Source organism: Pricia antarctica (genome assembly GCF_900101815.1).
In the GTDB taxonomy this organism is placed as follows: Bacteria; Bacteroidota; Bacteroidia; order Flavobacteriales; family Flavobacteriaceae; genus Pricia; species Pricia antarctica.
On record NZ_FNAO01000001.1, the window covers coordinates 403,701 to 519,043 of the forward strand.

Below are 115,343 nucleotides of genomic sequence, written 5' to 3' on the forward strand. Positions count from 1 at the left end.
ACTTTTCAGCAGCTCTAGATGACTCTTGGCCTTTGTTATTTTATCTTCGATCAGCTCCCTGAATTCGGCCAAATCTCTGTCCGAATATCTAACTTTTAAATCTTCTGCCATAACCTAATGTTTTACAATAAATAATTTGGTTTTTACTTCATCAAAGGCCACTTCGATACCTTTTTCTAATTTTTCCTCAAAACGCAGATCAGCGGTCAAGGTCTCGGTTTTGATGTATTCGAGATTGCTTTCTACCGCTTTTTCGACAAAGCCATCTTTCAGAATTTTCACTACTATTTTGTCTGTCACTTCGTACCCCGAATCCTTTCTAATATTCTGGATCCGGTTCACCAATTCTCTTGCGATTCCCTCTTTTCTGAGTTCATCGTCGATAGAAACATCAAGTGCTACGGTAAGCGAGCCCTGATTGGCCACCAACCAACCCTCGATATCCTGTGAAGCTATCTCTACATCTTGTAACTCTAATATAACGCTTTTATTTTCAATGTCGAGGGATATTTTTCCCTCTCGTTCTATTTTTTGGATATCTTCTTGCTGTAACTTACTGACCGCGTGGGCTATTTTTTTCATGTCCTTGCCAAACTTTGGCCCTAAGACTTTGAAATTCGGTTTGATCTGTTTGACCAAGATTCCGGAGGCATCGTCCAAGAGCTGTATCTCTTTGACATTGACTTCGGATTTTATAAGATCGGCCACCGCTTCGATTTCCTGTTTTTGGATTGAGCTCAACGCGGGAATCATTATTTTCTGTAGCGGTTGGCGCACTTTGATCTTTTCCTTCTGGCGGATGGACAGGACCAAGGAGGATATCGTCTGCGCCATTTCCATTTTACTTTCCAGCTCCTTGTTTACGATAGAAGCATCGTAAATCGGAAAATCAGCCAAATGCACGCTTTCAAATGCATCCTTTTTCGTAGTGGCGGTCAAATCTTTGTACAATCGGTCCATAAAAAAGGGAGCCACAGGTGCCGAAAGTCTGGCCACCGTTTCCAAACAGGTGTGAAGGGTTTGGTAGGCCGATATTTTATCCTTTTGATATTCCCCCTTCCAAAAACGTCTTCTGCAAAGGCGCACATACCAGTTACTTAGATTTTCCTGCACATAATCGGATATGGCCCGCGTAGCTTTTGTCGGTTCATAATCGGCGTAGGCCTCATCGACGATTTTTATTAGGGAATGTAATTCGGACAGCACCCACCGGTCAATTTCGGGACGCTCGTTAAGCGGGATGTCATCCTCTGAATAATCGAAAGCGTCGATGTTCGCATACAATGCGAAGAAGGAATAGGTGTTGTACAAGGTGCCAAAAAACTTGCGCTTTACCTCGGCGATACCCTCGATATCGAATTTGAGATTATCCCATGGGTTGGCGTTCGAGATCATGTACCAGCGGGTGGCATCGGCGCCGTGTTCGTTCATGGTTTCGAACGGATCTGCGGCGTTACCCAAGCGTTTACTCATCTTTTTGCCCTCCTTATCGAGCACCAGTCCGTTGGAAACTACATTTTTATACGCTACGGAATCGAAGACCATGGTAGCGATGGCGTGCAGGGTATAAAACCAGCCCCGGGTCTGGTCGACCCCCTCGGCGATAAAATCGGCGGGGAACGGAATGGTTTGTCCGGGGGTAAGGGCTTTAGGGGCATCGAGCTGACCTTTGGGTGTTTCCTTGGGGCCCCTTTCAAAAGGATAATGCCACTGCGCGTACGGCATGGACCCGCTGTCGAACCAAACGTCGATCAGGTCGGCCTCGCGCTTCATAGCCTTCCCGGATGGGGAAACCAAGGTAATGTCATCGACGATGTTCTTGTGCAGGTCGATAGTGTCGTAGTTTTCTTCGGATAGGTCGCCCACAACAAAATCCGCAAAAATATCTTTTTTAAGTACTCCGGATTCGACCGCTTTCGCCATCTCGGACTTCAGTTCGGCCACGGACCCGATGATGATTTCTTCCTGTCCGTCTTCGGTACGCCAAATCGGTAGCGGGATGCCCCAATAGCGAGATCGAGAAAGGTTCCAATCATTGGCGTTGGCCAACCAATTGCCGAAACGGCCCTCGCCTGTTGATTTGGGCTTCCAATTGATGGTGTTGTTCAATTCGACCATACGGTCTTTGACCTCGGTGACCTTGATAAACCACGAATCCAGTGGATAATACAGGATCGGTTTATCGGTACGCCAGCAGTTCGGGTAGCTGTGTACGTATTTTTCGACCTTGAAGGCCTTGTTCTCTTCTTTTAACTTGATAGCAATTTCGACATCGACCGATTTTTCTGGCTCCTGACCCAAATCATAATATTCGTTTTTGACATATTTGCCAGCCAGTTCACCCATTTCCGGGCGAAACTTGCCCTGAAGGTCGACCAAGGGAACTGGATTTTCGTTCTCGTCCAACACCAGCAACGGCGGTACTTCGGGTACGGCCTGTTTGGCGACTAAGGCATCATCGGCACCAAAGGTCGGCGCGGTATGTACGATGCCCGTACCATCTTCGGTAGTCACAAAATCCCCTGCAATGACACGAAAGGCGTTTTCAGCGTTTTGGTAGGGCAAGGCATATTTTAGGAGTTGTTCATATTGTATACCGACCAAATCTTTTCCTTTAAACTCTTTGACGACATAGAATGGAATCGTCTTATCTCCAGACGTGTACTCTAACAATTCCGGCTTTGATTCGACCAGTAGGAATTTTCCCGAAAACTGTTCGTTTACCAAACGTTTGGCCAGAATAACGTTGATAGGCTTAAACGTGTACTGGTTATAGGTCTCCACCAAAACGTAATCGATTTTCGGCCCAACAGTCAAGGCCGTATTCGAGGGCAGCGTCCAAGGGGTGGTCGTCCAGGCCAAAAAATAGATATCGCCTTCCTCCTTTAAAAAATCAGGGAGTGATGATTCGACCGCCTTGAACTGCGCTACGGCAGTGGTATCGGTAACATCTTGATAGGTGCCGGGCTGATTAAGCTCATGCGAGCTAAGGCCCGTGCCCGCTTTGGGCGAATAAGGCTGAATGGTATATCCTTTATAAATTAGTCCCTTATCGTATATCTGCTTCAACAACCACCAGACCGACTCCATATACTTCGGCTTGTAGGTAATGTACGGATCCTCCATATCGACCCAATACCCTACCTGTTCGGTCATTCGATTCCATACGTCAGTGTAGCGCATGACCGCTTTTTTGCAGGCGGCATTGTAATCCTCCACGGATATTTTGGTGCCGATATCCTCTTTTGTGATACCTAATTCTTTTTCGACGCCGAGTTCAATGGGCAACCCGTGTGTATCCCAACCGGCCTTTCGTTTGACCTGAAAGCCCTTCATGGTCTTATATCTGGGGAAAATATCCTTAATAGTACGTGCCATAACGTGATGGATACCTGGCATACCGTTCGCGGACGGAGGCCCCTCGTAGAAAACATAACTAGGCTGGCCTTCCCTTGTGGAAACGCTTTTCTCGAAAATTCCGTGTTGCTTCCAATAACCGAGAACCTCCTCGGCTACTTTAGGCAGATCTAAACCTTTATATTCGGCGAATTTCATATCCCCTATTATCTTCAATAATTACTATTCGTGCCACTCGGAAATTAGGATTTTTGTCTTGGCAAAGAAAAAAATAAATTTGTCAAAACTCCCGATTTCCGAGTGGCAAGAATAAAGGCTGCAAAATTAGGGATTTTGATCGGATTTTGCGGATATCCCATCCTTGAAATTGAGACAACAGTGTCACACGCTATAAAATAGAATCCAAAATTCAAATCAATCCGTATATCTTTGCGAAAACAACTAAAAACTAAAATCATGAAAAAAGTATTTCTAAGTTCCCTTTTGATGCTTGCGTTGAGCGTATCTTTCGTTTCTTGTAGGGACGCCGAAAATAAATCGAACGACGCCATGGAAGAGTCTGAAGACGCCATGGACGATGCCGGTGATAAATTGAAGGAAGTAGGGGATGACATTCAAGACGGCGCCGAAGAAGCGGCCGATGATGTCGAGGATGCCCTAGACGATGCCGGTGATGCTATCGAGGATGCCGTTGACGATAACTAAATTGCTATTAATTTATTAGGAAGAAGCCCTGACTGAGAAGTCGGGGTTTTTTTGTGGGTTATCCGAATACCTCGTTCAGTACCGCGAGGGATTTGGGCTTTCGGAACCCCTGTAAATGCAGTTCAAAATACAGCACCAACGATTGCAAAAGCTCCTGTCGGTTCGTTTTGTTCATTTTTATAGTAGGTAAGGTATCAAAATGTACGCCCAAGAAGCTTTTGAAATAACCCAGATTGTCTCCGGTAAGTACCGGATGAAGCGACGGGGTATCTGTAAACTCCCCTTCCAAAAGGTCAAAACAAGCCGCTTGTACGTTAGAGGTGTCGGGATAAAAGCCTAAATATTTGGTGAACTGTATCAAAAAATGGCAATGAAAATTAGCGATTTCATCATGGATGTCCAACCACTGAAAAGAGGCTTCCAAAAATTCGAAAAGCGCGGGATTGACCTCCTCTTCATGGATACTATGGCCCAACATCTCTGCTAGGAAGAGGGTCATGGCGTTTTTGGCGATATTGCTATGTACCGATTGGTACGGATAGTTGATCTTCGCTTCGCGGATACTTTCCAAAGTGCCTTTGTTCTTGTGATTCGCTACAATCTCCAATTGGGTGAGCGGTTGAAAGTAAGCGGCCTTTAGCTTTCCCTTTTTGGCGGATAATACGCCTTTCAGCATATAGGATTTCAGTCCATCGGAAGCCGTAAACGCCTTTACGATTAGACTGGTATCGCCGTATTTTAAAGAGGTCAAGACGATGGCTTTGGTGGTTACCTGCATAGGACGGTCGAATTAAATCACCCCCTGCGCCAGCATCGCATCCGCCACTTTCACAAAACCTGCAATATTGGCTCCTTTCACGTAATTGCAGTAGCCATCTTCTTCCATACCGTATTTGACACAGGAGTCGTGAATGTTTTCCATAATACCACGGAGCCTGTCGTCCACTTTTTCGCGTATCCAGCTATAGCGTAGAGAGTTTTGAGTCATCTCCAAGCCAGACGCGGAAACGCCACCGGCGTTGGAAGCTTTTCCAGGGGCGTATAATATTTTAGCTTTTCTAAATGCTTGCATCGCCCCAGGAGTCGAAGGCATATTGGCGCCTTCCGAAACACAGATACAACCGTTTTTCAACAAGTTTTTGGCATCCCTTTCATCCAACTCATTCTCTGTGGCGCAGGGCATGGCAATATCGCATTTGATATGCCATGGTCTTTTCCCCTTATAATATTTCCCTGATGGATACTTTTTGGTATATTCCGAAATTCGGCCCCGCTCTTCGTTTTTTAGATTCATAATGAAGTCTAGTTTCTTCTCGTCAATCCCATCAGAATCATGAATGCATCCTCCCGAATCGGAAAGGGCTATAACTTTGCCCCCCAAATCGATGATTTTTTCAGCGGCAAATTGCGCCACGTTTCCGGAACCCGAAACAACTACTGTTTTACCCTTCACCTCATCGTTCTTGGTCTTCAGCATACTCTGCGCAAAATATACCGTTCCGTATCCTGTAGATTCCGGCCGAATTTTTGATCCGCCCCATGAAAGGCCTTTTCCCGTAAGTACCCCGGTAAATTCGTTCTTAATCTTTTTATAGGTACCAAACATGAAGCCGATTTCGCGGGCGCCAACCCCTATATCTCCGGCTGGAATATCGGTAAACGGTCCGATATGACGGCAAAGTTCAGTCATGAAAGATTGGCAAAAACGCATGATCTCATTATCGGATTTTCCTTTGGGATCAAAATCGGAACCTCCTTTCCCACCACCCATCGGCAATGTGGTCAAACTATTTTTAAAGACCTGCTCAAACGCCAAGAATTTTAGAATACTTGCATTTACCGTCGGGTGAAATCGCAAACCTCCTTTGTAAGGTCCGATAGCGGAATTCATCTGTACGCGATAGCCGCGGTTAACGTGTATCTTACCCGTATCATCGTACCACACCACCCGAAAGGAAATCAGGCGTTCAGGCTCAACCATTCGCTCCAAAATCTTTTGGTCTTTGTAGATTTTATGTTTGGCGATATAGGGAATAACAGATTCCGCCACTTCCTGCACGGCTTGCATAAATTCTGGTTGGTGACTGTTTCTTTTTTTGACCTCGGCCATGAAGCTATTGATACTTGCATCCATAAAGTTACTTTGATTTTAGTGAACTCGATTTGAGCTATGGTTTAAGCTTGGCATACCTTAACTGCGAAATATATAGAACTCAATTAAATTTGCCAAGCAAAATAACGGATTTACAAAATGATTTCGACATACTATGCCCCAAAATTTTCCCATCGCAGGAACTAACCGATGGCCTGTTCCAGATCGGCAACCAGATCTCCTGCATCTTCAATACCAACGCTCAATCGTATCAAAGCATCAACGACCCCGCTTTTCTCACGTTCTTCCTTGGGGATGCTCGCATGCGTCATGCTCGCCGGATGGCCCGCCAAGCTTTCGACCCCGCCCAGAGATTCGGCCAACGTAAAGACCTTTAGTTTTTCCACGATCTTAATGGCATCCGCTTCGGTACGGCTTTTAGGGATAAACGAAACCATACCCCCAAAATCCTTCATCTGTCGCTTGGCGATTTCGTGGTTCGGATGGCTTTCAAAGCCGGGCCAAAACACCTTATCAATTTTAGAATGTTTGTCCAAATATTCGGCGACCGCCCGTCCGTTCTCGCAATGGCGTTGCATCCGAACGTGTAGCGTTTTGATGCCCCGTAACGTTAAAAAGCTGTCCATCGGACCACAGACCGCGCCGCTGGCGTTTTGTATAAAGTAAAGTGCATCCGCCAGCGCTTTATCCTTAACCACTAAGGCCCCGACCACCACATCGCTATGGCCACCGAGATATTTGGTGGCGGAATGCATGACGATGTCCGCGCCCATATCTAACGGCGTTTGCAGATAGGGGGTGGCAAAAGTATTATCTACCGCCAAGAGGATATCGTGTTTTTTGGCCAATTCCGCGACCGCTCTAATGTCGATAACGTTCATCATCGGGTTGGTCGGCGTCTCGACCCAAAGCAGCTTTGTATTTTGGTTGATGTAAGATTGAATAACTTCGGCATCCTGCATCCCTATAAAATGAAAGGTAATTCCGTATTTTTCGAATATCTGTTTAAAGATACGGTAGCTACCCCCGTACAAATCGTTCGTTGACACCACCTCATCCCCCGGATTCAAAAGCTTGATCACCGCATCAATAGCGGCAAGACCACTGCCGAACGCTAGTCCATAAGTACCATTCTCAATACTTGCCAACGAATTTTCAAGGGCCGTGCGCGTCGGGTTGGCACTACGGGAGTATTCATAGCCCTTATGCCCGCCAGGCGTGGTCTGCGCATAGGTCGAGGTCTGGTATATCGGAGGCATCACAGCACCGTAGGCCTTATCGGGACTTTGCCCACCATGAATCGCTTTCGTATTGAATTTTAACTTTTTTTCTTCCATTTTTTACAATTATTCCTACAAATGTATCGTTATCTTTGATAGCATACAAAGGTGTGCGCGTACTGATTGCGCTATAAACCAACCCAATACCCAAATTCATGAAGGCCCCATTGCCCTGTTTCCTGATTTTTTTAGTGCTGATCGGCTGCCAAAAAAAAGAGAATAACCTGACCTTTGAACCTCTTAAATTAGGCGATACCCTATGTGAAGACTGCCCCCATATCTCTATTACGATACCTCGGGCCATTGAACACACCAGAACGGCTAACACTATTAATACGGCCTTACAGGAAGAAATTATTTCCTTGCTTCTATTTGATGATGACCTAAAAATCGCCAATCTTGATGACGCCCTTATGTCATTTAAAAATGGCTATTCCGAACTAAAGGACCTATATCCGGAAGAAACCACGCCCTGGGAAACCAAAATTGACGGAAACGTCGTTTATGAGGATGAAAAGATACTTACCTTAGAGCTGAATTCCTACGTGTTTACAGGAGGCGCCCATGGTTACAGTGCCAAACGTATCTTAAACTTCGACAAAAAAAGAGGCGTAGAACTCGAAAATTGGCAGCTTTTTCGAAACCGTAAGGATTTTCAACAATTTGCCGAGGCAAAATTCCGTGAGCAGGAAGCCATTCCCGCGGAAGCCTCCATCAATTATACCGGACTTATGTTCGAAAAGGACAGTTTTTACCTGCCGGAGAATATCGGTTTTACCAAGGAAGGTGTGAAGTTACTTTACAACCCCTACGAAGTTGCTTCCTATGCCGATGGGCCCATTGTTCTCACCCTGCCGTTCAAAGAAGTGAAACGGTATTTGGCGAAGGAGACGAAGTTGTGATTCACTAGGTCTTGGCGGCCGCAAAATCCCTTTAAAAAATTTCGAGATATATCTTTCCTGCGCATTTTGGCAATACGCATATCGCTGTGCGCCAGAATCTTCAAAGCACTCCTATCTATTTATTAACCGCTTTCTGCAACCCAAGTATAGTTCCCAAATGCAGGTCTTCATGAAATACGTTGAAAGTCATCGCATCCTCAACGCTGTTCAAGGTCACATTTACACTGGTGGTATACGTGTTGAAATCCTTGAAAAGTCCGGACTCATAATCTTGCTTCGCCCATTCGGCGGTAGAGATTAAAAAATCGCCGATTTCCTTGATTTCCGCATCGGTCGCCGAGCCGTCGGGCACCGTTCCCTTTTTAAACTTTTCTATGAACTGCTCGGGTATGCGCATTTTCAATCCGCTGAACTTGTAAACCAGTATCTGTTGGGTCGCGACTACATGGGCTATATTCCACCAAATATTGTTACGGAACCCGGTGGGGATTTCCAGTAATTGCTCTCTAGACGTGTTGTCGAGAATTTTATAGAGCAGTTTGCGGTTCTGTAGCGTGGTATCGAAAATTTTTTCCAAAGCGTATCATTTTTAATGTGGATTCCAAAAATAGTACAATTGAATAGAAATTGGTTTCTTTGTAGGACGCAAAATTCCAGTTCAACAGATTCCTGCCGAAGTTTATCCTGAGCGAAGTCGAAGGGCAAGAATGACAAAAGTTTTTTATGAAAGTTTACCATCTCAGCACCTGCGACACCTGCCAACGCATCATCAAAGAACTGCAACCTTTAGACGACGCCGATTTGCAGGACATCAAAACGGAAGCCATCACCGAAAAACAAATTGATCAAATGCAGGCTCTGGCCGGAAGTTACGAAGCTCTGTTTAGCAAACGCGCCCGCCTCTACCGCCAAAGGGGACTGCATGAAAAACAACTTTCGGAAACCGATTATAAAAACTTGATTTTAGAGCAGTACACCTTTCTCAAACGCCCCGTAATAGTGGGCGACGGCCAAATTTTTATCGGAAACAGCAAAAAAACGGTCGCTGCGGCCAGGGAAGCCATTCACGATTGAGCAAAAGAACCCTTGCCATACTTGCTGCCATTGGGGCCACTACCATATACGGACTTAACCATACGATTGCCAAGGGGGCAATGCCCGAATACGTGCAGCCTTTCGGATTTATTATGTTTCGGGTTATCGGTGCGGCGCTATTATTTTGGATGCTATCGCCATTTGGACCGAAGGAAAAAATAGATCGCAAAGATTATGGCAGAATGCTACTTTGTGCATTTTTGGGCATGGGTATTAATATGTTGGCCTTTTTTAAGGGGCTTTCACTATCCACGCCGATTAACAGTTCTGTACTCGTTACAACCACCCCGATAATCGTGCTGATACTTTCCGCCATTTTTATCAAGGAAAAAATTGGGGCAAAAAAGATTTTTGGCATCGCTATCGGACTCACAGGCGCGGTCGCCCTTATCTTCTTTGGACCTTCGTTGCGGGAAGATGCCCCTAATATTCCCTTGGGCAATTTCTTAGTATTGATGAACTCGGTATTCTATGGTTCGTACTTGATCGGGGCGAAAACCTTGATTGTCAAATACCACCCGTTCACATTTATGAAATGGTTGTTCACCTTGGGTATTTTTATCTGCCTGCCCTTTGGCTATCGGGATTTTGTTCAGGTCGATTTTGTCAACCTGCCCTTTGAGGCCGTTTGGCGTATCGGTTTCGTTATCTTGGGTACCACGTTTTGCACTTATCTTTTCAACATTTTTGCACTCACCCAGTTAAAGGCATCCACGGTAAGTGCCTTTGTATATATCCAGCCCTTAATCGGAATTCTTTTTGCGGTTGCCATGGGAAAGGACAGTCTATCCATTTTGAAAATATCGGCCGCATGTTTGGTGCTTCTTGGGGTGTATTTGGCGAGTAGCAAGTCTTCTAGCCCCAAAGCGAAAAACGCTCGTCCAAGCCATAAGAATTGAGAAGTCCTCTTTTGAGTCTTATGCCAAATCTTTCGGAACTTTGGCGAACTTGCGCGTATCCTCTTTGGTCAACACCCGAAAACCCTCCGCTTTTTCGACGCCGCTGAAAGCGCTCAACAAATCATTGGTCAAGCCGGTGAGCTTTCGCGTCTTTAAATCCATCCAAGAGCCCATCATTTCACAATGGGCAAAATTATTCCCCTTGTAGTCATAAAAATTATGTAGGAACTCGAAAAATTGGGCATCTTCGCTCATTCCCGTGATTTCCATGGATACCCTTATCGGTTTGCCGGGAAATACTTCCTTAAAATAATAGATATGTTCGTAGAATACCACCGGACCGATTTGGTTTGCGGCCAGTGTTTTTTGGTTAAAGCCGATTTCCATCAAAAAGGCCATTCGGGTATGGCTCATAAAATTAAGATATGCGGAATTGGCCAAATGGCGATTGGCATCGATATCACTCCAGCGGATTTCAAAGTCTTTTAAGTACATTTTTCTCAACATTTATTATGCGTGCATAAGATTCGCAAAAGTAGGATAGTTTCGGGAATTGACTAAGCGGGATTCAAGAAATTTTTACGGACCTCCCCATTTTCTTGAGGAACGTGCTTCATTTTTGCACGGATGTTCTTTTTCTTTGGATGGATTTTTTTTGAGGATACCTATTTCGCTACACTTCCTTTCGCAAGGCACCCCTCTTTAGCCATTTGAAATTCTACTTTATGACGTTATTAGGATGCAAATAGCATCCGTATAGATGCACTCCAGTTTTACCGTTATATTTGTATCTCGTACAAAAAATTTCATATGTTGTCAAAACCCGCCTTCATCAAAGACCTATCCCTACCCGTTATAGCTGCACCCATGTTTCTGATTTCCGGACCGAAACTCGTTATCGAATGCTGTAAAAACGGTATTGTCGGCACATTTCCCGCCCTTAACCAGCGCACCAGCGAAGGGTTTGAGGAATGGCTGATCGAAATCAAGTCCGAACTCGCAAAATTCGAAAAGGAAACCGGTAAAAAAGCGGCCCCGTTTGGTGTCAATCTTATCGTACACCAAACCAATCCCCGGGTTGAGGCCGATCTTAAACTTTGCGTAAAACACAAGGTGCCGATTGTCATTACCTCATTGGGCGCGGTCAGCCAAGTCGTAGATGCCATACATAGTTATGGCGGTCTGGTCTTTCACGACATCATCAAAAAACGCCATGCCGAAAAAGCACAGGAGGCCGGAGTAGACGGATTGATCTTGGTAGCTGCTGGTGCAGGCGGACATGCCGGCACCATCAACCCAATGACCTTGGTAGCTGAAATCAAGAAATTCTTTAAAAAGACTCTCATCCTTGCCGGATGTATCAGTAGCGGGCGCGACATTGCCTCAGCCCTTCAAATGGGTGCTGACATCGCCTACATGGGCACCCGATTTATCAACACGGAGGAAAGCAAGGCCACTGATGAGTATCGCCAAATGATTATCGATGCCGGCGCGAACGATGTGGTCTATACCGCTTCGATTTCCGGGGTACACGCCAACTTTTTAGGGGCCAGCCTAACGGCCGCCGGCATCACCGAGGAAGATTTAAAAAAGGACACCAAAATCGACTTTGGAAAAGAGCTCGATACCGAAGCAAAGGCTTGGAAGACCATTTGGTCGGCCGGGCAGGGATCGGCCATGATCGATGATTCGCTGCCGGTCTCGGAATTGGTAGGACACTTGAAATCGGAGTTTAAAGAAGCTATTGAAGAGCAGGCTAAGCTATTAGAGGATTATCCGAAGTAAATAAACTACCTCGACACAAGCATCCGAGGTATAAAATCTCAAAAAAACCAACTCCCTTTTCCGATGCCGCTACTTTCATCCGATTATAGACCGCCCCTTCATTTCAGGAGCGGACACCTATCCACCATCTATTCCGGATTGTTCAGAAAGGTCGACGGACTCGACCAAGAACGCGAGCGTATCGAGCTTTCCGACGGTGATTTTATGGATGTGGATTGGAGCTTCGCCAAAAAACCATCTAAAAAAGTCGCCATTCTGTTGCACGGTCTCGAAGGCAACGCCCAGCGTCCCTACATCACCGGAAGTGCCAAGGCTTTTAATGAGGCGGGCGTAGATGCCTGCGCCGTCAATTTTCGGGGCTGTAGTGGAGAGACCAATCGGCTGTACCGTTCGTACCACTCAGGGGCTACAGAAGATTTGGATGCCGTGGTGCAGCACATCCTACATACTAAAGATTATGGAGAAATCTATATCAAAGGCGTCAGTCTCGGTGGAAATATGGCCCTGAAATATGTTGGGGAACCGCGAAATATTCCCAAAGAACTGAAGGCCGTCATAGCTGTATCCGCGCCGTGCAAACTCTATAGCTCGCTAAAAGAACTGCTGAAACCCAAAAACTACCCCTACGCGATCCGGTTCCGTAAACATCTTGTTGATAAACTGCGGTTAAAACTGCCCCTTTTTCCCGACCGTATTTCAAGATCGGAGATTAAAGCAATCAAGAACCTTAAAGACTTCGACGACATCTACACGGCTCCAGCTCACGGTTTCAAAGATGCGATTGATTATTACGAACAATGCAGTTGCCGACAGTTTTTATTGGAGATTCAAGTGCCATCACTCATCATCAATGCTGAAAACGATTCCTTTCTAGGGCCGGAATGCTATCCTTACCAAGAAGCGGAGAAAAACCCAAATATACATTTGGAAACCCCGAAATATGGTGGCCATGTTGGATTCATCGACTCTGAAAATCGCTATTATTCTGAAAAAAGAGCAATAAAATTTCTGGAAGAGGTCATTTAATTTTCACTATTCCTTATATTAGTACCAGAAAATTAAGCTCTTGCCACTTACAACCATCAAAGCGGCACAAATAGACACACAAATGAAAAAAATACTCGTAGTATTTGCCTTAGGTGGATTAATCATCGGCTGTGGCGAATCGAAAAAGGAAGAAAAGAAAGAAGGTTTTGAGATGAACCGCGCCAAAACAGCCGACAAAGCGACCGAAGCCCAAGCGGAAAGCGTACCCGTTGATATGGACAATGAAGGTGTCGGTCCGTTCAAAAATATATCTTTTGACAGCGACATCGATCAAGAGCTGGCCTCTGCAGGTGAAGCCAAGTTCAACACCATCTGTACCGCCTGCCATATGGCCGAAAAGCGTATGATCGGTCCCGCCTTAAAAGGCGTTTACGAACGAAGAAACCCAGCCTGGGTGATGAACATGATAATAGGCCCTGACAAAATGCTCAAGGAAGATCCTATTGCAAAGGCATTGCTCAAAGAGCATAACAATGCCATTATGCTTAACCAGAATCTATCAGAAGACGAAACCAGGCAAGTGGCAGAGTATTTGCGGACACTGTAGACTTTGCGAAGAAGTTATTTGAAAGTGCTTTTATCCGGTGGCATACAGGGGATAAAAGCACTTTTTGTGTTTATTCTTTGGAAGTTAACTGTACTTTGCAATAAAAGCAGAATTTGAGAAACAACACAAAAACCGATTCGTATGGGGTCAAATAAGATTCAAGGAGCACTTTGGGGAAAGAAACCTGAAGATTGGGCATTAATACAAGAAGCTACAGGTAACTCAGGTTATGAACACGTATTCGAATTTCTAAAATCGACTTCTGCCGATACAATTTTAGATGTGGGTTGCGGTTCTGGCTTCTTTAGTAATCTTGCTCACTTGAAAGGGTTAAATGTAACAGGATTAGATGCAAGTGCCCCTTTAATTGAACAAGCGAAAAAGAGAAATCCATCAATAAATTTGCATGTTGGGGAAATGGAAGAACTACCTTTTGAGGACCACTCTTTTGATATAGTTTGTGCCTTTAATTCAATCCAATATGCAGAATCCGTTAAAAATGCAGTATTTGAAAGTAAACGAGTTTTGAAGAGGAATGGAAAATTAGTTATTATGATCTGGGGGAACAAGGAAGATTGCGAAACTGGTACTTTCTTAAAGGTAGTAGGTAGCTTACTTCCACCTCCAACGCCCGGAGCAGGAGGTCCCTTTGCTCTTTCAGATAATCGATTATTGGAAACAATTTTAGAGAATAGTGGATTAAAAATTATCGATAATACGGATGTTGTCGCCATTTGGGAGTATCCGGATTCTGATACCGCTTTGAGAGGGTTATTGTCAGCTGGCCCTGCTGCCAAAGCAATTGAGAATAGTGGATTTGAAAAAGTGTATAGAGAATCGTTTAAAGCCATCAAACCCTACATTCAGAAAAATGGACGTGTCATTTATAGAAATAAGTTTAGAGTTGTCATTTCTGAAAAATCATAGAAAACATTACTTCCCATACAGCAAATAATAAGAAACAACTGTCAGTAGGTTCCATTCTTACCATAAAAGTTAAATGTAACTTAAGCGAATTAGTTGCCGAATTAAAGCCTAAACCATATAAAGGATTTAAATATCGGGAAGGAGCTTTTACCCCTATTCGACTCTTCACTGAATATGTTCGCCAGAAAAAAATACTTGAGATTTTAAAAACACCTTTGGCATCGAGAACCATATACGGTCTGAGTAAATTCAAAAATTCGTCAGCCCAGTTTTACCTACCAACTAAAAATAGGATGGTCTGATTTTAAAATAGGTAGCATACTATTCGAAAAAGAAGGTTTGAATAAAATGGTAAGCTGACCAATGTCATATTCTGCTCTGGCTTAAATACTTATTTTTGTAATTTTCGATTCTAAACTTCGCCATGCGGAAAGCAGCAAAGCTTGTACTTTATATTCTATTGCCCTTGTTTTTGGCCAAATGCGCCGACGTTGGGAAAGAACAAAAAAAGACAGCGAAGAAAACTCGGTTCATACCCCGTATTACCGCCTTGCCCCAAACGGTAAAATCCCCCAAAGACAATCCTGCATCCCCTGAAAAAGAAATTTTAGGGAAACTGCTTTTTTACGATCCCATTCTTTCGGGTAACAAAGATGTGGCATGTGCCACTTGCCATCACCCCAATAACGGCTATGCGGAGTTTTTGGATATTAGCATTGGTCCCAATTCGCGCGGTTTGGGCAGCAAACGAAAATTCAATAGCCCAAATGACATTCCTTTTGTAAAACGCAATGCGCAAACGATAATCAATACCGCCTTTAACGGCATCGATTCTTACAATCGGTACAAGCCCGAACAGGCCAGCATGTTCTGGGACGACCGGGCAAAAAGTCTGGAAAAGCAGGCTTTGGAGCCCATAATTGCGTTTGCGGAAATGCGGGGGCACGGTAGTACCGAATCCGACATCCTGGAAACGGTCATCATGCGATTACAGGAAATACCCGAATACCAAAAATTGTTCGAACGGGCATTTGGCGGAACAGATGCGGTTACGGTAGATAATTTGGGAAAGGCCATTGCCGCTTTTGAACGAACAATAGTCACTAACAACTCCCGGTTCGACCAATACATGCGGGGTGATGAAGATGCCATTTTGATTTCGGAAAAAGAGGGTTTTAAACTTTTTAAATCGGTAGGCTGTGCCAATTGCCACAACGGGCCGATGTTCTCCGATTACAAAAAGCATGTTTTAGGAGCTCCCGAAAACAATAAGTTGCCCATTCCCGATGCGGGGGTTCAAGATACCTTTGCTTTTCGCACCCCTTCATTGCGCAATCTGCGATTTACCGCCCCGTACATGCATAACGGAAGCCTTCAAAACTTAAGGCGGGTTCTGGAGTTCTACGAGGATATATCCAACGGAAAAGTCCGCAATCCGAACGTACCCAAAGAGCGGTTCGACCCCTTTGTCCGCGAGCTTCAACTAAGTGTAAAGGAAATGTCACAAATCATTTCCTTTTTAAATACGTTGAATGACGACAGTTTTGACAAGGTAATTCCGGAAACCGTGCCCAGCGGTCTTTCAGTAGGGGGAGATATTCAGTAAAGCTGGTTCTTAAAAAATAGTATAATCAAGTAAGCTCACGGTTTAGTAATTGAACTCAATTAGACTTTTTCTTTTACCTACGAATAGCACATTCTGAGGCCCTATTTCGTTATTTTAAAAACCGTAGTCCTGCTATACCGTAAAAAATGACTTCATTTGACCTTAAAAGCCGATATTCCCCGTTCCAAACCATACCTCTAAAGGAGTTCATCATCCAAATGATACGCCTATGACCGAAAAAGAAAAAATGCTCAAAGGAGATTTCTACGATTCAAGAGATCCCGAATTGTTACGGATGTACCACAATGCCCGAAAATTGCTAAAAGAATACAACCATCTCGATTCGGAACTCACACAAGAACGCAATCGGATTCTAACCGAACTATTCCATCATAAAGGCCCAGGCTTATGGATAGAAATCCCGTTTTTCTGCGATTACGGAAAAAACATATCCATCGGAGAAAATACCTTCATCAATACGAACTGCATATTTTTGGACAACAATACAATAACCATTGGAAAAAATGGACTAATTGCCCCCTATGTTCAAATATATACCGCAAATCATCCTTTAAAAGCATCCGAACGAATCATCGAAACGGGAGACGGTTCCCGTTATCGAACGTTTGCCAAGCCGGTCAGTATTGGAGACAATGTTTGGATTGGAGGGAATTCAGTAATTTTTCCCGGAGTTACCATTGGGAATAATGTTACCATTGGCGCGGGAAGTGTGGTCACGAAATGTATTCCGGATAATGTCTTGGCGTTTGGAAATCCTTGTGAAATAAAAAAAGAACTTTGAAAAATAAATCACAATAATAGCAGTAAGCACTGCTGGCGTCTAATGCGGAAATAGAGGTCTGCGTATGGATTAACCAATATTCGATAATACGCGTCATTTAGCGATTTCTCAGCTAGCCAACGTTCCAGACCCTTTGACTTATATTTCTATTTTGCAAATACTTCAACTTCAAAACTAGAGTCCTCTGAAATATCAATTGATGATTTAAAAAAGCTTTCTGCCTAAATTACCGCAAAAAAAACGCTCACCATTGTGTATAACCGCTAAAGCCCCCAAATCTCATAAGGGTTTTTCAAATCATCATTCCCCTTCTTTTTCACTTTATCGACCATTACCTTGTAAGTAGGGTCTTCCAGTACATTCACGTCAATAATTTCCTCTGCGTTTTCGAGAAGTCGGATGCAATCCTTGCTTAAATGACGTAGGTGGACTTTCTTCCCTACCTTGGCATAACGTTGGGTAATCTTGTTCAAGGCCTCGATGCCGGACATGTCGGCGATTCGGCTTTCCTTGAAATCGATAATGACCTCGTCGGGATCGTTCTGTACATCGAACTTTTCTCCGAAAAGGGTGGTCGATCCGAAGAACAACGGACCGTAGATTTCATAATGTTTGATACCATTTTCGTCGATACGTTTTCTCGCCCGGATCCGCTTGGCGTTTTCCCATGAATAGGCTAACGCGGATATGATTACACCCAATAGAACGGCAATTGCCAAGTTGTGGGTAATCGCTGTAATGAGGGTCACGAGAACCATGACCACCACATCGGAGTTGGGCATTTTCCGAAAAGTCTTAAAACTCGCCCATTCAAAGGTGCCTATGGCGACCATAAACATCAGGCCGACCAAGGCCGCCATAGGCAAACGTTCGATCAAGCTGGAGCCGAACATAATAAATACCAGCAACATGATAGCTGCAGTAATGCCAGACAAGCGGGCCCTAGCCCCTGCGGAAACATTGATCAAACTCTGCCCGATCATGGCGCAGCCGCCCATACCGGAAAGAAATCCGGAAAAGATATTCGCTGTGCCCTGGGCAACACACTCTTTATTGCCGCTACCTCGGGTCTCTGTGATTTCATCAATGATGTTTAGGGTCAAGAGACTTTCGATCAAACCTACCCCCGCCACGATGGCCGCATAAGGTAAAATAATCATTAAGGATGCAAAGGTCAGCGGGATCTGCGGAATGGTTAGCGGTGGAAATCCGCCTTTGATGGATTCGCCTTCGCCCATGATGCCCGCTACCGTCAAAGTATCGACTCCAAAACCGATGACAATGGCCGAAACCACAACGATGGCCACCAAGGAAGACGGCACGGCCTTGGTCAGTTTCGGCAGGCCCCAAATGATTAACATGGTCAACAAAGCCAGCCCCAGCATGGTTAAAAACGGAGCCGTAGGCAATAGAGTATCGGTGCCTTTTTGATAGAAATTGGGGAACTGGGCCATGAAAATAATGATGGCCAATCCGTTTACAAAACCAAACATCACAGGCTGCGGCACCAAACGGATGAATTTCCCCAAACGGAGCAATCCCACCGCAATCTGTAGCACGCCAGCTACGATTACGGTGGCGAAGACATAGTTCAATATGGTTTCGGGCTCGATACCGGGAAAGTTGCGTTTTAGCTCTAAAATTAATCCGATAAAGACGACCGCTACCGCTCCCGTGGCCCCGGAAATCATGCCGGGACGTCCACCAAAAATTGAGGTAATCAAGCAGAGTACGAAGGCAGCATAAAGACCGGTCAGGGGCGAAAAACCGGGAATTAGGGCAAAGGCGATAGCCTCTGGCACCAAAGCCAAGGCTACGGTAAGTCCCGATAGGATTTCCGTTTTATAATCGACTTTTTGCTGAAAGTTAAAGAGGTTGAGGTACTTTTTCACTGGGCTGGTTTTTTGAGCGTGCAAAAATACGGCTTATTATTTTACCACTTCCGTGACCCCAACAACTTCTCCCCTAGCGCCGTCAGTTGGGCGGTTCCGTATTTCTCCTGCTCCCAATTTCTGGGGTCGCCCGGAAAAGCATACCCCTCGGGCGCTATACGTTCCTTCCAAGAATTGATGCGCCATTGCCGCATCTCTTCGTTATCCTCTTCGGCTGGCATCATGGAAATATATTGGGCGATACGCACTTTATCTTTCGACTTGTTCGGGCGGATACCATGGGGTTCTGTACTGTTGAAAATAAGCAGATCTCCTGCTTGCATTTTTACCTTTACGATTTTATCCTCCAAATCAGAGATATCTGGCTGAAACCGGTCGCGGTCTTCGGGTTGGGTCAGCTTCCAGGTGTCGTAGTTGCGGTAGAGCCATGGAATACATTGAAAGCCGCCCATATTTTCATCAGTCTGGTCGGCGAGGGCCAAAACGCCCTGTACATTCTGCGGACGGGTCTCGGGGTCATAATCCCAATGTATGAAACCCTTCTTATCGGTTCCCGGCGGTAAGGGAAAATTGAGGTTTGCCCTGTCGATGGTCACCCACAGCTTTTCAGTGCCCCAGACGTCGACAAAGGCATCATACACGCGGGGCATTTGTCGGTTGTTCCAAAGTTGCTGATGGTTGTAGACCTCGACCATACCCGTACCGGTCAATTCTTTCATCTTCATTTCAGCCCTGGGCGGCGCATACCAAGTCTTTGGGTCATCTGGGTCTTTTTCATCGAACTCCCAGATAAAATTGGCCGTTGCTAGTGCCTGTTCTTTGGGAACGGCGTTTTTTATAACAATATATCCGTTGTACTTCCAAAATTTCCAGTCTGACTCGCTCAAGACACGCAAAGGCTTCCCATTACTTCGGTCGTTCAGTTTTTGCTTGCTGCTTGTTGCGGTAGATGGATTTCCGGGGATTTCCTCATGGGCTTTGTTAGCCATCTCCGCTTTATACTTCGAATCCATAGTGGTACATTTTTGATGCATTTAAATTACGGAAATTTGCCGAATTTATATCCAATAGACCCCCACACTTTGAAATCATTTAGACTTTTTGTTTCGAACCGAGATATTCGACTTCTTTGCCTTTAGCACTAGAAAAATAGCCTTCAGGGGCAAAATGTATCGAATAGATCGGTTATTTTACGATAAACTAAATATAAGTATCCATGAAAGTAAAATCATTCTATTTTATATTCATTTCACTACCATTCCTTTTAACCTCATGCGCGCAAAGATTAGTCGGTACGTGGACGGTCCAAAAATATGAGAACGTGAGCCCCGGTGAAAAGGGAGTTTCCGTTCAAAATGTCGGCTCGATTTCCTTTGATAAAAATGGTACCGGCCAAAAGGAAATGAACTACACGGTGCTCGGCGTTGAAAAGGATGACAGCACTCCTTTCGAATGGTCAGCGACCGAAAGTTATATTACCATCAAAAGTGAGGATTCGGATATCTCAAAAACATGGATTTATCTTGAAAACAAGAACAAAAGCCAAAAATGGAAGTCCACCGACGGTAAAAATCAGGTGCAGACCTTGGAGCTGGTAAAGCAATAAAAAGAAAAACTCTTCCCGAGACTTCGGCCCTAAATTCCAAATTCAAGGAAGCGTAAATCTTTTCTAAGAGTCATCCTATAAAATTAGAAAAAATATGGAAATCTTTACTTCGTTGAAACCGTGGACCATTGTTCAGATGTGCGTTGCGGCCATCTCTATCTACCTATATGTCATGTTGATTACGCGAACTGCAGGAAAACGGACTTTTGCCAAGATGACGAGTTTCGATTTTGCAGTGACTATCGCCATGGGTTCGATTTTGGCAGATGCGGTGAACAAGCCGACATCGAATTTGATGCCCGCCTTTGTCTCCTTGGCACTATTGGCTTTTTTACAGGTAGTATTCGCCAAAATACTATCGTCTTCGGACAGGGTGGAAAAATTACTCACCAATACACCCATCCTTTTAATGAAGGATGGAAAAATCTTTGAGAAGAACCTTAAAAAAGCGCTGGTCAGCCGGGCGGATTTGATGGGGAAATTACGAGAAGCCAACGTGCTGCAGCTTTCTCAGGTGAGAGCAGTCGTTTTTGAGACTACAGGAGATATTTCGGTGCTGCATACCACGGATACTACAGAGTTGGATGAAATTATAATGGAAGATGTTGGGGATTAAATCCCATAATCCAAACACCCAATTTCAAAAAACTAAGGAAAACCTTTAAATCTATGGATAAAGGCCGATGTGAATCTCTGTCGATACCGATAGGTATGTGAAATAGCTTCTACTCATCAGCGTAAAACCACAAAACAAAACCACCCTGGCTTTTTCAAACCAGGGCGGTCTCTAAATAAATAACCAACCAAAAACATTTTAAGTGCGATTTTGAACCGCAGAAATAGTATCCAATAGTTCTTCTAATACTAACGCCGACAATTTCAAAATCTTGCCTTATAGGACCCAAGTACACGTTAAAATTTTAAGTATTTCATCGAATTTGGACTTGAGGTTCCAAAAAACCGCTTTGCCCTTAATTTTAAGTAATTTTGTAGTGAATCGTGAAATAGACCTGGCAGGTCTTGATTGTCCGCAGGGTTTTTACCGCGGAAGATAAAGACCTGTCAGGTCTGGCGGACTTAAACGTAACATGAAAAATCCAAAAAGATTCGCCGTTATCGGTGGCGGAAGCTGGGCAACGGCCCTGGTTAAAATGCTTTGTGTCAACCAAGACAAGGTAGGCTGGTACATGCGGAATTCTGATGCGGTGGGTTTCATCAAAATCCAAAAGCACAATCCGAACTATTTGACCTCGGTTACCTTCGATACCGACAAACTCGATTTGACCGATGATATCAATGTTGCCGTTGGTAAGGCGGATATTTTAATCTTTGCCGTTCCTTCAGCCTTTTTGGGCGGTGAACTCGAAAAACTGACGGTTGACATAAAGGATAAAATCATTTTTTCGGCCATAAAAGGAATAGTTCCCGAATCTGGAATGATTGTCGGAAAGCATTTTCATACGAAATATGGCATCCCCTTCGAAAATATCGGGGTAATTACCGGACCCTGCCATGCGGAAGAGGTTGCCTTGGAGCGACTTTCTTATCTCACCATCGCCTGCGCGGACGCCGAAAAAGCTGAATATTTGGCCGAAAACCTCAGCAGCGACTACATCAGGACCAAAGTTACTGAAGATATAATAGGCGCTGAATACGCGGCTATGCTCAAGAACATTTACGCCATCGCAGCGGGCATCGCCCATGGTCTAGGGTATGGCGATAATTTTCAAGCCGTTCTAATGAGCAACGCTATTCGCGAAATGAAGCGGTTTACCAAACGAATTCATAAAATTGACCGAAATATCAACAATTCCGCGTATTTGGGGGATCTATTGGTTACCGGATATTCCACTTTTAGCCGTAACAGAATGTTCGGCAATATGATTGGTAAAGGCTATACCGTAAAAAGTGCCCAGATGGAAATGAGTATGGTAGCAGAAGGCTACTATGCAGCCAAAAGTGCCTTTGAAATTAAGTCGAAATTCGAGAAAAAAGCGAGAACACCAATTATCGATGCAGTTTACGCTGTTTTGTACGAGGGAAAGAACGCGAGAAGGATTTTTTTGGATTTGACGGAAAAGTTGGATTGAATCGCAAAGTGTTACCGACCTGCAAGGTATAAGTGAGACACGAGCAATTCATGTACGTCAGACTAATTGCGCTCCAAAGAAAAATTCGAATGTTCTTGCAATTCAGCCTGCAGTGTTTCACGCCACTCTATAATCTGGGTATCCTCGACTTTGTATATCGCTTTGAATTCTTCCAAAATAGGTTCCATCAAATTACGGACGCTGTCAATATCAAAATATAACCTACCGGTTCTGCGGATAAAGAAATCCATCGGATTTTGAACCATTTCGTAGTCGATACAGAAACGCAGTTCGGCTTTCGCCATACGTACATACTGATCGGTATCTTTTAAACTTCTATAGGTTTTTAGAATCGTGTCGGTCTGTTTGCCGTAACGCGTAACCAAGGCCCAGGCATCATGTTCGGTGAAACCCTCCGGTTTGATGCCGTCGTATACGTCCGAAATATATTTTGTGACCTGTTTGAATTTTTTAAAACCGTCATTGCCACTTAAGGGGATATCTTCCGTATAGCATTCTTTGAGTTGCCTATTATCGTCCTCTTCCATTTTCTTTGCGATACGGTCCACTACCCTTTCGGCCATTTTGCGGTAGCCTGTCAATTTTCCTCCGGCAATGCTTATGAGTCCGGTGTCGGATGTGAAAATTTCATCCTTTCTTGACAGTTCGGAGGCGGATTTGCCTTCTTCATGAATTAGGGGGCGAAGACCGGCCCAAGAGGATATGATGTCCTCCATTTCCAAATTAATTTTGGGAAACATGTTGTTGACCGCCGATATTAAGTAGATGGCGTCAGCTAAATCGGTACGTACCTCATTCTTGTCCTTACTAAAATTAGTATCGGTAGTACCAATGTAGGTAACTTTTCCTCGCGGGATAGCGAACATCATTCGACCATCGGGCACATCAAAATATACCGACTGTTTTATCGGTAGTTTTTCCTTGGGAAACACCAAATGCACCCCTTTGGTCAAATGCAATTGCTTCCCTTTTTTCGAATTGTTGACGCTGCGTAAATCGTCGACCCAGGGCCCGGCTGCACTGATGACATATTTAGATTTTATAGCGAACGTTTTATTTGACAAGACATCCTTCACATTGACACCCGCGACTTTTTCATCATTATAGATAAAATCATCCACAGCGGCATAGTTAAGCGCTTGTGCCCCGAATTGAAGGCTGGTCTTAATATTTTCTATAGTCAGTCGGGCATCGTCGGTCCGGTATTCGGCATAATAGCCTGCACCCTTCAATATCTTTTTGGGCAGTAAGGGCTCCAATTTTAGGGCCTCTTTTTTGTCCAACATTTTCCGCTTATCCTCACCTTCGACCTGAGCTAAGATATCGTAAACCTTTAAACCAATCGAAGTCAACCATTTACCATACGAGCCATGCTCGATTAACGGCAACAACATTTTCTCGGGAAGTACCAAATGCGGCGCCAATTTATGCACAATGGCCCGTTCCGAACCTACTTCCTTTACCAACCAAAAGTCAAACTGTTTCAAGTATCGTAATCCCCCATGAATCAGTTTGGTGGATTTACTGCTTGTGCCCGAAGCAAAATCGCCTTTTTCGACCAAAGCCACTTTCAATCCGCGGGAAGCGGCGTCCAAAGCGATACCCCCGCCCGTGATTCCGCCACCGATCACCACAAGGTCATATTCGGTTTTGGTAAGGGTTTCAATGGTTTTTTTTCTATCTAGGTTTGAAAATTTTATATTTTTTACCATTGTTTACTGTTTGATTTTATATTACTTCTATTAGAAACGAGTTGCACAAATTGACAAGACGTTATTGGGTTTTTATACTTCCAGAGTCAGTTCCAATATACCCTATAATCCCATCAGACCCTCTCGACAATAATCCTATCATTAATATAAACAAGTAATCGATTTTGAACTTGATAACCCATGGCTTCCAAGGCATCGGAATACGTGTATAACTGTTCTTTGTACCTTGGGTCGGGCCCGCCAGTTTTATAATCGATAAGGTGGGCGTAATTTCCCTGAAAGACAATCTTATCAGGCCTTAATATCCGACCCTTTTCGGTAATAATGTCCTTTTCGTTTTTGATGATCTTACCCGGTTGAAAATATACGGCTAATTCTGGATGACTCAGCACCTGTAGGATACTTTTCTTGATGCTTTTGATGTCATTACTGGCCATATCGCCGTTTCTCATAAGAAAATCAAAAGCGGCATCAACGTCCTTTTCGGTTTCCACTAGACCCAGTAGATGATGTATCAAATTCCCTTTTGAAATAGCTTCTTGCCGATCTGTATCCCAAAGCATTCCCGATTTGGTCAAAATGCGGAAACCCGGCCTGTTTTTATAGGTGTATCGATAGGTAATATTTTCGTGAGACGTAACGGTAGAGGCGCTGGTATTTTCCTCCAGAGTGCCAAAACTATAGCTGCGCTCGTCATCCTTCCATAGCCCTTTCTTTTTCAGATAGTCAATAAAAAGTCCGGAATAAAGGTCTGTTTTATGTTCACCGTCTTTAGTGAGGTCCTTTTCGCTGATCACGTACAAAGCCTTTTCGGCGCGGGTCAGTGCCACATAAAGTACGTTGAACGCATCGAGTTCCATTTTATGCTCTTCCTCATAATACAGTTCGGCCGCCACCTCGCCATAATTTTCCACCTCTTTTTTTTCATTGACCAGCACCTCCTCGAAGCCATTAAAAGCATCCGCATCCAAGGGTAGCCATAGTTTTTTATCCATCCGTTTATACATATTCTCATTGGCGAAGGGAAAAATAACGATAGGAAACTCAAGTCCTTTGGCCTTATGAATGGTCATAATACGCACTGCGTCGATATTATCCGGGGCGGAAATGCACAGCCTGTCCTTTTTCTTTTCCCAATGGGATAAAAAGGTTTGAATACCTGTACCTTTCTTTTGCTCGACTTCCAATACTACATCCATAAAATAAGTAAGGTAGGCATCCGATTTTGGGGCAAGGTCGAACTGTTTTATGGCCAGCTCCATCCCATCGTAGACCGAAATTTGTTGGAGAACGTGCAAATCAAAACCGTAATCGGCCTTTAAGAGCTTTGCTATCTGGCGTAGGTTATCAAAAATAAAGGAATGCCGGTCTTTCTTTTCAGCCGATAAAAAGGATAGTATTCCATACGCTACTTCCAGATTTTTCACGTCTTCGCTATAGGCCAGCACGTGGGCTAAAAAACGTACTTTATCGCTACTGTTTAGCAAAAGACTTTCTGAGGAAATGGTAGGAATCTCCCGATGCGCCAAGAAATCGGCCAGTACAACCCCTTCCTTTTTGCCCCTCACCAAAATACAAACGGAGTCATAGCTATAGTTTTTTTCGATTACCGACCGGATGGTTTTTAGGACTTCTTCGCAATAGAGGCCGTTCTTATCCTCTTCTTGATCTTTTTCGATAAAGCTCAGCTGAACCTTTCCTCCTTTTTTGGGATTGTAGCCTTGCCGGTTGCCCTCGACGAATAGGGTATTATACAATTCATTATTCAGAAACGGACTCGTAGCGGTGAAAAAATCATTATTAAATTTGATGACCTCTTCATGACTTCGGTAATTGATGGGGAGAAACTCGGTTTTAGGAGTCGCTACAAACGGATTCTCAACGCCGTTCGCCAAATTCAAAAATTGCTCTGCCCTACCGCCACGCCAGCGATAAATGGCCTGTTTCGCATCGCCGACGAGAAACAAGGAGCCACGTCGGCCCTGCATGTCCTCACTTTCGAGGGCATTCGCTATCAACGGTACCAGATTATTCCATTGCAGGGTAGAGGTGTCCTGAAATTCGTCAACAAAATAATGTCGGTATTTCTCCCCGAGACGTTCATATATAAAAGGGGCAGGTTGGTTTTTTATTTCTTTGGATATCAACGTGTTGAATTCCGAAATCGATAGTTGATCGTTCTCGGATTGCAGGGTTTTCACTTCGTGCTGGATGGCATTGAGCACCGTCAGCGGTACGATGTTGTTATAGGCATTCTTCAGAAAGGCCAATTCGTAATACCCCGTTTGTAATGCATTAAAAACAATCGTGAATTCCGAATGTAGTCTATCCAGCGTTGCCTTCACCTTTTCAGGTGCGGATTTGTTGTACAGCGTCACGGTTTCGAAATTTTGCTTCCATGCGGCGCTGAAATCCATATTCAAATCTCCATCTGCAATTTTTATCAGGAACTTTGGAAAATAGCTTCCGGTAAAATCCGACGTTTCCAATCCTTCTTCTTCTATTACGCGCAATGTCTGTGAAGCGGTATCGACCAATCTTTCCTTTAGTGCCTTTGCCCTTTTGCGCAGTATTCCCTTTAATCCCAAAAAATCGTCAATTCCCTTATCCTTTAGCTTTTCGAGATGCTGTGTATGGGTTTCGTTGAACAGCAGTTTTCCGATATTGAAAAGGTCGAGGCCAATATCCCAACTTTTATCGTCATCTATTTTTTCCAAAGCAAAATCCAAGAGTACTTTGGTCAGTTTTTTGTTTGTACCCGCCTTATAGACCAGTCTTGCCACAGCCTCGTCCAATAAAAGATCCGTATCGAGAACCACTTCGAAGTTTTGAGGAAGCTTCAAGTCCTTGGCAAAAGTGCGTATAAGACGATGCGTGAACCGGTCGATGGTCGAGATATCAAAAAAAGCATAGTTGTGCAAAATTTCCTTCAGGGTAGATTTCGATCGTTGGCGAAGTGCTCGAGCATCAATCTGTAGCTCTTTCATGAGATCGTGGAAAAGGGGAGGCGCATTCTTCGGGTCATCGATATTACCAAATTGGTACAGACTGTCGAGAATACGGTGTTTCATCTCGTTTACCGCTTTGTTGGTGAAGGTAATAGCCAGTATTTTCTTAAAACGTCCGGCAGAAGACAGGGCGATTTTAAGATAGGCCTTGGTCAGGGTGTGGGTCTTGCCCGAACCGGCGGAAGCATTGTATATTTTGAAAGGGGCGTCTTGCAAGTGCTTTTTTACGCAAAATACGGATTCTATTACTGTTCTTAACAAATAATTAGGGGGTTTTACCTGTTAAAAAATGTACATTAGCTATATAGCAGCATGCGTGTTGCAAAGAATAAACTTATTAATCTAAAAAACACTATAAAATGGCTTTTGATCTACCAAAATTACCGTATGCATTCGATGCATTGGAACCGAATATAGATGCTCGTACCATGGAAATACACCACGACAAACACCATGCGGGCTATACAAATAAATTGAATGCCGCCATAGAAGGAACCGAAATGGAAGATAAGAAAATAGAGGATATTTTGCAGCATCTCGACATGTCAAAAACCGCGGTGAGAAATAACGGGGGCGGATTTTATAACCATTCCCTATTCTGGAAAATGTTGTCTCCCGACGGTGGTGGAAAACCCTCCGGTGAGGTTGCCAAAGCAATTGATGCGGCTTTTGGTTCTTTCGACAGTTTCAAAGAGAAGTTTAGTGACGCCGCAGGTTCACGCTTCGGATCGGGCTGGGCTTGGTTGTGCGTACACAAGGGCGGAAAATTAGAAATCTGCTCCACTCCGAATCAGGATAGTCCACTGATGCCCGATACCGGTTGTGGAGGTCATCCCATTTTAGGACTTGATGTATGGGAACATGCGTATTACCTGCACTATCAGAATAAAAGACCTGAATATATCAATGCGTTTTTCAATGTAATTAATTGGGACGAGGTAGCAAAGCGATATGCCGACGGCAAGTAAGACTTAAAGGAGTCCCTTAAATTAAAAAGCCCGGAACCAACTTTGGTTCCGGGCTTTTTAATTCTTATTTTTAATAGAAAAGGGCGGAGAAGTCTCCACCCTTTTCGTCCCAAATCTTACCATAAACTTAACCTACTTATGCTATGGCAATTCAAAAATACTAGGATTGTTGCGAATAAAAAAAGTTTTTATTAAAAATAATGGTTTTTTTTATTCGAAACTGGGGTTAATCTCGGTTCAAACTGGGGTTAACCTTATCTTTAAATGGGGTTGGTACCAATAAAAAGGCGGAACAATTTGCTCCGCCTTTTCCCCAAATCTTACCATGAACTTAACCTACTTATGCTATGGTCCTTCAAAAATACAGCAAGGTTGACCTTTTAAAAAAGGTTTTAGATGAATGACCGTTTCCTAGGACGAAATGCAAGATTCAATAGTAAGGTGGTTGAGTGTGCTGAAACCATTAGGAGGCTTTTTAAAGACTAAGCAGGCTTTTTGGCATATAGACTCATTTGAATGGTGATATGGGGCCTAAAAAAGAGACTAAGCCATTCCTCAGTATGACAAAAAAGTCTATAAATAAAAAGGCGGAACAATTTGCTCCGCCTTTTCCCCAAATCTTACCATGAACTTAACCTACTTATGCTATGGTGAGACAAATGTATTGCAAAAGCGCACCTATAGAAATTTTATTTGTTGAAAGGGACTAATATGGGATGAATCGCGTACATCAAATTTTGATGGGGATTTGAAAATAAAAAAGGTGGAGAAGTCTCCACCTTTTTTGCCCCAAATCTTACCATGAACTTAACCTACTTATGCTATGGTAAGCTCAAATTTACCTTGAGAAAGCCGTTAAAACGCTGAAAAAACGATATAGAACTTAAATTATCGATGAAATGCATATTTACCTGTATTTCATCGATGGGAACCCATTCATTCGAACATCGAAGCAATTCAATACGCCCGTTCGTTCTTGCCTTCATAAAAATTGATAAAGGCCCTGTTGACAACACGATTTCCTCCCGGAGTCGGATAGTTTCCGGTAAAATACCAGTCCCCCAAATTCTTCGGACAGGCCTGATGTAAATGTTCTATGGTCTGATAAATAATCTGTACCTCGGCCTTCATATCATCGGGACTCAATAATTCCCCTATTTTCTGGGAAATTTCCTGGGCGGTAAATGGTGCATAGAAGTCTTTGACATGGTTTATGACCTCAACATCCCTTGAATCGGCCTGTGCCATACATTTATCGTAAATATCGTCTACCATGTTCATGGTTAAACGTTCTTGGTGCAGCGCCAATGCCGCTTTAAAGGCAATAAAATCTTCTAACTTGGCCATATCGATACCGTAGCAGTCGGGATAACGGATTTGCGGAGCGGAAGAGACTACGACTATTTTTTTCGGCGATAGCCGGTCCAAAATACGGAGGATACTCTTTTTCAGGGTTGTACCCCTAACAATGCTGTCGTCTATAATTACAAGGTTATCCCCTTTTTCAACAGAGCCATATGAAATGTCGTAAACATGGGCCACCAAGTCGTCCCTACTACTGTCTTGCGTAATGAAGGTACGTAGTTTAGCATCCTTTATGGCCACTTTTTCAATACGCGGACGTACTTCCAGAATTTCGTGGAGCTGCTCGCTCGTGATTTTTGTTCCGATGGAAAGAATCTGTTCTTCCTTTCTCTTGTTGAGGTAGTTCTGCGCCTCCTTTACCATACCGAAAAAAGAGGTTTCCGCTGTATTCGGAATATAGGAGAACACGGTGTTTTTTATATCATTTTCTATGGACGACAATATCTGGGGGAAAAGTAGTTTGCCCAGCATTTTTCGTTCCTGATAAATTTCCTTATCGCTACCTCGTGAAAAATAGATCCGTTCAAAAGAACAGGCCTTTCTTTCTACTGGGGTCAAGATTTTTTTTAGGGATGTTTTACCATTCTTTTCTACAATGATGGCATGTCCCGGATCCAATTCCTTGACTTCTTCGTAGGGCACATTGAACACGGTCTGTATCGCCGGTCGTTCGGATGCGATGGCGACCACTTCGTCATCTTGGTAATAGTAGACCGGACGTATACCTGCAGGATCTCGCAATACAAAAGCATCGCCATGGCCCAGAAGTCCGGCCATAGCATAGCCTCCGTCAAAGTTTTTGGCCGCCCTTCTCAAAATTTTGTGCACTTTGAGCCTTTCTGCAATAAGCGGGGAGGCTTCCTGTTTGGTATACCCTTCTTTTTTTATCTGTTTATAGAGCTTGGCAACAGCATCATCCAAAAAATGACCTATTTTTTCCATCACGGTGACCGTATCTGCCATTTCCTTGGGATGTTGCCCTAATTGGATCAGGTTATCGAACAACTCGTTCACATTGGTCATGTTGAAGTTTCCGGCAATGATAAGGTTCCGGTGCATCCAGTTGTTTTGGCGTAGGAACGGATGTACGTTTTCGATACTATTTTTTCCAAAAGTACCATAGCGCACGTGCCCTAATAACACTTCCCCGATATATGGGATATGCTTTTTTTGCATGGCGACGTCGTCAACATATTCCGGATGCTCCTTTAGTGTAGTATTGATGCGGTCGTTGATCTGGTCGAAAATATCCTGAATGGGCTGTTGTGCCACGGAACGTACCCGGCTCATATAACGCTCACCGGCCTCCATATCCAATTTGATGCTAGCAAAACCCGCACCGTCCTGACCCCGGTTATGCTGCTTTTCCATCATCAGGTACATTTTGTTTACCCCATAAAAGGCTGTACCGTACTTTTTCTTATAGTATTCCAAGGGTTTCAATAACCGAATCAAAGAAATACCACATTCATGTTTGATAGCGTCACTCATTTTGCGTTGCGGGTTAAAAAAGGTTACGGGCTATAAAGTCATTTATTGGTTGCAATCTATATGCCAACTTGCATTAAAAAAGCCCCAAATGTTGGGGCAGATTTTATACCTATTTTAATTCTATGTCGAATTGGGTCAAGGTCTTGAACTGGTGTAAGCGTTGGTTGACTTCTTCCCTTTTCAGGTCTTGCATCCGTCTTGTACCAAAACGTTCCACACAGAACGAGGCCAGGTTGGAGCCGTGAATGACAGCATTTTTCAGATTGGCGAACGAAATAGTATCGGTAGCTGCCAAATAGCCCGAAAATCCACCGGCAAAAGTATCACCGGCGCCTGTTGGGTCAAACACTTCTTCTAAAGGCAAAGCAGGGGCAAAGAACACCTTTTCGTTATGGAACAATAAAGCCCCATGTTCTCCCTTTTTAATAACCACATACTTGGGTCCCATTTTTTGTATTTCCTCTGCGGCCTTGACCAGTGAATATTCATCGGTAAGTTGCCGGGCCTCTGCATCGTTTATCGTGATTACATCAATATGCTTTATGACCTGCTCTAGTTCTTCGAGGGCATTATCCATCCAAAAATTCATGGTATCAAGTACGATGAGCTTGGGGGTAGCTTTCATTTGTTCGATGACACTCATTTGAGTATTCGGGTGAAGATTGCCCAACATGACGATATCGGCATCCTTAAAATTATCGGGGACAACGGGGTTGAAATCCGCTAAGGTATTCAGCTCAGTGGCCAAGGTATCCCTAGAATTTAAATCGTTGTGGTATTTACCTTTCCAATAAAAAGTTTTACCACCCTTGACAATTTCTACTCCCGACAGGTCGATATTTTTGTTTCTGAGAAGATCTAAATATTCTTCGGGCAGGTCGTCGCCAACAATGGAGACAATGGCCGAGTCGACTTCGAACTGTGAAGCGGCCAGCCCGATAAAAGTAGCGGCACCGCCAAGTATTTTATCCGTTTTACCGAAAGGAGTCTCTATTTCGTCAAAGGCAACAGTGCCTACGATCAGAAGTTTGCCCATGTAGTATTGTGTTGAATTGGAAATGTGTACGTATCTAATTGCCACTATTTCCGAACTTGTGCAAAGGTAAGGTTTTGGAGTACCAACAAAAATAAAATCCGCGGTCTATTTTTAATGGAAACGCCCCGGCCTTTGCATCCGGTTTTCCGGGTACAAAGTCGGGACGTATTCTTAAATGGAGAAAATCAAGCCTCTACTACCTGAGTATATTTATCTTTAACATGGGCCTCTATCCACTTCAGGCAATCCGAAAAGGTGTTAAAGATATGTTCTTCGGGAATCAAATCAGGAATAACATCGACCCGTTCCATCATATACCGCGGTTGTTTGAGCACATCGACCAACAGCACGTTGATTTCGGATTTTTTCAGGTCGATAAGCACGTCTTCCAATGTGTATAGTCCCGATTGATCCATGTATGGCATACGGTCCATTCGAATGATGACCGTCGACGCGGTTCTCGGAATCTGGTCGGCAAGCTGTTGGAAATCACTGGTAGACCCGAAAAATAATGGTCCTTTTAGATGTTTAATAAAGACTTCCTCTTTTAGGCTTTGTGGGAAACCCGCTTCGTCGGCCCAGCCCTGTTCTTTTTCAAGCGTTTTCACATCGGAGTGCTGTGCGGTAATGTCACCCATCTTTTTCATGAACATCAATGACGCGATTACCAGACCTACCCCTACCGCATAGACTAGATTCCACACAGAGGACAGTACCAATACGACCAACATAATCACTACCTCGGAACTAAATTTTATGGGACCCAGGCTCATGTCTTTGGGCAGACTGGGTATGGCTTTTAATCCCTTATAATCCATTACCCCAATACCTACGGTAACCAAAATACCCGCAAGCACGGCAGCGGGAATTTGCGATGCCACCGGTCCCAAGGCCAATAAAATGACCAATAGTAGCACTCCGGCAATCATACCCGACAACTTGCTCTTACCGCCCGCATTGATGTTCACCACTGTTCTAATCGTTGCCCCGGCACCGGGTATTCCCCCGAAAACTGCGGCAATACTGTTGCCGATACCCTGCCCGACAAGCTCTTTATTGGGTTGGTGCTTTGTCTTGGTCATGTTATCGGCCACTACCGAGGTCAATAGTGAATCGATGGCCCCTAAAAGTGCCAAGGTCAACGCAGTAAACACGTAGGGCGTAACCGCTCCCAGCTCGAATTCCGTAAATATCCCCAGATTGGGTATCGGAAATCCGCTAGGTATTTGCTCGATGGGGCGGTAATTCAATCCAAAACCGTAGGCGACCCCAGAAACTACCACTAAGGCCACTAGTGCGCTAGGTATCGTCGTAGTGATCCGTTTAAAACCATAAATGATGATAATCGTGGATAACGCCAACATCAACTCCAGCCAATTAATATTGCCTAATGCCCTAGGCATTACTTTTAAAGAACCAATAACCCCTGAAGCTTCTTTCTTGGCGAGGGTTCTGGCTTCCTTTTGCATATCTTCTTCGGTGATATTCCCAGCCCTTTCGATAGTCTGCTCGAAATCTTCGAGCACCAAGATTCCTTCTCCGGCCTCATCCTTTAGAATATTGTCGAGAATAATCTCTTCGGCCATGGGCTTATACTGGCTCACGAGTTCGGCATCTTCTTTCGGATAATAACCCAACGAAGGCAATATCTGGGTCACCAAGATAATAACCCCAATAGCAGTCATAAAGCCGGATACTACAGGGTAGGGAATATACCGGATGTATTTGCCGATACCGATCAGACCAAGTCCAATCTGCATAAGGCCGGCCAACAGAAAAACAATAAGTATGGCAGGCAATGCCTTTTCCAGACTTCCATCATTGGCTGCGACGATTCCGGCTATAACGACCATGCTTACTGCCGTCATCGGCGCGGTTGGCCCGGAAATCTGAGTGTTGGTGCCTCCAAAAAGGGCAGCAAAAAAGCTGATAAAAATAGCTCCGTAAAGTCCGGCGCTGGGGCCCATGCCTGAACTAACGCCGAAAGCAAGGGCCAAGGGGAGAGCGACGATACCAGCGGTAATTCCGCCAAAAAGGTCACCCTTAAGGTTTGCGAATAAATTTTTCATGTGTTGACTATTTCAAATTTTATATGGACTTTTAAACTAGTGCTGTGGTAAAGCTAAAATCGTTTTGAAATCAATCTAAATGATAGATTTCCATGATATTACCGAGGATGCCCTCGAAATCGATATTTAGATCAATCAGTTTTCCAGTATGCACGTCAAATACCCAACCGTATACTTTTAGGCCTCGATCGCGATAAGCTTTTTGTACGGCCGCAGTCTTGATAAGGTTTACACATTGCTCTTGCACATTGAGTTCTACCAAACGATCATACTTCTTATCTTCGTCTTCGATGTCGTTCAACTCATTTCTGTGGATGCGATACACATCGCGAATGTTGCGCAGCCAAGGATTAAGGATACCTAAATCTGCGGATTGCATCGCCGCCTTTACCCCCCCGCAGGCATAGTGCCCGCAGACCACGACATGGTTCACCTTTAATTGGTTCACCGCATAGTTTATAACCGACATCACGTTCAGGTCGATGCTGATGACCATATTCGCGATATTTCGGTGAACGAACACCTCGCCAGGGCCCATGCCCATCAATTCTTCGGCGGTCACCCTACTGTCGGAACACCCGATATACAGCAGTTCGGGATTTTGGCCCTTGCCCAACTCATCGAAGAATTCGCCATCTTCGGATAGTTTAGCTTTGATCCATTTTTCGTTGTTCTTGAAAACATTATCGAGATTCATATACTATTTATTTAGATGAATAAGAGTAGACCATAGGCAATATCGGATAATTACCCTGATAAGGCTATCGATCTTTAAAATTAGTGAAGTTGTGAGAAAAAGCGAAGCGATTCTGAGAGAGGTACCCTCGAAGGATCAAAACGGAATACATTGTTGCCTTACGTATATCTTGACACGAGTTGTTTTCGATTCCCGACGCCTATACGTTAAAGTACCACTGCTATCAAATGATACGTTCCGGTGGCGGAAGTACGATTTCCGCCCTATGGTCGGAGTTTCTTAGAAGATAAGGATTGTAAAGAATAGATTCTTGCCATTGGGATAACAAGGAAAAATCGGATAGTCCGTTATTGACGACTTTTTTTTCGTCGAAACTTTTTTTTCCCTGTTCTTGGTGTTCCTCTTCATTAATATTACTGACCACAACAGGTTTATCGACGTCGATCAAAGTAATCACGCTTGGGGCAGCTATGGCAAAAAGCCAAAGACCGAGAAGAATAAAAAGCATGCGTGGTTTCGACATAGAATAATTCGGGTTTGCGTAAAAATAATGGAATCCGCTCCAAAGCACGTTAAGAAAATATTAAAAATCTTTCAAGACCTTGATGTCCTCGGAAGAAATCCATCCCGTAGTACCGTCAGCTATTCGTATTTTTTTCCAACCGTTAAGTGCGTCGAGTATGATTACTTTGGTACCCGCGTGAAGGGCAAATGCCTCTTGGCTTTTTTTGTTGGGCTCTGATTTAACACTTGATTCCTGTGCGAAAACTATAGCAGGCCGATCGGCGTTGAAAGCATTGTATTCCAAGTAGGCGAAAACCAAGGATAGAATTGCGATAAAAAGGGAAACTATGCTCAAGACGAATGCCGAACGTTTTCGCGACGCATATCGGAAATAGTAAAACGCGATGTAGAGCAGTACAAAAAGAACGACAAAAACAACGGCAACATAGGCCCATTGATCAAAAGAGAGATAACCGAGAAGGCTATTGTAGATTTTTGCGAACCCGGTTTCCGGCATGGTTTCGATGGCATCGAGGGTCATATTACGCGCATAGGAAAGATTGTTCTTAATCTCGGAATCGTTAGGCTTCAATAAAAGGGCCTTTTCGTAATAGTAGATGCTGGGCGCAATCTGGTTCAATTTATAATACGCATTACCCAAATTATAGTAAAGCTCGGGGGAGTGCTTACCTTCTTCAAGGATTTCAAGATAACTGTCGACGGCTGCCTGGTACTCCCCACCATTGTATGACTCAGTCGCGCGATCGAATAGAGCCTTGTTTTGTGCGAAGGCCGCAATGCCGATTAGTAAGGTGACTATGAATAGAATTTTTTTCATTATTGTTTTTTGGATGTTTTATCTCATCCTGATTCCTACAACTGTTTGTCCAACTGCGAGATTACCTCGCTAGCGCTGTCATAATCTTGCTGCATTTGCACTTGCGAGAACGGACTGTATCGCGCCATTTCACAATTTTTGAGCAAGGCGATAAAGCCGTCCTTGGTCGATTCGTCAACCTTTTTTTCGTCCAATAGAGATGCGATCTTTTCTTTGTTAAACTCCGAAGTCTCTATTTTGAGCTTGGCCTTTAAATAGTTGTGCAAGCCTTTTTCAAGAGCGATGTAAAACGGTTCTTTGTTGCCGAGTTCTTTACGGGCCTTCGAAAGATATTTCTTAGCTAGTTTATTGGCCCTTCGAATACGGTTACCGACAACATCGCCGGCAATCGCTTCCCGTTTTTTTCCAAAAATGATGGCAAAGGGTATCAGCAACAGGGGCAACAGCAACCACAAATAAAACTGGGTAGACCCGAAAAAATAGTTTGTACCGATAGCGGTCAGATGGGGCTTCAATTTTATAAAATTGAACTGGTTGCCGGTGACTACGGACTGCTTTCCGTTGGAATGTGATGCAGCCGATATATCGTTGGCACTCGTGGGACCTTCCTTAACATTGATAACAACTTCATCGGAAGTAAGCGTTTTGTAGTTTTCCGAAGTGGGGTCAAAATACGTGAATGAGATAGATGGCACAGGATACTTGCCTCTAAAGGAAGGCACAATCGTGTAATTGTTACTTACCGTTCCCTGGGTGCCCGAGAGCGTGGTTCTGACGTTTTCCTCAAATTCGGGCTCGTATACCTCTAACGAGCTGGGCAAAATGGGTTTGGGAAGTTGAAAAAGTTTTAGATTGCCCTTACCACTCACCTGCACCTTGGCCTGTAGCGATTCGGAAGCGTTAAGAAGGGTCTTGCTGGTGGTTACCGAGAAATCGAATTTACCAACGGCACCACTAAAATTGACCGGCTTGCCTTTTTCGGGCAATTCTTTTACGTCAATGGTACGGTTGCCTGCTGACACCGTTTTGACGGCCGGTGAGTAGATGCGCCCCCCGAAAAAATCGCGTTGGTTGGTCGGCACATCTACAGTGACTTCGAGGGAAAGGGGTTCGATTTCCAGTTTTCCCGATTTTTGTGGATAGAGCACTACCCTCTTTAAGATGACGTAGCGATAGGGCTTGCCATCATAGGTGCCGTTTTTTACGTCAGGTCTGGAGACGGGAATATCTTGGCTCCAAAAGTTATTGTACTTCGGATTGTCGAGAGGTTGATAGTTGGAGATACTTATTGACGGGCTGATATACATTTTGTAGACCACACTCACAGCTTCGTTAAGATAGGGATCGGTCTTGGAGACCTCGGCTACGAGATGCAGACTTTCGTCGGCCACATCATCGGCCGTCATTTGATCGCTCGGCTTGTCAACTGCCGGAGTGACCTCAATTTCCTTAGGGGTCGATTTATAGGTCTTACCGGCGATTTCTATGGTCGCCTGTTTGATGGTAAACTTGCCCTGTGATCGTGGAGCCAAGGTATAGGAATAGATTTTGGAATAGCTGCGCACCCCATTGACCCAAGATCTACTTATAGATTGCGAAGGCCCCATAAGCACGCGAAAACCGGTAAAATCAGGAGGATTGAAGTTATCCCCATCCTTGTTCATGGCGAAGTCGACCCGCAGCCTTTCGTTCATTCCCAGCTTGTCTTTGCTGAGCCTCATATCGAAGGTAACGGCATCATTGTCCTGCGCTTTTAGCACAATGGCTAAAAACAACAACGGAACCAGGGTGATATACCTCTTAAATAGTATCATGCTTTCGTTTACCGTTTACGGCAATTATAATCATAGTTGTACTACAAATCCCTATTACCAATCCTTTTCATTTTTGACTTTTGCGCCTTTGACTTTCTGGGCATCTATTTTTTCCTGAACTTTTTTCTCCTCGTTCTGCATGGCATCTAGAAGGTTCTGTACCTGTTGCTTGCTCAGCTGGTCGGGACGGCGCTGCTGGGGCTGATCCTGTTCCTGTTGGTCTCCTTGTTCAGGTTTTTTTTCCTGCTCTTTCTTTTCGTCGCCCTCGCCCTCTTTGTTTTCGTCTTTCTTTTCCTCGTTTTCGTCGCCCTTGTCCCCTTTATCCCCTTCGTCTTTTTTATCCTGTTCTTTGTTCTCGTCTTTGTTATCGCCCTCTTTTTTGTCCTCGTTTTTGTCTTTTTTGTCCTGATCGTCCTTTTTATCTTGGTTTTGGTCGTTCTTTTGCTGGTCTTTTTCGAGCATTTCTTTGGCGAGTGCCAAGTTGTAGCGGGTTTCTTCGTCTGTAGGGTCGTTGCGCAATGCTTCCTTATATGCCTCGACAGCCTTTTGATACTCTTTTCGCTTCATGAATACGTTGCCCATATTATGATAGGCGTCGTGCTTCTCTTCCTTATCGGTAGCAAGTTCCCCAGCCTCCTTAAAGCGTCCAAAGGCCTCACTATAGGTTTTATTATTATAGTACGCATTTCCTAAATTGTAAGGTGCAGCGGCGTTTTCACTGCTTTTGGCAATGGCGCGGCGATAATCCATCTCGGCGTCTACGAATTTATCTTCAGAAAGCTGTTTGTTGCCTTCCCACGTCAGGTCTTTGGATTGTACGAGGGCTTTTTGCTTCGCCTTTTCATCATCTTGGGCGAAAGCTAGGCATCCTATTAAAATAAAAAGATATGTTAGTTTTAGATTCATAATTTTCTTTTAAAGGCCAAAGTTCTTGTTTTAACCTTCTCCATGTTTCGTTCAAGGTTTAATTCTACTTGTGGCAAATTCAAGGTCTACGTCTATTCAATTTTAAACTGTGAACAGCTGCGCGGCGGCGATTGAGCCATAAACTATTCGTGCACCACTTTAATTAAACATACTGCTAACCTCAACCGCAGCTGCCGACATCCTTATTCTAAATCCTTTTCATTGAACAGGTTTAACTTTCGCAACCACTTCGTCTTTTTTTCGAGCGTAAAAACATCCAAAAACAAAAATAAGAGTCCTAAACCCAAAAACCATTGGAACTGATCTTTGAACTCGGCGAACTGTTTGGCCTCGAATTCCTTCTTATCCATCTGCAATAATTGTTCCTTTATGAATTCTACGGCTTCCGCGGTATTATCTCCGTTGATATATTCCCCGTTACCCTCATCGGCAATATCCTTGAGAAAAGTTTCATCTAACTTGGTGATAACAGTTTCCCCTTTATTGTCCTTTTTCAGTGTTTCGACTATCCCGTTTCTTTTAATAGGAATGGGTGCTCCCTTGGTCTTGCCAACACCAATCGTAAATATACGTATGCCCTCGTCGGTCGCTTTTTCAACGGCTTCGAGGGTCGATTCCCCGGAATGGTCCTCGCCATCGGAAATGATGAAAAGTACCCGATTGGTCTGGTCTTGGTCATCGTAATAAGTCGTCGCCAACTCAATCGCCTGGTCGATCGCCGTGCCCTGGGAAGTGAGCATATCGGTATTCATGCTCTGCAAAAACATCTTGGCCGCGCCATAGTCGGTCGTAATCGGCAATTGCGGAAATGCTTGGCCCGCATAGGCTATGATTCCAATACGATCGCTAGCCAATTGATTGATAATTTCGGAGACCAGTCGTTTGGACTTCTCCAACCGGTTGGGCGCAATATCTTCCGCCAACATACTTTTGGATACATCCATAGCAAAAACGATATCGACCCCTTCGCGCTTTACCGTCTCCAGTTTCGTCCCGATTTTCGGATTGACCAGTCCCAAGGTCAAAAAGGCGAGTCCCAGCACTAAAAAGAGCAGTTTTAGTCCCGATTTGAATTTGGATCGATCAGGCGTGAGCCGTTTCAATAACGTCTCATCGGCAAAATTGTTCCGCGTGCGTTTTCTCCAGAGTTGCAGCAGGAAGAACAAGACGACAAGTACCGGAATAATGCCTAGCAGATAAAAATATATTTTTTCGTCGAGTTGAATCATTGTTTAAATTTCAAGCGCAAGTTCAAATTCAAATAAAACTCCGAAACACTGTGTTCCGCAGCACCCATTCCAACAGCAGCAATCCTCCTGCCAAAAGCACCCAAGAACGGAATTTTTCTTCGTACCTAAAGTATTTGAACTCTTCTATATCCGTTTTTTCGAGTTTGTTGATTTCCTCGTAGATCGCTTCCAACTTATCGTTGTCCGTGGCCCTAAAATATTTTCCGCCGGTCACTTTGGCGATATCTTTCAATAAAGGTTCGTCAATCTCTACTTTGCTCATGCCATAGCGGAACGAACCATCGGCGTTATAAGCGATAGGGGTTAGGGCATTGCCGTTCGACCCAAGGCCAATGGTATACGTTTTGATACCGTATTCGATAGCAAGGTCAGCCGCGGTCTGCGGCTCTATAAAACCGGAATTGTTGACCCCGTCGGTCAGTAATATGATAATCTTGCTCACTGCTTTGCTCTCCTTCAAACGATTGACGGCGGTAGCCAGCCCCATACCAATGGCCGTACCATCGTTAAGCTCTCCATACGTAATTTCGCGAAGCGCACTGAGCACAATGGCCTTATCGCTCGTAATCGGCGTTTTCGTGTAGGCTTCCCCGGCATAGGCCACAAGACCGATGCGGTCGTTCGGGCGTTCTTTGATAAAATCTCCCGCCACTTCTTTCAAGGCCGCAAGACGGTTGGGTTTCAGATCACGCGCCAGCATACTTGATGACACATCGATGGCCATAACGATATCGATACCTTTTGTGGTCGTGGTCCGTGTGGAAATATCCTCCGTCTGGGGGCGTGCCATGGCCGTTATGATTGCCGCGAGCGCTAAAAGTCGAAGTACAAACAGGAAGGGTTTCAACCGGGGAAGAAAACCAGACCCTGAAAAACCTTTGATAGTGGGCATTTTCAGCGAGGCCACCTGTTCCCTGCGTTTGTAGAAATACCACAGCACGGCCAAAGGAAGCAACAATAGCAACCAAAAGAATTCAGGATTTGCAAATGTTATATTCGTAAGCATTTATACTTCCGTTTTTACTTCTACCGTGTTCAGTATGCGTTCTACGATCTGTTCGGCATAGGTGTCTCCATCCCTCCAGGTCAGCATCACTTGTTGCTGAAAACCTTTTCCGCCAAATAGCAGCAAACTGTATTTTCCCTGTACGGGTTCTTTGGAATCGGTTACGGCGAACTTTGCGCTTCCATAGACCTTGACCCCTTTTACGCCGGTCACCGTTGTAAATTCCTCATCTTTCGTGATAATATTCTTGGCACCCCTGCTTTCCATATTTTTGACGAAGGCATCGATCGATTTCTCATAATCCGGTTCCGTATCTTGTGAAAGCAAGGTGGAGACCGCGCTGATCGAGAACAGGCCGTCTGCACTTTCATACCGAAATACCTGTAATTCATTTATGTTCGCCTTTTGCTCCGGGGGTATTTCCCTTTTCTGCCTTTTCAAAACTTTAGGCGTTTCCAAGCTTATTGGTGGATAGCCATAGGTACTTGCAATCCATTCACCTTCGAGCAAGGTCTTGGTCGGATGGCCGAATACGGAATCCTTTACCGGGGCGAAGCCGTATTGGTTCACAGCAATACCGGTCGCAATTAGCAGGAAGCCGATGACAGCAGCCGCCGCAATTATGATTTTTCGGCGCTGCTGCTTGTGCGCCTGTTCCTCTTTATATTCTTCTTGCTCCATTAGCTCTTCGAGGGTTGGTTCGGGCAGGGCATCGTGGGTCTTGGTAACGATTTCCTCTATAGCGTTTCGGTCGTTCTGTGCAATGGATGATTCCGGTCGCGACTTTGCGAACTTGACCAAATCGGCTGTTTGCAAGATACGTTTGAACTGTTTCAAGGTGTCGTCCTCAAGCTTCAGTTCCCCGGCATCCCTGAGCATTTCCAATTTTCCGATCAGCTCGTCGGTCGTACTTTCCATTGCCGACACGTGTACATCTTCTTCGAGATACAAACGCACAATGTCGGTAAGCTCTGAATAATATTGTTTGTATTCGTCTTGGATAAGATATTTGGAATTCTCCAGTCTTTTCAGTTCCAGTAACGCCCGATCATAGGCAGGCAATAAGGCTACTTTTTCTTCTTCGGATAAAGGCTTTTTCCGGAAGACGAACCAATAGAGAAGTCCGCCGATAACCGCTAATCCCAAAAGGATGCCCAAAACCCACATCCAAAGTTCGGAACGGCTCTTCTGGACCTCCATCAACGGCTTGATATCGTACATTTTCTGGGCAAGGGTATCTACCGCCACATTCGCCACATTAACCATGGCCGAATCGGTAAAAAAGCCCTTACCGTTGATTTCGATACGTTGCGTGGGGAGTTTATAGGCCCCGGAATCGAACTGGGTGAGCGCGTAGATTTTCTGCAAGGTCATCCGGTCGTTCTTGCGGGTAGTATCCGTCGCAAAAGCTTCCACGGTTTCCAAGGGGGAAAACGTCTGTCCTTCGGGAAAAATCACCTGTGCCGTGGAGTCGGCCTCAACGGTGACTGTAAACTTGACCTGTTCCCCAATCTTGATATCTGTGGTATCGACCTTTGAGGTCACTGATGGGTTTTTTTGGGAAAAACCAATACATATAAAGAAAAGAAGGAACAAAAGCAACAGATACCTCTGGCTATTGCTCGTATCGGTGCACCGGCATCGCAAGCATTGTGATGCTACCTTCGTACCTCGTATGTCGTACTTCGAACCTTGCATTATCCTCTTCGCTTAAAATACCCCAACAATTTCTTTACATAGCTTTCGTCGACCCTACAACTCAATGTGCCACAGCCGGATTTCGTAAAGGTTTCAGTAAAATAATCGACCCGCTGGCGGTAATAATTGCCATAGGCATTACGGACGCTTTTCGATTGGGTGTTCACTAATTGCACCCTACCCGTCTCGGCATCCTGCATCTGTACCATGCCGAGATTCGGAATAGATTCTTCTCGTTCATCGTAAATCCGGATTCCCGTAACGTCGTGCTTATTCCCCGAAATTTTCAAGGCCGTTTCATAATCGTCTGCGATAAAATCGGACAGCACAAAAACAATAGCTCTTTTCTTCATCACGCTGCTCATAAATTTCAAGGCTTCCGCTAAATCGGTACGGTTGCTTTTCGGCTTGAATTCCAACAACTCCCGGATAATCCGCAGTACATGACTTTTTCCTTTTTTCGGAGGAATATATAATTCCACGGCATCGGAAAACAGCATCAAGCCCGCCTTATCATTATTTTGTAGCGCCGAAAACGCCAAAGTGGCCGATATTTCAATGATAATATCCTTTTTGAACTGGTTGGTAGTTCCGAACAGTTCCGAGCCGCTGACGTCGATCATCAACATCATCGTCAGTTCGCGTTCCTCCTCAAAAACCTTTATATAAGGCTCGTTGTAGCGGGCGGTAACGTTCCAATCGATACTGCGCACATCGTCGCCGAATTGATATTGCCGCACCTCGCTAAAGGTCATACCGCGACCCTTAAAAGTGGAATGGTATTCCCCACCAAAAATGTGATCGGAAAGACGGCGTGTCTTGATTTCGATCTTACGTACTTTCTTAAGTAGTTCTTTGGTATCCATAGGTAGGGGCAGTGTTGAGTGGGCAATCGGTAGTAGGCTCGCTCAACACTCAAAAAAAGCACTGTTAACCGGCTACTGTTTACGGCCTACTTTTTCACGGTACTTCAATCTCGTTGACAATCTTGTTGATGATTTCTTCGGAAGTAATGTTCTCGGCCTCTGCCTCATACGTAATGCCGATTCTGTGTCGTAATACATCATGCACAACTGCGCGTACATCTTCTGGCACTACATAGCCCCGGCGTTTGATAAAGGCGTAACACTTAGCGGCGGCGCCTAGATTAATACTCCCCCTTGGGGATGCCCCAAAACTGATAAGGGGTTTCAGATTTTCAAGATTGTATTTTTCGGGATATCGGGTAGCGAAGACCAAATCGAGAATGTATTTCTCGATTTTTTCATCCATGTAAACCTCTCGGACCGCTTTTTGGGCACTTAATATCTGGTTTATGCTTACAACTGGGTTTACCTTGTCATAGGCACCTAACAGATTTTGGCGCATGATCAACTGCTCTTCTTTCATCTTCGGGTAATCTATGACAGTCTTGAGCATAAAACGGTCGACCTGTGCTTCCGGCAGTGGATAGGTTCCCTCTTGTTCGATAGGGTTTTGGGTGGCCATGACCAAGAAAGGTTTGTCTAGAATGAAAGTTTCGTCACCGATGGTCACCTGCTTTTCCTGCATGGCCTCCAAAAGGGCGGATTGTACTTTGGCAGGGGCACGGTTGATTTCATCGGCCAACACGAAATTGGCGAAAATGGGTCCTTTTTTAATGGAGAAGTCGCTCAGTTTCATATTGTAGATCAAGGTACCCACAACATCGGCGGGCAATAAATCCGGAGTAAACTGAATTCGGCTGAAACTACCCTTTACGGCTTTGGCCAAGGTATTTATGGCCAAGGTTTTTGCCAGTCCGGGAACCCCCTCGAGCAAAATATGGCCCTGACCGAGAAGACCGATCAACAGGCGTTCAATCATGTGTTTTTGGCCGACGATGACCTTGTTCATTTCGGTAATCAACAGATCGATAAAGGCACTTTCCCGTTCGATTTTTTCGTTCACCGCGCTGATATCGACAGCTGTATTTTCTTCCATAGAATTTTAAGGTATTTTTGGAGTAGGTTTGTTACCCTTTTAAATAGGCATGCAAATTGAAAATTTATTACTTGTCTCGCTGTTAACGATTGGTTAAATAATTTGCCAAGCCCCGATTTTTATGAAGAGTTTAAGGGATTTGTAAGACTTCTTTTCGACATTCACAGAACAAAACACGGAACTACCAAAATAAGTAACTTTGGCTTAGATAAAAATTAAACTATGGAACAAGAACAGAACAAAAATTCAGCAAAGAATCGAATTGCCCTTATTACAGGCGCAACTAGTGGTATAGGAAAGGCGACCGCCATACTTTTCGCAATAGAAGGCATCCACTTGGTTCTCTGTGGAAGACGTCAAGATCGGTTGGATGCGCTACAAAAAGAATTGGCCAAACAAACCAAGGTAACTTCCTTGACTTTTGACGTTCGGGATAAAGATGCCGTGTTCGAAGCCATTGATTCGCTTCCTTCGGAGTTTACGAACATCGACATCCTTATAAACAATGCAGGCAACGCCCATGGTCTTGACCCTATCGAAGAAGGCAACACCGACGATTGGGATGCCATGCTCGATATCAACGTCAAAGGATTGTTGTATGTTTCAAAGGCAGTTATCCCAGGAATGATCGAAAGGAAGTCCGGCCATATCATCAACATTGGGTCTACGGCTGGCAAGGAAGTCTACCCAAAAGGCAATGTCTATTGCGCCAGCAAACATGCCGTGGACGCCCTGACTACAGGTATGCGAATGGACCTCAACCCGTATAAGATAAAAGTAGGGGCGGTGAACCCCGGCGCGGTCGAAACCGAATTTAGCAACGTTCGCTTCAAGGGTGACAGCGAAAAGGCGGATGCCGTATATAATGGTTTTCAGCCTTTGGTGGCCGAGGATATCGCCGAAGCCTTGTATTTTGTGGTGACCCGTCCGCCGCATGTGAATATTGCCGACCTGACCATTACGCCCACGGCGCAGGCCTCGGCGACTGTTTGGAATAAAGATTAAGCCCGAATTCGTTTAAAATGATCAACAAACGCCTTCTTGTCAAAAACCTGCTCGCCCATAACGACGAGAACAGCTTTTATGACAAAAAACGTTTTATCGACATCGGACAGAAAGAAGGAAAGGCTAAATTCCTAAAACATGTCTGTGCCTTGGCGAACAGCAATCCAAAGAATCATTCATTCATCGTGGTCGGTGTCGAGGACGAGGACAATAAAATCGTGGGCGTCGACTTTTTCGATGATAGCAAAATCCAGAATCTGGTCAATGCCTATTTGGATAATCCGCCGCTGATATCGTATGAGAACATTCCCTTTCCGCATTTACCTGAAGGGAAAGTGGTCGGCTTGGTCACCATAAAATCAAATGGTAAAGTGTGCGCCCTACGTAAGAATATTTGGAAATATTATGGTGGCATGGTATTTTTTCGTGAAGGTAGCATCAGTATGCCGAAAGCATACGACATTGAATTAAAGAACATTAATTCCGAGGCCGTTGCCACTATTGAACAGCACGCCAAAAACAATATTGAACTTACCCTTAACGGCGTAATCGACTTCCTCAACCACCGCCATCCGGATCTTGAGAGTGATTATAAGGTGTTTAAAGAGCAATTTGTGGTCTGCTGGGCCGGAAACCGCAAAAAAGTGAAGGACAAAACCTATTTTTCAAGGGTCGATATCGAACTGATCAACGAACAGGTAAAATTATTTTATTCCACTTTAGATGAGATTACTATTGACTACGATGAGCATTCATTTACCACGAAAGAGTATGTTCAATTAGGACTTGGCAAAAAACAGAACTACCATCCTTTGGAGGAAGTTGTCATCAATTTTGAAGATAATGGTACCTATCAGATACAGAGCAAACTTCTTTTTGAGCCTCCAAACTATGATAAAAAAAGCCTGCATCATATTTTTAATGCCAACAACGCGCTGCTCCAAAAATTACAAAAGAATATCGCCTTGACCCCTTCTGAAAAAAAGGATTTGGAACATCTGCCCGACACCTATTTAATCTGCTATTTGAACAGTTTCGACGAAGCGAAGAACCGGATGGATGCTGCACGGCCCTTTTTGAAAAAGTATGACGAAAAAGTATACCGGTCGCTTAAAGAGGCGTTACGAATTTTGAGAAAGGTGCAGTATAGTTAATGTAAATGAATTCAATTGCATAGCGCAGATAAATCAAGAAAAAAATAAGAGTTTGATGAAGACCTATTCTTTCGGAAGGAAAATCACGGGTTTTTTGTTTATTTTTATGCTGTATTGTTAAATAAACAATAGAAGTCATTCAGAGATATTGTTTGGAACCGAGAATATCGGCTTTTTAGGTCTGATGAAGTCATTTTTTAAGACCATAATAGGGCTATGGTTTTAAAAAAAAGAGATCTGGCCTTACATGTGATATTGGTTGGGAAAAGAAAAAGTCTAAATGAGTTCATAGTATAAACTTTGTTAACTAAAATTATGGGACATAAACCTCTAAAAAACATCGTGTTGACTTTAATTACTGTAATCGGGCCTCTTTCCAATATCATGGGTCAGGTATCTACAGCCGAAGCGTTTAACCTTCTGATCGGCACTTATACCGAGCCCGGAAAGAGCGATGGTATCTATGTTTATAAATTCGATGGTAAAACAGGGGAATTTAGCTACCGTGCCGAAGCCACAGGTGTTAAAAATCCGTCTTTCCTGACGGCTTCCAAAGATGGCAAACAGGTGTATTCCGTTAGTGAGGTTGGTGAGGGGAAAGGATCGGTCAGTGCATTTTCCTTTGATCCCACCTCGGGAAAACTTGATTTTTTAAATAGTGCAAGTTCGGGCGGTGACGGACCGTGTTATGTTTCGGTGGACGATAAAAACAAGCTTGTTTTCGTGGGCAATTATAGTGGAGGAAGTTTGTCCGCCGTTCCAGTCAAGGCCGATGGTTCATTGGGGTCTGACATTCAATCCATTCAGCACAAAGGAAACAGTATCCTCAAAAATCAAACGAAACCGCACGTTCATTCCACAGTTTTATCCCCCGATAACAAATATCTCTACGTGCCCGATCTTGGAACGGACAAGGTGAATATTTATAATGTAGACCTTACTAAATCCTCCCCGCTGACAACGGCGGATCCCCCTTTCGTAAGCGTTGAGGCCGGCAACGGACCACGGCATTTCACCTTTCATCCCAACGGGAAATTTGCTTACTTGATCCAGGAGATGACGGGAAATGTGACCGTTTTCGAGTATCATGACGGAAAATTACGGGCCAAACAATCGGTCACGTTGGCGCCCCAAGGTTATAATGGGCCAATAGATGCCGCCGACATACATATTTCGCCCGATGGCAAATTTCTTTACGGATCGCTACGGGGCAATATCGATGAGGTGGTTATTTATGCCATAAACAAGAACGGAAAATTGACCTATGCAGGCCGTCAATCCACCTTGGGCAAGAACCCCCGTAATTTCGCCATAGACCCCACGGGAAACTTTCTGCTGGTCGCAAACGGAGGCAGTGACGAAATCGTTGTGTTCAAACGGAATCGCGAAACAGGACTGCTGATGCCTGCCGGAAAGACCATAAAGGTCGGCGCACCGGTATGCCTGAAATTTGTGCCGATAAAATGACAGGTGCTGAATTCAGATCGATGGTCAAGGTGACCAGGTGGCATATCCTATTGTAAATTATTAAAACACGTAGTAATGAAACGCAGGGAAATCATTAAGTGGGCCGCGGTAACACCGGCGGTAGGCGCAATCATTGGGAGTCTTGTCCCATTCCAGTCCGTATTCGCCGCCCCGGACGTAAAATTGGGACCGAAGCGAAATCTGATCAAGGAACTTGGCCTGCGCACCTTTATCAATGCCGCGGGAACCTACACCACGATGACCGCTTCATTAATGAACGAAGAAGTAATGGAAGCCATTGACGATTCTTCCCGGGAGTTTATTATGTTGAACGAGGTGCAGGACAAGGTCGGGGAAAAAATAGCCCAAATGGTACATTCGGAAGCGGCCATGGTTACCGCAGGCGCCTTTTCGGCCCTGACCTTGGGCATGGCAGGAATACTTACCGGCACAGACCAAGAAAAGATAAAACAACTCCCCCATCGTTTGGATGAGGCCGGGATCAAGTCTGAGGTAATCATTCAAAAAGCACACTTCGATGGTTATGAACATGCGCTGTCAAATACGGGAATTTCATTGGTTCCCGTAGAAACAGCCAATGATGTCGACAGAGCCGTAAACCAAAAGTCGGCATCGATGCACTTTTTGAACTGCAATACCCTGGAAGGGAAAATAAAGCATGAAGAATGGCTTCAGTTGGCGAAAAAGCACAATCTACCGGCCACTATAGACATCGCCGCCGATGTTCCCCCGGTCTCCAATCTTTGGAAGTTCAACGATATGGGCTTTAGTTTTGTTGCCCTTTCGGGCGGGAAGGCGATATGTGGTCCTCAAAGTGCCGGCGTATTGATGGGTAAAAAAAATATTGTTGCGGCCGCCAGGCTCAATGATTCCCCAAATGGGCGTACCATTGGCCGCGGAATGAAGGTCAACAAAGAAGAAATGTTGGGTATGTACGCCGCGTTGGATAGTTACCTAAAAAGGGACCATGATAAGGAGTGGAAAATGTGGGAAGATCGTGTTGCGGCAATCAAAGGTGCCGTTACGAAAGTTAAAGGCGTAGAGGTCACTGTTACCGTTCCGCCCATCGCCAATCACTCCCCGAAAATGAATATTAAGTGGGACAGGGAACAAACAAAAATTGTTCGCAGCGAACTAGGGGATAGATTGCGCCAAGGAAACCCCTCGATCGAGGTAATTGCTTGGGGCGATGATGAAAACAGCATCGATCTTACGGTATTTATGTTGAAGCCGGGACAAGAAAAAATCGTAGGGAAACGTATTTTCAAGGAACTTTCGAAAGCATCTTCATAATTTAAAAGTTCGAATATTAAGTCGATTATCTTTAACCGGAATGTATAATAATACGATTTCAAAATAATGATCAGTAGTTTTATACTCTTTTTCAATGCTTCTTACGCCACAATAATGTCGGGTAAAATTTGGTCCTTATTTATATTTCCCTTTCTAGTTTGTATAAGCTTTTGTCGGTGTTCCCCAGAATTGCCTGCCGGCGACCCGGATAATGGCGGACTCTTTTTACCGGAAGGCTTTGATGCCTTGGTCGTGGTCGATAGCCTAGAGGGACGCGCCAGGCACTTGGCCGTAAACCACAACGGCGATATCTATGTAAAGTTGCGGTTTCCCGATTCCATAGGGGGCAACGCTGCCCTACGCGATACCGACAACGACGGCAAGGCCGATATTATAGAGACCTTCGGCGATTACCTCGACAAAAGCAGCTACGGAACGGCAATGCGAATTCACAACGGCTATTTATACTACAGTTCCGTAACCCGCATCCTCCGTCAGAAATTGACCGGAAAATTGGTGCCGGACTCCGAAATGGAGCTGATAGTGACCGACACACAGCCCCCAAGGCAACATGATACCAAACCTATAGCGTTCGATAAAAAGGGAAATTTGTATACCCCGTTCGGAGCACCTTCCGACGCCTGTCAAGAAGACGACAGGGTGTTCATGTCCCCCGGCATCGACCCCTGCCCTATCCTTGAACACCGTGCCGGCATATGGAAGTTCGATGCCAATAAAAAAGGACAGTTCCAAAGGGACGGGGAAAAATTCGCTACGGGCCTGAGAAGTGTCGTTGCTTTGGAATGGAACGACCAAGATGATAACCTGTTTACCCTTGCCCATGGCAGGGACCATATATATAATACCTGGCCGGAAATATATACGGTATGGGAAGGTTCCGTATTACCTTCCGAAGTTTTTCTAAAGCTCAAGAAAGGTTCCGATGCGGGCTGGCCGTACCATTATTACAATCAGATAAAAGAAGATTATTTTCTGAGTCCGGAATACGGCGGGGACGGAAAGAAACAGGGCGAAAACGTAGATTCATTGGTAAAGCCATTGATCGGGTTTCCAGGGCATTTTGCCCCCAATGATCTTTTGTTTTATACGGGAGACCAATTTCCAGAGCATTATAAAAACGGCGCTTTTATGGCGTTTCACGGTTCTACAAGTAGTGCCCCCTATCCGCAGACAGGATATTTTATCGCCTTCGTGCCAATGGCTAAGGGAATGCCTTCCGGACCTTGGGAGGTTTTTGCAGACGGTTTTGCAGGGGTAGATACCATAATCAATACCAGCGATGCCAAATATCGTCCGATGGGCCTTGCGATGGGGCCGGATGGCTCGATATATATATCCGATACGGAAAAAGGTAAAATATGGAGGGTCATGTTCAAAGGGGATAAGGGAAAATTCGGCAAGGCGCAATTGGCGAAAATGGAAGACCGAAAAAAACAAGCATCGAATATAAAAACTCCCGATGAGGTAAAGGATATCGTGGCTACGGAAGAGGATGGCTTTTTTCCAAAAACGGGAAATATGGCGGAAGGTGCAAAATTGTACAACATCCATTGCGCACTCTGCCATCAAAAAAACGGCCGGGGCAACGACCGCTTTCCACCTTTGAACTATTCCGATTGGGTCAATGGCGACAAGGAAAGGTTGACCGACGTGGTACTGAACGGACTCGAAGGCGAGATTAGGGTGCATGGCAGGTCGTACAACAATGTAATGCCCAAGCAAGACCATCTTAAGAACGAGGATATTGCACTCATTCTAACGTACATCAGACAGAACTTTGGCAATCGTTCAAACGGTATAGTTCCCGAAGAGGTGGCCAAAGTCAGGAAAGCGACCACCAAATCCCCATGATTGTAAATTATTGAACCTGAACGAATAAAGAGCAACAGATGAAAACCGAAAGAAGATCGGCCATCAAGAAGATATTGGCCTCGACCACTGCGTTGGTCGGTCTTGGCCCTATGGCCATGGCGAAAAATAAAGAAGCGGAAACCACCCCGGTCGCTATCCCAAAAAAACACGATTATTTTGAGGAACTGGGCATTACCCGTGTTATTAACGCCGGGGCCACCATGACGTTTCTATCGGGTTCATTAATGATGCCCGAGACCATGGAGGCCATCAATGCAACGGCACACGATTTTGCCGATATGTACGAACTACAGGACAAGGTCGGGGCCAAATTGGCCGAAATGCTGCACTGTGAAGCGGCCATGGTCACCTCTGGGGCGGCAGCCGCATTGGTACTGGGTACGGCGGGCATCATTACGGGTACCGATGCAGATAAGAGAAAGCAATTACCAAACTTTCCTGGACCACGCCCCGAGGTCATCATGCAAAAAAGCCATCGCTACGTTTTCGATCAGGCCATTACCACGACCGGTGCCAAGATCATAGAGGTGGAGGGCCCGGAGGAAATGGAAATGGCCATCAACAAGAATACGGTAATGGCGCTTTTCTTTAATGCAGCTGTATCATGGTTTGGCACAGAGGATACCATAGACCATGAAGCGTTTGTTGGCATTTGTAAGCGGAATAATATTCCTTCCTTCATCGATGCCGCAGCGGATGTTCCCCCAGTGGAAAACCTCTTTAAATACCAAAAAATGGGCTTTGACCTAGTTACCTTTTCCGGTGGCAAGATGATCCGCGGTCCCCAGAGTACGGGACTGCTTTTCGGGAGAAAAGATCTTATAGAGGCCGCCAAACTGAACAATAGCCCTCACGAGGCCCCTTTAGGCCGCCCGATGAAAGTGAACAAGGAGGAAATGTTCGGTATGTACGCCGCGCTCAAATCCTATCTGGAACGCGACCATAAGAAAGAGTGGCAAGATTGGCTTGCCCGTGCCGAGAACATCAGATCGGAAATTATGGGCATTCAAAGTGTAAAGGGAAAGATCCATGTACCTGACGGACCGGCAAATGTGGTACCCAGCCTGCACGTGACCTGGGATTCAAAACAGGTCAGGACAACCCCCAAGCAAGTCCATGAGGCCCTCAAAAGTGGAACGCCCAGTATTTTTTGCGCCCTTGGGGAAAAAGACGGTGAGGCACTTTTGAGCGTCGGCGTGGTATTGCTGAGACCGGAGCAGGTCGCCATCGTAGCCGATCGGCTTAAGGCCGTTTTACGGAAGGCGGTCTGATAAAGACATGCGCCCTTTTTTTAGGGATGGTTTGCTATTTAACCTATTTATATAACCAGAAACAACCTAAATATGATACATTTTCATCTAATACTCTTTCTGACCCTAACGCTATTTTCAAACAAAGTAGCTGCCCAAGAATTCGACATCGTTATCAAGGGCGGCCATGTCATCGATGCCAAGAATAACATCGATACTGCAATGGACGTGGCTATCAAGGACGGCAAGATTGCCGGGGTGGCAAAGAACATCGACGGAAAAAAAGGGGTACAAGTGGTCGATGCCAAAGGGCTTTACGTCACTCCTGGCCTTATCGATATCCATGGGCATGTTTTTGCCGGTACCGAGCCTCGCCACGCCTACAGCAATGGTTTTAGTGCCCTTGCCCCCGACGGTTTTACCTTTCGGGTAGGGGTAACTACGATAGTGGACTGTGGCGGTTCAGGTTGGAAATCGTTTCCGACCTTCAAGGAAAACGTCATCGACAGGTCGAAGACCCGGGTGCTCGCCTTTTTGAACATTGTAGGGGAAGGAATGCGCGGCGGCACTTATGAGCAGGATACCCATGATATGGATTCAAAATTAAGCGCTAGTGTAGCCAGCCAATATCCACAAGATATTGTCGGTTTCAAGGTGGCCCATTACAATGGCCCTGAATGGATCCCGGTAGACCGGGCCGTAGCCGCAGGAAATAGGTCCGATCTTCCGGTCATCATCGATTTTGGCGGCAGCAATCCCCCGTTGTCCATCGAAGCGCTTTTTATGAAACACCTTCGGCCAGGGGATATCTATACGCATGCTTTTGGGCAGCTAGATAGTAGGGAAGCGATTGTGGACTTAAAAACGAAAGAAGTAAAACCATTCGTAATCGAGGCCCAAAAAAAGGGCATTATTTTCGATGTGGGATATGGGGGCATCAGCTTTGCCTACTCCCAGGCCATTCCCGCGGTGAAAGAAGGTTTTTATCCCAACACTATCAGCACAGATCTGCATACGGGCAGCATGAACAATGCCATGAAGGACATGCTCAACGTTATGTCCAAATTTATGTTGATGGGTATGGATCTCAAAGAGGTGATTGCGGCCAGCACATGGCATCCCGCAAAAGCCATTAAAAGAGAAAATCTAGGGAATCTTTCGGTAGGTGCGCCCGCCGATGTAACCCTGCTTGCGGTAAGGGAGGGCAACTTCGGTTTTTTCGATTACACCGGTTATAAAATGGAGGGGGATAAAAAACTGGAGTGCGAACTCACCATACGCGACGGAAAGATCGTGTACGACCTGAACGGCATTGCAGCACCCATCGTAGTCAGGTAATCGCCATAAAATCCAAGGACCTTAAAAAGCCAACATTCGATATATGCTTCCATTGATAAACTAAAATCCAAAAATAAATTGGTCATCATGGCTAAAAGGCAGGAGTTACTTACATTTATAGCTTATAGAACGAAATTTTATAATTGAATCAGAAATAGGTAATCAAAAAAAACACTAAAAATGGAAAACAAGACAACTAGAAGGGCTTCTTTTAAAAAAATGGGAATGGGCTTGGCAGCTATTTTCGGTATTAGTAGCGTAAATGCCATGGGGAAAGAACCGGTTAAAGCAACAAAAGAAGTGGTCGGGGATATAACGTACGATCAGGAGATACCTTTATTTTCTGGAGGTGTCAAACACGGCAATACCTTATACATTGCCGGAAAGGGAGCTCATGTAGAACCCTATGAAATTAAGGCGCATACCGAAATCGTACTGCAAGAACTTCAAAAAGAGCTTGAAAAACACGGCAGCTCCATGGAAAAAGTACTAAAAGTCAATGTATATCTTGCCGATTTGGGCGACTATAAGGGAATGAACGAGGTATTCAGGGGCCGTTTTGGCAAAAACCCTCCCGTTAGGACTACGGTAGCCACCTATGGAGGGGTACCTGGAGATTCTTTGGTGGAAATGGATTGTATAGCCTCGTTGGACTAATACGTAAAATGGTATTAATCCGATATATTCCATCATAATGAAGCACACGCTTAATTATATAGTATTGTCCGCCATTTGTTTTTTTCTGACCGATGGACTTTGCTCACAAACGATTCCCAAGGAAGAACTTATATTTCTTACTTCCGAATGGAAGGGGGAACGCTTCGATGACGGTCGTCCCAAATTGCCCGACGAAATTTTGGAAAGGGCAAAGAAAATCGGAATCGACGATGCATGGACCGTGTTGGAAAACCAAGGCTATACCAACCAGTTCGAAGGCAATTGGAAAATGTTGCACGACGATGTACCCGTTGTAGGAAGAGCTCTTACGGCACTCTTCATGCCCAGTCGCCCCGATGTGGAGAAAAGCATCAAGGAAAGGGGCATTAGTTCCCAAGGGAGAAAAGGCAACACCAACTCTTGGCCCATAGAAGAGCTTACCCAGGGCGATGTATACGTGGCCGACAGTTTCGGCAAAATCGACGCGGGTACCCTTATGGGCGCCACCTTGGCGACCTCAATTTTTAGTAAATCAGGTAACGGTGTGGTTTTTAACGGCAGTGCAAGAGATCTTGAGAGCATCAGTCAAATCGAGGGGTTCAATGCTTTCGTACGTGATTTTCATCCTTCATTTCTCGAAGGGGAGGTGCTGATGGGGCTGAATACCCCTATCCGTATCGGAGGGGCAATGGTATTACCAGGTGATCTGGTGCTGGCCAAAAGGGAGGGAGTCCTGTTTATTCCCGCGCATCTGGCAGAGCAGGTAGTCGGTACGGCGGAGTTCGTTGCCCTCAAAGATGTTTTCGGTTTCGAAATGGTCAAATCTAATCAATATACCACGGGCGAAATAGATAGCCAGTGGGCCGAAAAAATCAAGAAAGATTTTGTCAAATGGCTCGAAAAGCATCCTGAACTTGGCAAAATGACCAGTGAACAAGTGGATAACATTTTGAGCAAGCGGACGTGGTAATATCCCGAAGATCAGGCGTATACACTGTAAAGTTCTTGCAAAAGCTTTTTTTAAAAAGACCAGCGTTCAATATATCTTTCCAACCCAGACCAAACAAGAAATACCATGAAAAAAGTCAACCTATATTCCCTGAGCCTAGGACTCGCAGCCTTACTTTTACTCGTTATCATTGGCATGATCTTTACGGGAAATATTGCTAGTGCCGGGCCATTTATCTTGGTGTTTTTTGCCGTATTGGCCGTCGGTTTTAGCGGATACAGATCCCTGAACGGCCTGGTATTTACCACTATGATCTTTGCCGGGGTATCGGCAGCCTTGTACTACCCCCAACTTTTCACTTATATCGGGGATTTTAAATTGACCATTCTGATCATTCCGCTAATCCAGATTATCATGTTCGGTATGGGCACCCAAATGGGGCTAAAAGATTTCGCCGCGGTCTTCAAGACCCCTAGGGGCGTTGTGATCGGTGTTGCCGCACAGCTGCTGATCATGCCCCTGGTCGGTTTTGCGTTGGCCAAGATGAGCAATTTTCCGCCCGAGATAGCGGCCGGCATCGTATTGATCGGATGTTCGCCCAGCGGGGTCGCCTCGAACGTCATGGCCTATCTGGCCAATGCGAATTTGGCACTCTCCATTACCATAACCTCCATTGCCACGTTATTGGCACCCTTCCTGACCCCCCTGTTGATGAAGTTGTTGGCCGGGGAATTCGTGGAAATCGATGTGCTCGATATGATGTGGAGCATTACAAAGATGATCATTATTCCCATCGGGGCGGGATTGTTGTTCAACCGGCTCTTTAAGACCAAATGGCTCGACAAGGCCATGCCTTTAGTGTCCATGTTGGCCATTGGCATTATTATTACCATTATCACGGCCGCGGGCAGGGACAGTCTTCTGGAGATCGGGGGGATTTTGATGCTATTGGTCCTCGTACACAATGTATTCGGCTATACCCTTGGGTATTGGTTCGCCCGTCTTTTCAAGATGCCCGAACAGGATGCACGCACCATCGCCATCGAGGTGGGTATGCAGAACGGCGGACTTGCCTCGGGCATTGCTAATTCCTTAGGGAAGATCGCCACCATGGGCCTAGCACCGGCGGTTTTCGGACCGTTAATGAACGTTACGGGGTCGATTCTGGCTTCCTACTGGCATAAAAGGCCGCCTCTTTCCACGGCAAAAGCTAAGACGGCCGATACTTTATAGGAAACAATTTCCCGCCCACTAGTCATCTCCTCCAAAAAATTATAAAAGTAAATCGGCTATATCCAAATTCAAGCAGCCGGGGATTAACATTTAAATTCTGCTTTAAATAATACAAATATAAATTTTATTAAAAATTATTTTATCAGAATATTTTGTATAATTTTAACTATATTCAAAGTAAGGTTAGAGTAGCATCTCTATTCAAAGATTCGCGTGGTAAAAATTAAAAAACCAATTAATAACTAATTCGTAAATTATGAAGCAACACTACGAGAATGCAAGGTCACCTTGGTGTCTCCTAAAAATCGATTTGAAACTGAAATTGACCGTCTTTTCCCTAATCTTTTCACTGTTTCAGGCGCAGGCCAATTCATACGCCAATAAGACCGTATTACGCATACCTCTCAAAAACGCTAGTTTTGAGAAGAAGATACCCAACGTGATATCCATTCCTTTTGACAAGAACACTAGGTTACAGCAACAGATTTCGGGAACCGTTTCCGATGCCACCGGGGTTCCTTTGGCGGGCGCTAACATCTTAGAAAAAGGCACTACCAATGGTACCCAGACCGATTTTGACGGTAATTTTACCCTCGAAGTGGGCGACGACGCCATTTTGGTCATTTCCTATATCGGTTTTACCACTAAAGAAGTGAGCGTTGACGGCCAATCGAATATCTCGGTAAGTTTGGACGAAAATGCCGCAGGTCTGGATGAAGTGGTCGTGGTCGGATATGGAACGCAAAGTAGGGCAAAGGTCACCGGGGCAATTAGTACGGTTCCCACCGATCAAATTGCGCAAAGGCCCGTAACCAACACTGCAAATGCCTTGCAGGGCCAAGTTCCTGGTCTAACCGTCTTTAATTCGGGAGGAGCACCGGGAGTTGAAGACGTTAAAATACGCATTCGAGGGGTTGGTACCCTTAACAATTCCAACCCTTTAGTTTTGGTAGATGGTATTGAGCAGTCTCTTGGCACCGTTGAACCTCAGAATATAGAATCAATTTCAGTGTTAAAAGATGCCGCTTCCGCCGCTATTTACGGATCGAGAGCTGCAAACGGAGTTATTCTTGTGACTACAAAACGTGGAGCTTCAACTGGGGTAAAGTTATCCTACAATGCTTTATTTGGTGTTCAGCACCCTAGTTTCTTTCCGGAAAAAGCGGATGATGAGTCATGGATGAGGCTGGAAAATACGGCTCAGGTAAATGCGGGTGGCACTCCCACCTATTCCGAGGAATATATTTCAAATGTACTTGCCGGCACCAAGCCCTTAGAATTCCCATTTGCCAATTGGGAAGAAGGGATTTTCAGAAATGGGGCTCTAATGAACCAACACAGTTTTTCAATATCGGCAGGTAGTGAAATCGGAAAAATATTTACGTCTGTAAATTACAACGATACAGACGGTGTCATTAAAAACTTTAATAATAAAAGAACTACCGTGCTTGTCAATGCAGACTTGTATGCCAACGATAAACTTACTTTTAAGGTAGGGCTTATGTACCGGAACGGGAATTTTAGCGGACCAGGACATGCCATAAATTCTTCAGGAATAGCGGGACAACAGATTGTTCAGGCCCTTCTTCATATGAATAGAAATGTCGTGATGGAATACCCTGATGGAACCTACGATTTAATTTCAGGACAGTGGAATGCCGATGCGATGGCGACCGAGGGAGAAACGAATAGGATTTCAAATGATGTTGTGGCACAGGGAGGAATTGATTATTCAATCAGTGATGCACTGACGCTTAGAGGCAATGTTACCTATAAATCGAATAATCAAGGTACCGATACCTTTATGAATAGTTTGGCAGGTATGAAAAATTACGTTACCGGTGAGCCCGTAACCGTATCGGGGTGGTTTGCGACAAATAAGTTGACCGAGGCAACCTTTACTGAAAAGGAATTAAGCCAAAGATTATATCTGGATTATGAGAAGGATTTTGGTTCCCACGACCTTGGTGGGCTCTTGGGATACGAAGAAATCCATTACAATAACAAAATCGTTTCGGCTTCTCGGGAAGGTTTTTTTAACAATGACCTAAGAGATTTAGACGCAGGAGGAGTCGATAATCAACAGATAAGTGGACATCGGGAAGAATGGCGGCTTCGCTCCGTGTTTGGAAGGCTTAATTATTCCTTTGATGACAGATATTTGCTTCAAGCCAATTTAAGAATTGATGGTTCCTCCCGGTTTGGGGACGGTAATAGATATGGTTATTTTCCTTCGGTCTCTGCCGGGTGGAATATAACCAATGAGTCGTTCATGGAAAACGTTTCTGATGGTGCAGTGCTCAGTAACCTTAAATTAAGGGCATCTTGGGGGCAGTTGGGGAATCAGGATATCGGACTCAATAAGTTTAGAAGCACATACAACCTGAACCAAAACTATCAATTTGCTGGGAACCCCGTTTCCGGGTCAGCTATAACCCAGGCTGGAAATCCAAATATTACCTGGGAAACGGCAACAATAACCAATATTGGACTAGATGCTTCTTTTTTGAATGACCGATTATCATTTGTAGCTGAGTACTTTTGGAAGTATACCGATGATATCTTATTAGAATTACCCATTTCAAGCACCATTGGCGTAGACGCACCTGTTCAAAATGCGGCAGCAGTTTCAAATAATGGGTATGAACTTAGTCTAAGTTATAACAGTGTTTATAAACCCGATAACGGCTTCAATTACTCCATAGGTGTTAACTTTTCCGATGTAATCAACAAGATTGAAGATTTGAAGGGTGCAGGGCCTTACTTCAACGATGGTTTTACGGTTTGGCAAGAGGGGTATTCTATTAACACACTTAGAGGATTGGATTCACCGGGTCTGTACCGTACCCAAGCCGATTTAGATCAATACCCGGTACGTTTAAGTTCCAGTGCAACAATTGGCGATATCATTTACAAAGACGTGAACGGCGACGGGGTCATATCACAATCCCTTGCTCCCGGAGGAGATCAGATTATCATTGGCAATGAGGATCCTAGATATGAATTTGGTATAAGGGCCAGTGCTTCCTTTAAAGGTTTTGACCTATCCATGTTTTGGCAGGGTGTGGGAAAACAATATCATACTCTAGATGGTGCATTGGTGGAAGGACCTGCTTATCAGAACTTCATACCCAGTGAAATGACCGCAAACGCTTATGACCCGGTTCAAAATCCTGATGGAACATGGCCTAGGGCAATAGCTGGTGGTAATTGGAATATTGTAAAATCGAATTTCTGGTTAGTCGACACTAAATATATCAGGTTAAAAAACTTTCAAGTGGGCTATACTATAGATCAGAAAGTGTTTTCTAACTTTAGAATTTATGTTTCCGGAGAAAACATGGTGACATTTACCCCCCAGAATCTTTTTGATCCTGAAACCCCAAGAGGTAGAAGTCAGTTCTTTCCACAAACAAAGACTATGAGTTTAGGTTTAAACATCGAATTTTAAAAAAACATTATGAAAAGATATACATATATAAAAGGTTTATTCTTCTTCGTTGTTACTGTCTCGTTAACGGGATGTAGTGATAGTCTGGATATAGCCCCAACGGGCGCGGTTTCTGACGACACCTATTGGAATACCGTAAGGGATGCAGAGTTAGCGGTTAATGCCGTATATGCCGAAATGGATGGTACACAAATGGTAATTGCGTTGGATGGCGTTACCGATATCGGATATCACAAGTATTCTAATGTTCCTACTTTTAATGATGTCCGTTTTGGTGAAATCGATCCCTCCAACGCTACGATTACCGGCATTTGGAACCGGTACTATATCGGTATCAGAAGGGCAAACGATGTTGTTGCAAATATTGATAAAATAGTAGATAGTGATCAAGCTAAAATTGCAAGAATAACTGCGGAAGCCAGATTTCTCAGGGCGTATTACTATGCGCAACTTTCTAGTTTATGGTGCAATGTACCTTTAATAACAGAACTTGTTGATATAAATGATAATCGTCCTACAAATTCCAAAGAAGAGATAGTCGCCTTTGTGATGAATGAACTGAATGATATTATTAATTCCAATGCTTTGCCAGTAAGCTATTCAGGAGATGACATAGGCAGGGTCACTCAGGGAGCCGCCTTAACCTTAAAAGCGAGAGTGGCGATCCGAAATAACGATTTTCAGGTGGCCCGCGATGCTTCCAAGGCTGTGATGGATTTGGGTGTTTACAGCCTCTACCCTAATTATCCAGAGTTGTTCCAAGTCGCAGGTCAAAATTCCAGTGAGGTAATTTTTGACAGACAATTCGCAGTCGGTGGTGATACGTATAATGCATTTGGTTATTCTGCAGCTTCCTTGGGAGGTAGTTCGGGAGTAGAGCCCATGAACGGTCTTTTTGAAAAGTATGAGTACACCGGCCCTGTGAATCCAAACAATCCATTTGAAAATAAAGACCCAAGATGGAATTATGTTACTTATTATACCGGGCAGCCGGCAGGAAATGATATCTATAACTCTTGGCCAGATAGTCCTACCGCGGATAAGATCAGTAGTACTGAATTTGCCACGACAAATGGTTACAATTTAAAGAAGTGGGTGGACTTTGAGTCTTTTTCTGCTAATTCAAATCTTGGTGACATAAATATGATTTTGATGCGCTATGCTGATGTTTTGCTGATGTATGCAGAATCTAAAATAGAGTTGAACGAGATCGATCAATCGGTTTATGATGCCATAAATGCCATAAGACAAAGACCAACCGTTGATATGCCTGCAATTACCGAAGGAAAGTCGCAGGCGGAACTAAGGCAAATCGTCAGGGATGAAAGAGCCAGGGAATTGGCCTTCGAAGGCCTGCGGTTGTTTGATATCAATCGTTGGAAAATAGGTGAAGTAAAGGCCGGGGCGGTCAAAGGAATGTATTACATTGACGATTCTGGTCAATGGACTCTTATAGATAAGGGAAGGGTCGCTACTTTCAATGAAAATAGAGACTATTGCTGGCCTGTTCCCCAAGAAGAAATGGATATTAATGATATAATTACCCAGAATCCGGGGTATGTAAAATAAAAAATTATGGCGAAGAAAGATATTGTAATTGGAGAAGGAACAGACCGCAGAACCTTTATAAAAACCACCGGCGCCGCAACGATCTACAGTGCCGCCACTTTGAACATGGGCTTTGCGAACCCTCTGTTTTCAGGAAGTAAAGAAACTTTGAAAGTAGGTTTAGTTGGCTGCGGCGGCAGAGGTACCGGAGCTGCATCACAAGCGATTTCCGCAGATCCCGATACGGTCTTGTACGCCATGGCAGACATCTTTGAAGACCGGCTTAACAGTTCTTTGGAGATACTTAAAAAAACGCACGCAGAAAAGGTGCAAGTGGACAAAGAACGGCAGTTCATCGGTTTCGACGCTTTCCAAAAACTAATCGATTCAGGTGTTGATGTGGTATTGTTAGCCTGCCCGCCCGGGTTTAGGCCTGATCATCTTACCGCGGCCATCGATGCGGGCAAACACGTATTCTATGAAAAACCGGTAGCAGTCGATGCCCCTGGGGTCCGTAAAGTGCTGGCTGCTGCAAAAAAGGCAAAGGAAAAAAACCTATCGATGGTATCGGGATTTTGTTTTCGGTACGATTTGCCCAAACAGGCGCTGTATGGAAAAGTGTTGGCCGGGGACATTGGGGAGATTAAAGCGGTTTCGACTACCCGAAACGGTGGCGAGCTTTGGTACAAAGAAAGACAGCCCGATTGGAACGATATGGAATACCATATGCGTAATTGGTATTACTACAACTGGCTTTCTGGAGATTTTTTAGTGGAGATGTTCGTGCATAGCCTCGATATGATTACTTGGGCCATGGGCGATAAAATGCCGAAAACGGCAACCGGAACCGGAGGCCGACAGTGGAGAACGGATGAAAAATACGGTAATATTTACGATCATTTCGCACTGGAGTATGAATACGATAACGGGGTCAAAGGCTACGCCTTTACCCGGCAGCAAAACGGGGGCTCCTCCAAAAACTCCGTCGAAATAATGGGCACCGATGGCAATGCCTTATACGAAGGCACAAGACATGAGATTACAGGCAAAAACCCATGGCGGTACCAGGGGGAGGAGAACGATATGTACCAGTCGGAACACGATGCACTGTTTAAATCTATCCGGCAGGGTAATGGAATCAATGATGGTGAAATGGCAGCCAATAGCACATTAATGGGAGTTATGAGTAGAACGGCTGCCTACACCGGACAGACAGTTACATGGGAAGAGGTCATGAATTCAACAAATGTATTGGGGCCCGATAGCTATAGTTGGGATTTAGAATATCAGGGGCCAAAAATAGCGGTTCCAGGGGTTACAAGGTAATAAGTTGTTACGTTAAACCATAATTGCCGCTAAATCCAATGTGTCTGCGTTAATTGTGGCTTAACATAACTTATGGCATTTTCCAACTATTGAATTTGAAAAATGAAAAAATCATTAAAAACTATCAGTACCCATCTGTCCATTTTCTTCATTGTAGCGGCCTATAGCCTTTGCAACGCCCAACACGAAGCTTTTGAGTTCGAGTTCGGCACATCAACTACGTTAGAAAACTCATTATCTGGCAATACAGACAACGACTCTACGCTCAAATGGATCAATGTCAACACGGTTAAAAAAGGATGGACCGTCAACGACGATGGAGTCTTAGTTAATTTGGGACTTCCTATAGGTGTTGTACGTTCGGAAAAACAATATGAAAATTTCATTCTGCACGTAGAGTGGATGCATATGGAGGCGGGCGGAAACTCGGGGGTTTTCGCATGGAGCGGCGCCAATCCCCCGGCGGACTCCCCTTTGCCTGACGGTGTGGAAATCCAGATGCTCGAACTCGATTGGGTGAACATCAACGCCAAGAATGGTGTGCAGCAACCTATAGCCTATGTTCATGGCGAGGTCTGGGGTGTTGGCGGTGTTGTGACCGATCCAGATAATCCCAGGGGGGAGCGAAGTAAATCCATCGAAAACCGCGCCAAGGGAAAAGGAGTATGGAATACCTACGACGTAGTGGCCGTAGATGGCGTCATCAAACTATCGGTCAATGGGAAATTTGTAAACGGTATTTCGAAATCGACACAAAAGAAAGGATATTTCTGCCTTGAATCCGAGGGAGCGGAAATCCATTTTAGGAATTTTAAGATTATTGAACTGCCTCCGGGTGTAACTTCCGAAGAGCAAACGGCGCCTAAGTTATAAAAGTTCGCACAGGCATCAATGCAGCAAAACAGGTAAAAGGCCATGAAAACATTATGGATTGTCATCATAATATCCCTTTCTTTCTTGTTTATGGATGAGGAGGAGTTTTATACCTTAGAAGATTTTGGCAAGGTAGAAAAAATTGATGTGCATACCCATATTTGGACCGACCGCAAGACCTTTGTAGATCAAGCCAAAAAAGATAATTTCCGTATGCTCAATATTGTAGTAGACCTTTCTAAAGGGCAGGAATACGTTGAAAAACAATTTGATTATTGCGCCGTTCAGAAAAAGGCGCATCCCGATGAATTTGAGATCGCTGCCTCATTTTCGATAGCCGATTGGGACGACCCCGATTTTACTAAAAACACGATTGTCTATCTCGACAAGTGTTTCGCAGATGGGGCGATTGCGGTAAAGGTTTGGAAGAACATCGGGATGGTCTTTAGGGATAAGAACAACGAACTTGTTATGGTCGATAATCCCAAGCTTGACCCAATTTTCGACCATCTCGCAAAACGGAAAATACCCTTGTTGGGGCATTTGGGCGAACCGCAAAACTGTTGGCTTCCCTTGGATGAAATGACAGTAAACAATGACCGGGAGTATTTTAAGGAACATCCCGAATACCACATGTATAAACATCCCGAACTACCGTCGTATCAAGAACAGATCGCTGCCCGCGACCGGATGCTAGAAAAACACCCTGATCTTGTCTTTATGGGCGCGCATATGGGCAGTCTCGAATGGAGCGTGGACGAGCTGGCAAAGCGTTTGGACAAGTTTCCCAATATGAGCGTGGACCTCGCCGCTAGACTGGGACAAGTATTTTATCAGACCATTCAGGACCGCAGAAAGGTGCGCGATTTTTTTATTAAATACCAAGACCGCATCCTATATGCCACAGACAAGGCCGATGATGGCGATGAAAATCCTGTTGCCCTTCAAAAAGATATCCACGACAGATGGTTACAGGATTGGCGTTTTTTTGTGACCGATGATACGATGCGTAGTGAACGGGTAAACGGAGAGTTCGCGGGGCTAAAGCTCCCAAAAGAGGCCGTAGACAAAATCTTCTCGCAAAACGCTAAAAAGTGGCTCGGAATGTTTGCCGATTAAAAAATAGCGTCATGCCCCGGCAAGGCCGGTATGGCACCAAATTTCTTAGTGGTTAAAGCTCCTGCCTTGTTAGCCTTCTCTACCATTTCAACAAATCGTTCGTTATCGTCCAAAATTAAGTGGGGGTCGTTTAGTAGGGAAATCTGATAGAGCAAACATCCAATAAAAGCATCTCCGGCACCGGTGGTATCAATAGGATCTACCTTAATAGTTGCGACCATTTGTTTGAGGCTTGGGGTGCTGATCAATGTACCTTTTTCCCCAAGGGTTATGGTTATGATTTGCGTACCGATTTCGTGGAGAATGGCGCAGGCTTTTTCCAACTCCTTTTCCCCGGATAACAATTGGGCTTCCTCCAAACTGAACTTGCACAAATGTGCCTTTTCAATAAAATGCATACATTTTTTGACGAAGATTTTTTCCTCCCCCTTCCAGAGATCACCCCGAAAGTTGGGGTCAAAGCTGATAAAAGCCTTTTGGGTCAGGGCATCGAACAGGTAACGGCAATAAGCCTCTTCAAGCCCACCTCCCAATAATGCGGTCGCCGCACCAAAATGCACCATATTTTCTTCGAAACCCTTCTTAATCGCGGAATCGTATTTGAGTTTTTTATCGGCTCCACGACTGAAGACGAAATCTCGCTCGCCATCCGCGGCAATGGAGACATAAGCTAATGTGGTAAAGGTCTTCGAACGTTGCGCCAAAGAGGTGTCCACCTTGTTTTGTTCCAACACATCCAACAAAAAAGTTCCGAAAGGATCAAGGCCAACGCAGCCTATAAATTTACTATCACCGCCCAGTTTGGCAATGGCACAAGCGACATTTGCGGGAGCACCACCCGGTTTCTTTGTAAATACCTCCGCTTTTGATAGGTCACTGCCCTGATTTTCGGCAACGAAATCGATGAGTAATTCGCCGATACAGTAGATAGTCTTCATTTCTAGAATTTTTCAATCGCTTAAAAGTAAGCACAAATCTGTGATGATACCCTATTTTTGTATGTTTTGCTAGAAAATGGGAATTATAGTAGAGTGCCTGTTCGATATTCCAAGCCTAAGTTTGGAATAATTCAAGTTTCTCTGCAATGACAATAAAATATAGCCTGTACCTCCAATAATCCTGTAATCCTGTTTATTTTTGCGCTATGAATACAAAAAGGACTCTTGTTATCGGGGACATCCATTCGGGACTAAAGGCGTTAAAACAGGTTTTGGAAAGGGCGGAGGTTTCTTCGGACGATCTGTTGATTTTTTTGGGGGATTATGTTGACGGATGGTCAGAAGCCGTCGAAACCGTCGATTATTTGATAGGCCTGCGAAAAACGCACAACTGTATTTACATCCGCGGAAACCACGACGAACTTTGCTTGGAATGGCTCCGGGGCGGAAAGGATAATCCACTTTGGTTGCAGCATGGCGGGGTTGCCACCTTGGCTTCCTATAGCAAGGCGGATCCAAAAACCAAGGAAGAACACATCCTCTTTTACGAAAATCTGCAAAACACGCATCTCGATGCGGAAAATAGGCTCTTTTTACATGCCGGTTTTACAAACTTGAAAGGCATAGATTATGAGTATTTTCCGGAAAACTTCTATTGGGACCGTACGCTTTGGGAACTGGCGCAATCTTTAAACCCCGACTTACAGCAAGGAAACTCTTTTTATCCTAAAAGATTATCCCATTATAGAGCGATATTTATCGGCCATACGCCTCTTTCAAAAACAGGTGTTGTCGAACCGAAACAAATCGCCAACGTTTGGAACATCGACACCGGGGCAGCATTCAAAGGGGCGTTGTCATTACTAGATGTAGACACCAAAGAGGTATGGCAGAGCGATCCGGTGCATACGCTATATCCGAACGAACGCGGAAGGAATTAAAATCGTCTTAAAATTGACTCCATTATTGTTTAAATTCCTTATATTATTGACGAACTTTGTAAAAAAAGATTCAGAAAAAAACTAAGACCATGGCTGAAAAGAACATACGATTAGAAGTGATGCAGGCCATAGAGCCGCAGGTGGAGGGATTCATGGATTCTTTTCTAATCCCCATCGAAGATATTTGGCAACCTTCGGATTTTTTGCCCGATTCTGAAAATGACAATTTTTTGGAGTCTGTTCGCGAACTGCGGGGAGAATCGAAAGAATTGGGTTATGATTTTTGGGTGACCATGGTCGCCGATACCATTACCGAAGAAGCCCTACCAACCTACGAATCTTGGTTGATGGATGTCGAAGGTATCGATCAGCATGGCGATAATAAGACCAACGGTTGGGCGAAATGGGTACGTGCTTGGACTGGTGAAGAAAACCGGCACGGCGACGTGCTCAACAAATATCTCTACCTCTCTGGAAGGGTAAATATGCGGGAAATCGAGATTACCACGCAACATTTGATAGCCGACGGATTCGATATCGGCACCGATCGAGACCCCTATAAAAATTTTGTCTATACCACATTTCAGGAACTGGCCACCAACATTTCCCATAAACGCGTAGGGCAGATGGCCAAGAAGAAAGGAAATGCGCTTTTAGGAAAGATGTGTACCATCATCGCAGGCGACGAAATGCGGCACCATTTGGCCTATCGGGAATTCGTAAAGACCATTTTAGGCGAAGACCCATCGGGCATGGTACTTGCCTTTGCCGATATGATGAAAAAGAAAATCGTAATGCCCGCCCATTTTTTAAGGGAATCGGGCGGAACCATTGGAACGGCCTTCGAAAATTTCTCGAACTGTGCCCAACGTCTCGGGGTCTATACGGCTCAAGATTATGTGGATATCCTAAGAAAACTCAACAGCTATTGGGAAATCGACAAGGTAAGAAGCCTTAATGACGAAGCCGAAAAAGCCCGCGATTACCTCGTAAGACTCCCTGAAAGGTTAGAACGTATCTCGGAGCGCATGAAATTCCCCGAAGATCAATATCGATTTAAGTGGGTAGAGGCCAATGGAATGGTTTAAAGTTTCCCATGACGATGCTCATCTTGCCACCTGAACAGTTCTTTCCACTTGCCTTCATAGCACATTTTGGCCTGCATGGGCCATGAGGCTGATTCATGTACTTTGTAGCGATCCCCGCCGCTGTTCACGATGTCTTGGCAGCTGGCGACCGAGGTTTCCGATAGCGCTTTCCAGGTTGTGATGCCGGCACCATGAAACATTTCTGCGATTTTCGGGCCGATTCCTTCTACAACCTTTAAATCATCCTGAATAATTGTTTTCCCAAAAGCAGTTTTTGCCGCGGCCGCATCGAAGGCGGTTAACATAGCTTTTGTTGTCGGAGCAGCCGCTAAAGAGGAAGATACATTGCCGCTGCCGCTAGGTTTAGCGATTAATTTTTTATTGCATACATCCAGATCGGATTGTAATTTGGAATTCTTATCGTGCAAAGCCTGTAATTCTGCCGAATTATCGATGGCGTCGACATTTCCTTTGCCCATCGAATACCCTATAATTCCACAGATGACTCCTACTACTATGGGAATCAACCAGTACCAAACGTTTATATTTTCGTAATCCATAGTATTCGTATTTAAAGATTATAGTTTTGATTGAAATTTCAATTCTTCGCCCTGCCCTCTTCAGTATCGTTACTAGCCCAACCATGACAATGCCGCAAAAACTACAACGGGTTATTTAAAAACAAGTGTCGTGCACGATGGCAATGATGATACCCTACAAATAATTGCTTTTCCCTTTTAACGATTATCTGGTGTTACCTAATACAATGTATTAAAAAATCGTAAGCAATGTTAAAATTACTCTATTAAATCCTAACAATCAATGTGGTAAAGCAAACAATAAATTAACTAAAGGAAGCCAGATATACACTTTTCGGTGCCATTGGTAAAAAAGGGTTTGCTCGATGAACAACTATTGTAGAGATTGCGGAAGAGTTGATAACCTAATTGGATAGAACCGAATATCATCCCTCCCGACAAAGTTCCGGCATTGGGTTGATTTTTAATAAAGTTTGGTTTGGGAGCCCGCTGACGGTTTGAGCCAGTGTTGACGCAAGTTCGGCATGAAGGAGCTAAGCGGTCAGCGGATTCTTTATCGGGAAAAGGCCTGTTGTATTTACAGTTAAAAAGGTCAATGTGATTTGTTATCCATTTTTGATTTCACGACACTACTATTTGAGCATCCGATGTAAGACCGTTCTCCAACTATACGTCAAAAATAACCATCCATACAAAAGGATTGGACTATCGAGAATAATCATATTACATTTAGACAGAATTTAGAACCTATGAAAACCGAAATCATCAAAATAGCAACTTTCACCTGTATGGTCATCGTTCTTGGAACACAGGCCCTACTAAGAGGAAGTTGGAGAATCCGACAAACGGAACCTGTAAAAGGGACCCTAGAGAAAATAACATAAGAAGGCATTTTATCCTTCCTTTTGTAAAATAGTTGTTTGAGTTAGTTAGTTTAGTGTTCAATACCCGCTGTATTTTTTGCTTGCCCATTCGGGGGAAGAGCAAGTAGAAGGAAAACAGCGGGTTTTTTTCATTCTACAAATCAAATTTTATCCCCTGCGCTCCTGCAACCGACGAGCGACCGGAGGAGCGAGAGGATTGCATCCTTAAAAACTAAATTGTATGCCTTGTGCCCCTGCAACCGACGAGCGACCAGAGGAGCGAGAGGATTGCACCTTTACAGTTTGAATGTTATTCCTTGGGCTAGAGGGAGTTTATCAGTGTAATTTATCGTATTCGTCTGCCGCCGCATATACACCTTCCAAGCATCCGAACCACTTTCACGGCCGCCACCGGTTTCTTTTTCACCTCCAAAAGCCCCGCCGATCTCAGCACCCGACGTTCCGATATTGACGTTGGCGATACCGCAATCGCTTCCTCCTACGGACAGAAAATGTTCGGCTTCACGAAGGTTGTTCGTCATTATTGCGGAGGACAACCCTTGAACCACCCCATTCTGAATACCGATAGCATTCTCGACATCTCCTGAATATTTCAAAAGATAAAGTACGGGAGCAAAGGTTTCGTGCTGCACAATTTCAAAACCGGGCTTGGCCTCGGCGATGGCGGGTTGCACGTAGCAGCCACTTTCATAGCCTTCACCTTCAAGAACTCCGCCCTCAACGATGACTTTCCCACCCTCTTCGACGACTTTTTGCAATGCTTTATTATACATGTCGACAGCATCGGTATCGATTAAGGGACCGACATGGTTGTTCTCGTCCAAAGGGTTCCCAATGCGCAATTGATTGTAAGCGTCGACCACGGCATTCTTTACTTTGTCATAGATGGAATCGTGAATGATCAATCTTCTTGTCGAGGTACACCTTTGGCCCGCAGTACCTACCGCTCCGAATACCGCACCGATGACAGTCATTTTGATGTCGGCGTCGGGGGTTACGATTATGGCGTTGTTGCCGCCGAGTTCCAATAGGGACTTTCCCAACCTTGCGGCAACGACCTGAGCCACTATTTTTCCCATTCGTATAGAACCAGTTGCGGAAACCAGGGGGATTCGGGAATCCGTGGTCATCATCTCCCCTACTTTATAATCCCCATTGATCAAACAGGAGATACCCTCCGGAAGTCCGTTCGTCTTAAAAACCTCAGCTGCGATATTTTGACAGGCTACTCCGCACAAAGGCGTCTTTTCTGAAGGCTTCCAAACGCAAACATCGCCACAGACCCACGCCAAAGCGGTATTCCAGGCCCAAACGGCCACGGGAAAATTAAAGGCGGAAATTATGCCGACTACCCCAAGCGGATGATACTGTTCATACATACGGTGCCCGGGCCGCTCGGAATGCATGGTAAGTCCGTGTAGCTGCCTTGAAAGACCGACCGCAAAATCGCAGATATCGATCATTTCCTGAACCTCGCCCAAGCCTTCCTGATAACTTTTTCCCATTTCATAGGAAACCAACTTTCCTAAAGGTTCCTTTAGTTCGCGGAGTTTGTTGCCAAATTGACGAACGATTTCGCCACGCTGCGGTGCGGGCATGGTCCGCCAGGTTGTAAAGGCCGCAGTGGCAGTGGCCATTACTTTGTAGTAATCTTCCTCAGTCGTCGTTTTTACTTTAGCAATCAAGGCGCCGTCTACGGGCGAATGCGATACTAAGATTTCTCCAGAACCAAAATTCTTAGACCCCGTTGAGGTTCCATTATTTAACGCTTCTATTCCTAATGCTTTTAAGGCGGTATCAATACCAAATTGCGTTGCTATTTTTGACATTTTATAACTTTTTGAGTATGTAATGTGATAATTTGATGCGAAGATAAACCTTATAAATCAGAAAACGCCCAAATCAAAACTCAGGCCAAGAATCCGTGTAAAGCCATTGATTGACGGTCATAGGCGTTATACCTACTTATCACGGATCCTGTTCTACACTATGTTCCTAAAAACAAGATTGAACTGGGTACCTTTTCCGTTCGATGCATAAGTGAGTTTTGCAGAAATCTGCCTGCATAAGGCCCGTATGATTTCAAAACCGATACCCTCGGCATTTTCGATATCAAAATCGTCGGGGAGCCCTTGTCCATTGTCGAGCATTGTCAAAGAGACCTCTTGGTTGTTCGAACGTTCGACGTTTACAAGTAGTTCATTGTATTTAGTAGCATCGGGGTACGCATGCTTTACCGCGTTCGTCGCCAGTTCTGAAATGATAAGTGCAAGCGGTACGGCCCGATCTAGGTCTATGGATATATCGGGACAATCGATTTTATAACTGAAGGATGACGAAATTTTCTTAGTATGTTCCATCAGGTCATTTAGATATTCGGAGAGGTTGACAGCCTTCGAATCTTTATCCTGATAAATTTTTTGATGGGTCAGCGCAATGGCCATTATGCGGGCCTGGCTATCTTCAAGGGCAGTAATGGCCTCCTGGCTGTTCAGCTTGCGCTTTTGCATGTTCATCAAGCTCGATGTAATCTGCAGGTTGTTCTTGACCCTGTGGTGTATTTCGCGCAGCAGGTTTTCCTTCAACGCGTTGGAAGCTTCCAGTTCTGCGGTTCGCAATCGTACCCTTGCTTCTAACCGGTCGTTGTATCCGTCTCTTTTTTTGATGGTATAGGTTAATAATAGCGTAGATATCAGCCCCAGTACAAGAACTACATACGATTCGAACGCATGGGGGAAGGATAGATACTTCGGTTTTGGTATAAAATGGATATCCCAAAGACGATCGGCCGCCTTTATACGCTTATTGATGGAATTATTGAAAAAATCTTCGGTTTTCCCCTTGTCGAAACTTGAATATAATAATTCACTCTCGGAGGTTTCGTCGTGGATACAGATGCTGAGAACCTTCAGTTCGGAGTCAAGGGTGTTGCCGATGAGAGCATCCATGCGATATACGGCTGCCACGACCCCCTTTGTTCTGTTCTTGATAGTATCGGATACCGATTTTACCGCCATCACACCTGGTATACCATCATTGTTCAGCACAAGAGCCATTGGCCCGCTCAGTGAGATGGCTTGAGTTTCGATGGCCCTATCTATAGCCCTCCTTCTCGTATCATCGGAATAAAGATCATAGCCGACCGCTTTTTGTAAGGATTTTAAGGGGTTCAAAACTTGAATGGGATAATGTATTCCCTTTGTCGTTGAAACCACCAAACTGTCGGTAGCGTTGGCCTTGGTAATGATGGTCAACCTTTCAAAATCTTTTTCGAGGGAATCTTCGACCTTTGGCGCCCATTCCAGAGCCCCGATTCCGTTCAATTCCTTTAGAAAGGGATTAGTAAAACGTTCAAAGAGCTGCTGAGAAACTTCCGATGTATTCTCGTAAAAAAAAGCCATCGACTCAATGACCAGGTTTATTTTGTTCAGCTCCTCACCTAGCTTAAGTTCCGCCTTGGCCACAGCATTGTCGACCGTGGCCTTGTTTCTGTCTTGATAGGTTTTGTTAATGGAATAGAAAATGAAGACCGAGATAGCGGTTCCTAAAATTGAGACTGCCGCATATTTAACTATTTGGGACTTCGTCATAAGTACCGCAAGTTAGGGAATTGCAACGAAACGCTCATCAACGGGCATCACCGTGCCACAATTATCACAAGTTCGCAATTGCTTCGAGCCGTAGAAATGTTTAAAGTGCCCTAAAAAGTCCTTTTCAATGTCGTTCAGCGTAAAATAGACTTCGTAGAGTTTATGGTTACAATTATCACAAAACCAGAGGAGTCCGTCGTCGACATTCATATCGGCACGTTTTCGTTCGATCACCAGACCTATACTGCCCTCATGGCGAACAGGCGAATGCGGTACTTTTGCGGGATGCAGATACATATCGCCGGGACCGAGTTCAAAGGTCCTTTTGCGCCCGTCTTCTTGAATGTGGACTATAATCGTGCCCTCCAATTGAAAGAAAAGCTCTTCGGTTTCGTTGTAGTGATAGTCTTTTCGGGCATTCGGGCCGGCCACGACCATTACGATATAATCTCCGGCATCTTTATACAGGTTTCTATTGCCAACGGGCGGTTTTAATGTGTCGCGGTTTTCGGAGATCCATTTTGTGAGATTGAATGGGGGGGCTATCGGCATGGGGGGAAAGTTTGTTACTTAATACAGTTAGGTGTTTATCAGATGCATGGAAAAACACCAAATCATAAACAGTTTTTTCAAATGTATAAAAATATACTCGTCCCATTTAGTAATTCGGGAATTTTGAGAAATTTATTTTTTCCTTTTCCAAGGCAAAATTTTCAAGCATAGTTGTAGCTATGGTTGCTAAATTTAACGACGGAGAAGGTAAAAAGATAGACACAAAAACTCGAATTACCAAATGGCAGGAGTATGTCCCCTACCGATAAAAAATCTGGGTAAAGTAAAGTTTGCCATCCGCGTCTTTCTTAACACTGACGGCGGTATAGGTGAAATCGTCTTCCATGGTGCGTTTGTGCTTGGTGCTGGCTAGCCAACCTTGAAAAGCTTGCGTAGCGGTCGAATAGTCTTTCGCAACGTTCTCTGCCACGAATACCGCATCTGTTTCAGCAGAAATATCGGTGGCCCTGGCCGTGAAATTGTCGTGATTGATGGCGCCCTTGGCAATCATATAGTCGGTATGGGCATTGGCGTGCCGATAGGCGGCCGAGTTGAACTGAAGTCCGTTCTTTCCCAACGAAATCCGATGGTCATTGACGGTGTTCAGTAATTCCTGTTCTACTTCAGTTACGTTTTCGCTCTCGGCGATATTCAATGCTGCTTCAGATTCTTTAGTACAAGAGGCCAAAGTACATGTAAATACGGCGAATGCGACTAGGTGCATCCTCATTTTCATACAAAGTTCTATTTTGTAAGTAGGCGTGTTCCGAAAAGTAGGTGCGTAGAATGGGGATTCTCGTGTTCTTGATGTCGATGCGGGGAAACATCCACAAGGCTAATATTGAAAAAATTCTGCGGACTCTCATTTTATATTGTTTCTTTTCGATGAAATACTTATTTCTTGGATTTAGTGATAACCCGATTCAAATATTAATCCCGTTTCATCTTCGTTCTTATTTGATATCGGGGTTTGCTTGAGGTTCAACTTCAATCGAAATCGTGTCCGTTTGTATTTTAAACTCCATTGTTTTTGTAAACGAATTCGCTCAATCAGATTTCTACATGAATACCAGACATCTATGGTTCGTCCGATAGAAACCGTGCGATGGCCCTTGAAACGTATATCCTATTAAAAGATAAGACCAAGGCGCAGGATATGGCCAAGTCTATCGCCAAACGTCTATCCGAAAAATAGTGGATGAGTACCCAAAGTACGGCCTTCACCCTATTGGCGATGGCTAATTTCGCCGAAATGGTCGGTGGAAAGGGTATCAACGCTAGTATAACGGTCAACGGTACATCAGAAAGCCTGAGCACGTCCAAGACTCTAGCGAACCGAGAGCTGGCTACCAAGACCTTTAGGATTTTGTTGCATGCGTCTTACCTGGGACGGTACTATCTGCCTGGAATTCAAGTCGAGGCCATGTACGACAATGATTACATGGTACGGACGCAAGGGCAGTGGGTTGAGGTCGTTCAGGAATAAAGGCAAGTTCCGCTGTGAGGTATGCCTGTCGACGGATAGGCTTGTAACTGATGCCTTATCCAATCCCCATTTATTTCCCTACTTTTGAGGGTTATGGAAAAAATGGTTCAAATCCCCGACAATTTTATAAACGAAAATACAGATTTTCGAGAGCTGATAGCGGCCCTGAAAACGGGTTTTGCATCCGAGGAAATCTTGGTGCCTATGCGACACCACCACGATTTTCCGAATCCGAAAGTGGGGGCAGATTCCACCCTTTTACTGATGCCGGCTTGGCATTCGGGCAAAATGGCAGGTGTTAAGATCGCTACGGTAAGTCCAAAAAACGGACAGTTTGGTTTGCCCTCGATCCAAGCGGTCTATGTTTTGATGGATGCCTTAAAGGGTACGATGAAAGCCATACTTCAGGCAAAGAGCCTAACCGCTAAACGAACGGCCGCCGCCTCTGCACTGGCTTCTTCATTTCTGTCCCGTGAGGACTCGTCATCTTTGTTGATGATCGGCACGGGCGCACTCTCCACGAATTTAATCCGTGCGCATGCCAGTGTCCGGCCCATCAAAAACGTTTATGTCTGGGGGCGGAATTTCGAGAAAGCCCAAGCGGTCTGCGATAGCTTAAAAAGGGAAGCCTTCAAATGTCAAGCCGTGAAAACCATTTCAGAAAAAATCGGCGAAGTCGATATCATATCCGCTGCGACGCTCTCCAAAACGCCCTTAGTTTTAGGAAAATATCTGAAAGCAGGCCAACATGTCGATTTGGTCGGCGCCTATCGAAAAGATATGCGCGAGGCCGATGATGCTACTGTATCAAAGGCATCCGTTTATATCGATACTTTTCAAGGCGGACTCAAAGAAAGTGGTGATATCGCGATTCCCTTAAAAAGTGGTGTTTTAAAGGAGGAAAACATAAAAGGAGATCTCTTCGGCCTGTGTACCGATACCGTAAAGGGAAGAAGCCATCCCGAAGAAATCACGTACTTTAAATCCGTCGGGCATGCGCTCGAAGATTTGATGGCCGCATCCTATTATTATGAACTATTTATCAATGGATAAGGTTTTCCAACACATAAAGCAGATGACGGATTTCAATCCGCCTAAAAACTGGATACAGATCAAGACCATCGATATGCATACCGGCGGCGAACCTTTACGGGTGATTGTTGAAGGTTTTCCAGAACTGCAGGGAAATTCCGTTTTAGAGTACCGCAGGTACTGTAAGGCTAATTTCGACCACCTACGCACCGCTCTTATGTTCGAACCCCGCGGCCATGCGGATATGTACGGCTGTATTTTGACGCCCCCCAACGATAACGACGGCGATTTCGGAGTCATTTTTCTGCACAATGAAGGCTATAGTACCATGTGCGGCCATGCCATCATCGCCCTTTCGACCTTGGCCGTTGAAATGGGATGGATAGACGTTCAGGAGGGCGAAAATTTCTTAAAAATCGACACCCCTTGCGGACGGATAACCTCTTTTGCGAATGTACACGAAGGCAAAGTAACTGGCGTACGCTTTCACGGTGTACCCAGTTTCGTGGTCGGTCTCGATAGAACGCTAGAGGTCGAAAATTTAGGAAAAGTGACCTATGACCTAGCCTATGGAGGTGCGTTTTACGCCTATGTCGATATGGTAAAGAATCATTTCAATTTTGATTTGACTCCCAATTCGTACCGCACCTTGATTTCCGCTGGAATGGACATCAAACGTGCCGTAATGCAACAGGATAGGGAAATCATCCATCCTTTTGAAGATGATCTCAGTTTTCTCTATGGGACCATTTTCATCGGTGATTCCGCCCATCCCAATATCGATAGTAGAAACGTCTGCATTTTCGCAGAGGGAGAAGTAGACCGCTGCCCGACGGGTTCTGGCGTTTCGGGAAGGATGGCCATCCACAGGGCAAGAAAAGAAATCGAAATCGGTGAGACTTTAGCCATTGAGAGCATCACAGGTTCGGTATTCAAGGGTTCGGTGGTATCCGAGGCGGATTATGGGCCTTTTCGGTCAGTCATTCCTCAAGTGGAGGGTTCCGCTTATATTACAGGGGTGCACACCTTTCTTATCGACCCCAAAGACCCAACTAAAGATGGGTTTATTCTATGAAAAGTTAATGGCCCGTTTAGAAAGTAGAAAAAACTTGGTTTTCATGGGTGCATTATTACATATTGGAAAGTTAAATGGCACATACTAAGTAAGCAAAAACTAACGGGTCAGTAAGACTTTAAAATATGTGAGAAATAGTTCCTTTAGATCCGAATACGTTCTTTCTCAACGACTGGCTCCTTTAAAACATAATCGAATATCAAGGCCCCGATTTCCTTGATAGGCCCATACAGCACGGACTGCTCCATATTTTCGTCTTTGACCAAACCAGCGGAGGTGTTGACGCGGTCGAAGAACACCAACAGCGCCCCGAGTATGACCGCTACTTTGACCACTCCGAAGATACCACCGGCCAATCGGTTCAGCCACCCGAGCATGGCGAAATTAGCGATTTTGGTCAGTAGGTTGGCCAAAATATGCACGACCAGTACAATTAGGATAAATGTGATGACAAAAGCGGTCAGGTTGATGTACCGCTCTTCCCAATCCATACTTTGGGACAGATAATCCCCCGCATAATAGGAAAAATGGATAGCACCGAAGATACCTGCAATCAAGGCAAAAATCGAAGCGAGTTCGATGATAAGTCCGTTTTTAAGGCCTCTCCATAGTCCCCATACTAGCAATAATCCTAAAATGATATCCAAGAAGCTCATCGGTGATGTGTTTGAACAAAAGTAGCATTTTGATTTGTACCTTTGATGCTTTTCTAAGGCACCGGAAATTGCAACGCGTAAAGAAAGGGTAATACCATGGCAAGAGACGAACAACTAAAAAGATACTGGGAAGAATTGGTGGAAAAACTTTCCGCGCAATTCGCCGATGGCGACCCTTTGGAACTTGATGCGATTATCTATTTAGTCGGTGTTCAAGAACTCGGCCAACACCATAGAACATTCAAAAAAGATCAAAAGCTCGATTTGATGCATATCGCCATCTGCCGACTGTTGGAGCCTTACGGATACTACGAATTCGAGTTTTTTGATGAAGAGGGATGGCCACATTATACGACCAAGGAAGAATTGCCGGCCTTAAAGGCGGGCGAACAATCGGTGCTGATGAAAGAGGCAATCGTGGGATATTTTTTGGAAAGGGAGTATATCGTTTGACGTGATTCCGAGCTCCAGTGCCGAAGGCCAACGGAGCGAAGGAATCTTTTTGTTTTCGACTACGTAGCCCTTAGTAAAAAGCCCTTTGATCAATCATACGAACCACTTGCAACAGAATGCTCGGAATGACACCATACTACGTTGTAATCTTTACTTCCACTCGTACCGATGGTGACAACGGTTACGCGAAAATGGCCGATGAAATGGAAAAACTGGCCAAACAACAACAGGGTTACTTGGGCATCGAAAGCGCAAGGGACGAAGTAGGCATCACGGTCAGCTATTGGGAAAGTTTAGAAGCCATTGCCTCCCATGAGATTTATCTATCCCAAGAACGGAAGCCGTATCGGCCTGACCAATAACTTCGAGGGCAAGACCAATGAAATGGTAATCAAACTGGCCCACACCCAACCCGAAATCGGAGTCTTTTGGTATCTCAATGAGAAGTTTCTTCGCCAGACCCAGAATTTTCATGAAATCGGGACCATCCCATCCCAAGGGAAACACAGCATCACCGCCATCGACGCACTGGGCAACGAAGTTTCGGTTACGATTACCATCGAGTAGTGCCCGTGCTTTGAATTCGGAAGTTTAAGCCTTATATTTAACGGTCAAGCAAGAAAAGAAAGCCAGACGAAGAAATGGAAAACCAATGAAATCGTCAAAATCAATAGAATTCGTTAAAGTTAGGGGAGAAATAAAATCCGGACATGGTGTTGCTTCAGGAAAAGGCGGGGATAATAGATATCCAGAAGGAACCCTAAACCAACAATGCAGACATTTTTTAGCACGAGGTCTGGATTTAAGCAACTATTTCATGGGCACTATCAATTTGGATATTTCACCTCATGCCTATGAAATAAGGGAACCAAAATATTTTTTTAAGAACATTGCCTGGTCTGCTCATATTCCGCCGGAGAATTTTTATTTTTTTGACGTTTTACTTTACCACAAGGCCCTCACCTATGAAGGATTGATTTATATGCCCGACCCGGAAACCAAAGAAGATCATGTTCAACTACCAAATATACTTGAACTCATCCTTCCAAAGATAAAGGGTTTGGAATATGGTCTTAGCGTGGATATAGTGATAAATAAAAATCAACTTAAAATAATCAACAATTAAACCACGGAAATAGAGACCAAACATAGGGCAGGGGCAAGATCCATCCACATAGAACGGATGAAAACCCGAATTTTAGTCTTAGTTTTAAGCGTTTCCAATATAAATTAAAAAAACAGTGATAACATGAACTACATCATCTCCCTAGACCAAGGTACCACCAGCTCCCGCGCCCTTTTGGTCGACGAAAAAGGTAAAATTAAGGGCATGGTTCAAAAGGAGTTCAAGCAGATATTTCCGAAATCGGGATGGGTAGAACATGACCCCAAAGAAATTCTGGAAACCCAAATGGGCGTACTCGATGAACTGCTTAAAAAGGAAAAGGTTAACGCCTCCGACATTAAGGCCATCGGCATTACCAACCAACGGGAAACTACCGTGGTCTGGGATAAAAATAATGGAGAACCTGTTTATAACGCTATCGTCTGGCAGGATAAGCGTACCGCCGACATCTGCGAGCACCTAAAGAAAAGCGGATTGACCGAGCATGTGCGAAATACTACGGGGCTGGTCATCGATTCCTATTTTGCGGGTACCAAAGTCAAATGGATCTTGGATAATGTGGATGGCGCACGGAAAAAAGCGGAAAACGGCGACCTGCTGATGGGCACTATCGATACCTGGCTCGTATGGAACATGACCGAAAAGAAGCATCATGTTACGGATTACACCAATGCCAGCCGAACGATGATTTATGATATCGTGAATTTGAAATGGGACGATGAAATGTTGAAGGCACTTGGCATCCCAAAATTAATGCTTCCGGAAGTGAAACCTTCAGCCTATAATTTTGGGGATTATGATTTAGATGGCACGAAAATTCCCATCGCCGGAATAGCCGGAGATCAGCAGGCCGCGCTCTTCGGACAAGCCTGTTTTAAGAAGGGGACGGCCAAAAACACCTATGGAACCGGCTGTTTTATGCTGATGAACACCGGTACAACCCCACAATTTTCCAAAAATGGACTCTTGACGACCATCGCTTACGGGCTTGACGGAAAGGTACATTACGCCCTTGAGGGCAGTATTTTTATCGCCGGGGCAGCCGTACAATGGCTACGCGATGGCCTGGGACTGATCAAGGATGCCAAGGAAACCGAAGCTTTGGCAGATTCGGTGGAAGGGGAAAATCCCGTTTATGTCGTACCGGCCTTTGCCGGCCTAGGCGCGCCGTATTGGGACATGTATGCCCGTGGCGCCGTGTTCGGCCTGACCCGGGATACTGGAAAAGCGCATCTCGCAAAGGCCACTTTGGAAGCTTTGGCCTATCAGACCAAGGATATCCTAAAAGCCATGGAAGACGATTCGGGTATCCAATTAAAAAACCTACGCGTCGACGGGGGAGCCTGCGCCAACAATCACCTCATGCAATTTCAGGCCGATATTCTCGATTCGGAAGTCCACAGACCGGAAGTTATCGAATCTACCGCCATGGGTGCGGCCTTTTTGGCGGGTATCCAAGTGGGGTTATGGAAACAGGAAGATGTCGACCAAAACCGGCCTATGGACCGCATCTTCAAACCGACTTTTGACCGGGTGAAACGGAAGCGCCTATACAAGAAATGGCAGAAAGCCGTGGAGCGTGCCAAAGATTGGGAAGATCATTGATATCGTATTAAATGATATCCTTACAGGTATAGCATCAAAAATGAAATCTAAAATGACCCGCTTTTTAAGTGGGTTTTACTATTTTCACACTATGTACGGAAAAATAAAAAAACATCTACAAAACGAGCTGGACCAGATCAAAGAAGACGGTCTCTATAAAACGGAACGCATCATCACCTCTCCCCAAGATGCGGTCATCAAAATTTCAACCGGAGAAGAAGTCATCAATTTTTGTGCAAACAATTATTTGGGACTATCATCGCATCCCGAAGTCATTCAAGCGGCCAAGGATACGATGGACACCCATGGTTTCGGTATGTCTTCGGTACGCTTTATCTGTGGCACGCAGGATATCCATAAGGAACTGGAAAAAAAGATAGCCGATTTTTATGGCACCGAAGACACCATATTATACGCCGCCGCATTCGATGCCAATGGCGGGGTATTCGAGCCCCTACTCAGCAAGGAGGATGCGATTATCTCGGATTCGCTGAACCATGCCTCTATTATAGACGGGGTTCGCCTGTGTAAGGCTATGCGCTATCGCTATGCAAACAGCGATATGGCCGACCTCGAAAAACAATTGAAACAAGCCAATGATGACAACGCCCGGTTCAAAGTAATTGTCACGGACGGCGTTTTCTCTATGGATGGCCTCATAGCACCATTGGACAAAATTTGCGACTTGGCCGAGAAATACGATGCCATGGTCTTAATCGACGACTGCCATGCCACCGGCTTCATCGGTGAGACTGGGCGGGGTACTTTGGAGGAAAAAGGGGTAATGGACCGTATAGATATCATTACCGGCACCCTAGGAAAGGCAATGGGCGGCGCAATGGGCGGCTATACCACGGGGAAAAGGGAAATTATCGAAATACTGCGCCAACGTTCGCGCCCGTATCTTTTTTCGAATTCTTTAGCGCCTGCCATAGTCGGGGCATCTATTAAGGTATTCGAACTATTGGAAAAGGATACCTCGTTGCGCGATACCCTTAAAAAAAATACAACCTACTTTAGAAAAGGCCTAAAAGAGGCCGGTTTCGATATTATCGACGGCGAATCGGCCATTGTACCCGTGATGCTCTATGATGCCAAGCTTGCGCAAGAAATGGCAAACCGACTGTTGGAAAAGGGAATCTATGTCATTGGTTTCTTCTATCCGGTAGTACCGAAAGACAAAGCTCGAATACGCGTACAATTGTCCGCAGCGCATGAGATGGTTCATTTAAATAAGGCCATTGAAGCCTTTATCGAGGTCGGAAAAGCATTAAAAATCGTTTAAATGCATTCTTTTTTCCATAAAAGACGTTAAAAAAATTAAAGATTGATTTTGTTAATAATGTTTAACAAGTTACATTTGCACCTAATAAACACTTAAACTTAAAAATTTGAACATGAAACATCTTAGCAAATTATTGGTTGTCACCCTACTATTAGTAGGTGCTGTCAGCATGCAAGCGCAAGACGAGAACAACCCTTGGCAGGTTAGTTTTGGGGTCAATGCCATTGACGTTTATCCGACGAGCGATGACAATTTTCCTACACAGACCAGCTCTTTTGGTAACGAGTTGTTCAACGCTAGCGACCATTGGAACATTCTTCCTTCCATTTCTTACATTGGCGTATCTCGTTCCGTTGGCGACAATTTGTCCGTTGGTGTTAGAGGTTCGTTGAACAAAATCGACAAATTGGGCGATGTAGGCGTTGACGATCTTTCGCATTATGCTTTAGATGGAACTATAAAATATGCTTTCGCACCTAATTTCGTATTAGACCCCTTCATTGAAATCGGAGGTGGTTATACTTGGGTAGATGAAATTGGAGCAGGTACCGTTAACGGTGGCTTAGGTTTCAACCTATGGTTTACCGAAAATATTGGTCTTACCGTTCAGACTTCCTACAAACATGCCTTTGAAGATTACGGGCGTAAGCACTGGCAACATATGGCCGGTATCGCCGTTAAATTTGGCGGAACCGATACCGATGGTGACGGCATCTACGATAAAGACGATGCTTGTCCAGAGGTTGCTGGTCTAGAAGAGTTCAACGGTTGCCCTGATTCTGATGGTGACGGTATCGAAGACAGCAAGGATGAATGTCCTAACGAAGCTGGCTCAAAAGAAATGAACGGTTGTCCTGATGCCGATGGTGATGGAGTTGCCGATAAAGATGACAAGTGTCCTAACGAAGCTGGTTTGGCTAATTTAGCTGGATGTCCTGATGCTGACGGTGACGGAGTTGCCGATGGTGACGATGAGTGCCCCAACGAAGCAGGTCCTGCTGAAAACAAAGGATGCCCATGGCCTGATACTGATGGCGACGGTGTATTGGATAAAGATGATAAATGCGTTGACGTAGCCGGTACTGTTGCTAATGACGGTTGCCCAGAGGTTACCGAAGAAGTTCAGAAGCAATTGAACGAATATGCACGAACTATCAACTTTGACACTGGTAAATCTTCCATCAAAGCAGAATCTACTTCTGTAATGGTCGATATCATCCAGATCTTGAACGAGTATCCTAACGCTAAGTTTACCGTTGAAGGTCACACCGATAGCGTAGGTAGCGACCAATTGAACAAAACCCTTTCCGAATCTAGAGCACTTTCAGTGAAAGAATTCTTGGTCGATAAAGGTATTCAAGAGTTCAGATTGTCGGCCATTGGTTTTGGTGAAGAGAAGCCTATCGCCACTAACAACACTAGGGCTGGTAGAGCTGAAAACAGAAGGGTTGAAATCAACTTGGTAAAATAAGTAAGTTTCACTCAACATATAAATGAAAAAGCCCTGGCAAAATTGTCAGGGCTTTTTTTATGGGTATACGCGTACAACTTAGAAAATCAGGTTTTCATATCCTTTTCTATTGCTAAGAGAGCGTTGAAACTCCTATTTTTGAATTTCGTACGCTGCAAGCACTATTCACGTCCAAGCAATAATCAGGTATTTGTATCATGAAAAGTTTTCTAGAGGAAGTAGTCGAAGAAATTGGACACGAATACGGTTCGTTCGAAGATCTTATTTTTGTACTGCCCAGTAAACGAGCCGGAACGTTTTTGAAAAATGCTCTGGCCAAAAGTTCGGATAAAACCTTTTTCGCTCCTGATATTTTAAGTATTGAACGATTTATCGAAAAGATTTCAGGACTGGCTTACGCCACCCAAACGCAACAACTTTTTTTCCTTTACGAAATATACCTAAAAAGCAAACCTGCCGAACAGGATAACTTCTATACCTTTTCGAAGTGGGGACAGACTTTGTTACAAGACATCAATGAAATAGACCGTTATTTAATAGACGCCGAAAAACTGTTTGCCAGCCTTTCCGCCATTCAAGAACTAGATCACTGGTCATTGCGCGCCGAAAAGACGACAATGATGGAAGACTACCTCCAATTTTGGAACAATCTGGAATCGCTTTACCACAACTTCAACGGAGCATTATTGGAAAAGGGTCTGGGTCATCAAGGACTGGTCTACCGAACAGCCTGCCAAAAACTCGAAGGATTTCTAGCGGAACACTCGGAGAAGACCTTTATTTTTTTGGGTTTTAACGCCCTTAATACGGCAGAGAGCGAAATCATCCAGCATATACTTCACAATTGCTCCTCCGAAATCTACTGGGATATTGACAGTTACTTTTTACAGGACAACGTTCATGACGCCGGATATTTCATTCGTCAGCACCTGAAAACATGGCCCTATTTAACAAAAAACGGACTGAAGGGTAAAAGCGAAAATTATAGCACCAAAAAATATATAAAGATTGTCGGGGTACCCAAAAACGTCTCGCAAGCCAAATATACGGGACAATTATTACATGACCTCCATCTGGAGGATTCTGAAAGATTACGAAAAACGGCGGTGGTACTCGGCGATGAAACGCTTTTGAATCCCCTCCTGAATTCCGTTCCGCCAGAAATCGAGCGAGTCAATATCACTATGGGCTACCCCTTGGTCAAAACCTCTTTGGCCGCCTTTTTCGATAAGTTCATTGCGCTCTATCTACAACGAAATACCCAAGGATGGTTTTATCGTGATTTGCTTGAGTTTTTGGCGCAACCAAGCGTGAACTCATTGCTAAACGTAGGTAAAACAAATATAGTTGGTACTATCGAAGAGGCTATAAAAACAAAGAACTGGACCTATATAAACGTTTCTGAACTAGTAGGTATATCTCGGCAGCATACTGATTCGATAGAACTACTGTTCTTCGAAAATACGCCAACCCCTAAAGAATTCACTACCATCGTACTGAAAATTATCGCAGAACTTAAAACTAGGCCCCAAAGCGCAGAAAACCCTTTGGCGTTAGAGTACTTATACCGATTTTACGAACTTTTCAATCAGCTTGATGAGCTCATCAAAGCCTACGATTTTATCAAAGACCTAAAATCGTTGCAAAGCCTATATCGGGAACTTTTATCCTCAGAAACCCTTGATTTCCAAGGTGAACCTTTAGAAGGACTACAGATTATGGGAATGCTCGAAAGCCGTAATCTCGATTTCGAGACGGTTATCATAACTTCAGTGAACGAGGGCATTCTACCCTCGGGAAAATCGAACAACTCATTTATACCGTTCGATTTGAAAATCTATTCCAATCTGCCTACTTACAAGGAGAAAGATGCCGTCTACACCTATCACTTCTACCGGTTATTGCAACGCGCCAAGCACGTGTACATCCTTTATAGCACAGAACCGGATGACGGACTGGGAGGTGGCGAACGCAGTAGATTGATCAACCAGCTGCTGACCGATGAAAACAAGCTTTCCGATATCGTCGAGACCTATGCTTCGCCCACGATTTTCCCTACACTAAGAACATTGGAACACATCGCAAAGGATACGGGCTTGATGGACCTTATAAAAAGTCATGCGGCCCAGGGGTTTTCGCCGACTTCCTTAAGCAATTACATACGGAATCCAATCGATTTTTATCGCCGTAACCTCCTGGGTATCGACAATGTTATGGAGGTTGAAGAAACGGTTGCCGCCAACACCTTTGGCACTATTGTACACGATACTCTTGAAGATCTTTACCGGCCATTCATCGGGGAATATTTGACCGAAAATGTCTTGCAAACGGCAAAAGGTAACATCAAAGGCCTAGTGAAACATCATTTTTTGAAAAGCTATGGCGATGGGGATATTTCAAGAGGGAAAAACCTTATCGCTTTCCATGTGGCAATGCGCTATATAGAAAATTTTATCGCCCTAGAAATCGAGGATGTTAAGCAACATCGCATCAAACTCATTGGGCTAGAAAAAAAATTACAGGTCGAACTGGATGTTCCGGAACTTAATTTCCCTATCCATATCAAGGGAAAACTGGACCGTATAGATGAAATGGACGGCACATTGCGGATTATTGACTACAAAACAGGACGGGTTACGTCAACACAGGTAGAAATTGTGGACTGGGATGAAATCACTTCGAATTACGACTATAGCAAAGCTTTTCAATTGCTTTGTTATGCTTTTATGTACCAAAAGGAAGCCCCCGGTTCAACGGTAGAAGCTGGTATAATTAGCTTTAAAAATCTAAATGCCGGCCTTATGCGATTTGCGACCAAGCCTAAAAAAGGAAGCCGCGCCAAAGACAGTGCCATCACTCAACAAACCTTAAGCCACTTCGCACACAAGCTTCATAACCTAATTTTGGAAATCTGTAATCGGGATATTCCATTTATAGAGAAAGAGGTATAGGAAAGTTATGCGTTTTAACAATATGCTTTTCGGAGCGAACCACGTTAAACGCCTTGCAATTTCCTATACCCTTTTAGTCAAATAGACATTGACGGATCCAGCATTGATATAACCTTCAGAAGTCTGGACCCTTTCCTCCTTTTAAAACCCCTATTTCTTGTCAGGTCTGCTTGGCCGCACCTCGATTTTACTAGGCAATGTTCTAGGGTGCATTTTTAGAAGATCAACTACCAATTCACCGATATCCTCGGGCTGAATTTTCCAATCATCCGAAGCATCGGGTTCGTTGCCCGCAAAGTGGGTCGCTACAGATCCGGGCATGATGGTAGAAACCTTGATATCATGTTTTCTCAAATCGAGCATCGCCGCTTGCGTAAAGCCTACTACCCCGAATTTAGTGGCATTGTATCCTGCTCCGGTTGCGAAAAAATTACAACCTGCTAAACTGGCTAAGGTCATGTAATACCCTTTCGACTTTTTCAAGGCTTCGACAGAGGCCTTCAAGGTATGAAAAACTCCATTCAGGTTGGTGTCGATCATCTCGTGCCAGTCTTTATCCGACATTTCATCTATGGGAGCAAAATTCCCCACTCCTGCATTGGCCAAGACCACGTCTATCTGTCCCCATTTATCCAAAATCCGCTGAACGGCCCTTTTCTCGTCGTCGTGTTTGGTGACGTCAGATTCGATCGCGAGCACTTGGCTGTCGTCGCCCAGATACTCGGCGGCTTTTTCAACCGATTTCAAAGTGCGCCCGCTAATAGCGACTTTCATGCCCGCTTCGATGAGTTTTTGGGCTACCCCATGTCCGATTCCTTTTGATCCCCCGGTAATATAAGCTACTTTATCCTTCAAATTTTTCATCTGTACATTTTTAAGTTTAAAAAGCGAAGATATTACATAACGGCCAACATTATTGTTGGTATCGACATTTGTCTTGGCTCATATCGAACTCATGTTGAAATATTATTTGTAACTGCTCCAGACGAGTCCATGATATCTTTACTCCTTTTTCTTGTTTATACGGGAATAGAAAACTATTTTTAAGATTCATACCTGTTACACATCCTAATTTAAATCCCGAATCATTACATCGACAAATCCATCCTGTCTTTCAATCCCTTAGTCATAGAATGAAGAACGAAAATCCATTCCTAAAAAACAATTTTTTACTGGAAAGCAAATATGCCGAGACCCTGTATCATGACTTTGCGGCCAAAATGCCCATAATCGATTACCACAATCACCTGCCTCCCAAAGCTTTGGCTGATGATGTGGTCTTTGATAACATTACCCAGGCCTGGATTGACGGCGACCACTACAAATGGCGAGCCATGAGAAATCTGGGCATCAACGAAAAATTCATCACAGGAAACGCATCCGACGCCGAAAAATTCGGGAAATGGGCCTACACCGTGCCTTTAACAATGCGAAATCCTTTGTATCATTGGACGCATATGGAGCTTTCGCGTTACTTTGACTGTACCGAGCTACTCTCGGAGAAAAATGCATCATCCGTATACACATCGGTTTCGGATAGGCTCAATACCCCCGAATTCAGTTGCCGTAACCTGATGTCAAAAATGAACGTAGAAGTGCTATGTACGACAGAAGATCCGACAGATACCCTAGAACATCACCAAAAATTGGCCAAAAGTGATTTTGGCACCCAGGTCAGCACCGCATTCAGACCGGACAAGGCCATTCTTATTAACAGTAATAGCTATAATACGTACATAAATACTTTAGGGGATGTTTCGGGCACTTCTATCGATACCTATGATGCTTTGTGCGATGCCCTTAAAAAACGTATTTCATTCTTTCACGATAACGGTTGCCGGCTCTGCGATCATGGTCTGAACCAGCTGTATGCCGATGATTTTACCGAGGCAGAGGTCAAATCCATATTCAAAAAACGCCGGGAAGGGAATACGCTGTCGCAAGAGGAGGGAAACAAATTCCAAAGTGCCTTGCTACTTTTTCTATCGGAAACCTATCACGATTTCGGTTGGGTACAGCAGTTCCACTTGGGCGCTTTACGCAACAATAACGGCCGTATGCTCGAAAAATTAGGTCCGGATACTGGATGGGATTCCATCGGCGATTACCAACAGGCCGAAAGTTTATCGAAGTTTTTGGACAATTTGGACGGCAAGGACAAACTGACCAAGACCATTCTCTATAATGTCAACCCTACTTTTAATGCGGTCATGGCTACTATGATCGGTAATTTCAACGATGGTAGTGTAAAAGGCAAAGTACAGTGGGGCTCGAGCTGGTGGTTCTTAGACCAAAAAGATGGAATGACCGATCAGATGAACACGCTTTCGAATATGGGGCTTATAAGTTGCTTCATAGGAATGCTGACCGATTCGAGAAGTTTTCTATCCTTCCCGCGACATGAATATTTTCGCCGTATTTTGTGCAATCTTTTCGGGAATGATATCAAAAATGGGGAACTGCCCAACGATATAAACTGGATCGGCAAAATAGTGCAGGATATTTGTTATACTAACGCTAAGGAATACTTTGATTTTTAATGAAATCGTATCTAAAATATATCGTTTGTCTTGTATTAGTATCGGGGTCATACTCCTGCAATGAATTAGCTGGAACGCGAACCATACGTTTGGGGCATGGTCTCGATACCAGCCACTCGGTACATAAGGCCATGGTAAAGATGGGAGAGAACCTTAACGAGCTCTCCGGCGGAAAAATGGTCTTGAAAATCTATCCCAGCCAACAATTGGGTACCGAACGGCAGTGTCTTGAGCTGTTACAGATCGGAAGTTTGGATATGACCAAAGTTTCGGTGGGTACACTAGAAAACTTCGCGCCCAAAATGAAAGTGTTGGGCCTTCCTTTTTTGTTTCGGGACAGACAACATTCCTTCGACGTTCTTGACGGCCCCATCGGGCAAAGCTTATTGAACGAAGGCGAACAATATTGGCTCAAAGGCCTTGGTTATTACGATGCCGGTAGCCGTAGTTTTTACACCAAAGACCGGCCCATAAATACTCCTGAGGATTTGAAAGGCTTGAAAATTAGAGTGATGGAAAGCGTTACCGCCGTGAACATGGTCAAAGATCTCGGCGGATCACCAACACCTATTTCCTGGGGCGAACTCTACACGGCCTTGCAACAGGGTGTCGTAGACGGTGCGGAGAACAATCCGCCTAGTTTTTACCTTTCCAGACATTACGAAGTTTGTAAATTTTACACTTTGGATGAGCATACGGTCCTGCCCGACGTATTGCTGGCCGGCACCCACTTCTGGAACAGGCTTTCCGAAGAAGAGCAAGGCTGGTTAAAACAAGCCGTTGATAATTCCATCGGATATCAAAGAAAATTATGGTTAGAATCTGAAGAAGAGGCCCTAGCGGAAGTCCAGAAAGCCGGTGTTGAAATCATTAGGCCCGATAAGAGTCTATTTTCTGAAGAAGTAAATGAAATCTACGACAAGTATAAGGACGATACCGAAATGTATCAATTGATACAGGATATACGGGCGACCAAGTAACCAATCTATATTACAAATGCAACTACGAAAAACAATCGATAATGTACTGGCAAATGCTTTGGTCGTGATTATGGCCGTCATGGTGCTGAACGTATTATGGCAGGTAGCCAGCCGATTTCTTTTGGGCTCCCCAAGTTCGTTTACCGACGAGCTGGCCAGATATCTTTTGATTTGGATTGGTATCTTAGGTGCGGCCTACGTTTCAGGGCAAAACTTGCATGTGGCCATCGATGTACTGCCGAAGCGTTTCAGTGAAAGAACGCAAAAAAGGTTACGGCTCGTTGTTACTTGGCTGATCATCTTATTCAGCCTATGCGCCTTTGTCATTGGTGGCGCTAGGCTCGTATATATAGTGTATGTGCTCGACCAACATTCCCCCGCGCTTCAAGTTCCGTTAGCCTTGGTATATTTGGTCATTCCCATTAGCGGACTTCTGATTATCTACTACAAAATTTCCGATATCCTTAATAAATAAGCCCAATGGAATATTTACCTGTATTGGTTCTAGTCATCAGTTTTATCGTCTTATTGGCTATCGGAACGCCTGTAGCATGGAGTATCGCCATCTCATCGGTATTGACCATGTTGGTCAGTATTCCTTTTTTACCGGCATTTACAACGGTATCCCAACGTATAGGAACCGGTCTTGATAGTTTTGCGCTGTTGGCCATACCCCTTTTTATACTCTCAGGGGAGTTGATGAACAAAGGTGGTATTGCCCACCGGCTGATCGCCTTTGCCAAGACCTTGGTAGGTGCGCTCCCTGGTGGTCTTGCGTTGATCAATATTATATCCGCTATGTTAATGGGTGCCATTGCCGGCTCGGCAATGGCCGCTGCATCGGCCATGGGAAGTATTATAGGTCCGGAAATGGAAAAGGAAGGCTATTCCAGGGAATTCGGTGCGGCAGTAAATATTACGGCAGCCACAACGGGGCTGGTAATTCCCCCCAGTAATGTACTGATCGTCTATTCGCTGGCCAGTGGTGGTGCTTCTATTGCCGCGCTGTTCCTGGCCGGCTATATACCAGGGATACTTACGGGACTTTTCCTAATGATTGTAGCCTCCTTATGGGCCAGGAAAAAAGGGTTTAAACTGGGAAAGCGAAGTTCGTTCAGGGAAATATTCAAGACCTTTATTGACGCATTACCTAGTCTTTTCATGTTGGTTGTGGTCATCGGCGGTATCGTAGCCGGTATTTTTACCGCTACTGAAGCTTCGGCCATCGCCGTGCTCTACAGCCTGATACTCGGATTTATTTACAAAGAAATTACCATTCCTAAACTCCCAAAACTTTTATTGGATTCATCGGCCACCACCGCTATCGTAATGCTTCTTATCGGCACCTCGATAAGCATGTCTTGGGCACTCTCTTACGAAAATATTCCGCAGGATATCAGCGCGGGCCTTCTGAATCTAAGCGATAATAAAATCGTAATCCTGCTTATCATAAACGTCTTGTTGCTCTTTGTGGGTATTTTTATGGATATGACCCCAGCCGTGCTCATCTTTACCCCTATTTTTCTACCGGTAGTTACCAAACTTGGAATCGATCCGGTACATTTCGGAATCATCATGGTACTTAACCTCTGTATCGGTCTCTGTACGCCACCCGTAGGCTCAGTGCTATTCGTAGGGGTCGGTATAGCCAAAACTACGATCGAGAAGGTCGTAAAACCCCTGTTGCCACTTTTCGTGGCCATGATTATAGCATTGATGCTAGTCACTTATATTCCGGCGTTGAGTTTGTGGTTGCCGAGTTTGTTTGATTTGTAGAAGAGCGCTGAAAATTATTTTAAAAAGGCGCTTTAACCCAGAACCAGAAGATACAGGAAAGTGTTAGTCCGTGGAAATATCACAATAGTTAAGGTCAATTATAAAATTATCGGCTGATAGGATATGAAAGCTACCTACAAACCGGATTCCGTATCGGATTGGATTTTAAGGGATTTTTTTAGAACCGCAAGCCAGCGACAGAACGCAAATAGCGCATAAAATTATTTTGATGTAAGGGGGATCATATCGTGCTAAGGTCTCTTTTTAATACGTTCATACGTACCGTCGTCAAAAATGACCTGATAATCCGATTCGAATAATTTGCTGGGGACATAATAGTCGGTCGTAATAATCTGGGCACCGGATTCCTTTGCCTTCTCAAATTTGGAATAGTTATTTGCACGCGCCTCCTTGGTGTCAGCGTCGGCACGGGTTCGTACCATGTATCCCAAGGCGACCAACTCTTTTATTTTATCGAAGTCGGCAATGGGGTCGTTAACAATACGAAAGGCCGCTTCAGGGTTTCCTTCGGCTTTGTTTACGAAAAGAACGGCCCCTTTGAGTGACGGAAACCGCTGGAGATAAAGGTCAAGCTTCGCATCCCCTTCGTCCAAAACGAACAGGAATTTTCCATTTACATCCTTTAGCTTTGGCCATCCATCCTTAAGTACGGCTTCTTCTAAAGTAGTACTGCTGCCACGAACCAAATCGGGAGTTATCAGTTTTTCTTCGGAAAAGATGCTCCGAATTTCGGCATCGATGGTTTGAAGGGCTTCGGCATCGAAAATTAAGGGCTTTAGGGTATTTGGAATTTCTCCATCCTTGGCATTTATGGTTACGATAATAGGTGTGTGCCCCGGATTTTTATCGGACCACTTTTTAAGTTCGGTCAGCGCATCCTTAAAAAGGAGTTGGTTGCTTCTAAAATCGATTTCTTGAACATGGAAGACCTTCAAACCGGGAACTTTCAACTTATTGGCCTGATCAAAAGGCAAAGGTATATTACCCGAAGCTTTAACAATGTCAAGACCAGCAGGATTAGAATAGTAACTTCCTTTGGGATCATTGAAAACGTCGAGCTCCAAATTCCGTAGACCCAATTCTAACTGTTCCGTAAACGGAGGATGTTCGTATTGTAAAGATCGACCCGTCGCAGAATCGAGTTGAAAGAGATAGTCTAAAATCGGTCGTTCGATGGCCACCTTGTAACTATTGTGGCTTCCGATTATCTGGATGTCATTTATCTTAATATCCTCTAAACTATTTTTATATGCTGAATTATTGAAGAACTGTATGAACGCAATCAGTGAAAATATAGTGTATAACGTTTTCATAAGCTTAGGTTCAATTGTACTTTGACTCTTTCCTTTTATATTGTTTAACTATGTGTTGAAAAAACACGGCAAGAACAAAACTTTCTTACTGTATTTTTTAAATTCTATATTGATTTAATATCCTGGGTTTTGCACTAAAAATCCTTTTTCGCTAGAAGCTCCATCGATTGCTTGTTGCGGAATCGGGAACAATCTTTTGTTGACATCGCTATCGGTCTTCCCCGTCCAAGAATCTTCATATTTGCCAAACCGTATTTGATAGTTTCTTCTAAAACCTTCCCAGTACAGCTCAAATCCGGTTTCACGGAACAAAATATCCATGTCAATAGAAGTCAATGCATCCGGAATCTGTGCTGGGCGGGCAGTTCTAGAAGCTCTCAACGTATTGACATCGGTCAATGCCCCGGCATTATCGCCATTTCTCAATTTGGCTTCGGCACGCATCAAATAAATCTCTCCCAAACGAATTAAAACTAAATCAACACTACTATTACTACAACAATTAGGAGCGGTATGGCTGAATTGGTATTTTGAGAATCGGTAACCCGTGTTATGTAAACTACCCTCATCAGTGAAGTCAACTTTGAGTGTATGGTCAACATAGCCCAGGTTTGCACCGCTAGTTCTTCTATTGATTACGGGGTATATTCGTACCGTTCCATCGTCACAAGTCAAAATATTACCTCCATCATCTTTTCTAGGGCCCCATATAATACCACGTAGTATTCCCCTGTTAATTTCAAACTCCTCGGCCTTAATACAATAGTAGTGGTCCGTATCGTTTGCTGGGGTTACCCCCGTAAGATCTTTAAGTTCATCGGGTATGATCGTATTTTGTTGAAAGAAACGGGCATCGGCATCTGCCGGATCTACATTGCCGTAGGCATCTACCCAAGTCTGATAAAAATCTGCGGTAACAGCTACCGCATCCGTTCCACGGGTGCTTGGGAATTCCGGCCTTGGGATTTGGTCGCCTGATATTGGCCAATATGCCCATCTACTGTGCTCAGTTTGAAGTACGCCTCTTTGATCAAGCGCAAATATAAGTTCAGGATTACTATGGTTATCATCATTGAATAATTCAAAATATTCGGCAGATAAGGAATAAGGCCCGGCAATAATATCGTTAGTATATTGTATAACCTTATCCATATCGGCTGTCTTAAAGTCGGGCGAACCATAGGGATCTCGATAAACGGCGGCATTCAAGTATAAACGTGCCAACAAAGCACTCACTGCATCTTTTGTAAACCTGCCTGGCCCCTTCTCGTTATTAATAACATTAGCGACTGACAGAAGTTCACCTTCAATATAATCGATTGCTTCTTGTCCTCTTAAAATTTCAGATAATTTGTCCGAACTTTCCTTTTTGAAAACTAGACCCCAATTATCAAGTGCCAACATATTTAGGTAGGCCTTCATGGCTATCATCTCGTAAATTGCATCTTGGGCTTTTGCATCACCCTGTTCAGCTTCCGGACTTAATCTTTCCACAGCTAATACCGCTCTAGATAGACATAGGGATATATTTGTCCAAGAATCCCCTATCAGGCTATTACCCGGTGTCATAAGATGCTGGTGAACCGCTATGAACTTACCCCCATCAAACCAATCCGTACCCCCGCGATAGGGAAGGATGCCTTCATCGGAGGCAACTTCTTGAAGACCAAAATTAACGGTATGAAGCCATACATTGCGTAGACGACCATATACTGGCGCTAAGGAACCACTTACAATCTCTGCTTGACCGGTTCCGGTCTGCGACTCGTCAAGAATTTCCTCATCTAAATTGGTACAACCAAAAAGTGCGAGTAAACATACCACTATCGGTAGTGTTGTGTTAAATCTTTTATTTTTCATTTTATTTCGTTTTACTGTGTTATTAGGAAAGGAATCGATTTTCCCTTTTAGAATGTTATATTGAGCCCAACTAAAAAAGTTCTTGCCTTTGGATAGGTAAAACGGTCGATACCAAAGGTCTGAATTTCCCCTGAAGTTGACCCCGTATTGACTTCAGGATCGAATCCTGAATAATCCGTGATTACAAATAGGTTTTGTCCTGTTAATGAAATACGGATATTTTGGAACGCATCCCCAAGACCGATTTTATCAGAACTTAAGTTATATCCTAAAGTAGCATTGTTCAATCTCAAGAAAGAGCCATTTTCCAAGTAACGTGTAGATACGGTGTTGGAATTGTTAAACGACTCATTGGGAAACTGAACTGCAAAATTCGTTGTATTGTTTGACCTGGCCAACTGTGCCTTATTGAATAGTGTCATCGTCGTATGATTGTAAATCTCGTTTCCTGTTACGCCATTAAAGTTCAAACCCAAGTCAAAGGCCTTATACTTAAAGTTCAAATTAAACGCGTAAATAAAATTAGGAATCGCACTGCCCACGACGCTACGGTCATTGTCCAATACTTCCCCATCTCCATTGATGTCCTTGAACACGTTCAAGCCATCAGCACCAATGCCATCAAAATTAAGCATGTAGAATGCACCAATCGGCTCATTATTTATATAGCCGTTGATGGTCGCCCCCGTCTGGCCGGAACCTTGCGCCGCCCCAGTGGTCAAGACCGAATAGGGTGAATCTTTCACCTCGTTTTGAATATAGGTTATGTTGCCCCCAATATTATAGGAAAAGTCGCGCTGTGCCTCGCTGTTATACTCCAACGCAAACTCAACACCACTGTTATATATCTTCATATCTTCAATATTATTCCAAAATGTAGCGGTAGGCTCAACAGGATCGGCCGGAACAACTTCCAACAATATATTTGAAGACTGCTTGTTGAAATAATCCAAAGTACCGGTCAACCGATAATTAAAGAGCGCAAAATCGATTCCTATATCTATTTGTGTAGATACCTCCCATTGCAGGTCGGGGTTTGCCAAACGTGTAAATACAATTCCGTACGGATAACCATCAATTGAGGTGGCATCGGTGTCTATAGGGTAGGTATTGAGACTGCCGGCGCCCTCTATTAATCTATCTTCCGAAAAACTGGCTTTTGTAATCTTGGCAGGAATCTCTTGGTTGCCCGTTTGGCCCCAGCTGGCGCGCAACTTTAGGTTATTGAATACTGAGTTAGCCATAAAATTTTCATTGCTAATGTTCCAGCCCAATGCAACAGAAGGGAAATACCCATATTTGTTGTTCTCTCCAAACTTTGAGGATCCATCGGCTCGAAGTGTAGCAGTAAACAGATATTTGTCGGCATAAGTGTAATTCAGTCTACCGAAGAATGATTGAAGCTCATTCTTAACGGCCGACGCACTTACTGAAGTAGGATATACATCAGAACTTGTCTGGTCTTGGAACCTGGGTTCAATATCATTATTAGCAAAACCCCTATAAGAAAATATTCTTATCTCCTCCAAAAACTTTTGGTAAGAATGTCCCGCCAATAGAATTAGGTTATGAACATCTTTATTCCAAGTATAAGTAAGTGTATTCTCGACCAGTTGATTAGTATTTGTACTGATCGCACTTTCCAATGACCCATCTGAAATATCGGACTCATTTACAACCGACGGGAAAGGTTTGTACTGTTGGTCTCTATTTGTAGCGGAGTAATCAACACCGAGGTTAATCTTATAAATAAGGCCGTCTATTATCTCTATTGATGGGGAAATACTCGCTAAAATACGGTTGTTGATGGCCGTGTCGCTATATAAATCATACCTTTTTATAGGATTTAATGCGTTTGTGTTCAATAAGGTAGGTTCACCGTTTGTATATGCCGGAACGGTAGGGTTCAAGCTAAGCATATCACTTATGGTCGATGTGATGAGCGGGCGTAAATTTTCGGTGTGGGAAGCCGTAAGGTTATAATCTACGTTTAGCCTACCGTTGAATGCCTTTTGGTTCATGTTCAATTTTCCCGAATAACGCTTTAGATTGCTATTTTTCAAGATTCCTTCTTGATCCTGAACGCCAACCGATGAGAAATAGGAAAAATTTTCGCTCTTGGCCCCACTCATGGAAAAATTAAGGTTTTTAGTTACTCCCGTTCGGCTCAATTCATTTTGCCAATCCGTATTTCCTCCAAAGTCTTCCAAAGTTCCGCCCACGGCAACCACTTGTTGACGAAAATCCTCGGCACCGAATACGTCTATTTGACTAGCAATGGAAGATAAAGCTGTGGATACCGAAAAGTTCATTTCGGTTTTTCCCGATTTTCCTTTTTTAGTGGTAATTACAACAACCCCATTAGATGCCCTGGAACCATATACTGCCGTAGCACTGGCATCCTTTAACACATCGATACTTGCAATATCGCTGGGGTTTAAAAAGTTAAGAGGACTTGTGGCAACACCTGTAGCCGAATTGTCGAGCAAAAAGCCATCGACAACGTAAAGTGGCTGTGTTCCAGAACGCAAACTACCGATACCCCTAATAATCACATTTTGTGACGCACCTGGCTCGCCACTGTTGGAGGCAATGTTGACACCGGCCATTTTACCCTGCAAAAGTTCACCTGGGTTCGTAACCACGCCCTGGTTAAAATCATCACTTTTAACAGAAGCTATGGCACCGGTAATGTCAGACCTCTTTTGGGTACCGTAACCAACCACGACAACATCATCCAATTGCGTAGCATCCTCCTCCAATTGAACTGTCAAGGTCGTTTGCCCCGCAACGGAGGTTTCCGTTGAGGTATATCCAAGATAGGAAACGTCCAAAACCGCATCATTGGCTACATTTATAGAGAAATTACCGTCAAAGTCTGTGGTAGTGCCATTAGTGGTTCCCTTTTCAAGTACCGTCGCCCCAGGTAAGGGCACATTCTCAGCATCGGTGACGGTACCGGAAACCGTTGTCTGTGCCAAAGCTGTAGAGGCAAAAACAAGGCAGGCGAGAAATAGTACTATCTTTACGTTTTTCATATAGGATGGTATATTTAATATTTAATTCACTTTGAAATTAGCAAATATTTACATATCATTAACATTTTTTGTGATTTATTATCCATCTTTCTCGATGCGTATTTTCTGCTGATTCATTTTTAGAAAAGTCCAAAAGTAATGTAGTATACGTTCAAATTGTGTTACCAAAACATTAGGTTTGCTTTAACAAATCACGAAGCTGCAGTTAGGGAAGATGATGTGCTATAATACTATACCAAATCGCTAACTTTTCCTTGGTGACTTTCTAAACGGGGGTAAATAAATCGTGTCCAAGACTAATACGTACTCAAACACGTATTGCTTTGGATTATTCCTGAACTTTCAAGACCTTTAAAATTTTATGAAAGACTTCACTGTTTTCATAAACTCCTTGAAATTGGTTGGATTGAGGGCCATACGCAAAAATGGGAACCATCAGGGCCGTATGGTCATGTGTAGTGAAATCGCCCTCGATTTCGTTTCTTTCAAGATTTCCCTGAGGGAGTGTCAAACCGCCCGTTTCGTGGTCGGCAGTGATAATGACCAAGGTATTCGAATTTTGATCGGCAAATTTCAGGGCTTCGGTAATCGCCTTATCGAAACCTATGCCTTCCGAAATGATTCCCCCAATATCATTTTCATGGCCGTAAGAATCGATTTTGGCACCCTCGACCATCAAAAAGAAGGGTTTGTGTGTATTTTCGAAAAATCGAAGAGCGTTGTCGGTAGCCTTGGCCAGTTCATTGTTGCCGCCGGATGCTATCTTACCGGGCATCAAAAATCCTATTTTATCCTTTTTACTTTTTCCGACCTCATCCACGGCAGATAGCATTGAAAAATCACCAGTCGAATTCTCATGCCGGTTGTTGGGGTTTTCCGTGGATATAAATAAAGTCAGCGGACTTTTGGCGAAATCGTCCATAATTCCTTCCGACATCGAACGGTCTTGCCGATGGGCGTAAAATGACGACGGGGTAGCGCCGGATATTTCATCCGTAGTGATAATCCCAGAAACAAACCCCTTTTTGGCAAGCAGTTCGGTGATATTCTCTAGGGGGTTTCCTTGGCTGTCGTTACCGATAGCCCGATTGGGGACTTTCTTACCGGTGGCAAGCGCCGTACCCGCTCCTGCCGAGTCTGTCGTAAAATCATCGGCGGACTGTGTTTTCAAAAGACCCATATTTTTGAGCTGTGTGAGGGAAAGGGCCCCCTTATTGGCCATTGCCGTCGCAGAAATTTGTGCGAGGCCGTTTCCATCACCGATCATCAAAATAATATTTTCAACGGCCTGATTTGTGCCATCGGTGGCAAAAGTCGGGTGATATACCTCCGAGAATTTCGTATTTTGATAATACCTATCTGGCAATGTGTTTATATACTGTGTGCATTCAAAAGGCATATCCGTATTGACAAAATCCACTCCCAAATCGGAAAAAGCTTTCCAAGCGGTCTTTGAATCGGGTGTGGCCCAAAAGCGGAATGGTTTTCCTAACGCATGGGCCTTTTCTATAGTGGCCAGCACTTTTTCGAGGTCTTGCGCGGTCAACCTTCCCTTACCGTTCCATTCGGAGAAATTCCTAAAGCTCAAACTGATCAGTGCGATTTTTTCAAGGATGGCTGAATCTTCTACGACATCCAAACTTTGGTAGTCGAAGAAAATATAATCAGGATAGTTTAGGTATTCCGTGGGTTTTGGGCGGTTGCCGGAAATGGCTACGGTTATGCCATCATCCCCGCGAATTGATGGATACCTATCCAAAACCTGGATAATGGCATCAAGGGTGGCATAGGGTTCCGATTTGACATCGATAAGTAATTGTAATTTTTTTGGGCGGTTCAGTCCAAGGGCAAGTGCTTCTTGCAGCGGTTCGAAATAAAGCCGTTCCAAACTGCGCTTGACATCGATTTCTTCTTCGGCATGGGCCACAAATAAGGAATCACCGACCAGAAATACGTCGGCCTCTATGGAACTAGCCCCTGCGGCATAGGCTTTCCAGAAAGGCACATTCTGCAGATAATCATTGTGGGAATGAATACGGGGCAGCACTCCATCTTGAGCAATTAGGCCGTTGGCAATTAATACTAGAAAAAGAAATAATTTTCCCATACTTACTTCTTTTGGTGCAGCAATGTATGAAATGAAGTCGTTAAAAAAGTTTTAAGCGTACGAAATTATTAGGTTAACCAGTCGAAAGTTTCCAGAATAAAAAAAGGCACAAACAAAAAATCCCGAAAAAAGGGCGAACCAAACTATACTGTTGTGGGGCAAACGACAGTAAAGAAAGCGGCTGCTTATTTAATTTTCGGGAATACTTTTGAAATTCCGATACTTCTAAAGTATGGATTTCGGTGCCATAGCATAGTTTACCTAGAAATCTGTTCAGGGTAAATCCTGAAATTTATTCAGGATCTAATTTGTTAGGCCGCCTGTTGCGTGGCTGCGGCCCTATGTCTTTTCTGGAAAATATTTTCCAAAGTTTTATTGATGTCCTGTAATTCGGGGGTCAGGGTCGACAGGTTACCGCTGACATCCGTAGTCACTTGTCTGCCACAATGAATACATTGGTACTCTTTGATGTGAAGGGTAACTTTTTTTGACACCGAGTAGTGGTGGCCGAACAAATTGCAGAATATTTTTTTCATGGTAGTAGGATTTAAATGCATCTTAGGCTTTGGGAAACCATTGGTGCGAAGTTCAAGTTTGAATATAAAGGTGTTTTAATGGGACACTTTATATTACTAACGACACCATAGCTTTATTTATTTGATAGTCTTCCCAAATCAGCCCATTTTTTCGATGAACCGCATTTTTTTCGATGAAAAGCAGGTTTTCGGAGGTAAAATTCAGGGTTTGTAGTGCGCCGATTTTCTACTATCTTTCGCATCCAATCATACGGCTAACGTCCAATTAGGAGCAGAACAAGTACTAACTAAATGTCTAAGACCAAAGAGATCCTTGTAACGGCCTTCGCTCTCTTCTCGCTTTTTTTCGGAGCTGGAAATTTAATCCTTCCACCCTTGCTGGGGTTTCGCTCCGGTGAACTTTGGTGGTTGGTCACCTTGGGATTTTGTGTATCTGCCGTATTAATTCCTATTTTAGGTATTCTAGCGCATGCGAAATTGCAGGGTACCTTATTTAACTTCGGCAAAAAGGTGTCCCCCACGTTTAGTTTAGTCTACTCTTTTCTCATATACGGCATTTCAATCAGCCTACCGTCTCCTAGAACGGCATCTGTGACCCATGAAATGGCGGTCCAGCCTTTTTTCGATTCGCCAGCGATAATAACTAGTATCGTGTACTTTCTTTTGGTATTCCTATTTGTGATCAACCGCTCTAAAATTCTGGATATTCTTGGGAAGCTCTTGACTCCCGGTATTTTTCTGATCCTGTTACTGATTATTGGCACAGCGGTATTCTCAAATGAATTTATTTTCGGGGATACGGTTTTTGAAAGTCCCTTTTCGGATGGTATTTTAGAGGGATACCAGACTTTTGATGCCATCGGGGCCATTGTCGTAGGAGGAGTAATTATTATTTCTATCAATTTAAAGAAAAAGCAGGCTACCTATGAGGAGAAGAAAGCATTGATCCGCAAGGCCGGATGGTTGGCAGGCTTAGGCCTCTTGCTTATTTATGCCGGTCTCATCTTGACCGGGGCTTTGCTGCACGGCAAGTTTGATCCCGATATCACCCGTACGGCCCTATTAAAAGGCATTAGTGCCGAAACCCTGGGCAACACTGGAAACCTTCTTCTTAGCATCTTGGTCAGTTTGGCCTGTTTTACTACGGCGGTAGGCATAGTAACAGGAACGTCAGACTTTGTTAAGGAGCGCTTCAAAGGCTCGCAACAGGCATATGTAATTACCGCCATTATCGGATGCCTACTTGGTATCGCCATGGGCCAGTTCGATGTCGGATATATTATTGTCGTCGCCCTGCCTGCGCTTATGTTTATCTATCCGATTACTATTGTTCTGATTTTGCTCAACGTTCTGCCGGAGCTTTTTGCTTCGGCTAGAGTGTTCAAGGCCGTAGTGATAACGACTATTGTTTTTAGTATTCCTGATTTTTTAGGAAGTGTAGGGCTGGAAGATTCCATGGTAGGATTATATAATTACATTCCTTTGGGTCGTTTTAGTATGGGATGGGTGTTGCCGGCAGTAGGTATTTTCGTCTTTATAAATGTATTTGAGCAAAAACTTTCGGCGAGTTGAAGCGAAGGTAAAACTTAGCAACACTACGGCAAGTATTTTCAACGCAGACGGCGAGCAAAAGAACCAGTAGAAATGTACGGGTTGTTTATGAACAGACCCTAAGCATTCATCAACTCCTCGATCTCCCCTACCTCGATTGGAATATCCCCCATCAAATTAAATGGCTCCCCCTTGTGCTGAATCACCACATCGTCCTCCAACCGAACTCCCATTTTTTCTTGGGGAATATAGATGCCCGGCTCAACGGTAAAGACCATATTCGCTTTCATCGGAGTCTTTAGTGCGCCATAATCATGGGTGTTGAGGCCGATATGGTGGCTGGTGCCGTGCATAAAGTACTTTTTGTAGGCAGGTTGGGCTTCGGTTTCGTTTTGAGTATCGGCCTTGTCCAACAAGCCTAACCTTAAAAGTTCGGAGGTCATCAGTTTGCCCACTTCTTTGTGGTATTCCGCCCAGACCGTTCCGGGGATGAGCATTTTGGTAGCCTCGCTCTTTACGCGGAGTACCGCTTCGTAGACTTCCTTTTGGCGTTTGGTGAACTTTCCGTTTGCCGGGATGGTACGGGTTAGATCACTTGAATAATTAGCATACTCCGCAGCGGTATCCATCAAAATCATATCGCCATCTTGGCATTGTTTATTGTTTTCCAAATAATGTAGTACGTTGGCGTTGTTTCCCGAAGCGATGATGGGCGGATAAGCGAAGCCTTTTGATCGGTTGCGTACGAACTGATGCAATAGTTCGGCTTCGATTTCGTATTCCCAGACGCCGGGCTTTACGAACTCCAACACCTTTCGGAAGCCTTTTTCGGTGATATTACAGGCGGTTTGCATCAACTCGATTTCTTCTGGTTCCTTTATTCCGCGGATTTCCTGTAAAATCGGATTACTCTTGGCGACTTGATGGGCCGGGAATTTCCGTTTGCAATCTTCAATAAAGCGCGCTTCTCGAGTTTGGGTTTCTACGGCTTGGCGATAATGTTCGTTAGTGTTAAGGTAAATGGTTTCTGATTCCGTCATCAGGTCAAAAAAAACGGCGTCGAATTCTTTCAACCAATAAATGGTTTCGATGCCCGATACCTCCGTGGCCCTTTTTTTCGTTAGTTTCTCGCCTTCCCAAATAGCGATGTGGTCGTTCGTTTCACGTACGAACAAGATTTCCTGATGTTTTTTATCTATCGCATCGGGAAAAAGCAATACAACGGTTTCTTCTTGATCGGCACCACTGAGATAGAAAATATCGCGGTGCTGTTCGAAAGGCAGAACGCTATCGGCACTTATGGGATAAATATCGTTGGAATTAAAGACCGCAATGCTTTTTGGCTTCATACGGGCCATAAACTTTTTACGGTTCTTTTTAAAAAGGGAGTTGGGAATCTGATCATATTTCATAAAATGGGCTTGATTTAATCAAAAATAAGAATTTATGACATCCTCTTGAACAGAAAGACCCCAAAGGTTTTAAAAAACCTTTGGGGTCTCGGAACTGAAGTTGGTTAATTGATTGTAAATTAACAAAAAATTAAGCTATTTTCCAATTCAAATGAAACCTCATTTCAAAATTAAAACTTCTTTCCTCGCTTCTACCTGCCATAAAAAAATCCCAATCGTACGATTGGGATTCCAGATTTGGTACTCGTGAGTTACTTAAGCGTGTTGTTTTTCATGCTTACCTTCCTTGATTTCCTCAATCAATTTGGCGTTGAAGGCCGGTAAATCATTTGGATTTCTGCTGGTCACGAAACCTTGATCTACTACTACTTCTTGGTCAACCCAATTCGCCCCGGCGTTGATTACATCATCCTTTATGGACTTATAACTTGTCATTTTACGTCCTTTTACAACACCAGCACTGATAAGTGTCCATGGTGCGTGACAAATTGCGGCTACAGGCTTTTCTTGCTTAAAGAAATCACGTACAAATACAAGTACGTGCTCATTTATTCTAAGCAAATCGGGATTCATGACCCCACCTGGTAACATTAACGCATTGTACTCGTCAGCTTTAACCTCATCGATCGTTCTATCCACTTTATACGAATTAGACCAATTTCCATCAGACCATCCTTTAATTTCTCCGGATTTTAAGCTCACTATATCTACTCGAAAACCCTCTTTTTCCATGGCTTCCTTTGGAGACTTTAATTCGCTTTCCTCAAATCCGTTTGTTGCTAATATGGCTATCCTCTTCATAAATCTATCTATTTAAGTTGTTACTATTTAATTTCATTCTCAATATAAGAGCTTAAATCTACATTTCGTGTTAAGACCCTATTAAACCTCAGGTTTCGAGGGTTAAAGGTTTCCCAAGTGTGCGGAATCCCGTTGCCTTTTAACGCGTTCGAACGGATTCTAGGTGCACAATTACCTTTTGAAGACAAGTGTTGAGTTCTTTTTTAATTTCTGTTTCCCAAAATCGGAAGATGGTGTACCCCAAACGCTGCAATTCGGCGTTTACTTCCCGGTCACGTTGCATATTACGCTCTATCTTGGCAATCCAGAATTCACGATTGGTCTTGACCTTAGGTTTTCGTTCCGACCAATTATAGCCGTGCCAGTATTCCCCATCGATAAAAATAGCGGTCTTGTATTTTTTTAAGAGGATGTCCGGTTTACCGATCAGTTCTTTGTAATCGATGCGATAGCGATAGCCGGCCGCGTACAAGGCTTTTCGAAAGGCAAGTTCGGGCTTGGTGTTCTTCCCCCGAATTTTGCTCATAATTTTCGAGCGCTTCGGCGTCGTATAGAAACCGGATTCTTCGTTGAAGCGTGGGACTTTGATACGATTTTCGGCGTAGTTTTTAGACATCTCCTAAAATTAAGGATACCCTTGAAAAGAAGCTGTTAAGTAAATGCAAAGAAAAATCCCAGGCTCCATAGATTGGAACTTGGGATTTATTTAATGGGTAATTTGATGGAGAGGCAGGCTCAGTATACCAAATTTGCGTTGGTCTTAGCCTTTCAATTTCGCCGACAAATATTCCCGGTTCATTCTGGCAATGTTTTCCAATGAAATTCCTTTGGGACATTCTACTTCACAGGCACCGGTGTTGGTACAGTTACCGAAGCCCTCAAGATCCATTTGGCGTACCATGCTCTGTACGCGTTCGGTCGCCTCGACGCGGCCTTGTGGGAGCAAGGCAAATTGAGACACCTTGGCGGAGGTAAACAACATGGCGCTCGCGTTTTTACAAGCGGCAACACAGGCACCGCACCCAATACAGGTAGCGGCGTAAAAAGAATCGTCAGCCTTTTCTTTTTCAATGGGCGTAGCGTTCGCATCTACCGTATTTCCTGAAGTGTTTACGGAAATATAACCCCCTACTTGCTGTATTCTATCGAAAGCACTGCGATCGATTACCAAATCTTTGATTACGGGAAAGGCTGTTGCCCGAAAAGGTTCGATTACAATCGTATCGCCATCGTTGAACTTTCGCATGTGTAATTGGCAAGTGGTTACTAACCGATCGGGGCCGTGGGGTTCGCCGTTGATCTGAAGCGAACAAGAACCACAAATGCCCTCACGACAGTCGTGATCGAATTGTACAGGCTCCTCTCCTTTGTTAATGAGTTCTTCATTCAATACATCCAACATTTCTAAAAATGACATATCACCCTCGATACCATTGATGGGGTAGTCTTTCATTTCTCCTTTGGATCTAGCATCCTTTTGACGCCAAATTTTCAAGTTTAACTTCATAGCTTTTTATTTATAGGAACGCGTCTTCAATTCAATATTCTCATACTTCAAATCCTCTTTATGCAAGACCGCATCTTTCGGATCCCCTTTATATTCCCATGCCGACACAAATTTAAAATTCTCGTCATCACGTACGGCCTCGCCTTCCTCTGTTTGATATTCTTCACGGAAATGGCCTCCACAAGATTCGTTTCGGGTCAGGGCATCCTTAGCGAATAGCTCGCCCAATTCGAGGAAATCGGCCACTCTTCCCGCTTTTTCCAATTCTGCGTTCATGGCATCGCTGGAGCCAGGTATCTTTACGTTGTCCCAAAAATCTTTCCGAAGCTCGGCAATCTCATCAATGGCTTCCTGAAGCTCTTCTGCATTTCGGCTCATACCGCACTTATTCCACATTATCTTACCCAATATCTTGTGGTAATGATCGACAGAGTGCTGTCCGCTGCCCGACATCAATTTTTCGATGCGTTCCCTGACCTCTTTTTCGGCATGGTCGAATTCAGGGGAGTCGGTAGGTATTTCACCGGTTCGGATATCGTCGGACAGATAATCACCTATGGTATACGGAAGCACAAAATAGCCGTCGGCCAAACCTTGCATCAATGCGGAAGCACCTAAACGGTTGGCCCCGTGGTCGCTAAAATTGGCCTCTCCGATACAGTAACAACCATCGATAGTGGTCTGCAGGTTGTAATCGACCCATAGGCCTCCCATAGTGTAGTGTACCGCAGGATAAATCATCATTGGGGTCTCATAGGGATTCTCATCAACTATTTTTTCGTACATCTGAAAAAGGTTGCCATATTTGGACTCGATGACCTCCTTACCTAACTTGATGATTTCTTTTTCATCGGCATCTTTCATGCCATGGGTCAAAGCTTCCTCTTTTCCGTAGCGCTGAATAGCGGAAGCAAAATCCAAATAAACGGCCTCTCCTGTTTTGTTGACTCCGAAACCGGCATCACAGCGCTCTTTAGCCGCCCTTGAAGCGACATCCCTTGGCACTAAATTACCGAATGCAGGGTAACGCCGTTCCAAATAATAATCGCGATCTTCTTCTTTTAATTGGGTAGGTTTTAATTTTCCTGAGCGGATATCCTCGGCATCCTCCTTGCGCGCTGGCACCCAGATACGGCCGTCGTTACGTAACGATTCGGACATCAACGTTAATTTGGACTGATGATCTCCCGAAACGGGAATACAGGTCGGATGAATCTGCGTAAAGCAGGGGTTGGCAAAATAGGCGCCTCTTCGGTGGGCACGCCAAGCGGCCATCACGTTGCTCCCCATGGCATTCGTCGATAGAAAAAATACGTTCCCATAGCCTCCGCTAGCCAAGACCACCGCATGGGCGGAATGACGTTCGATTTCTCCGGTGACCAGATCACGGGCAATGATTCCCCGCGCTTTGCCATCTACCAAAACCAGATCCATCATTTCGTGACGGTTGAAAGGCTTGATCTTGCCCCGGTTGATCTGCCGGTTCATTGCGGCATAGCATCCCAATAACAACTGCTGCCCCGTTTGTCCTTTGGCATAAAATGTACGGGATACCAGAACGCCCCCGAAGGAGCGGTTATCCAATAATCCGCCATATTCCCGGGCAAAGGGTACGCCCTGTGCGACACATTGGTCTATAATATTTGATGATTCCTCGGCCAAACGATACACGTTCCCCTCACGAGAGCGGTAGTCACCCCCTTTTACCGTATCATAAAACAGACGATAGGCACTGTCGCCATCGCCCTGATAGTTTTTGGCGGCATTGATGCCTCCCTGCGCGGCAATGGAGTGTGCACGCCTTGGGGAGTCTTGATAACAAAATGTCTTAACGTTATAGCCCAGCTCGGCTAAGGTCGCCGCGGCTGAACCCCCTGCAAGACCGGTACCAACCACAATGATATCAATATTACGTTTGTTCGCCGGGTTGACGAGGTCGATTTCGTTTTTATGCTTGGTCCACTTATCGGCCAGCGGCCCAGATGGAACTTTAGAATCCAATTTGCCCATAATCTACTGTGTTATTGGGTTAAAATGATGATAGAGCGCGATAAAGATGAATCCCGCGGGAATCGCTATCGCATATATTTTGGTAAAGGTCTGAATGGCAGGGGTGTATTTGTTGTTTACACCCATACTTTGAAAAGAGGATGCAAAGCCGTGCCATAGGTGCAGGGCCAAAAGCACAAACGCAATCACATATAGCACGGTTCGCCATACCGGTTCGAACTTATGAACGGTTTCCTCCAAATACCGGGTCGGATCTTCTGGGTTTGCAGTAATATACTTGTAATCCATTTCGTGGACCCAAAAATCGTAAAAATGCAATCCAAGGAAAGCCAAGACGACGAGGCCGGTAATGATCATGTTCCGCGACATCCAAGAGGCATTGGCCCCTCCACTATATTTTTTATACTTTATTGCCCTGGCCCTGTTGTTCTGAATTTCCAGCACGATTCCCATTACAAAGTGCACAATGACCCCTGCAATCAAAATAGGTTGCAGAATAAACTGCACTAGCCCGTTGTACCCCATAAAATGCGACCATTCGTTAAAGGTGTCTGGGGCAAGCACTGAGGTGACGTTAATGGTGAAATGCTGTGCCAAAAAGAAAACAAGAAAAAGTCCGGACAAGGCCATGACAACTTTTCGGGCTATTGAAGATTTTATCAATCCGCTCATTATAGTAGCTTGGAGTTAATTATTTGTGGTAACGTTAAAATTTTGAATGTCTGCAAAATTAGGGCATAGGCAATTGTTTAACAAACTTTACTGGCGTTTCCTCGCTTTATTTGGATGGATTCTAAGGAACGCTCAAAAGCTGTTTAATGGATAAATCGATATTGTAGCTTTGTAGCGTTTTTCATTCAACAAAAAAGGCTCCCATTGGTAAGGAAGCCTTACGGTTACATTGAAAAGAACTTAAACCCTATTCTGGGATATTGAAGTGCTTCACTAACTCTTCATAAGCCATTTTGGTATAATTCAGAGCGTGCGCTACGTTACTGATAACCGGGCCAGTTGTCTCCGATTTTCCTCCCGGAATAATGATATAGCGATAATCTTCAAAAAACGGATTGCCGACCTCTGAGTTCTGTGCGGCTTAAAGGGTTGCCGCGGTAATACACAGCACTTTTTCTTTTTCTTAAGTTATGCTGGTCACCACAAGTAATGAAAGGCAGAGGAAAATAATCGAACCCAAATATGGTCAGGTTTCTGCCGAAAACCATAACCGTACCTTTATCGATAATGTCTTTCGTCAAGTCCAGGGCATCGATATCAAAACCGGCACCCGGAGTGGTAATCTATAGATGGCAAACACCGATAGAAAAAAGCTATGGAATAGCTTCTTCAAGAAAATTATAGCAATCCCTACCGCACCGACTTCAACCAAGCGTCCTTCTGCGTGCGCTTGATTTTATGAAGCGCTTGTAATGCCATTTGGGCATCGGTAAAGCTGTCGTAGGAGACCATGTGAAGACCGAAGGGGTTTGTGCCAATATAAGAAGGATGGAAACCGAGCGCTTTCAGTTGCACAATTTTTTTATCGGCATTGGTCTTGTACCGGAACGCGCCGGCAATGATATGGTGAATTTTTTCCCCTGTTTTTTTAACAGCCGTTTTCTTGGTGGTCTTTAAGGTAATCGTAGGCAGTTCTAACGGGTCGGTATCAAAAAAAGTGGCTTCCTGAATGCGTTTGGAGACCTGTTGATGGGCCTCTTCACGGACCAATTGCTGATTATTTTGATTCGTTTTGTAGAATTGGAACCCTGCAAATCCTGTGGTCAATGCCAAAAGTACTGCAGCGGCATATTTCAGATAAGGCCGGGCCGCGACGGTTTCCCGTTTTTCTGGTGTAAAGGCGATTGGTGTTTTTTCTTCCAAGGCGGCCACCTCTTGTTTAAAGATTTCCCTGGCTACCGGTGCGGCTACGAAAGATGACATTCCGTAAGAAGCGGTCAAATAATTGGTCTTCTCCGAGGGTTGAAATTGAATTTTACCTTCAGTCCCGGACCAAATCTCACCGATGTTGGCCAATTGCAGTCGTTCCCCTTTTTTTAGTCTTAATTTCCAGTCGACCACCTCTTCTTCGACTTGTTTCAGCATAGCCTCAAAAGTGGTCATTTGGACCTCGGCGGCATAGGAAATCAATAATCCGTCATTGGAAATCAGCTGTTGGTTGAAAGATACCGTTTTCGTCGGAGGATATAAAGTATGGGTGCCCTCATGGATGACGGCAGACCTCGACTGGGTTAAAAATGCCCCAAATCCGGGTACTACAACGCAGTTATAACGGTAAAGTAATTCTGATATATAATGCTCCAATGCCATACATGACAAATATTAGAAAATATAAAGGGGGATGCCAGCAGTTCAGTTACTTTTTATTAACATTATATTTGGGACGTATTGTGAATAACTTTGATGATTTTCTAAATGGACGAAAATGACCTCATAGCGGTCTTGCGACTGCAGAACATTCCGAATATTGGCGATGTATCGGCCAAAAAACTGATCGATTATTGCGGAAGTCCCTCAGCCGTCTTCGCCGATACCCGGCAACACTTGCTAAAGATCGATGGTATTGGGTCTTATACTTTACGCGGTCTCTATGATGCGCAGCACCGCAAAACTGCCGAAGCGGAATATGCCTACATCCAAAAAAATCAAATCGAGTATACGTATTTTAAGGATGAGGAACATCCCAAATACCTGAAGCACTGTATCGATAGTCCGACCCTGCTTTTCAAGCGTGGAAATATCGATTTGACGGGAAGAAAAATTATCAGCGTGGTCGGCACCCGCAATATTACGAGCTACGGAACTGCTTTCTGCGAGAAATTTATCGAGGATATCGCACCCCTGAACCCGATAATCGTCAGCGGATTCGCTTATGGGGTAGATATTACCGCGCAAAAAGCAGCAATAAAACACGGCCTCCAGACCATAGGATGCTTGGCGCATGGCCTCAACCAGATGTATCCGAAGATACATGCGAAATATATTAGGGATGTGGAGGAAAACGGCGGATTTTACACTGAATTCTGGAGCAAGAGCCAGCCCGAACGGGAACATTTTCTAAAGCGAAACCGAATCATTGCGGGAATGAGTGAAGCAACGGTCGTAGTAGAATCCGCCGAAAAAGGGGGCAGTTTGGTCACGGCCGATATTGCCAACAGCTACAACCGCGACGTGTTTGCCGTACCGGGACGTACAAAAGACAGATATAGTGTCGGATGCAACAACCTTATCAAACAACAAAAGGCCCATATGATGACCTCAGCAGCCGATCTTATCTATTTATTGAATTGGGATATCCCAGAAAAAAAGGCCCAAAGTGTTCAAAAGCAGCTTTTCGTAGATCTGGACGCTACCGAACAATCGATTTATGATTATCTTTTAAAGGATGGCAAGCAATTAATGGATAGCATTGCGCTGGATTGCCAATTACCGATTTACAAGGTTTCTTCCACACTTTTGAACATGGAGATGAAAGGGGTAGTTCGGCCATTGCCGGGAAAATTGTTCGAGGCTATTTAGTGCGGGGCGATTTAATCGTAAGCTTAGTCCCGGGAGGAGTTGAAACAAGCGCTAGCCTGCCCGTTCGGCTGAGTCGGATAAAGTTTAAGGAGCTCGAAAAATTTTGTTCTTAATTGGCGTTGCAAATTTTGAATAGCCGCTTATATTCCTTACGATTCATATATAAGGGCAAATATCCAAGTATGGTAAACTCTTTGATGCCGACTGACCGGTCTGTAAATTTTCCCTTTACCGATGAGATGTTATCTTTTAGGTATCCTATCGATAAAATACGGCCTCAAATCCTCATCAAGCACCAACTTCCATCTCTGTTGGGAGAACAAAACCGACTACCCAGTCTTTTTTATCCTATGAAACATCCCACCTAAAAAAACAATAACTGGTAACTTAGCAATCAATTTTCCTTGATATCAAATGTATATTGACCCCTGCCCGGCCTTCCATCGTTTGTCATCCCCTCCACTTTTGCCCTAAATTTTCCAGCACTATCGCCCGTGTAGAAACGCATCGTCGATTCTTCTTTGCTTTGATCTCGATATGAGGTCCCCAATGTAAAACGGTACAATAATGATGTAGTTCAATAGTCTTTGCCTGTCTATAGGTATACCTTATAGTAGGTGCAGAGCTGCTGGCCCACGCAATTAATTTTCCGATGGCATTTTGAAAAACCGGATTTTCTTGAGTTTTGTTCTGACTGCGTTCTTTATGCAAACGCAGCATGCTCTGCTTTTAAAAAAGGCTTCGAAATTCCAACTGCCTGGCAAGGATAATAGTAGAAAAGCCACTTTCGTTTTCGATTCTTCAGAAAAAGAGGTAAGTAATCCGAATCACTTTGCGAACTTTACGCTATTGATCTGTTCGTAGCTTGGCGGCCATTGCGGTTTCGTCATATAAAGCAAATCCGCCACGTGATTTAGGGGTAGGGAAACACCCAATATCGAAATAAAATAGAATACATGTTCCTAGAGGTACAAAGCATCGTCAAAAGTTTCGGCCAAGAGCAAGTGGTCAAGGATTTGACGTTTGCTTTGGATGCCAAAAAAACACTGAGTATCTTAGGAAAATCGGGGTGTGGAAAGACGACCATGCTCAAGACTATTGGCGGATTAGTCGCTCCTGATTCGGGATGTATCCTGCTCAAGGGAGAAGACATTACCCATAAAAAACCTGAAAAGAGAAATATTGTATATCTGTATCAGGAAGATTTACTGTTCCCCCACCTGAACGCCTTTGAAAACATTGCATTTGGACTTCGCCTCAAGAAAATATCGGACAGTACAATTAAAGAGCAGGTGCGACATATGTTAAACAGCCTAGAACTCGAGGACCAGTCCCAAAAAATGCCGAACCAGCTTTCGGGCGGGCAACGGCAGCGGGTGTCCTTCGGAAGGGCCATTATAACAAACCCGTCCCTTTTACTGTTGGACGAACCTTTTGGAAGTCTCGATGCCGGCACCCGCCAGCGGATGCAAGGCTTGTTCAAGAAGCTCGCCGAGGAATTCCATATCACCTCCCTATTCGTAACGCACGATTTAAAGGAAGCTGTACTCATGGGCGATGAGATTGGTTTTATGCAGACCGGAAATCTGAAGGTCTACACCGATACGAATGATTTTATCTCTGACCCTGAGACCGGGGTTCGGGATGAAATCGAGTTTTGGGGCGGTTTACAGAGGGAGCGCGGTTAATAGTGCACTTCATTGCGAGCGCAGCGCAATGACTGCCGGCTATAAACAACTAATTATGATGAAGAAAAGGAAAATCTGGATCGATACCGATCTATCCGTCGGCATGACACGCCACAAACGCGAAGGCTACTGCGATGTCGATGACGGATTCGCGGTATTGCAGTTAATGAAGGCCGAAAACATTGAAATATGCGGCATTAGCGCAGTCTTCGGAAATACTGTCATCGAAAATGCCTATTCGCTAAGTCACTATATGAGCCGGGAGTTTGCCAAAAACAAGATTCCCGTATTCAAAGGTGCTGGTGAAGCCATCGATTTAAATAATGTGCAGACCAATAATGCGGTCGAGGCGCTTGCAAAGACCTTGAAAAGTCATCCGATGACCATCATGGCCATCGGCCCTGCCACGAATATTGGATTGTTGCTACTTAAATATCCGGAGTTAAAAGACCAGATAAACGAGGTCGTGCTGGTTGCCGGAAGAAGAAAGCCTACCGATTACTTCAAAATCGGCAACATGGGCAATCACGCCCAAGACCTCAACTTTGACCTTGACACTGATGCTTTCCGGGTGATGTTCGAACTTGGCGTTTCGGTAACCCTTTGTCCCTTTGAAATCTCGAATAAGGTGTGGGTAAAACAAGCGGATTTGGATCAACTGGCATCAAGTGGTGACCAAGGCAATATCTGGCTGGCGGAGGCCTCTCAAGCTTGGTTGCAACAATGGTTGGCCCAAGGCGCCAAGGGCTTCAATCCTTTCGATGTGCTGGCAAGCCATTACATTATATCGCCTGAAGACATTGTTTCCGAATCGCTTAACGCCCGACTTGAAATCCATCCCGATGATACGATAAAGGACAACGATCAAAAGATTTTCAAACAGTATCTGTTATGTGATAAAGGACAGGGGTTTACGGTCAAGTATTGTTATGATGTGGTAGCCGATTACCACGACAGACTTCTTAGAAGTTTTTTGGATTAAAGATTCTGAAAAGAAGTATTTGAGTACTTTTGATAGCGATAACTTACCCTCAAAAGCCCTATCCAACTTTAACACCATGAACGACTTAAAATCAAAATCCATCGGTCTCGTACTTTCCGGGGGAGGCGTTCGCGGTATGGCGCATATCGGATTGATACAAGCCATGAAAGAGCACGGTATATCGGCCAAAATGGTGAGCGGCAGTAGTATTGGGGCCTTGGTCGGTGCCCTTTACGCCAACGGCAATTCGGTGCAGGATATGCTATCCCTTTTTAAGGAAACTCCCTTATTCCGCTATAATTTTCTTACAATTCTAAAACCGGGCTTTATCGATACCGACCGGTATTTTAAAGTATTTAAGGAATATTTTCCGGAGAATGCCTTTGATGCCCTTGAGCGCAAGCTTTATGTGGTGGCCACAA

Annotated in this window: 93 protein-coding genes and 2 pseudogenes (2 of these 95 cut by a window edge); 51 read left to right on the forward strand and 44 right to left on the reverse strand. The window is 44.3% G+C overall.

All coding sequences use genetic code 11. The features are described 5' to 3' along the window. Nucleotides 1–111: the start of a TraR/DksA family transcriptional regulator gene (locus tag BLT07_RS01670; protein ID WP_091865064.1), read on the reverse strand. Its footprint begins 273 nt before the window's first position; only the first 111 of its 384 coding nucleotides appear in the window; it begins with the start codon at nucleotides 109–111; its stop codon lies beyond the left edge, outside the window. A gap of 3 nt (nucleotides 112–114) precedes the next feature. Next, complete coding sequence (gene ileS / locus BLT07_RS01675; protein ID WP_091865066.1) at nucleotides 115–3,555, reverse strand: isoleucine--tRNA ligase; 3,441 nt, start codon at nucleotides 3,553–3,555, stop codon at nucleotides 115–117. Nucleotides 3,556–3,813: 258 nt separating this feature from the next. Between ileS and BLT07_RS01685 the strand changes: the two genes are divergently transcribed. Further along, nucleotides 3,814–4,062: a hypothetical protein gene (locus BLT07_RS01685; RefSeq protein ID WP_091865070.1), complete on the forward strand. Its 249-nt coding sequence runs from the start codon at nucleotides 3,814–3,816 to the stop codon at nucleotides 4,060–4,062. Between the two features lie 58 nt (nucleotides 4,063–4,120). Here BLT07_RS01685 and recO read toward each other — a convergent pair whose 3' ends face one another. The 3 genes from recO to BLT07_RS01700 all read right to left on the reverse strand — a co-directional run bounded on the left by recO (nucleotide 4,121) and on the right by BLT07_RS01700 (nucleotide 7,512). Then, on the reverse strand, nucleotides 4,121–4,840 hold the full coding sequence (gene recO / locus BLT07_RS01690; RefSeq protein WP_091865071.1) for a DNA repair protein RecO: 720 nt from the start codon (nucleotides 4,838–4,840) through the stop codon (nucleotides 4,121–4,123). A 12-nt stretch (nucleotides 4,841–4,852) separates the two neighbouring features. Further along, complete coding sequence (gdhA, locus tag BLT07_RS01695) at nucleotides 4,853–6,196, reverse strand: NADP-specific glutamate dehydrogenase (RefSeq protein WP_091865073.1); 1,344 nt, start codon at nucleotides 6,194–6,196, stop codon at nucleotides 4,853–4,855. 161 nt (nucleotides 6,197–6,357) lie between these two features. Continuing rightward, a complete protein-coding gene (locus tag BLT07_RS01700; protein ID WP_091865075.1) occupies nucleotides 6,358–7,512 on the reverse strand; it encodes a cystathionine gamma-synthase in 1,155 nt (384 codons plus the stop codon). A 98-nt stretch (nucleotides 7,513–7,610) separates the two neighbouring features. On the opposite strand from BLT07_RS01700, the gene BLT07_RS01705 reads away from it, so the two are divergent. Then, complete coding sequence (locus BLT07_RS01705; RefSeq protein ID WP_091865076.1) at nucleotides 7,611–8,357, forward strand: DUF3298 and DUF4163 domain-containing protein; 747 nt, start codon at nucleotides 7,611–7,613, stop codon at nucleotides 8,355–8,357. A 115-nt stretch (nucleotides 8,358–8,472) separates the two neighbouring features. On the opposite strand, the gene BLT07_RS01710 is transcribed toward BLT07_RS01705, so the two are convergent. Continuing rightward, the gene (locus BLT07_RS01710) at nucleotides 8,473–8,934 is read right to left on the reverse strand and encodes a DinB family protein (protein ID WP_091865078.1); all 462 of its coding nucleotides are present in this window, start codon (nucleotides 8,932–8,934) and stop codon (nucleotides 8,473–8,475) included. Between the two features lie 146 nt (nucleotides 8,935–9,080). On the opposite strand from BLT07_RS01710, the gene BLT07_RS01715 reads away from it, so the two are divergent. Beyond that, nucleotides 9,081–9,431 (forward strand): arsenate reductase family protein, encoded by a 351-nt coding sequence (locus BLT07_RS01715; RefSeq protein ID WP_091865080.1) that lies wholly within the window; start codon nucleotides 9,081–9,083, stop codon nucleotides 9,429–9,431. Next, nucleotides 9,428–10,351: a DMT family transporter gene (locus tag BLT07_RS01720; RefSeq protein ID WP_091865082.1), complete on the forward strand. Its 924-nt coding sequence runs from the start codon at nucleotides 9,428–9,430 to the stop codon at nucleotides 10,349–10,351. Before BLT07_RS01715 ends, BLT07_RS01720 begins: the two co-directional genes overlap by 4 nt. An 18-nt stretch (nucleotides 10,352–10,369) precedes the next feature. Here BLT07_RS01720 and BLT07_RS01725 read toward each other — a convergent pair whose 3' ends face one another. After that, the gene (locus BLT07_RS01725; protein ID WP_091865084.1) at nucleotides 10,370–10,846 is read right to left on the reverse strand and encodes an acyl-CoA thioesterase; all 477 of its coding nucleotides are present in this window, start codon (nucleotides 10,844–10,846) and stop codon (nucleotides 10,370–10,372) included. 315 nt (nucleotides 10,847–11,161) lie between these two features. On the opposite strand from BLT07_RS01725, the gene BLT07_RS01730 reads away from it, so the two are divergent. The 6 genes from BLT07_RS01730 to BLT07_RS01755 all read left to right on the forward strand — a co-directional run bounded on the left by BLT07_RS01730 (nucleotide 11,162) and on the right by BLT07_RS01755 (nucleotide 17,065). Beyond that, nucleotides 11,162–12,136: an NAD(P)H-dependent flavin oxidoreductase gene (locus tag BLT07_RS01730; RefSeq protein ID WP_091865086.1), complete on the forward strand. Its 975-nt coding sequence runs from the start codon at nucleotides 11,162–11,164 to the stop codon at nucleotides 12,134–12,136. 63 nt (nucleotides 12,137–12,199) lie between these two features. Beyond that, nucleotides 12,200–13,162, forward strand: a complete 963-nt coding sequence (locus BLT07_RS01735) for a YheT family hydrolase (RefSeq protein ID WP_091865088.1) — start codon at nucleotides 12,200–12,202, stop codon at nucleotides 13,160–13,162. Nucleotides 13,163–13,244: 82 nt separating this feature from the next. After that, nucleotides 13,245–13,730, forward strand: a complete 486-nt coding sequence (locus BLT07_RS01740; protein ID WP_091865090.1) for a c-type cytochrome — start codon at nucleotides 13,245–13,247, stop codon at nucleotides 13,728–13,730. A gap of 141 nt (nucleotides 13,731–13,871) precedes the next feature. Further along, nucleotides 13,872–14,657 carry a class I SAM-dependent methyltransferase gene (locus BLT07_RS01745; protein WP_091865092.1) on the forward strand — a complete coding sequence of 262 codons (786 nt, stop codon included), beginning with the start codon at nucleotides 13,872–13,874 and terminating at the stop codon, nucleotides 14,655–14,657. A 424-nt stretch (nucleotides 14,658–15,081) separates the two neighbouring features. Continuing rightward, complete coding sequence (locus BLT07_RS01750; RefSeq protein ID WP_091865094.1) at nucleotides 15,082–16,263, forward strand: cytochrome-c peroxidase; 1,182 nt, start codon at nucleotides 15,082–15,084, stop codon at nucleotides 16,261–16,263. A 229-nt stretch (nucleotides 16,264–16,492) separates the two neighbouring features. Beyond that, nucleotides 16,493–17,065: a sugar O-acetyltransferase gene (locus tag BLT07_RS01755; protein ID WP_091865096.1), complete on the forward strand. Its 573-nt coding sequence runs from the start codon at nucleotides 16,493–16,495 to the stop codon at nucleotides 17,063–17,065. Between the two features lie 263 nt (nucleotides 17,066–17,328). Here the strand turns inward: BLT07_RS01755 and BLT07_RS01760 are convergent, their stop codons facing one another. Together BLT07_RS01760 and BLT07_RS01765 are read right to left on the reverse strand one after the other, a co-directional pair. Further along, entirely contained in the window at nucleotides 17,329–18,957 is a 1,629-nt protein-coding gene (locus BLT07_RS01760) for a SulP family inorganic anion transporter (protein WP_091865097.1), read from the reverse strand. 41 nt (nucleotides 18,958–18,998) lie between these two features. Beyond that, nucleotides 18,999–19,970, reverse strand: coding sequence for a phytanoyl-CoA dioxygenase family protein (locus BLT07_RS01765; protein ID WP_091865099.1), 972 nt, complete (start codon nucleotides 19,968–19,970; stop codon nucleotides 18,999–19,001). Nucleotides 19,971–20,173: 203 nt separating this feature from the next. Here BLT07_RS01765 and BLT07_RS01770 point away from each other — a divergent pair, with 203 nt between their 5' ends. The 3 genes from BLT07_RS01770 to BLT07_RS01780 all read left to right on the forward strand — a co-directional run bounded on the left by BLT07_RS01770 (nucleotide 20,174) and on the right by BLT07_RS01780 (nucleotide 22,653). Beyond that, entirely contained in the window at nucleotides 20,174–20,563 is a 390-nt protein-coding gene (locus tag BLT07_RS01770) for a hypothetical protein (RefSeq protein ID WP_091865101.1), read from the forward strand. 94 nt (nucleotides 20,564–20,657) lie between these two features. After that, on the forward strand, nucleotides 20,658–21,179 hold the full coding sequence (locus BLT07_RS01775) for a DUF421 domain-containing protein (protein ID WP_091865103.1): 522 nt from the start codon (nucleotides 20,658–20,660) through the stop codon (nucleotides 21,177–21,179). A gap of 472 nt (nucleotides 21,180–21,651) precedes the next feature. Next, the gene (locus BLT07_RS01780; RefSeq protein WP_091865105.1) at nucleotides 21,652–22,653 is read left to right on the forward strand and encodes an NAD(P)H-dependent glycerol-3-phosphate dehydrogenase; all 1,002 of its coding nucleotides are present in this window, start codon (nucleotides 21,652–21,654) and stop codon (nucleotides 22,651–22,653) included. Between the two features lie 62 nt (nucleotides 22,654–22,715). Here BLT07_RS01780 and BLT07_RS01785 read toward each other — a convergent pair whose 3' ends face one another. Together BLT07_RS01785 and BLT07_RS01790 are read right to left on the reverse strand one after the other, a co-directional pair. Next, on the reverse strand, nucleotides 22,716–24,386 hold the full coding sequence (locus tag BLT07_RS01785; RefSeq protein WP_091865107.1) for a glycerol-3-phosphate dehydrogenase/oxidase: 1,671 nt from the start codon (nucleotides 24,384–24,386) through the stop codon (nucleotides 22,716–22,718). Nucleotides 24,387–24,499: 113 nt separating this feature from the next. Next, nucleotides 24,500–27,655, reverse strand: coding sequence for a UvrD-helicase domain-containing protein (locus BLT07_RS01790; protein WP_245726421.1), 3,156 nt, complete (start codon nucleotides 27,653–27,655; stop codon nucleotides 24,500–24,502). 98 nt (nucleotides 27,656–27,753) lie between these two features. On the opposite strand from BLT07_RS01790, the gene BLT07_RS01795 reads away from it, so the two are divergent. Further along, nucleotides 27,754–28,362: a superoxide dismutase gene (locus BLT07_RS01795; protein ID WP_091865111.1), complete on the forward strand. Its 609-nt coding sequence runs from the start codon at nucleotides 27,754–27,756 to the stop codon at nucleotides 28,360–28,362. Nucleotides 28,363–29,319: 957 nt separating this feature from the next. Here the strand turns inward: BLT07_RS01795 and BLT07_RS01800 are convergent. The 13 genes from BLT07_RS01800 to BLT07_RS01860 form a co-directional block, all read right to left on the reverse strand. Further along, a complete protein-coding gene (locus BLT07_RS01800) occupies nucleotides 29,320–31,218 on the reverse strand; it encodes an amidophosphoribosyltransferase (RefSeq protein WP_091865113.1) in 1,899 nt (632 codons plus the stop codon). A gap of 109 nt (nucleotides 31,219–31,327) precedes the next feature. Further along, nucleotides 31,328–32,254: a PfkB family carbohydrate kinase gene (locus tag BLT07_RS01805; protein ID WP_091865114.1), complete on the reverse strand. Its 927-nt coding sequence runs from the start codon at nucleotides 32,252–32,254 to the stop codon at nucleotides 31,328–31,330. Between the two features lie 185 nt (nucleotides 32,255–32,439). Then, nucleotides 32,440–34,323 (reverse strand): SulP family inorganic anion transporter, encoded by a 1,884-nt coding sequence (locus BLT07_RS01810; protein WP_091865116.1) that lies wholly within the window; start codon nucleotides 34,321–34,323, stop codon nucleotides 32,440–32,442. Nucleotides 34,324–34,393: 70 nt separating this feature from the next. Then, entirely contained in the window at nucleotides 34,394–35,020 is a 627-nt protein-coding gene (locus BLT07_RS01815; protein WP_091865118.1) for a carbonic anhydrase, read from the reverse strand. Between the two features lie 223 nt (nucleotides 35,021–35,243). Beyond that, nucleotides 35,244–35,543, reverse strand: a complete 300-nt coding sequence (locus BLT07_RS01820; RefSeq protein ID WP_091865120.1) for a hypothetical protein — start codon at nucleotides 35,541–35,543, stop codon at nucleotides 35,244–35,246. 60 nt (nucleotides 35,544–35,603) lie between these two features. Then, the gene (locus tag BLT07_RS01825; RefSeq protein ID WP_091865122.1) at nucleotides 35,604–36,362 is read right to left on the reverse strand and encodes an SH3 domain-containing protein; all 759 of its coding nucleotides are present in this window, start codon (nucleotides 36,360–36,362) and stop codon (nucleotides 35,604–35,606) included. A gap of 35 nt (nucleotides 36,363–36,397) precedes the next feature. Further along, complete coding sequence (locus BLT07_RS01830) at nucleotides 36,398–38,176, reverse strand: BatD family protein (RefSeq protein ID WP_091865124.1); 1,779 nt, start codon at nucleotides 38,174–38,176, stop codon at nucleotides 36,398–36,400. A gap of 54 nt (nucleotides 38,177–38,230) precedes the next feature. Continuing rightward, nucleotides 38,231–39,082, reverse strand: coding sequence for a tetratricopeptide repeat protein (locus BLT07_RS01835; RefSeq protein ID WP_091865126.1), 852 nt, complete (start codon nucleotides 39,080–39,082; stop codon nucleotides 38,231–38,233). A 203-nt stretch (nucleotides 39,083–39,285) separates the two neighbouring features. Further along, a complete protein-coding gene (locus BLT07_RS01840; protein ID WP_091865128.1) occupies nucleotides 39,286–40,332 on the reverse strand; it encodes a VWA domain-containing protein in 1,047 nt (348 codons plus the stop codon). A gap of 28 nt (nucleotides 40,333–40,360) precedes the next feature. Then, a complete protein-coding gene (locus tag BLT07_RS01845) occupies nucleotides 40,361–41,359 on the reverse strand; it encodes a vWA domain-containing protein (RefSeq protein WP_091865130.1) in 999 nt (332 codons plus the stop codon). After that, nucleotides 41,360–43,006 (reverse strand): hypothetical protein, encoded by a 1,647-nt coding sequence (locus BLT07_RS01850; protein WP_394331302.1) that lies wholly within the window; start codon nucleotides 43,004–43,006, stop codon nucleotides 41,360–41,362. A gap of 50 nt (nucleotides 43,007–43,056) precedes the next feature. Continuing rightward, on the reverse strand, nucleotides 43,057–43,923 hold the full coding sequence (locus BLT07_RS01855) for a DUF58 domain-containing protein (RefSeq protein WP_091865131.1): 867 nt from the start codon (nucleotides 43,921–43,923) through the stop codon (nucleotides 43,057–43,059). A 94-nt stretch (nucleotides 43,924–44,017) separates the two neighbouring features. After that, the gene (locus BLT07_RS01860; protein WP_091865133.1) at nucleotides 44,018–45,019 is read right to left on the reverse strand and encodes an AAA family ATPase; all 1,002 of its coding nucleotides are present in this window, start codon (nucleotides 45,017–45,019) and stop codon (nucleotides 44,018–44,020) included. Between the two features lie 222 nt (nucleotides 45,020–45,241). On the opposite strand from BLT07_RS01860, the gene BLT07_RS01865 reads away from it, so the two are divergent. From BLT07_RS01865 to BLT07_RS01935, 15 genes are all read left to right on the forward strand, one after another. Then, nucleotides 45,242–46,024, forward strand: a complete 783-nt coding sequence (locus BLT07_RS01865; RefSeq protein WP_091865135.1) for an SDR family NAD(P)-dependent oxidoreductase — start codon at nucleotides 45,242–45,244, stop codon at nucleotides 46,022–46,024. A gap of 17 nt (nucleotides 46,025–46,041) precedes the next feature. Continuing rightward, nucleotides 46,042–47,178 (forward strand): ATP-binding protein, encoded by a 1,137-nt coding sequence (locus tag BLT07_RS01870; RefSeq protein ID WP_091865137.1) that lies wholly within the window; start codon nucleotides 46,042–46,044, stop codon nucleotides 47,176–47,178. 315 nt (nucleotides 47,179–47,493) lie between these two features. Then, nucleotides 47,494–48,645: a lactonase family protein gene (locus BLT07_RS01875; RefSeq protein ID WP_091865139.1), complete on the forward strand. Its 1,152-nt coding sequence runs from the start codon at nucleotides 47,494–47,496 to the stop codon at nucleotides 48,643–48,645. Nucleotides 48,646–48,720: 75 nt separating this feature from the next. Continuing rightward, nucleotides 48,721–49,959, forward strand: coding sequence for a selenocysteine synthase (locus tag BLT07_RS01880; RefSeq protein ID WP_091865141.1), 1,239 nt, complete (start codon nucleotides 48,721–48,723; stop codon nucleotides 49,957–49,959). Nucleotides 49,960–50,148: 189 nt separating this feature from the next. After that, nucleotides 50,149–51,831, forward strand: coding sequence for a PQQ-dependent sugar dehydrogenase (locus BLT07_RS01885; RefSeq protein WP_217633275.1), 1,683 nt, complete (start codon nucleotides 50,149–50,151; stop codon nucleotides 51,829–51,831). A 38-nt stretch (nucleotides 51,832–51,869) separates the two neighbouring features. Beyond that, entirely contained in the window at nucleotides 51,870–53,123 is a 1,254-nt protein-coding gene (locus tag BLT07_RS01890) for an aminotransferase class V-fold PLP-dependent enzyme (RefSeq protein ID WP_091865143.1), read from the forward strand. Between the two features lie 72 nt (nucleotides 53,124–53,195). Beyond that, nucleotides 53,196–54,440, forward strand: coding sequence for an amidohydrolase/deacetylase family metallohydrolase (locus BLT07_RS01895; protein ID WP_091865145.1), 1,245 nt, complete (start codon nucleotides 53,196–53,198; stop codon nucleotides 54,438–54,440). 180 nt (nucleotides 54,441–54,620) lie between these two features. Then, nucleotides 54,621–55,097 carry a RidA family protein gene (locus tag BLT07_RS01900; protein WP_091865147.1) on the forward strand — a complete coding sequence of 159 codons (477 nt, stop codon included), beginning with the start codon at nucleotides 54,621–54,623 and terminating at the stop codon, nucleotides 55,095–55,097. A 37-nt stretch (nucleotides 55,098–55,134) separates the two neighbouring features. Continuing rightward, entirely contained in the window at nucleotides 55,135–56,067 is a 933-nt protein-coding gene (locus tag BLT07_RS01905) for an RraA family protein (RefSeq protein ID WP_091865149.1), read from the forward strand. 105 nt (nucleotides 56,068–56,172) lie between these two features. Next, a complete protein-coding gene (locus BLT07_RS01910; protein ID WP_091865152.1) occupies nucleotides 56,173–57,279 on the forward strand; it encodes a bile acid:sodium symporter family protein in 1,107 nt (368 codons plus the stop codon). A gap of 256 nt (nucleotides 57,280–57,535) precedes the next feature. Continuing rightward, on the forward strand, nucleotides 57,536–60,730 hold the full coding sequence (locus BLT07_RS01915) for a SusC/RagA family TonB-linked outer membrane protein (protein WP_091865154.1): 3,195 nt from the start codon (nucleotides 57,536–57,538) through the stop codon (nucleotides 60,728–60,730). A 9-nt stretch (nucleotides 60,731–60,739) separates the two neighbouring features. Continuing rightward, a complete protein-coding gene (locus tag BLT07_RS01920; RefSeq protein WP_091865156.1) occupies nucleotides 60,740–62,299 on the forward strand; it encodes a RagB/SusD family nutrient uptake outer membrane protein in 1,560 nt (519 codons plus the stop codon). Nucleotides 62,300–62,305: 6 nt separating this feature from the next. Beyond that, nucleotides 62,306–63,604, forward strand: a complete 1,299-nt coding sequence (locus BLT07_RS01925; protein WP_091865158.1) for a Gfo/Idh/MocA family protein — start codon at nucleotides 62,306–62,308, stop codon at nucleotides 63,602–63,604. 102 nt (nucleotides 63,605–63,706) lie between these two features. Next, nucleotides 63,707–64,477 carry a 3-keto-disaccharide hydrolase gene (locus BLT07_RS01930; protein WP_091865160.1) on the forward strand — a complete coding sequence of 257 codons (771 nt, stop codon included), beginning with the start codon at nucleotides 63,707–63,709 and terminating at the stop codon, nucleotides 64,475–64,477. A 42-nt stretch (nucleotides 64,478–64,519) separates the two neighbouring features. Beyond that, entirely contained in the window at nucleotides 64,520–65,596 is a 1,077-nt protein-coding gene (locus BLT07_RS01935; protein ID WP_091865162.1) for an amidohydrolase family protein, read from the forward strand. Here the strand turns inward: BLT07_RS01935 and BLT07_RS01940 are convergent. After that, the gene (locus tag BLT07_RS01940) at nucleotides 65,593–66,534 is read right to left on the reverse strand and encodes a carbohydrate kinase family protein (RefSeq protein ID WP_091865164.1); all 942 of its coding nucleotides are present in this window, start codon (nucleotides 66,532–66,534) and stop codon (nucleotides 65,593–65,595) included. The two genes, BLT07_RS01935 and BLT07_RS01940, sit on opposite strands and share 4 nt — an antisense overlap. Before the next feature lie 206 nt (nucleotides 66,535–66,740). Here BLT07_RS01940 and BLT07_RS01945 point away from each other — a divergent pair, with 206 nt between their 5' ends. Further along, on the forward strand, nucleotides 66,741–67,475 hold the full coding sequence (locus tag BLT07_RS01945; protein ID WP_091865166.1) for a metallophosphoesterase family protein: 735 nt from the start codon (nucleotides 66,741–66,743) through the stop codon (nucleotides 67,473–67,475). Nucleotides 67,476–67,564: 89 nt separating this feature from the next. Next, nucleotides 67,565–68,563 (forward strand): acyl-ACP desaturase, encoded by a 999-nt coding sequence (locus tag BLT07_RS01950; RefSeq protein WP_091865167.1) that lies wholly within the window; start codon nucleotides 67,565–67,567, stop codon nucleotides 68,561–68,563. On the opposite strand, the gene BLT07_RS01955 is transcribed toward BLT07_RS01950, so the two are convergent. The 5 genes from BLT07_RS01955 to BLT07_RS01975 all read right to left on the reverse strand — a co-directional run bounded on the left by BLT07_RS01955 (nucleotide 68,560) and on the right by BLT07_RS01975 (nucleotide 74,864). After that, entirely contained in the window at nucleotides 68,560–69,123 is a 564-nt protein-coding gene (locus tag BLT07_RS01955; RefSeq protein ID WP_091865169.1) for a hypothetical protein, read from the reverse strand. The genes BLT07_RS01950 and BLT07_RS01955 overlap by 4 nt on opposite strands. Nucleotides 69,124–70,261: 1,138 nt before the next feature. After that, a complete protein-coding gene (gene amaB / locus BLT07_RS01960; RefSeq protein ID WP_091865171.1) occupies nucleotides 70,262–71,815 on the reverse strand; it encodes an L-piperidine-6-carboxylate dehydrogenase in 1,554 nt (517 codons plus the stop codon). A gap of 153 nt (nucleotides 71,816–71,968) precedes the next feature. After that, nucleotides 71,969–73,576: a CHASE domain-containing protein gene (locus BLT07_RS01965; protein ID WP_091865173.1), complete on the reverse strand. Its 1,608-nt coding sequence runs from the start codon at nucleotides 73,574–73,576 to the stop codon at nucleotides 71,969–71,971. Nucleotides 73,577–73,588: 12 nt separating this feature from the next. Further along, nucleotides 73,589–74,128 (reverse strand): 3-hydroxyanthranilate 3,4-dioxygenase, encoded by a 540-nt coding sequence (locus tag BLT07_RS01970; RefSeq protein ID WP_091865175.1) that lies wholly within the window; start codon nucleotides 74,126–74,128, stop codon nucleotides 73,589–73,591. A gap of 259 nt (nucleotides 74,129–74,387) precedes the next feature. Further along, nucleotides 74,388–74,864 (reverse strand): CAP domain-containing protein, encoded by a 477-nt coding sequence (locus tag BLT07_RS01975; RefSeq protein WP_091865176.1) that lies wholly within the window; start codon nucleotides 74,862–74,864, stop codon nucleotides 74,388–74,390. 342 nt (nucleotides 74,865–75,206) lie between these two features. Between BLT07_RS01975 and BLT07_RS01980 the strand changes: the two are divergent. The 3 genes and pseudogenes from BLT07_RS01980 to BLT07_RS01990 form a co-directional block, all read left to right on the forward strand. Continuing rightward, a pseudogene (locus tag BLT07_RS01980) lies at nucleotides 75,207–75,614 on the forward strand (hypothetical protein); the annotation flags it as partial. 93 nt (nucleotides 75,615–75,707) lie between these two features. Continuing rightward, complete coding sequence (locus BLT07_RS01985) at nucleotides 75,708–76,667, forward strand: bifunctional Delta(1)-pyrroline-2-carboxylate/Delta(1)-piperideine-2-carboxylate reductase (RefSeq protein WP_091865178.1); 960 nt, start codon at nucleotides 75,708–75,710, stop codon at nucleotides 76,665–76,667. Continuing rightward, nucleotides 76,660–77,721, forward strand: coding sequence for a proline racemase family protein (locus tag BLT07_RS01990; protein ID WP_091865179.1), 1,062 nt, complete (start codon nucleotides 76,660–76,662; stop codon nucleotides 77,719–77,721). The genes BLT07_RS01985 and BLT07_RS01990 overlap by 8 nt, the downstream gene beginning before the upstream one ends. Before the next feature lie 143 nt (nucleotides 77,722–77,864). On the opposite strand, the gene BLT07_RS01995 is transcribed toward BLT07_RS01990, so the two are convergent. Beyond that, nucleotides 77,865–78,377, reverse strand: coding sequence for a CvpA family protein (locus tag BLT07_RS01995; RefSeq protein WP_091865180.1), 513 nt, complete (start codon nucleotides 78,375–78,377; stop codon nucleotides 77,865–77,867). A gap of 96 nt (nucleotides 78,378–78,473) precedes the next feature. Between BLT07_RS01995 and BLT07_RS02000 the strand changes: the two genes are divergently transcribed. From BLT07_RS02000 to BLT07_RS02035, 8 genes and pseudogenes are all read left to right on the forward strand, one after another. After that, nucleotides 78,474–78,830, forward strand: coding sequence for a hypothetical protein (locus tag BLT07_RS02000; RefSeq protein WP_091865181.1), 357 nt, complete (start codon nucleotides 78,474–78,476; stop codon nucleotides 78,828–78,830). Between the two features lie 116 nt (nucleotides 78,831–78,946). Next, nucleotides 78,947–79,138 (forward strand): annotated as a pseudogene (locus BLT07_RS02005) (antibiotic biosynthesis monooxygenase family protein); the annotation flags it as partial. A gap of 4 nt (nucleotides 79,139–79,142) precedes the next feature. Then, nucleotides 79,143–79,397, forward strand: a complete 255-nt coding sequence (locus tag BLT07_RS02010; RefSeq protein ID WP_091865184.1) for a hypothetical protein — start codon at nucleotides 79,143–79,145, stop codon at nucleotides 79,395–79,397. 85 nt (nucleotides 79,398–79,482) lie between these two features. Continuing rightward, a complete protein-coding gene (locus BLT07_RS02015) occupies nucleotides 79,483–79,956 on the forward strand; it encodes a hypothetical protein (protein ID WP_091865186.1) in 474 nt (157 codons plus the stop codon). A 123-nt stretch (nucleotides 79,957–80,079) separates the two neighbouring features. Continuing rightward, the gene (glpK, locus tag BLT07_RS02020; RefSeq protein ID WP_091865188.1) at nucleotides 80,080–81,561 is read left to right on the forward strand and encodes a glycerol kinase GlpK; all 1,482 of its coding nucleotides are present in this window, start codon (nucleotides 80,080–80,082) and stop codon (nucleotides 81,559–81,561) included. Nucleotides 81,562–81,652: 91 nt separating this feature from the next. Then, the gene (kbl, locus tag BLT07_RS02025) at nucleotides 81,653–82,846 is read left to right on the forward strand and encodes a glycine C-acetyltransferase (RefSeq protein ID WP_091865614.1); all 1,194 of its coding nucleotides are present in this window, start codon (nucleotides 81,653–81,655) and stop codon (nucleotides 82,844–82,846) included. Nucleotides 82,847–82,958: 112 nt separating this feature from the next. Further along, nucleotides 82,959–84,317: an OmpA family protein gene (locus BLT07_RS02030; RefSeq protein ID WP_091865190.1), complete on the forward strand. Its 1,359-nt coding sequence runs from the start codon at nucleotides 82,959–82,961 to the stop codon at nucleotides 84,315–84,317. 197 nt (nucleotides 84,318–84,514) lie between these two features. Then, a complete protein-coding gene (locus BLT07_RS02035; protein ID WP_091865192.1) occupies nucleotides 84,515–87,268 on the forward strand; it encodes a PD-(D/E)XK nuclease family protein in 2,754 nt (917 codons plus the stop codon). 150 nt (nucleotides 87,269–87,418) lie between these two features. Here the strand turns inward: BLT07_RS02035 and BLT07_RS02040 are convergent, their stop codons facing one another. Next, nucleotides 87,419–88,132 carry an SDR family oxidoreductase gene (locus tag BLT07_RS02040; RefSeq protein WP_091865194.1) on the reverse strand — a complete coding sequence of 238 codons (714 nt, stop codon included), beginning with the start codon at nucleotides 88,130–88,132 and terminating at the stop codon, nucleotides 87,419–87,421. Between the two features lie 269 nt (nucleotides 88,133–88,401). Here BLT07_RS02040 and uxaC point away from each other — a divergent pair, with 269 nt between their 5' ends. Genes uxaC through BLT07_RS02060 form a run of 4 tightly spaced genes read left to right on the forward strand, consistent with a single transcriptional unit; the run spans nucleotide 88,402 to nucleotide 92,564 of the window. Next, on the forward strand, nucleotides 88,402–89,808 hold the full coding sequence (gene uxaC, locus BLT07_RS02045; RefSeq protein ID WP_091865195.1) for a glucuronate isomerase: 1,407 nt from the start codon (nucleotides 88,402–88,404) through the stop codon (nucleotides 89,806–89,808). Beyond that, entirely contained in the window at nucleotides 89,808–90,788 is a 981-nt protein-coding gene (locus tag BLT07_RS02050) for a TRAP transporter substrate-binding protein (RefSeq protein ID WP_091865197.1), read from the forward strand. Before uxaC ends, BLT07_RS02050 begins: the two co-directional genes overlap by 1 nt. A gap of 16 nt (nucleotides 90,789–90,804) precedes the next feature. Further along, nucleotides 90,805–91,263, forward strand: coding sequence for a TRAP transporter small permease (locus BLT07_RS02055; protein ID WP_091865199.1), 459 nt, complete (start codon nucleotides 90,805–90,807; stop codon nucleotides 91,261–91,263). 5 nt (nucleotides 91,264–91,268) lie between these two features. Next, nucleotides 91,269–92,564: a TRAP transporter large permease gene (locus BLT07_RS02060; RefSeq protein WP_091865201.1), complete on the forward strand. Its 1,296-nt coding sequence runs from the start codon at nucleotides 91,269–91,271 to the stop codon at nucleotides 92,562–92,564. A 251-nt stretch (nucleotides 92,565–92,815) separates the two neighbouring features. On the opposite strand, the gene BLT07_RS02065 is transcribed toward BLT07_RS02060, so the two are convergent. The 5 genes from BLT07_RS02065 to BLT07_RS02085 form a co-directional block, all read right to left on the reverse strand. Then, nucleotides 92,816–93,898 (reverse strand): phosphatidylinositol-specific phospholipase C1-like protein, encoded by a 1,083-nt coding sequence (locus tag BLT07_RS02065; protein WP_091865203.1) that lies wholly within the window; start codon nucleotides 93,896–93,898, stop codon nucleotides 92,816–92,818. Nucleotides 93,899–94,012: 114 nt separating this feature from the next. Continuing rightward, nucleotides 94,013–95,758: a RagB/SusD family nutrient uptake outer membrane protein gene (locus tag BLT07_RS02070; RefSeq protein ID WP_091865205.1), complete on the reverse strand. Its 1,746-nt coding sequence runs from the start codon at nucleotides 95,756–95,758 to the stop codon at nucleotides 94,013–94,015. 47 nt (nucleotides 95,759–95,805) lie between these two features. After that, entirely contained in the window at nucleotides 95,806–98,796 is a 2,991-nt protein-coding gene (locus tag BLT07_RS02075; RefSeq protein WP_091865207.1) for a SusC/RagA family TonB-linked outer membrane protein, read from the reverse strand. A 328-nt stretch (nucleotides 98,797–99,124) separates the two neighbouring features. Further along, the gene (locus tag BLT07_RS02080; RefSeq protein WP_091865209.1) at nucleotides 99,125–100,903 is read right to left on the reverse strand and encodes an alkaline phosphatase; all 1,779 of its coding nucleotides are present in this window, start codon (nucleotides 100,901–100,903) and stop codon (nucleotides 99,125–99,127) included. 311 nt (nucleotides 100,904–101,214) lie between these two features. Continuing rightward, nucleotides 101,215–101,439, reverse strand: coding sequence for a hypothetical protein (locus BLT07_RS02085; protein ID WP_091865211.1), 225 nt, complete (start codon nucleotides 101,437–101,439; stop codon nucleotides 101,215–101,217). A gap of 291 nt (nucleotides 101,440–101,730) precedes the next feature. Here BLT07_RS02085 and brnQ point away from each other — a divergent pair, with 291 nt between their 5' ends. Then, nucleotides 101,731–103,011, forward strand: a complete 1,281-nt coding sequence (gene brnQ / locus BLT07_RS02090; protein ID WP_091865213.1) for a branched-chain amino acid transport system II carrier protein — start codon at nucleotides 101,731–101,733, stop codon at nucleotides 103,009–103,011. Between the two features lie 98 nt (nucleotides 103,012–103,109). Here brnQ and BLT07_RS02095 read toward each other — a convergent pair whose 3' ends face one another. From BLT07_RS02095 to BLT07_RS02125, 7 genes are all read right to left on the reverse strand, one after another. Beyond that, a complete protein-coding gene (locus tag BLT07_RS02095; protein ID WP_091865215.1) occupies nucleotides 103,110–104,402 on the reverse strand; it encodes an aminopeptidase P family protein in 1,293 nt (430 codons plus the stop codon). 255 nt (nucleotides 104,403–104,657) lie between these two features. Then, on the reverse strand, nucleotides 104,658–105,203 hold the full coding sequence (locus tag BLT07_RS02100; RefSeq protein ID WP_091865216.1) for a type 1 glutamine amidotransferase domain-containing protein: 546 nt from the start codon (nucleotides 105,201–105,203) through the stop codon (nucleotides 104,658–104,660). 139 nt (nucleotides 105,204–105,342) lie between these two features. Next, nucleotides 105,343–105,819, reverse strand: a complete 477-nt coding sequence (locus BLT07_RS02105; protein WP_091865218.1) for a very short patch repair endonuclease — start codon at nucleotides 105,817–105,819, stop codon at nucleotides 105,343–105,345. 144 nt (nucleotides 105,820–105,963) lie between these two features. Further along, nucleotides 105,964–106,710: a succinate dehydrogenase/fumarate reductase iron-sulfur subunit gene (locus BLT07_RS02110; RefSeq protein ID WP_091865220.1), complete on the reverse strand. Its 747-nt coding sequence runs from the start codon at nucleotides 106,708–106,710 to the stop codon at nucleotides 105,964–105,966. A 6-nt stretch (nucleotides 106,711–106,716) separates the two neighbouring features. Beyond that, complete coding sequence (locus BLT07_RS02115; RefSeq protein ID WP_091865222.1) at nucleotides 106,717–108,720, reverse strand: fumarate reductase/succinate dehydrogenase flavoprotein subunit; 2,004 nt, start codon at nucleotides 108,718–108,720, stop codon at nucleotides 106,717–106,719. A gap of 3 nt (nucleotides 108,721–108,723) precedes the next feature. Then, the gene (locus tag BLT07_RS02120; RefSeq protein WP_091865224.1) at nucleotides 108,724–109,392 is read right to left on the reverse strand and encodes a succinate dehydrogenase cytochrome b subunit; all 669 of its coding nucleotides are present in this window, start codon (nucleotides 109,390–109,392) and stop codon (nucleotides 108,724–108,726) included. 690 nt (nucleotides 109,393–110,082) lie between these two features. Next, a complete protein-coding gene (locus tag BLT07_RS02125) occupies nucleotides 110,083–111,042 on the reverse strand; it encodes an HU domain-containing protein (RefSeq protein WP_091865226.1) in 960 nt (319 codons plus the stop codon). A 105-nt stretch (nucleotides 111,043–111,147) separates the two neighbouring features. Here BLT07_RS02125 and dprA point away from each other — a divergent pair, with 105 nt between their 5' ends. From dprA to BLT07_RS02150, 4 genes are all read left to right on the forward strand, one after another. Then, on the forward strand, nucleotides 111,148–112,251 hold the full coding sequence (gene dprA / locus BLT07_RS02130) for a DNA-processing protein DprA (protein WP_091865228.1): 1,104 nt from the start codon (nucleotides 111,148–111,150) through the stop codon (nucleotides 112,249–112,251). A 956-nt stretch (nucleotides 112,252–113,207) separates the two neighbouring features. Further along, nucleotides 113,208–113,939, forward strand: a complete 732-nt coding sequence (locus BLT07_RS02140) for an ABC transporter ATP-binding protein (RefSeq protein ID WP_091865232.1) — start codon at nucleotides 113,208–113,210, stop codon at nucleotides 113,937–113,939. Nucleotides 113,940–113,994: 55 nt separating this feature from the next. Continuing rightward, nucleotides 113,995–114,921 carry a nucleoside hydrolase gene (locus BLT07_RS02145; RefSeq protein ID WP_317040735.1) on the forward strand — a complete coding sequence of 309 codons (927 nt, stop codon included), beginning with the start codon at nucleotides 113,995–113,997 and terminating at the stop codon, nucleotides 114,919–114,921. Nucleotides 114,922–114,997: 76 nt separating this feature from the next. Further along, nucleotides 114,998–115,343, forward strand: partial view of a patatin-like phospholipase family protein gene (locus BLT07_RS02150; RefSeq protein WP_091865234.1) — the 5' end (the start) only. The gene runs 428 nt beyond the window's last position; 346 of the gene's 774 nt are visible here — the first part of the coding sequence; the start codon lies at nucleotides 114,998–115,000; its stop codon lies beyond the right edge, outside the window.

Coding starts and splice junctions, on each gene's coding strand:
- ileS (WP_091865066.1), bottom strand. CDS start 3,555: ATGAAATTCGCCGAATATAAAGGTTTAGATCTGCCTAAAGTAGCCGAG.
- BLT07_RS01685 (WP_091865070.1), top strand. CDS start 3,814: ATGAAAAAAGTATTTCTAAGTTCCCTTTTGATGCTTGCGTTGAGCGTA.
- recO (WP_091865071.1), bottom strand. CDS start 4,840: ATGCAGGTAACCACCAAAGCCATCGTCTTGACCTCTTTAAAATACGGC.
- gdhA (WP_091865073.1), bottom strand. CDS start 6,196: ATGGATGCAAGTATCAATAGCTTCATGGCCGAGGTCAAAAAAAGAAAC.
- BLT07_RS01700 (WP_091865075.1), bottom strand. CDS start 7,512: ATGGAAGAAAAAAAGTTAAAATTCAATACGAAAGCGATTCATGGTGGG.
- BLT07_RS01705 (WP_091865076.1), top strand. CDS start 7,611: ATGAAGGCCCCATTGCCCTGTTTCCTGATTTTTTTAGTGCTGATCGGC.
- BLT07_RS01715 (WP_091865080.1), top strand. CDS start 9,081: ATGAAAGTTTACCATCTCAGCACCTGCGACACCTGCCAACGCATCATC.
- BLT07_RS01725 (WP_091865084.1), bottom strand. CDS start 10,846: ATGTACTTAAAAGACTTTGAAATCCGCTGGAGTGATATCGATGCCAAT.
- BLT07_RS01730 (WP_091865086.1), top strand. CDS start 11,162: ATGTTGTCAAAACCCGCCTTCATCAAAGACCTATCCCTACCCGTTATA.
- BLT07_RS01735 (WP_091865088.1), top strand. CDS start 12,200: ATGCCGCTACTTTCATCCGATTATAGACCGCCCCTTCATTTCAGGAGC.
- BLT07_RS01740 (WP_091865090.1), top strand. CDS start 13,245: ATGAAAAAAATACTCGTAGTATTTGCCTTAGGTGGATTAATCATCGGC.
- BLT07_RS01745 (WP_091865092.1), top strand. CDS start 13,872: ATGGGGTCAAATAAGATTCAAGGAGCACTTTGGGGAAAGAAACCTGAA.
- BLT07_RS01750 (WP_091865094.1), top strand. CDS start 15,082: ATGCGGAAAGCAGCAAAGCTTGTACTTTATATTCTATTGCCCTTGTTT.
- BLT07_RS01755 (WP_091865096.1), top strand. CDS start 16,493: ATGACCGAAAAAGAAAAAATGCTCAAAGGAGATTTCTACGATTCAAGA.
- BLT07_RS01765 (WP_091865099.1), bottom strand. CDS start 19,970: ATGGATTCGAAGTATAAAGCGGAGATGGCTAACAAAGCCCATGAGGAA.
- BLT07_RS01770 (WP_091865101.1), top strand. CDS start 20,174: ATGAAAGTAAAATCATTCTATTTTATATTCATTTCACTACCATTCCTT.
- BLT07_RS01775 (WP_091865103.1), top strand. CDS start 20,658: ATGGAAATCTTTACTTCGTTGAAACCGTGGACCATTGTTCAGATGTGC.
- BLT07_RS01780 (WP_091865105.1), top strand. CDS start 21,652: ATGAAAAATCCAAAAAGATTCGCCGTTATCGGTGGCGGAAGCTGGGCA.
- BLT07_RS01785 (WP_091865107.1), bottom strand. CDS start 24,386: ATGGTAAAAAATATAAAATTTTCAAACCTAGATAGAAAAAAAACCATT.
- BLT07_RS01795 (WP_091865111.1), top strand. CDS start 27,754: ATGGCTTTTGATCTACCAAAATTACCGTATGCATTCGATGCATTGGAA.
- BLT07_RS01800 (WP_091865113.1), bottom strand. CDS start 31,218: ATGAGTGACGCTATCAAACATGAATGTGGTATTTCTTTGATTCGGTTA.
- BLT07_RS01805 (WP_091865114.1), bottom strand. CDS start 32,254: ATGGGCAAACTTCTGATCGTAGGCACTGTTGCCTTTGACGAAATAGAG.
- BLT07_RS01810 (WP_091865116.1), bottom strand. CDS start 34,323: ATGAAAAATTTATTCGCAAACCTTAAGGGTGACCTTTTTGGCGGAATT.
- BLT07_RS01815 (WP_091865118.1), bottom strand. CDS start 35,020: ATGAATCTCGATAATGTTTTCAAGAACAACGAAAAATGGATCAAAGCT.
- BLT07_RS01820 (WP_091865120.1), bottom strand. CDS start 35,543: ATGTCGAAACCACGCATGCTTTTTATTCTTCTCGGTCTTTGGCTTTTT.
- BLT07_RS01825 (WP_091865122.1), bottom strand. CDS start 36,362: ATGAAAAAAATTCTATTCATAGTCACCTTACTAATCGGCATTGCGGCC.
- BLT07_RS01830 (WP_091865124.1), bottom strand. CDS start 38,176: ATGATACTATTTAAGAGGTATATCACCCTGGTTCCGTTGTTGTTTTTA.
- BLT07_RS01835 (WP_091865126.1), bottom strand. CDS start 39,082: ATGAATCTAAAACTAACATATCTTTTTATTTTAATAGGATGCCTAGCT.
- BLT07_RS01840 (WP_091865128.1), bottom strand. CDS start 40,332: ATGATTCAACTCGACGAAAAAATATATTTTTATCTGCTAGGCATTATT.
- BLT07_RS01845 (WP_091865130.1), bottom strand. CDS start 41,359: ATGCTTACGAATATAACATTTGCAAATCCTGAATTCTTTTGGTTGCTA.
- BLT07_RS01855 (WP_091865131.1), bottom strand. CDS start 43,923: ATGGATACCAAAGAACTACTTAAGAAAGTACGTAAGATCGAAATCAAG.
- BLT07_RS01860 (WP_091865133.1), bottom strand. CDS start 45,019: ATGGAAGAAAATACAGCTGTCGATATCAGCGCGGTGAACGAAAAAATC.
- BLT07_RS01865 (WP_091865135.1), top strand. CDS start 45,242: ATGGAACAAGAACAGAACAAAAATTCAGCAAAGAATCGAATTGCCCTT.
- BLT07_RS01870 (WP_091865137.1), top strand. CDS start 46,042: ATGATCAACAAACGCCTTCTTGTCAAAAACCTGCTCGCCCATAACGAC.
- BLT07_RS01875 (WP_091865139.1), top strand. CDS start 47,494: ATGGGACATAAACCTCTAAAAAACATCGTGTTGACTTTAATTACTGTA.
- BLT07_RS01880 (WP_091865141.1), top strand. CDS start 48,721: ATGAAACGCAGGGAAATCATTAAGTGGGCCGCGGTAACACCGGCGGTA.
- BLT07_RS01890 (WP_091865143.1), top strand. CDS start 51,870: ATGAAAACCGAAAGAAGATCGGCCATCAAGAAGATATTGGCCTCGACC.
- BLT07_RS01895 (WP_091865145.1), top strand. CDS start 53,196: ATGATACATTTTCATCTAATACTCTTTCTGACCCTAACGCTATTTTCA.
- BLT07_RS01900 (WP_091865147.1), top strand. CDS start 54,621: ATGGAAAACAAGACAACTAGAAGGGCTTCTTTTAAAAAAATGGGAATG.
- BLT07_RS01905 (WP_091865149.1), top strand. CDS start 55,135: ATGAAGCACACGCTTAATTATATAGTATTGTCCGCCATTTGTTTTTTT.
- BLT07_RS01910 (WP_091865152.1), top strand. CDS start 56,173: ATGAAAAAAGTCAACCTATATTCCCTGAGCCTAGGACTCGCAGCCTTA.
- BLT07_RS01915 (WP_091865154.1), top strand. CDS start 57,536: ATGAAGCAACACTACGAGAATGCAAGGTCACCTTGGTGTCTCCTAAAA.
- BLT07_RS01920 (WP_091865156.1), top strand. CDS start 60,740: ATGAAAAGATATACATATATAAAAGGTTTATTCTTCTTCGTTGTTACT.
- BLT07_RS01925 (WP_091865158.1), top strand. CDS start 62,306: ATGGCGAAGAAAGATATTGTAATTGGAGAAGGAACAGACCGCAGAACC.
- BLT07_RS01930 (WP_091865160.1), top strand. CDS start 63,707: ATGAAAAAATCATTAAAAACTATCAGTACCCATCTGTCCATTTTCTTC.
- BLT07_RS01935 (WP_091865162.1), top strand. CDS start 64,520: ATGAAAACATTATGGATTGTCATCATAATATCCCTTTCTTTCTTGTTT.
- BLT07_RS01940 (WP_091865164.1), bottom strand. CDS start 66,534: ATGAAGACTATCTACTGTATCGGCGAATTACTCATCGATTTCGTTGCC.
- BLT07_RS01945 (WP_091865166.1), top strand. CDS start 66,741: ATGAATACAAAAAGGACTCTTGTTATCGGGGACATCCATTCGGGACTA.
- BLT07_RS01950 (WP_091865167.1), top strand. CDS start 67,565: ATGGCTGAAAAGAACATACGATTAGAAGTGATGCAGGCCATAGAGCCG.
- BLT07_RS01955 (WP_091865169.1), bottom strand. CDS start 69,123: ATGGATTACGAAAATATAAACGTTTGGTACTGGTTGATTCCCATAGTA.
- amaB (WP_091865171.1), bottom strand. CDS start 71,815: ATGTCAAAAATAGCAACGCAATTTGGTATTGATACCGCCTTAAAAGCA.
- BLT07_RS01965 (WP_091865173.1), bottom strand. CDS start 73,576: ATGACGAAGTCCCAAATAGTTAAATATGCGGCAGTCTCAATTTTAGGA.
- BLT07_RS01970 (WP_091865175.1), bottom strand. CDS start 74,128: ATGCCGATAGCCCCCCCATTCAATCTCACAAAATGGATCTCCGAAAAC.
- BLT07_RS01975 (WP_091865176.1), bottom strand. CDS start 74,864: ATGAAAATGAGGATGCACCTAGTCGCATTCGCCGTATTTACATGTACT.
- BLT07_RS01985 (WP_091865178.1), top strand. CDS start 75,708: ATGGAAAAAATGGTTCAAATCCCCGACAATTTTATAAACGAAAATACA.
- BLT07_RS01990 (WP_091865179.1), top strand. CDS start 76,660: ATGGATAAGGTTTTCCAACACATAAAGCAGATGACGGATTTCAATCCG.
- BLT07_RS01995 (WP_091865180.1), bottom strand. CDS start 78,377: ATGAGCTTCTTGGATATCATTTTAGGATTATTGCTAGTATGGGGACTA.
- BLT07_RS02000 (WP_091865181.1), top strand. CDS start 78,474: ATGGCAAGAGACGAACAACTAAAAAGATACTGGGAAGAATTGGTGGAA.
- BLT07_RS02010 (WP_091865184.1), top strand. CDS start 79,143: ATGAGATTTATCTATCCCAAGAACGGAAGCCGTATCGGCCTGACCAAT.
- BLT07_RS02015 (WP_091865186.1), top strand. CDS start 79,483: ATGAAATCGTCAAAATCAATAGAATTCGTTAAAGTTAGGGGAGAAATA.
- glpK (WP_091865188.1), top strand. CDS start 80,080: ATGAACTACATCATCTCCCTAGACCAAGGTACCACCAGCTCCCGCGCC.
- kbl (WP_091865614.1), top strand. CDS start 81,653: ATGTACGGAAAAATAAAAAAACATCTACAAAACGAGCTGGACCAGATC.
- BLT07_RS02030 (WP_091865190.1), top strand. CDS start 82,959: ATGAAACATCTTAGCAAATTATTGGTTGTCACCCTACTATTAGTAGGT.
- BLT07_RS02035 (WP_091865192.1), top strand. CDS start 84,515: ATGAAAAGTTTTCTAGAGGAAGTAGTCGAAGAAATTGGACACGAATAC.
- BLT07_RS02040 (WP_091865194.1), bottom strand. CDS start 88,132: ATGAAAAATTTGAAGGATAAAGTAGCTTATATTACCGGGGGATCAAAA.
- uxaC (WP_091865195.1), top strand. CDS start 88,402: ATGAAGAACGAAAATCCATTCCTAAAAAACAATTTTTTACTGGAAAGC.
- BLT07_RS02050 (WP_091865197.1), top strand. CDS start 89,808: ATGAAATCGTATCTAAAATATATCGTTTGTCTTGTATTAGTATCGGGG.
- BLT07_RS02055 (WP_091865199.1), top strand. CDS start 90,805: ATGCAACTACGAAAAACAATCGATAATGTACTGGCAAATGCTTTGGTC.
- BLT07_RS02060 (WP_091865201.1), top strand. CDS start 91,269: ATGGAATATTTACCTGTATTGGTTCTAGTCATCAGTTTTATCGTCTTA.
- BLT07_RS02065 (WP_091865203.1), bottom strand. CDS start 93,898: ATGAAAACGTTATACACTATATTTTCACTGATTGCGTTCATACAGTTC.
- BLT07_RS02070 (WP_091865205.1), bottom strand. CDS start 95,758: ATGAAAAATAAAAGATTTAACACAACACTACCGATAGTGGTATGTTTA.
- BLT07_RS02075 (WP_091865207.1), bottom strand. CDS start 98,796: ATGAAAAACGTAAAGATAGTACTATTTCTCGCCTGCCTTGTTTTTGCC.
- BLT07_RS02080 (WP_091865209.1), bottom strand. CDS start 100,903: ATGGGAAAATTATTTCTTTTTCTAGTATTAATTGCCAACGGCCTAATT.
- BLT07_RS02085 (WP_091865211.1), bottom strand. CDS start 101,439: ATGAAAAAAATATTCTGCAATTTGTTCGGCCACCACTACTCGGTGTCA.
- brnQ (WP_091865213.1), top strand. CDS start 101,731: ATGTCTAAGACCAAAGAGATCCTTGTAACGGCCTTCGCTCTCTTCTCG.
- BLT07_RS02095 (WP_091865215.1), bottom strand. CDS start 104,402: ATGAAATATGATCAGATTCCCAACTCCCTTTTTAAAAAGAACCGTAAA.
- BLT07_RS02100 (WP_091865216.1), bottom strand. CDS start 105,203: ATGAAGAGGATAGCCATATTAGCAACAAACGGATTTGAGGAAAGCGAA.
- BLT07_RS02105 (WP_091865218.1), bottom strand. CDS start 105,819: ATGTCTAAAAACTACGCCGAAAATCGTATCAAAGTCCCACGCTTCAAC.
- BLT07_RS02110 (WP_091865220.1), bottom strand. CDS start 106,710: ATGAAGTTAAACTTGAAAATTTGGCGTCAAAAGGATGCTAGATCCAAA.
- BLT07_RS02115 (WP_091865222.1), bottom strand. CDS start 108,720: ATGGGCAAATTGGATTCTAAAGTTCCATCTGGGCCGCTGGCCGATAAG.
- BLT07_RS02120 (WP_091865224.1), bottom strand. CDS start 109,392: ATGAGCGGATTGATAAAATCTTCAATAGCCCGAAAAGTTGTCATGGCC.
- BLT07_RS02125 (WP_091865226.1), bottom strand. CDS start 111,042: ATGGCATTGGAGCATTATATATCAGAATTACTTTACCGTTATAACTGC.
- dprA (WP_091865228.1), top strand. CDS start 111,148: ATGGACGAAAATGACCTCATAGCGGTCTTGCGACTGCAGAACATTCCG.
- BLT07_RS02140 (WP_091865232.1), top strand. CDS start 113,208: ATGTTCCTAGAGGTACAAAGCATCGTCAAAAGTTTCGGCCAAGAGCAA.
- BLT07_RS02145 (WP_317040735.1), top strand. CDS start 113,995: ATGATGAAGAAAAGGAAAATCTGGATCGATACCGATCTATCCGTCGGC.